Origin of the sequence: Ferranicluibacter rubi (assembly GCF_011603255.1) — a bacterium.
Taxonomy (GTDB): Bacteria; Pseudomonadota; Alphaproteobacteria; order Rhizobiales; family Rhizobiaceae; genus Ferranicluibacter; species Ferranicluibacter rubi.
In genome coordinates this window covers 566475-677314 of the sequence record NZ_JAANCM010000001.1, presented here as the reverse complement: position 1 = coordinate 677314, position 110840 = coordinate 566475, and the positions used below count along the sequence as shown (strand labels likewise).

Annotated in this window: 116 protein-coding genes (1 of these 116 only partly in view); 57 read left to right on the top strand and 59 right to left on the bottom strand. The window is 64.4% G+C overall.

Annotated features, from left to right (window positions below):
* The first annotated feature begins 258 nt into the window (after positions 1 to 258).
* From dnaJ to moeB, 4 genes are all read left to right on the top strand, one after another.
* Positions 259 to 1392: a molecular chaperone DnaJ gene (gene dnaJ / locus G8E10_RS03255; protein WP_132445484.1), complete on the top strand. Its 1134-nt coding sequence runs from the start codon at positions 259 to 261 to the stop codon at positions 1390 to 1392.
* A gap of 147 nt (positions 1393 to 1539) precedes the next feature.
* Entirely contained in the window at positions 1540 to 2274 is a 735-nt protein-coding gene (locus tag G8E10_RS03250; RefSeq protein ID WP_167126782.1) for a glutathione S-transferase, read from the top strand.
* A 100-nt stretch (positions 2275 to 2374) separates the two neighbouring features.
* Positions 2375 to 3499, top strand: a complete 1125-nt coding sequence (gene recF, locus G8E10_RS03245; protein WP_167126779.1) for a DNA replication/repair protein RecF — start codon at positions 2375 to 2377, stop codon at positions 3497 to 3499.
* A gap of 10 nt (positions 3500 to 3509) precedes the next feature.
* The gene (gene moeB, locus G8E10_RS03240; protein ID WP_167126776.1) at positions 3510 to 4274 is read left to right on the top strand and encodes a molybdopterin-synthase adenylyltransferase MoeB; all 765 of its coding nucleotides are present in this window, start codon (positions 3510 to 3512) and stop codon (positions 4272 to 4274) included.
* Positions 4275 to 4298: 24 nt separating this feature from the next.
* On the opposite strand, the gene G8E10_RS03235 is transcribed toward moeB, so the two are convergent.
* The gene (locus G8E10_RS03235; protein ID WP_132664311.1) at positions 4299 to 5303 is read right to left on the bottom strand and encodes a 2-hydroxyacid dehydrogenase; all 1005 of its coding nucleotides are present in this window, start codon (positions 5301 to 5303) and stop codon (positions 4299 to 4301) included.
* Between the two features lie 345 nt (positions 5304 to 5648).
* Here G8E10_RS03235 and G8E10_RS03230 point away from each other — a divergent pair, with 345 nt between their 5' ends.
* The gene (locus G8E10_RS03230) at positions 5649 to 6161 is read left to right on the top strand and encodes an SH3 domain-containing protein (RefSeq protein ID WP_281517401.1); all 513 of its coding nucleotides are present in this window, start codon (positions 5649 to 5651) and stop codon (positions 6159 to 6161) included.
* Between the two features lie 21 nt (positions 6162 to 6182).
* On the opposite strand, the gene G8E10_RS03225 is transcribed toward G8E10_RS03230, so the two are convergent.
* The gene (locus G8E10_RS03225) at positions 6183 to 7175 is read right to left on the bottom strand and encodes an adenosine kinase (protein WP_110800459.1); all 993 of its coding nucleotides are present in this window, start codon (positions 7173 to 7175) and stop codon (positions 6183 to 6185) included.
* A gap of 263 nt (positions 7176 to 7438) precedes the next feature.
* On the opposite strand from G8E10_RS03225, the gene G8E10_RS03220 reads away from it, so the two are divergent.
* Entirely contained in the window at positions 7439 to 8650 is a 1212-nt protein-coding gene (locus G8E10_RS03220; RefSeq protein WP_167126770.1) for an MFS transporter, read from the top strand.
* Between the two features lie 3 nt (positions 8651 to 8653).
* Here G8E10_RS03220 and nth read toward each other — a convergent pair whose 3' ends face one another.
* Positions 8654 to 9370: an endonuclease III gene (gene nth / locus G8E10_RS03215; protein WP_422038113.1), complete on the bottom strand. Its 717-nt coding sequence runs from the start codon at positions 9368 to 9370 to the stop codon at positions 8654 to 8656.
* Between the two features lie 85 nt (positions 9371 to 9455).
* Between nth and G8E10_RS03210 the strand changes: the two genes are divergently transcribed.
* On the top strand, positions 9456 to 9956 hold the full coding sequence (locus tag G8E10_RS03210) for a DUF2244 domain-containing protein (protein ID WP_132664307.1): 501 nt from the start codon (positions 9456 to 9458) through the stop codon (positions 9954 to 9956).
* 97 nt (positions 9957 to 10053) lie between these two features.
* A complete protein-coding gene (locus G8E10_RS03205) occupies positions 10054 to 10926 on the top strand; it encodes a methylated-DNA--[protein]-cysteine S-methyltransferase (protein ID WP_110727590.1) in 873 nt (290 codons plus the stop codon).
* Positions 10927 to 10956: 30 nt separating this feature from the next.
* Here G8E10_RS03205 and G8E10_RS03200 read toward each other — a convergent pair whose 3' ends face one another.
* From G8E10_RS03200 to mepA, 6 genes are all read right to left on the bottom strand, one after another.
* Positions 10957 to 11592, bottom strand: a complete 636-nt coding sequence (locus tag G8E10_RS03200; protein ID WP_092931408.1) for a 2,3-bisphosphoglycerate-dependent phosphoglycerate mutase — start codon at positions 11590 to 11592, stop codon at positions 10957 to 10959.
* Positions 11593 to 11656: 64 nt separating this feature from the next.
* On the bottom strand, positions 11657 to 12478 hold the full coding sequence (gene dapB, locus G8E10_RS03195; RefSeq protein ID WP_167126767.1) for a 4-hydroxy-tetrahydrodipicolinate reductase: 822 nt from the start codon (positions 12476 to 12478) through the stop codon (positions 11657 to 11659).
* A 24-nt stretch (positions 12479 to 12502) separates the two neighbouring features.
* Positions 12503 to 14344: an ABC transporter ATP-binding protein gene (locus G8E10_RS03190; protein WP_132664304.1), complete on the bottom strand. Its 1842-nt coding sequence runs from the start codon at positions 14342 to 14344 to the stop codon at positions 12503 to 12505.
* 100 nt (positions 14345 to 14444) lie between these two features.
* The gene (locus G8E10_RS03185) at positions 14445 to 15470 is read right to left on the bottom strand and encodes a glucokinase (protein WP_167126764.1); all 1026 of its coding nucleotides are present in this window, start codon (positions 15468 to 15470) and stop codon (positions 14445 to 14447) included.
* A gap of 188 nt (positions 15471 to 15658) precedes the next feature.
* Entirely contained in the window at positions 15659 to 16072 is a 414-nt protein-coding gene (locus G8E10_RS03180; protein WP_167126761.1) for a methylglyoxal synthase, read from the bottom strand.
* A 74-nt stretch (positions 16073 to 16146) separates the two neighbouring features.
* Complete coding sequence (gene mepA / locus G8E10_RS03175; RefSeq protein WP_167126758.1) at positions 16147 to 17265, bottom strand: penicillin-insensitive murein endopeptidase; 1119 nt, start codon at positions 17263 to 17265, stop codon at positions 16147 to 16149.
* Positions 17266 to 17471: 206 nt separating this feature from the next.
* Between mepA and G8E10_RS03170 the strand changes: the two genes are divergently transcribed.
* The 7 genes from G8E10_RS03170 (at position 17472) to G8E10_RS03140 (ending at position 25278) form a co-directional block, all read left to right on the top strand.
* Entirely contained in the window at positions 17472 to 19379 is a 1908-nt protein-coding gene (locus G8E10_RS03170) for an extracellular solute-binding protein (protein WP_167126756.1), read from the top strand.
* Positions 19380 to 19551: 172 nt separating this feature from the next.
* Positions 19552 to 20643 (top strand): microcin C ABC transporter permease YejB, encoded by a 1092-nt coding sequence (locus tag G8E10_RS03165; protein ID WP_167126754.1) that lies wholly within the window; start codon positions 19552 to 19554, stop codon positions 20641 to 20643.
* On the top strand, positions 20643 to 21785 hold the full coding sequence (locus G8E10_RS03160; RefSeq protein ID WP_167126752.1) for an ABC transporter permease: 1143 nt from the start codon (positions 20643 to 20645) through the stop codon (positions 21783 to 21785). The genes G8E10_RS03165 and G8E10_RS03160 overlap by 1 nt, the downstream gene beginning before the upstream one ends.
* A gap of 63 nt (positions 21786 to 21848) precedes the next feature.
* Complete coding sequence (locus tag G8E10_RS03155) at positions 21849 to 22160, top strand: hypothetical protein (protein WP_167126751.1); 312 nt, start codon at positions 21849 to 21851, stop codon at positions 22158 to 22160.
* Complete coding sequence (locus G8E10_RS03150; protein WP_167126749.1) at positions 22157 to 22654, top strand: type II toxin-antitoxin system VapC family toxin; 498 nt, start codon at positions 22157 to 22159, stop codon at positions 22652 to 22654. The genes G8E10_RS03155 and G8E10_RS03150 overlap by 4 nt, the downstream gene beginning before the upstream one ends.
* A complete protein-coding gene (locus G8E10_RS03145; RefSeq protein WP_167126747.1) occupies positions 22651 to 24279 on the top strand; it encodes an ABC transporter ATP-binding protein in 1629 nt (542 codons plus the stop codon). The genes G8E10_RS03150 and G8E10_RS03145 overlap by 4 nt, the downstream gene beginning before the upstream one ends.
* A gap of 36 nt (positions 24280 to 24315) precedes the next feature.
* Positions 24316 to 25278, top strand: coding sequence for a 2-hydroxyacid dehydrogenase (locus tag G8E10_RS03140; RefSeq protein WP_167126745.1), 963 nt, complete (start codon positions 24316 to 24318; stop codon positions 25276 to 25278).
* A gap of 10 nt (positions 25279 to 25288) precedes the next feature.
* Here G8E10_RS03140 and G8E10_RS03135 read toward each other — a convergent pair whose 3' ends face one another.
* The 4 genes from G8E10_RS03135 to xseA all read right to left on the bottom strand — a co-directional run bounded on the left by G8E10_RS03135 (position 25289) and on the right by xseA (position 28864).
* On the bottom strand, positions 25289 to 26155 hold the full coding sequence (locus G8E10_RS03135) for a C40 family peptidase (protein ID WP_167126743.1): 867 nt from the start codon (positions 26153 to 26155) through the stop codon (positions 25289 to 25291).
* A gap of 34 nt (positions 26156 to 26189) precedes the next feature.
* Positions 26190 to 26540, bottom strand: a complete 351-nt coding sequence (locus tag G8E10_RS03130; RefSeq protein WP_110727572.1) for a MarR family transcriptional regulator — start codon at positions 26538 to 26540, stop codon at positions 26190 to 26192.
* Positions 26541 to 26591: 51 nt separating this feature from the next.
* Entirely contained in the window at positions 26592 to 27227 is a 636-nt protein-coding gene (locus G8E10_RS03125; protein ID WP_167126741.1) for an NAD(P)H-dependent oxidoreductase, read from the bottom strand.
* A gap of 68 nt (positions 27228 to 27295) precedes the next feature.
* Entirely contained in the window at positions 27296 to 28864 is a 1569-nt protein-coding gene (gene xseA, locus G8E10_RS03120; RefSeq protein WP_167126739.1) for an exodeoxyribonuclease VII large subunit, read from the bottom strand.
* A gap of 160 nt (positions 28865 to 29024) precedes the next feature.
* Between xseA and G8E10_RS03115 the strand changes: the two genes are divergently transcribed.
* A complete protein-coding gene (locus G8E10_RS03115; RefSeq protein ID WP_132445549.1) occupies positions 29025 to 29288 on the top strand; it encodes a spike base protein, RCAP_Rcc01079 family in 264 nt (87 codons plus the stop codon).
* A 64-nt stretch (positions 29289 to 29352) separates the two neighbouring features.
* On the opposite strand, the gene G8E10_RS03110 is transcribed toward G8E10_RS03115, so the two are convergent.
* Positions 29353 to 30339: a Gfo/Idh/MocA family protein gene (locus tag G8E10_RS03110; RefSeq protein WP_167126737.1), complete on the bottom strand. Its 987-nt coding sequence runs from the start codon at positions 30337 to 30339 to the stop codon at positions 29353 to 29355.
* A 227-nt stretch (positions 30340 to 30566) separates the two neighbouring features.
* Here G8E10_RS03110 and G8E10_RS03105 point away from each other — a divergent pair, with 227 nt between their 5' ends.
* The 4 genes from G8E10_RS03105 (at position 30567) to G8E10_RS03090 (ending at position 33817) form a co-directional block, all read left to right on the top strand.
* Complete coding sequence (locus tag G8E10_RS03105; protein WP_167126735.1) at positions 30567 to 31517, top strand: aldo/keto reductase; 951 nt, start codon at positions 30567 to 30569, stop codon at positions 31515 to 31517.
* A 68-nt stretch (positions 31518 to 31585) separates the two neighbouring features.
* Positions 31586 to 32485: a polysaccharide deacetylase family protein gene (locus G8E10_RS03100; RefSeq protein WP_167126733.1), complete on the top strand. Its 900-nt coding sequence runs from the start codon at positions 31586 to 31588 to the stop codon at positions 32483 to 32485.
* 1 nt (position 32486) lies between these two features.
* On the top strand, positions 32487 to 32783 hold the full coding sequence (locus tag G8E10_RS03095) for a hypothetical protein (protein WP_167126731.1): 297 nt from the start codon (positions 32487 to 32489) through the stop codon (positions 32781 to 32783).
* Complete coding sequence (locus G8E10_RS03090; RefSeq protein WP_167126729.1) at positions 32780 to 33817, top strand: CobW family GTP-binding protein; 1038 nt, start codon at positions 32780 to 32782, stop codon at positions 33815 to 33817. The genes G8E10_RS03095 and G8E10_RS03090 overlap by 4 nt, the downstream gene beginning before the upstream one ends.
* Before the next feature lie 72 nt (positions 33818 to 33889).
* Here G8E10_RS03090 and pheT read toward each other — a convergent pair whose 3' ends face one another.
* From pheT to G8E10_RS03055, 7 genes are all read right to left on the bottom strand, one after another.
* The gene (pheT, locus tag G8E10_RS03085; protein ID WP_167126727.1) at positions 33890 to 36322 is read right to left on the bottom strand and encodes a phenylalanine--tRNA ligase subunit beta; all 2433 of its coding nucleotides are present in this window, start codon (positions 36320 to 36322) and stop codon (positions 33890 to 33892) included.
* Positions 36323 to 36358: 36 nt separating this feature from the next.
* Positions 36359 to 36676 carry a BrnA antitoxin family protein gene (locus tag G8E10_RS03080; protein WP_110800435.1) on the bottom strand — a complete coding sequence of 106 codons (318 nt, stop codon included), beginning with the start codon at positions 36674 to 36676 and terminating at the stop codon, positions 36359 to 36361.
* Positions 36618 to 36908, bottom strand: a complete 291-nt coding sequence (locus G8E10_RS03075; protein ID WP_110800434.1) for a BrnT family toxin — start codon at positions 36906 to 36908, stop codon at positions 36618 to 36620. The genes G8E10_RS03080 and G8E10_RS03075 overlap by 59 nt, the downstream gene beginning before the upstream one ends.
* A 37-nt stretch (positions 36909 to 36945) precedes the next feature.
* Positions 36946 to 38031 (bottom strand): phenylalanine--tRNA ligase subunit alpha, encoded by a 1086-nt coding sequence (gene pheS / locus G8E10_RS03070; RefSeq protein ID WP_167126725.1) that lies wholly within the window; start codon positions 38029 to 38031, stop codon positions 36946 to 36948.
* Between the two features lie 103 nt (positions 38032 to 38134).
* On the bottom strand, positions 38135 to 38539 hold the full coding sequence (gene rplT / locus G8E10_RS03065; protein WP_062595423.1) for a 50S ribosomal protein L20: 405 nt from the start codon (positions 38537 to 38539) through the stop codon (positions 38135 to 38137).
* 37 nt (positions 38540 to 38576) lie between these two features.
* Positions 38577 to 38780, bottom strand: coding sequence for a 50S ribosomal protein L35 (rpmI, locus tag G8E10_RS03060; RefSeq protein ID WP_029620731.1), 204 nt, complete (start codon positions 38778 to 38780; stop codon positions 38577 to 38579).
* Positions 38781 to 38926: 146 nt separating this feature from the next.
* Complete coding sequence (locus G8E10_RS03055; RefSeq protein ID WP_167126723.1) at positions 38927 to 39871, bottom strand: lysylphosphatidylglycerol synthase domain-containing protein; 945 nt, start codon at positions 39869 to 39871, stop codon at positions 38927 to 38929.
* A gap of 145 nt (positions 39872 to 40016) precedes the next feature.
* On the opposite strand from G8E10_RS03055, the gene G8E10_RS03050 reads away from it, so the two are divergent.
* Both G8E10_RS03050 and G8E10_RS03045 read left to right on the top strand, forming a co-directional pair.
* The gene (locus G8E10_RS03050) at positions 40017 to 41018 is read left to right on the top strand and encodes a glycosyltransferase (protein ID WP_167126720.1); all 1002 of its coding nucleotides are present in this window, start codon (positions 40017 to 40019) and stop codon (positions 41016 to 41018) included.
* Position 41019: 1 nt separating this feature from the next.
* Complete coding sequence (locus G8E10_RS03045; RefSeq protein ID WP_167126717.1) at positions 41020 to 42537, top strand: glycosyltransferase family 39 protein; 1518 nt, start codon at positions 41020 to 41022, stop codon at positions 42535 to 42537.
* Between the two features lie 102 nt (positions 42538 to 42639).
* On the opposite strand, the gene infC is transcribed toward G8E10_RS03045, so the two are convergent.
* Positions 42640 to 43176: a translation initiation factor IF-3 gene (gene infC / locus G8E10_RS03040; protein WP_110727553.1), complete on the bottom strand. Its 537-nt coding sequence runs from the start codon at positions 43174 to 43176 to the stop codon at positions 42640 to 42642.
* A 234-nt stretch (positions 43177 to 43410) separates the two neighbouring features.
* Here infC and G8E10_RS03035 point away from each other — a divergent pair, with 234 nt between their 5' ends.
* Positions 43411 to 44211, top strand: a complete 801-nt coding sequence (locus tag G8E10_RS03035; RefSeq protein ID WP_167126714.1) for an alpha/beta hydrolase — start codon at positions 43411 to 43413, stop codon at positions 44209 to 44211.
* Between the two features lie 25 nt (positions 44212 to 44236).
* Here G8E10_RS03035 and G8E10_RS03030 read toward each other — a convergent pair whose 3' ends face one another.
* From G8E10_RS03030 to G8E10_RS03010, 5 genes are all read right to left on the bottom strand, one after another.
* A complete protein-coding gene (locus G8E10_RS03030) occupies positions 44237 to 45175 on the bottom strand; it encodes a sugar phosphate isomerase/epimerase family protein (protein ID WP_132664279.1) in 939 nt (312 codons plus the stop codon).
* 74 nt (positions 45176 to 45249) lie between these two features.
* A complete protein-coding gene (locus G8E10_RS03025; protein ID WP_132664278.1) occupies positions 45250 to 46371 on the bottom strand; it encodes a sn-glycerol-3-phosphate import ATP-binding protein UgpC in 1122 nt (373 codons plus the stop codon).
* Positions 46372 to 46418: 47 nt separating this feature from the next.
* Positions 46419 to 47306, bottom strand: a complete 888-nt coding sequence (locus tag G8E10_RS03020; RefSeq protein ID WP_110800426.1) for an ABC transporter permease subunit — start codon at positions 47304 to 47306, stop codon at positions 46419 to 46421.
* Positions 47307 to 47313: 7 nt separating this feature from the next.
* A complete protein-coding gene (locus G8E10_RS03015) occupies positions 47314 to 48204 on the bottom strand; it encodes a carbohydrate ABC transporter permease (RefSeq protein ID WP_110800425.1) in 891 nt (296 codons plus the stop codon).
* A gap of 78 nt (positions 48205 to 48282) precedes the next feature.
* Positions 48283 to 49632, bottom strand: a complete 1350-nt coding sequence (locus G8E10_RS03010) for an extracellular solute-binding protein (protein WP_110800424.1) — start codon at positions 49630 to 49632, stop codon at positions 48283 to 48285.
* Between the two features lie 464 nt (positions 49633 to 50096).
* Here G8E10_RS03010 and G8E10_RS03005 point away from each other — a divergent pair, with 464 nt between their 5' ends.
* Complete coding sequence (locus G8E10_RS03005; RefSeq protein ID WP_167126711.1) at positions 50097 to 50717, top strand: transglutaminase-like cysteine peptidase; 621 nt, start codon at positions 50097 to 50099, stop codon at positions 50715 to 50717.
* A gap of 47 nt (positions 50718 to 50764) precedes the next feature.
* On the opposite strand, the gene mbfA is transcribed toward G8E10_RS03005, so the two are convergent.
* Positions 50765 to 51748 (bottom strand): iron exporter MbfA, encoded by a 984-nt coding sequence (gene mbfA / locus G8E10_RS03000; protein ID WP_167126708.1) that lies wholly within the window; start codon positions 51746 to 51748, stop codon positions 50765 to 50767.
* 189 nt (positions 51749 to 51937) lie between these two features.
* Between mbfA and G8E10_RS02995 the strand changes: the two genes are divergently transcribed.
* Both G8E10_RS02995 and G8E10_RS02990 read left to right on the top strand, forming a co-directional pair.
* The gene (locus G8E10_RS02995) at positions 51938 to 52192 is read left to right on the top strand and encodes a GlsB/YeaQ/YmgE family stress response membrane protein (protein ID WP_062471330.1); all 255 of its coding nucleotides are present in this window, start codon (positions 51938 to 51940) and stop codon (positions 52190 to 52192) included.
* Positions 52193 to 52247: 55 nt separating this feature from the next.
* A complete protein-coding gene (locus G8E10_RS02990; RefSeq protein WP_110800420.1) occupies positions 52248 to 52577 on the top strand; it encodes a hypothetical protein in 330 nt (109 codons plus the stop codon).
* A 78-nt stretch (positions 52578 to 52655) separates the two neighbouring features.
* On the opposite strand, the gene efp is transcribed toward G8E10_RS02990, so the two are convergent.
* A complete protein-coding gene (gene efp / locus G8E10_RS02985; RefSeq protein WP_110800419.1) occupies positions 52656 to 53225 on the bottom strand; it encodes an elongation factor P in 570 nt (189 codons plus the stop codon).
* 219 nt (positions 53226 to 53444) lie between these two features.
* Here efp and epmA point away from each other — a divergent pair, with 219 nt between their 5' ends.
* Both epmA and G8E10_RS02975 read left to right on the top strand, forming a co-directional pair.
* Complete coding sequence (epmA, locus tag G8E10_RS02980; protein ID WP_110800418.1) at positions 53445 to 54509, top strand: EF-P lysine aminoacylase EpmA; 1065 nt, start codon at positions 53445 to 53447, stop codon at positions 54507 to 54509.
* Positions 54506 to 55570, top strand: a complete 1065-nt coding sequence (locus G8E10_RS02975; RefSeq protein WP_167126705.1) for a lysine-2,3-aminomutase-like protein — start codon at positions 54506 to 54508, stop codon at positions 55568 to 55570. The genes epmA and G8E10_RS02975 overlap by 4 nt, the downstream gene beginning before the upstream one ends.
* A gap of 59 nt (positions 55571 to 55629) precedes the next feature.
* Here the strand turns inward: G8E10_RS02975 and G8E10_RS02970 are convergent, their stop codons facing one another.
* The 3 genes from G8E10_RS02970 to G8E10_RS02960 form a co-directional block, all read right to left on the bottom strand.
* On the bottom strand, positions 55630 to 56295 hold the full coding sequence (locus tag G8E10_RS02970; protein ID WP_110733162.1) for a YiaD family glycine zipper/OmpA-like lipoprotein: 666 nt from the start codon (positions 56293 to 56295) through the stop codon (positions 55630 to 55632).
* An 87-nt stretch (positions 56296 to 56382) separates the two neighbouring features.
* Positions 56383 to 56913, bottom strand: coding sequence for a GNAT family N-acetyltransferase (locus G8E10_RS02965; protein ID WP_167127134.1), 531 nt, complete (start codon positions 56911 to 56913; stop codon positions 56383 to 56385).
* A 20-nt stretch (positions 56914 to 56933) separates the two neighbouring features.
* Positions 56934 to 57533: a helix-turn-helix domain-containing protein gene (locus G8E10_RS02960; RefSeq protein ID WP_167126702.1), complete on the bottom strand. Its 600-nt coding sequence runs from the start codon at positions 57531 to 57533 to the stop codon at positions 56934 to 56936.
* A gap of 131 nt (positions 57534 to 57664) precedes the next feature.
* Here G8E10_RS02960 and lepA point away from each other — a divergent pair, with 131 nt between their 5' ends.
* The 4 genes from lepA (at position 57665) to G8E10_RS02940 (ending at position 60796) form a co-directional block, all read left to right on the top strand.
* Positions 57665 to 59491 carry a translation elongation factor 4 gene (gene lepA, locus G8E10_RS02955; RefSeq protein WP_167126699.1) on the top strand — a complete coding sequence of 609 codons (1827 nt, stop codon included), beginning with the start codon at positions 57665 to 57667 and terminating at the stop codon, positions 59489 to 59491.
* 151 nt (positions 59492 to 59642) lie between these two features.
* The gene (locus G8E10_RS26280; RefSeq protein WP_167126696.1) at positions 59643 to 60017 is read left to right on the top strand and encodes a YegP family protein; all 375 of its coding nucleotides are present in this window, start codon (positions 59643 to 59645) and stop codon (positions 60015 to 60017) included.
* Between the two features lie 249 nt (positions 60018 to 60266).
* Positions 60267 to 60497, top strand: coding sequence for a type II toxin-antitoxin system CcdA family antitoxin (locus tag G8E10_RS02945; protein ID WP_167126693.1), 231 nt, complete (start codon positions 60267 to 60269; stop codon positions 60495 to 60497).
* Positions 60497 to 60796, top strand: coding sequence for a CcdB family protein (locus G8E10_RS02940; RefSeq protein ID WP_132664269.1), 300 nt, complete (start codon positions 60497 to 60499; stop codon positions 60794 to 60796). Before G8E10_RS02945 ends, G8E10_RS02940 begins: the two co-directional genes overlap by 1 nt.
* Before the next feature lie 3 nt (positions 60797 to 60799).
* On the opposite strand, the gene G8E10_RS02935 is transcribed toward G8E10_RS02940, so the two are convergent.
* The 3 genes from G8E10_RS02935 to G8E10_RS02925 all read right to left on the bottom strand — a co-directional run bounded on the left by G8E10_RS02935 (position 60800) and on the right by G8E10_RS02925 (position 62918).
* Positions 60800 to 61258 (bottom strand): GFA family protein, encoded by a 459-nt coding sequence (locus tag G8E10_RS02935; RefSeq protein WP_167126689.1) that lies wholly within the window; start codon positions 61256 to 61258, stop codon positions 60800 to 60802.
* 10 nt (positions 61259 to 61268) lie between these two features.
* Positions 61269 to 61934: a pentapeptide repeat-containing protein gene (locus G8E10_RS02930; RefSeq protein ID WP_167127130.1), complete on the bottom strand. Its 666-nt coding sequence runs from the start codon at positions 61932 to 61934 to the stop codon at positions 61269 to 61271.
* A 243-nt stretch (positions 61935 to 62177) separates the two neighbouring features.
* The gene (locus G8E10_RS02925; RefSeq protein WP_167126685.1) at positions 62178 to 62918 is read right to left on the bottom strand and encodes a type 1 glutamine amidotransferase; all 741 of its coding nucleotides are present in this window, start codon (positions 62916 to 62918) and stop codon (positions 62178 to 62180) included.
* Between the two features lie 178 nt (positions 62919 to 63096).
* Between G8E10_RS02925 and rbfA the strand changes: the two genes are divergently transcribed.
* From rbfA to G8E10_RS02895, 6 genes are all read left to right on the top strand, one after another.
* The gene (gene rbfA / locus G8E10_RS02920; RefSeq protein WP_132445614.1) at positions 63097 to 63510 is read left to right on the top strand and encodes a 30S ribosome-binding factor RbfA; all 414 of its coding nucleotides are present in this window, start codon (positions 63097 to 63099) and stop codon (positions 63508 to 63510) included.
* Between the two features lie 80 nt (positions 63511 to 63590).
* A complete protein-coding gene (truB, locus tag G8E10_RS02915) occupies positions 63591 to 64526 on the top strand; it encodes a tRNA pseudouridine(55) synthase TruB (protein ID WP_110727517.1) in 936 nt (311 codons plus the stop codon).
* Positions 64527 to 64808: 282 nt separating this feature from the next.
* Entirely contained in the window at positions 64809 to 66518 is a 1710-nt protein-coding gene (locus G8E10_RS02910) for a sensor histidine kinase (protein WP_132664266.1), read from the top strand.
* A gap of 205 nt (positions 66519 to 66723) precedes the next feature.
* On the top strand, positions 66724 to 66993 hold the full coding sequence (gene rpsO, locus G8E10_RS02905; protein WP_062595401.1) for a 30S ribosomal protein S15: 270 nt from the start codon (positions 66724 to 66726) through the stop codon (positions 66991 to 66993).
* Positions 66994 to 67287: 294 nt separating this feature from the next.
* Entirely contained in the window at positions 67288 to 69420 is a 2133-nt protein-coding gene (gene pnp / locus G8E10_RS02900; protein ID WP_167126682.1) for a polyribonucleotide nucleotidyltransferase, read from the top strand.
* A gap of 170 nt (positions 69421 to 69590) precedes the next feature.
* A complete protein-coding gene (locus G8E10_RS02895) occupies positions 69591 to 70607 on the top strand; it encodes a class I SAM-dependent methyltransferase (protein WP_167126679.1) in 1017 nt (338 codons plus the stop codon).
* Positions 70608 to 70720: 113 nt separating this feature from the next.
* Here the strand turns inward: G8E10_RS02895 and fabI are convergent, their stop codons facing one another.
* Genes fabI through fabA form a run of 3 tightly spaced genes read right to left on the bottom strand, consistent with a single transcriptional unit; the run spans position 70721 to position 73329 of the window.
* Positions 70721 to 71527: an enoyl-ACP reductase FabI gene (gene fabI / locus G8E10_RS02890; RefSeq protein ID WP_167126676.1), complete on the bottom strand. Its 807-nt coding sequence runs from the start codon at positions 71525 to 71527 to the stop codon at positions 70721 to 70723.
* 6 nt (positions 71528 to 71533) lie between these two features.
* Entirely contained in the window at positions 71534 to 72757 is a 1224-nt protein-coding gene (gene fabB / locus G8E10_RS02885) for a beta-ketoacyl-ACP synthase I (RefSeq protein ID WP_167126673.1), read from the bottom strand.
* A 56-nt stretch (positions 72758 to 72813) separates the two neighbouring features.
* Positions 72814 to 73329, bottom strand: a complete 516-nt coding sequence (fabA, locus tag G8E10_RS02880; protein ID WP_062595396.1) for a 3-hydroxyacyl-[acyl-carrier-protein] dehydratase FabA — start codon at positions 73327 to 73329, stop codon at positions 72814 to 72816.
* A gap of 302 nt (positions 73330 to 73631) precedes the next feature.
* Here fabA and irrA point away from each other — a divergent pair, with 302 nt between their 5' ends.
* On the top strand, positions 73632 to 74051 hold the full coding sequence (irrA, locus tag G8E10_RS02875; protein WP_092931486.1) for an iron response transcriptional regulator IrrA: 420 nt from the start codon (positions 73632 to 73634) through the stop codon (positions 74049 to 74051).
* A gap of 15 nt (positions 74052 to 74066) precedes the next feature.
* On the opposite strand, the gene G8E10_RS02870 is transcribed toward irrA, so the two are convergent.
* Both G8E10_RS02870 and G8E10_RS02865 read right to left on the bottom strand, forming a co-directional pair.
* Entirely contained in the window at positions 74067 to 74702 is a 636-nt protein-coding gene (locus tag G8E10_RS02870) for a trimeric intracellular cation channel family protein (RefSeq protein ID WP_110800402.1), read from the bottom strand.
* Complete coding sequence (locus tag G8E10_RS02865; RefSeq protein WP_167126670.1) at positions 74699 to 75499, bottom strand: YdcF family protein; 801 nt, start codon at positions 75497 to 75499, stop codon at positions 74699 to 74701. Before G8E10_RS02865 ends, G8E10_RS02870 begins: the two co-directional genes overlap by 4 nt.
* A 165-nt stretch (positions 75500 to 75664) precedes the next feature.
* Here G8E10_RS02865 and G8E10_RS02860 point away from each other — a divergent pair, with 165 nt between their 5' ends.
* Positions 75665 to 76912 (top strand): TIGR03862 family flavoprotein, encoded by a 1248-nt coding sequence (locus G8E10_RS02860; protein WP_167126666.1) that lies wholly within the window; start codon positions 75665 to 75667, stop codon positions 76910 to 76912.
* Here G8E10_RS02860 and G8E10_RS02855 read toward each other — a convergent pair.
* The 3 genes from G8E10_RS02855 to G8E10_RS02845 form a co-directional block, all read right to left on the bottom strand.
* A complete protein-coding gene (locus tag G8E10_RS02855) occupies positions 76909 to 77097 on the bottom strand; it encodes a hypothetical protein (RefSeq protein WP_092931494.1) in 189 nt (62 codons plus the stop codon). The genes G8E10_RS02860 and G8E10_RS02855 overlap by 4 nt on opposite strands.
* 104 nt (positions 77098 to 77201) lie before the next feature.
* The gene (locus G8E10_RS02850) at positions 77202 to 77360 is read right to left on the bottom strand and encodes a YqaE/Pmp3 family membrane protein (protein ID WP_092935907.1); all 159 of its coding nucleotides are present in this window, start codon (positions 77358 to 77360) and stop codon (positions 77202 to 77204) included.
* Between the two features lie 90 nt (positions 77361 to 77450).
* Entirely contained in the window at positions 77451 to 77624 is a 174-nt protein-coding gene (locus G8E10_RS02845) for a DUF1328 domain-containing protein (protein WP_110800399.1), read from the bottom strand.
* Positions 77625 to 77842: 218 nt separating this feature from the next.
* On the opposite strand from G8E10_RS02845, the gene G8E10_RS02840 reads away from it, so the two are divergent.
* The 6 genes from G8E10_RS02840 to G8E10_RS02815 all read left to right on the top strand — a co-directional run bounded on the left by G8E10_RS02840 (position 77843) and on the right by G8E10_RS02815 (position 81805).
* On the top strand, positions 77843 to 78025 hold the full coding sequence (locus G8E10_RS02840; RefSeq protein ID WP_132664259.1) for a hypothetical protein: 183 nt from the start codon (positions 77843 to 77845) through the stop codon (positions 78023 to 78025).
* Between the two features lie 385 nt (positions 78026 to 78410).
* The gene (locus G8E10_RS02835; protein WP_167126663.1) at positions 78411 to 79721 is read left to right on the top strand and encodes an NAD(P)/FAD-dependent oxidoreductase; all 1311 of its coding nucleotides are present in this window, start codon (positions 78411 to 78413) and stop codon (positions 79719 to 79721) included.
* 238 nt (positions 79722 to 79959) lie between these two features.
* Positions 79960 to 80127: a hypothetical protein gene (locus tag G8E10_RS02830; RefSeq protein WP_167126660.1), complete on the top strand. Its 168-nt coding sequence runs from the start codon at positions 79960 to 79962 to the stop codon at positions 80125 to 80127.
* Positions 80124 to 80300, top strand: coding sequence for a hypothetical protein (locus G8E10_RS02825; RefSeq protein WP_167126657.1), 177 nt, complete (start codon positions 80124 to 80126; stop codon positions 80298 to 80300). Before G8E10_RS02830 ends, G8E10_RS02825 begins: the two co-directional genes overlap by 4 nt.
* A 66-nt stretch (positions 80301 to 80366) precedes the next feature.
* Entirely contained in the window at positions 80367 to 80972 is a 606-nt protein-coding gene (locus G8E10_RS02820; protein ID WP_281517373.1) for a DUF922 domain-containing Zn-dependent protease, read from the top strand.
* 173 nt (positions 80973 to 81145) lie between these two features.
* Entirely contained in the window at positions 81146 to 81805 is a 660-nt protein-coding gene (locus G8E10_RS02815) for a peroxiredoxin (protein ID WP_167126652.1), read from the top strand.
* A gap of 20 nt (positions 81806 to 81825) precedes the next feature.
* Here G8E10_RS02815 and G8E10_RS02810 read toward each other — a convergent pair whose 3' ends face one another.
* The 11 genes from G8E10_RS02810 to phnG form a co-directional block, all read right to left on the bottom strand.
* Complete coding sequence (locus G8E10_RS02810; protein WP_167126649.1) at positions 81826 to 82965, bottom strand: alpha-D-ribose 1-methylphosphonate 5-triphosphate diphosphatase; 1140 nt, start codon at positions 82963 to 82965, stop codon at positions 81826 to 81828.
* Positions 82966 to 83034: 69 nt separating this feature from the next.
* Positions 83035 to 83865, bottom strand: a complete 831-nt coding sequence (gene phnE, locus G8E10_RS02805) for a phosphonate ABC transporter, permease protein PhnE (protein ID WP_245417023.1) — start codon at positions 83863 to 83865, stop codon at positions 83035 to 83037.
* A 91-nt stretch (positions 83866 to 83956) separates the two neighbouring features.
* Positions 83957 to 84952 carry a phosphonate ABC transporter substrate-binding protein gene (gene phnD, locus G8E10_RS02800; protein WP_132664255.1) on the bottom strand — a complete coding sequence of 332 codons (996 nt, stop codon included), beginning with the start codon at positions 84950 to 84952 and terminating at the stop codon, positions 83957 to 83959.
* Positions 84953 to 84982: 30 nt separating this feature from the next.
* Positions 84983 to 85849: a phosphonate ABC transporter ATP-binding protein gene (gene phnC, locus G8E10_RS02795; protein ID WP_167126646.1), complete on the bottom strand. Its 867-nt coding sequence runs from the start codon at positions 85847 to 85849 to the stop codon at positions 84983 to 84985.
* A gap of 123 nt (positions 85850 to 85972) precedes the next feature.
* Positions 85973 to 86590 (bottom strand): DapH/DapD/GlmU-related protein, encoded by a 618-nt coding sequence (locus G8E10_RS02790; protein WP_167126643.1) that lies wholly within the window; start codon positions 86588 to 86590, stop codon positions 85973 to 85975.
* Positions 86590 to 87342 (bottom strand): phosphonate C-P lyase system protein PhnL, encoded by a 753-nt coding sequence (gene phnL / locus G8E10_RS02785; RefSeq protein WP_245507111.1) that lies wholly within the window; start codon positions 87340 to 87342, stop codon positions 86590 to 86592. The genes G8E10_RS02790 and phnL overlap by 1 nt, the downstream gene beginning before the upstream one ends.
* A 29-nt stretch (positions 87343 to 87371) precedes the next feature.
* A complete protein-coding gene (phnK, locus tag G8E10_RS02780) occupies positions 87372 to 88145 on the bottom strand; it encodes a phosphonate C-P lyase system protein PhnK (protein ID WP_167126640.1) in 774 nt (257 codons plus the stop codon).
* Positions 88142 to 89041, bottom strand: a complete 900-nt coding sequence (locus tag G8E10_RS02775) for an alpha-D-ribose 1-methylphosphonate 5-phosphate C-P-lyase PhnJ (protein WP_167126637.1) — start codon at positions 89039 to 89041, stop codon at positions 88142 to 88144. Before G8E10_RS02775 ends, phnK begins: the two co-directional genes overlap by 4 nt.
* A complete protein-coding gene (locus G8E10_RS02770; protein WP_167126633.1) occupies positions 89038 to 90141 on the bottom strand; it encodes a carbon-phosphorus lyase complex subunit in 1104 nt (367 codons plus the stop codon). Before G8E10_RS02770 ends, G8E10_RS02775 begins: the two co-directional genes overlap by 4 nt.
* A 3-nt stretch (positions 90142 to 90144) precedes the next feature.
* Complete coding sequence (gene phnH, locus G8E10_RS02765) at positions 90145 to 90735, bottom strand: phosphonate C-P lyase system protein PhnH (protein ID WP_167126630.1); 591 nt, start codon at positions 90733 to 90735, stop codon at positions 90145 to 90147.
* A complete protein-coding gene (phnG, locus tag G8E10_RS02760; protein ID WP_167126627.1) occupies positions 90732 to 91193 on the bottom strand; it encodes a phosphonate C-P lyase system protein PhnG in 462 nt (153 codons plus the stop codon). Before phnG ends, phnH begins: the two co-directional genes overlap by 4 nt.
* A gap of 113 nt (positions 91194 to 91306) precedes the next feature.
* Here phnG and phnF point away from each other — a divergent pair, with 113 nt between their 5' ends.
* Positions 91307 to 92038: a phosphonate metabolism transcriptional regulator PhnF gene (gene phnF, locus G8E10_RS02755; RefSeq protein WP_281517372.1), complete on the top strand. Its 732-nt coding sequence runs from the start codon at positions 91307 to 91309 to the stop codon at positions 92036 to 92038.
* 26 nt (positions 92039 to 92064) lie between these two features.
* On the opposite strand, the gene G8E10_RS02750 is transcribed toward phnF, so the two are convergent.
* The 5 genes from G8E10_RS02750 to G8E10_RS02730 all read right to left on the bottom strand — a co-directional run bounded on the left by G8E10_RS02750 (position 92065) and on the right by G8E10_RS02730 (position 97453).
* Positions 92065 to 92910 carry a DeoR/GlpR family DNA-binding transcription regulator gene (locus G8E10_RS02750; RefSeq protein WP_167126624.1) on the bottom strand — a complete coding sequence of 282 codons (846 nt, stop codon included), beginning with the start codon at positions 92908 to 92910 and terminating at the stop codon, positions 92065 to 92067.
* 173 nt (positions 92911 to 93083) lie between these two features.
* Entirely contained in the window at positions 93084 to 94031 is a 948-nt protein-coding gene (locus G8E10_RS02745; RefSeq protein ID WP_110800384.1) for a D-ribose ABC transporter substrate-binding protein, read from the bottom strand.
* 133 nt (positions 94032 to 94164) lie between these two features.
* The gene (locus G8E10_RS02740; protein WP_110733138.1) at positions 94165 to 95202 is read right to left on the bottom strand and encodes an ABC transporter permease; all 1038 of its coding nucleotides are present in this window, start codon (positions 95200 to 95202) and stop codon (positions 94165 to 94167) included.
* Between the two features lie 2 nt (positions 95203 to 95204).
* Complete coding sequence (locus G8E10_RS02735) at positions 95205 to 96800, bottom strand: sugar ABC transporter ATP-binding protein (protein ID WP_167126621.1); 1596 nt, start codon at positions 96798 to 96800, stop codon at positions 95205 to 95207.
* The gene (locus G8E10_RS02730; protein WP_167126618.1) at positions 96797 to 97453 is read right to left on the bottom strand and encodes a DUF2291 family protein; all 657 of its coding nucleotides are present in this window, start codon (positions 97451 to 97453) and stop codon (positions 96797 to 96799) included. Before G8E10_RS02730 ends, G8E10_RS02735 begins: the two co-directional genes overlap by 4 nt.
* Before the next feature lie 880 nt (positions 97454 to 98333).
* On the opposite strand from G8E10_RS02730, the gene G8E10_RS02725 reads away from it, so the two are divergent.
* From G8E10_RS02725 to G8E10_RS02680, 10 genes are all read left to right on the top strand, one after another.
* Positions 98334 to 99962, top strand: coding sequence for an FGGY-family carbohydrate kinase (locus tag G8E10_RS02725; protein WP_167126615.1), 1629 nt, complete (start codon positions 98334 to 98336; stop codon positions 99960 to 99962).
* 10 nt (positions 99963 to 99972) lie between these two features.
* Positions 99973 to 101484 (top strand): glycerol-3-phosphate dehydrogenase, encoded by a 1512-nt coding sequence (locus G8E10_RS02720; protein WP_167126611.1) that lies wholly within the window; start codon positions 99973 to 99975, stop codon positions 101482 to 101484.
* A gap of 10 nt (positions 101485 to 101494) precedes the next feature.
* Positions 101495 to 102427 carry a sugar phosphate isomerase/epimerase family protein gene (locus G8E10_RS02715; RefSeq protein ID WP_167126608.1) on the top strand — a complete coding sequence of 311 codons (933 nt, stop codon included), beginning with the start codon at positions 101495 to 101497 and terminating at the stop codon, positions 102425 to 102427.
* Between the two features lie 144 nt (positions 102428 to 102571).
* The gene (locus G8E10_RS02710; RefSeq protein WP_167126605.1) at positions 102572 to 103531 is read left to right on the top strand and encodes a sugar-binding transcriptional regulator; all 960 of its coding nucleotides are present in this window, start codon (positions 102572 to 102574) and stop codon (positions 103529 to 103531) included.
* Between the two features lie 145 nt (positions 103532 to 103676).
* Complete coding sequence (locus G8E10_RS02705; RefSeq protein WP_167126602.1) at positions 103677 to 104894, top strand: CHASE3 domain-containing protein; 1218 nt, start codon at positions 103677 to 103679, stop codon at positions 104892 to 104894.
* 63 nt (positions 104895 to 104957) lie between these two features.
* Positions 104958 to 106235, top strand: a complete 1278-nt coding sequence (locus G8E10_RS02700; protein ID WP_167126599.1) for an arsenic transporter — start codon at positions 104958 to 104960, stop codon at positions 106233 to 106235.
* An 86-nt stretch (positions 106236 to 106321) separates the two neighbouring features.
* Positions 106322 to 107944, top strand: coding sequence for a ribosomal protection-like ABC-F family protein (gene abc-f, locus G8E10_RS02695; protein ID WP_132439856.1), 1623 nt, complete (start codon positions 106322 to 106324; stop codon positions 107942 to 107944).
* A gap of 180 nt (positions 107945 to 108124) precedes the next feature.
* A complete protein-coding gene (osmF, locus tag G8E10_RS02690) occupies positions 108125 to 108994 on the top strand; it encodes a glycine betaine ABC transporter substrate-binding protein OsmF (protein WP_110800623.1) in 870 nt (289 codons plus the stop codon).
* Positions 108995 to 109176: 182 nt separating this feature from the next.
* The gene (locus tag G8E10_RS02685) at positions 109177 to 110343 is read left to right on the top strand and encodes an ABC transporter permease (RefSeq protein WP_167126596.1); all 1167 of its coding nucleotides are present in this window, start codon (positions 109177 to 109179) and stop codon (positions 110341 to 110343) included.
* Positions 110340 to 110840, top strand: partial view of an ABC transporter ATP-binding protein gene (locus tag G8E10_RS02680; protein ID WP_167126594.1) — the 5' portion only. Its footprint extends 438 nt past the window's final position; only the first 501 of its 939 coding nucleotides appear in the window; its start codon is at positions 110340 to 110342; its stop codon lies beyond the right edge, outside the window. Before G8E10_RS02685 ends, G8E10_RS02680 begins: the two co-directional genes overlap by 4 nt.

Here is a 110840-nt window from a genome sequence, read left to right as displayed (position 1 = left end):
ACCTCACTCCATAAGACAGGGCCCGGAGCGAACGTTCCGGGCCTTTTTCGTAAGAGTCTAAAGTCTACGCAGGCATGGATCTTGCCTTCATTTCGTCGAAAAAGCCGGAACCGGCGCAGATTCGCTATGGTATCGGACGACAGGATTTCCTAAATCCTTGTCAAGGGCATTCGGCGATACGAAATCTGGCTCAATGAAATCTGGCGACGACCGACGGCCGGTCCTGTCGCCGCGGTTCAACGGGATACGCGCGACCACATGAAACGTGATCTTTACGAAACACTCGGTGTTGCAAAGACGGCCGACGAGAAGGAGCTGAAAAGCGCTTTCCGCAAGCTGGCGATGAAATACCACCCGGACAAGAACCCGGGCGATGCGGAATCCGAAAAGACCTTCAAGGAAATCAACCAGGCCTATGAGACGCTGAAGGACCCGCAGAAGCGGGCAGCCTACGACCGTTACGGCCACGCCGCCTTCGAGCAGGGCGGCATGGGCGGCGGTGGCGGTGCCGGCATGGGCGGTGGTGCTGCGGGCTTCTCGGATATCTTCGAGGACATTTTCGGCGAGATGATGGGCGGCGGACGCCAGCGCCAGCGCTCGTCCGGTGGCCGCGAACGCGGCGCCGATCTCCGCTACAACATGGAGATCACGCTGGAGGAGGCCTATGCCGGCAAGACCGCGCAGATCCGCGTCCCCACCTCGATCACCTGCGACGTCTGTTCCGGCTCGGGCGCCAAGCCCGGAACGAAGCCGACGACCTGCGGCACCTGCCAGGGCTCCGGCCGCGTGCGCGCCGCGCAAGGCTTCTTCTCGATCGAGCGGACCTGCCCGACCTGCCAGGGCCGCGGCACCATCATTCCCGATCCCTGCACCAAGTGCCACGGCCAGGGCCGCGTCACCGAAGAGCGTTCGCTGTCGGTCAACATCCCCGCCGGCATCGAGGACGGCACCCGCATCCGCCTGTCGGGCGAGGGCGAGGCCGGTCTTCGCGGTGGTCCCTCGGGCGATCTCTACATCTTCCTCTCGGTCAAGCCGCATGAATTCTACCAGCGCGATGGCGCGGACCTCTATTGCAGCGTGCCGATCTCGATGACGACGGCGACGCTCGGTGGCAAGTTCGACGTGCAGACGCTCGACGGCACCAAATCGCGCGTCACCGTTCCCGAGGGCACGCAGGCCGGCAAGCAGTTCCGCCTGAAGGGCAAGGGCATGCCGGTGCTCCGCTCGACGCAGGTGGGCGACCTCTACATCCAGATCGGCATCGAAACGCCGCAGAAGCTGACCAAGCGCCAGCGCGAGCTGCTCGAGGAATTCGCCGAGATCTCGTCGAAGGACAACAACCCCGAATCCGCCGGCTTCTTCGCCCGGATGAAGGAGTTCTTCGAGGGGTGATTCGGACGGACACGCATCGACGAGGCCGGAAGTAGGAATGTTTCCGGCCTTTTTCATGAGGACGGATGTCATTGCCATGGCCACGATCCGCCCCATCTCTTGAACCTCGACACGATGATCGATGCGTTAGACGAGAGGATGCCTGCCATGACCTATGCGCTCTATTACTGGGACGGCCTTCCCGGTCGCGGCGAGTTCGTGCGGTTGGCGCTGGAGCAGGCGGGGGCCGACTATATCGACGTTGCCCGCCGGCAAGACGGCACCGACAGCATGCTGGAGATCATGGAGGACGATCGCGCGGACGCGCCGTTTGCGCCGCCGTTCCTGAAAGACGGCGACCTGATCGTCTCGCAGACGGCCAATATTCTCTTCTATCTCGGACCTCGCCTCCGCCTTGCGCCGGAAAGCGAGGGCGAGCGTCACCGGCTCAACGGGCTGCAGATGACGATCGCCGATATGGTGGCCGAGGCGCACGACACGCATCACCCGGTGGCAACCGGCCTCTATTACGAGGACCAGAAGCCGGAGGCGAGGCGCCGTGCCGCCGATTTCCGCAAGGCGCGTATCCCGAAGTTCCTTGGCTACTTCGAGCGCATGCTGTCCGCCAATCCGGCAGGGCCGCAGCATGTCATCGGCAATGCGCTCTCCTATGGCGACCTGTCGCTGCATCATCTGCTGGAAGGCCTGCACTATGCCTTCCCGAAAGCCATGACGGCCTATGGCGCGCGCTGGCCGCATCTCGATGCGCTGCGCGCCCATGTGGCAAGCCTGCCGAACATCGCCGCCTACCGCGCCTCCGACCGTCGTATCCCTTTCAACGAATCCTGCATCTTCCGCCACTATCCCGAGCTCGACGGCATCGAGACCGGTGACGAGGAATGAGCAAACCGATGGTGCCAGCCACGGTGCCAGCCACGGTGCCAGTCACGGTGTCAGCCACGATGCTTGTCAGACATCGCAAGAGGGCTTAGAGCCGGTCGGCATGCCGCAAAAAGTCTCCCTGTCCCGTCTGAAGCTCGGCGATTTCCGCAATTACGCGGTACTTTCGCTCGATCTCGACGCACGCCATGTCGTGCTGACGGGCGAGAACGGCGCGGGCAAGACCAATCTCATGGAAGCCGTCTCCTTCCTGTCGCCGGGGCGGGGCCTGCGCCGCGCGGCCTATGCCGACGTGCCGCGGGTGGGCGCGGATGCGGGCTTCTCGATCTTTGCCGCCATCGAGGGCATGCAGGGGGATGTCGAGATCGGTACGGGGACGTTCGGGACCGAGGAGGGGCAGGCGCGCCGCCTGCGCCTCAACGGCACCAATGCCAAGGCGATCGACGAGCTTCTCGACCATCTGCGCGTCCTCTGGCTGACGCCCGCCATGGACGGGCTGTTCACCGGGGCTTCGGGAGACCGACGGCGCTTCCTCGACCGGCTCGTCCTCTCGCTCGATCCGGACCACGGACGACGGGCGACCGATTTCGAGCGCGCCATGCGCAGCCGCAACAAGCTTTTGTCGGAGCACGGGGCCGATCCGGTTTGGCTAACCGGGCTGGAGCGCCAACTGGCCGAACTGGGCATCGCCATGGCGCTCGCCCGCAACGAAATGCTCGGCCTGCTGGCAGCCCTCATCGACCGCAGCCCGGACGACGGGACGTTTCCGAAGGCGGATCTCGCTCTATCCGGCTTCCTCGACGGCGAGTGGCACCGCCCGGCCTTCGATCTGGAGGAAGACTATCTGGAGCGCCTGCGCACCGGCCGCTGGCGCGACGGAGCCGCAGGGCGCACGCTCGAAGGCCCGCACCGGAGCGATCTTCTCATTCGCCATCGGGCCAAGAACATCGAGGCCGAGCGCTGCTCGACGGGCGAGCAGAAGGCGTTGCTCGTCGGCCTCGTGCTCGCGCATGCGAGGCTCGTGTCCGACCTCACCGGGCACGCACCGGTGCTGCTGCTGGATGAAATCGCCGCGCATCTCGATGCCGGCCGCCGCGCGGCGCTGTTCGATATCGTCGACGATCTCGGCGGGCAGGCCTTCATGACCGGTACCGATCGCGCCATGTTTTCAGCGCTGGGAGATCGCGCGCAGTTTCTGACGGTTGCCAACGGGCAGGTTTTCGAGTGAGTGTCGGGGCATGGCCGAAGCACTAACACCGCAAGAAATTGATCGATATTCCCGCCACATCCTGCTGCCGGAAATCGGCGGGCAGGGGCAGCAGGCGCTGAAGGCGGCCCGTGTGCTGGTGGTCGGCGCGGGCGGCCTCGGCGCGCCGGTCATCCTCTATCTCGCGGCTGCCGGCATCGGCACGCTCGGCATCGTCGATGACGATGTGGTGTCGCTTTCCAATCTCCAGCGGCAGGTGGTCCACCAGACTTCAGCCATCGGCACGAGCAAGGTGGACAGCGCGCGGGACACGGTGGCCCGGCTGAACCCGCACGTGACCGTTCGCCCGCTACCGTTCCGGCTGACGCCCGACACCGTTTCCGAAACGCTCGCCGGCTACGACATCGTGGTCGATGGCTCCGACAATTTCGGCACGCGCTATCTCCTAGCCGAGGCGACCGAGACCCTGCGCATCCCCCTCGTCACCGGCGCGGTCGGCCGTTTCGACGGGTCGCTGACGGTGCTCATGCCGTGGACATCAGACGCGGCGGGCAGGCCCGCGCCGCGCTACCGCGACCTCTTTCCCGAGCCGCCACCACCCGGCACGGTGCCGTCCTGCGCGGAAGCCGGCATCGTCGGCGCACTGACCGGCGTCATCGGCACGCTGCAGGCCATGGAGGTGGTCAAGCTGGTGACGGGCGCCGGAGACCCCCTGGTCGGTCGCCTGCTGCTCTACGACGCGCTGGCAGCCCGTTTCGAGACCATCCTTTACAGGCGCCGCCGGGCGGATCTTTGAGCGCCTGCTTTCCTTGAACGGCCGTCAATTGCGCCCCGGCAACACCCGGTCCGGCGGGCGGTGGCCGTCGAAGAAGGTGCGGATGTTGATGATGACCTTTTCGCCCATGTCGACACGGCTTTCGAGCGTCGCCGAGCCCATGTGCGGCAGCAGCACGACCTTGCCTTCGGAGGCGAGCTTTACGAGTTTCGGGTTGATGGCCGGCTCGTTCTCGTAGACGTCGAGCCCGGCACCGGCGATCCGGCCCTCGCGCAGGCACTTGATGAGCGCGGTCTCGTCGACGATGCCGCCACGGGCGGTGTTGACGAGGTAGCTCGTCGGCTGCATGAGCTGCAGACGGCGGGCGGAGAGAAGGTGATAGGTCGCGGGCGTCGAGGGGCAGTTGACCGACACGAAATCGACGCGTGCAAGCATCTGGTCGAGGCTGTCCCAGTAGGTCGCCTCCAGCGATGCCTCGGTCTCCGCGCTGACGCGGTGGCGGTTGTGATAGTGGATGGAGAGACCGAAGGCCTTGGCGCGGCGCGCGACGGCGGTGCCGATGCGGCCCATGCCGACGATGCCGATGCGCTTGCCGGAAATCCGCCGTCCGAGCATCCAGTTGGGCGACCAGCCGGCCCAGTCGTGGCGGCGGTCGGCGAGAATGGCAGCCCCTTCCACGAGCCGCCGGGGCACGGCGAGAATGAGCGCCAGCGTCATGTCGGCCGTGTCCTCGGTGAGCACGGCAGGCGTGTTCGTCACCGTGATGCCGCGGCGCGCGGCGGCGTCCACGTCGATATTGTCGACGCCGTTGGAAAAGCTCGCGATCAGCTTGAGCCGTGGCCCCGCCTGCTCGATCAGGCCAGCGTCGATCCGGTCGGTGACGGTGGGCACCAGCACGTCGGCATGGGCCATGGCGGCAGCCAGCTCGTCATGGCTGCGCGGGGTGTCGTCGATGTTGAGTTCCGCATCGAAGAGCTCGCGCATGCGGGTCTCGACGATGTCGGGCAGCTTGCGGGTGATGTAGACCGTCGGCTTCTGTCTCTGCGTCATCGTCAAATCTCTCCCCCGATCCGCGCCAGGCGGACCATCGCGTTGACGGCTTCTTAACCAAGATGATGGATCGTATCCCAGAGCGTTATCTAGCAGAGACGCACGGGAAGACCAACACAGCCTGCCTTCGAAGCGACCGGGATGACCGGAGGTTCTCGATACCGTGCAGGCTTGACGTCTCGGAGCGACCTTCGCGCGTCCTTACCGACGCGCGGCGCTCCGGCCTCCGGGCGCTCCGCTGACGATGCGCACCTTGTTCGACCGGTTCGGAAAACGGATTTCGCCATGCGCCAGTTCCATCTCAGTGTGATCGCGCAGTTCAGTGTGAATGCGAGGCGTGGCCTCATGGCCGCGCTCCTTGCGGCCTTCACCATATCCGGTATCGCCGACCCGGCATGGGCGCAGGCGGCCAAGGGGGCGAGCGGCCTTCCGCTGCCGCGTTTCGTCAGCCTGAAATCGAAGAGCGTCAACCTGCGCGTCGGCCCGAGCGTCGATTATGCCGTCTCGTGGCGCTACCTGAAAACCGGCGTGCCGGTCGAGATCATTCAGGAATACGACAACTGGCGGCGCGTGCGCGATGCCGACGGCACGGAAGGCTGGGTCAATCAGGCGCTTCTTTCCGGCGCCCGCACGGCGCTTGCCGCCCCGTGGATGCGCGGCAAGGGGCAGGGCGTGCTGGTCAACATGCGCCGCGAGCCGCAATCGAACGCCAGCATCGTCGCCCGCATCGAGCCGGGCGTGATGCTGCACATCGGCCAGTGCACCGGCGAATGGTGCAAGGCCGAAGCGCAAGGGGCGGAAGGCTGGATCGTCCAGACCGAGATCTGGGGCGCCTACCCCGGCGAGGCGTTCAAGTAGCCGCCGTGCCGAGGTGAAACGCTAAAGAAGGCCCGCTTTTGCGGCCGCATCCTTCAGCGACAGCATCGGGCGGGGACCGACCTGCTCGATCACGATGCCGGCGGCAAGGCTCCCGAGCTTGCCGCAGATGTCGAGCGGCTTGCCCGCGGTGTAGCCGAACAGGAAGCCCGCGGCATAGAGATCGCCGGCACCCGTCGTATCCACGACGCGCGAAACCTTGGTCGCCTCGATCTTGATCCGCTCCTCGCCCCGCACGATGATCGAGCCTTCCTCGCTCATCGTCACCGCCGCCAGGCGGCAGTCCCGCGAGAGCCGGCTCAGCGCGTCGGAGAAATCCTCCGTCTCGTAGAGCGCCAGCGCCTCGGCCCGGTTGGCGAACACGATATCCACCGTGCCGCTCGTCATCAGCTCCAGGAATTCGGCCCGGTAACGGTTGACGCAAAAACTGTCGGACAGGGTCATGGAGACCTCCCGGCCGTTCGCATGCGCAATGCGCGCCGCGTCGCGGATGGCTTCCTTGGCGCGCGGCGGATCCCAGAGATAGCCCTCGAAATAGGTGACGGCGGCATTGGCGACGACATCCGGTTCGACGTCTTCCGGGCCGAGCTCGACGCAGGCGCCGAGATAGGTGTTCATGGAGCGCTCGCCATCCTCGGTCACGAAGATCATCGAGCGTGCCGTCGGCGGAAAGGTGTCGAGCGGCTGCGTGCGGAAATGCACGCCCTGCGCCTGGATGTCGTGGGTGAAGATCTCGCCCAGCTGGTCGTTGGCGATCTTGCCGAAATAGGCAGCCTTGCCGCCAAGGCTCGCAATGCCGGCCGCCGTATTGCCGGCGCTGCCGCCGGAGGCTTCGAGCGCCGGGCCCATGCGCGAATAGAGAAGCTCGGCGCGCTCGGCGTCGATGAGGTTCATCGCGCTCTTGATGATGCCGTTGTCGGTGAGAAACCGCTCTTCGCAGCGTGCGATAATATCGACGATGGCATTGCCGATCGTCAGGACGTCGAATGTGGTCATGAACCCCGCCTGGAAAAACTCTGTGGCCGGGGTTCGGTCTTACGCGAATTCTCGCGCTTGGGAAGATCTTATCGGCCTTCGACCTCTCACGCCCGGCGCTTTCCGCGTGCAAATGCCGCGTTGCGGACGGCAGGGCAGGCGTGGCATATCGATCGCTTGTCTCCCGCGGGATGCCACCTTTGGGTCGCGGGAGCAGGCTCTCGGGAGAAGGGCCTTTTCAAAATGCGGCTTGGGAATGGAGCCTGGGAAAACGGAGAGCGTTCATGACGGCCACGATATCGGAGCCAGACGTGACGGGAGAACCGGAGGCGACCGGACTTTCGGCGCGCCTGAACCTCGTTCTCGCGGCGGCCTGCGGCCTCATCGTCGCGAACCTCTATTACGCCCAGCCGCTCGTCGGGCCGATCGGTGCCTCGCTCGGCCTGTCGCCGGACGCGGCAGGGCTGATCGTCATGCTGACGCAGCTCGGCTACGGCCTCGGGCTGTTGCTGATCGTGCCGCTGGGCGATCTCTTCGAAAACCGCAAGCTGATCCTTATGATGCTCGGCCTGTCGATCCTCGCCGTGCTGTCGGCCGGCCTGTTGACGCAGGCGGCGGCCTTTCTGGCGTCGGCCTTCGCCATCGGGCTCTGCTGCGTGGCCGTGCAGATCATCGTTCCCTATGCGGCGCAGATGGTGCCGGCGGCAGAGCGCGGACGCGCGGTCGGCAACGTCATGAGCGGCCTGATGGTCGGCATCATGCTCGCCCGCCCCGTCTCGAGCTTCATTGCGGCCTTCCTGCCGTGGCACATGGTCTTCGTGCTCTCGGCGCTTGCCATGACCGGCCTCGTACTCTTTCTTGCCCGCGTCCTGCCGCGCCGCATGCCGGCGTCCCGGCTTGGCTACGGCGCGCTGATCGGCTCGCTGCCGCGGCTGTTTGCGACGCAACCCGTGCTGCGCCGTCGTGCGGCCTATCAGGGCTGCATGTTCGCGGCCTTCAGCGTCTTCTGGACGGTGACGCCGCTTCTGCTGGCAAGCCCGGCCTTCGGCCTGTCGCAGGTCGGCATCGCGCTCTTCGCGCTTGCGGGTGCGGCCGGCGCGCTGGCAGCCCCCATTGCCGGGCGCCTCGCCGACAGGGGCTTGAGCTTTGCGGCGACCCGCATCGCGCTGGTCGGCGGTGCCTGTGCCTTTCTCGTCACGCATCTCGCCCCGCAAGGCTCGACGGTCGCGCTCGTCGTGCTGACGCTTGCTGCCTTCGGTCTCGATTTCGCGGTGTCCACGACCCTCGTGCTCGGGCAGCGGGCGATCTACGTGCTTGGCGACGCGCATCGCAGCCGGCTGAACGGCCTCTATATGGCGACGTCGTTCCTCGGCGGCGCGGTGGGCTCGGCAGCCGGTGCCTGGCTCTACGCGCATTACGGCTGGTGGGGCGCCTCGCTCCTCGGCTTCGCCCTGCCGGCCGCAGCCCTGCTCTACAGCCTCACCGAGCGGCGCTAAGCGTCAGAACACCTGCGGCGGCAGCGCGACCAGCGGCGCCGGGATGGTGTTCGTCTTCTCCGCCGCCTTGCAGAGATCCGCGATGATACAGTGCTCGCATTCGGGACGGCGCGCCTTGCAGGTGTAGCGCCCGTGCAGGATCAGCCAGTGATGCGCGTGGTAGAGGTAATGGTTGGGGATGACCCGGACGAGGTGATCCTCGACCTGATCCGGCGTCTTGCCCGGGGCAAGGCCGATGCGGTTGGCGATGCGGAAGATGTGCGTATCCACCGCGATCGTCGCCTGACCGAAGGCCATGGAGAGCACGACATTGGCGGTCTTGCGCCCGACGCCGGGCAGCTTCACCAGTTCGTCCCGGTCGCGCGGCACCTCCCCGTCGAAATCCTCGACCAGCATACGGCTGAGCGCGATGACGTTCTTCGCCTTGTTGCGATAGAGCCCGATGGTGCGGATATGCTCGCGCACCGCATCCTCCCCGAGCGCCAGCATCTTTTCCGGCGTATCCGCGATGGCAAAGAGCGCCTTTGTCGCCTTGTTGACCCCCACATCCGTCGCCTGTGCCGACAGCGCCACCGCGACGACCAGCGTGAACGGGTTGACGTAGTTCAGCTCGCCCTTCGGCTCCGGCCGCTGCACGGAGAAGCGGCGGAAGATTTCCTCGACCTCCTCGGTGGAATAGGCACTCTTCGGCTTGCGCGGTTTTGCCGTCGCTTTGGACATGCGCGGCTTTGACGCTGGCTGGAGGGCCGCAAGCTTCACGGATTTCGGTTTCGGCTCTTTCATGTCTTCTCTATACTGGCGTGCCATGAACGATGGCAACGCCGACATGCGCACTGCTGACAAGCCGGTTTTCGCCGCCGAGCTGACACCCTATCGCTCGCTCGGCACCAAGGGCTTGCGCGTCGTCTTCCTCATCGCCGCGCTGATGAGCCTCGTCCATGTCTTCGTGTTCCTCGTCATCGGTGCGTGGCCCGTCGTGTTCTTCTTCGGGCTGGATTTTGTGGGCCTCTTCGGTGCCTTCTGGCTCAACAACCGCTCGGCCCGAATGCGCGAGGAGGTCAGCATTTCCAGGGACGATGTCGCGGTGCGCAAGTTCACCGCCAGCGGCCGCATGACCGAACACCGGTTCAACCCGTTCTGGACCCGCTTCGATGTCGCCCGCCATGACGAGATCGGCATCGTCTCCATGCATGTCCGCGATCGGGTGCGCGCGACCGATATCGGCTCCTTCCTCAATCGCGACGACCGTGAGACCTTCGCCACCGCCTTTTCCGGCGCACTGGCGACGGTGAAGCGGCGGGGATGAGATCGGAAATCGGGTGGCGGCAGCGGCCTGGATGTGATGATCTCGGCCAAGCGCTTTCGTGCGCGCCGCCGATCAAAGGGCGAAGAAGGAGACGAGGATGACGATCATGCCGCGCCTGACGACGGAGATCACGCCCGAGGGCACCGACTATGAAACCGTTTGCCGCGTGGTGGAGCTGCTGACCGACGATTACCGCGATCAGCCGGGTCTCGACGACATCGCCGCGCGGCTCGGACAATCGCCGACGCATCTCCAGCGAACCTTCACCCGCTGGGCGGGCCTCTCGCCGAAAGCCTTCCTGCAGGCCGTGACGCTCGACCACGCCAAGCGCCTGCTGGGCCAGGAAGGCCTGCCGCTTCTGGAGGCAAGCTTTGAACTCGGACTGTCCGGCCCGGGGCGCCTGCACGACCTGTTCGTGACGCATGAGGCGATGTCGCCGGGCGAATGGAAGCTGCGGGGCGGGGGCCTGACCATCCGCTACGGCTTCCACCCGTCGCCCTTCGGCACAGCGCTGATCATGGTCACGGAGCGCGGTCTTGCCGGTCTCGCCTTCAACGATGCGGGGCAGGAGCGGGAGAGTTTTGGCGATATGGCCGGGCGCTGGCCGAACGCGACCTATGTCGAGGACATCGCGGCCACCACACCCTATGCCGCGCGGATTTTTGAGGCCGAGCGCTGGGAGGCCGAGCAGCCGCTGCGGGTCGTGCTGATCGGCTCGGATTTTCAGGTGCGGGTCTGGCAGGCACTGCTCGACATTCCCATGGGACGGGCCGAGACCTATTCGGCCATCGCCGGCCGCATCGGCCAGCCCAAGGCATCACGCGCCGTGGGCGCCGCCATCGGCCGCAACCCCATCTCCTTCGTCGTCCCCTGCCACCGGGCTCTCGGCAAGAGCGGCGCGCTCACCGGCTACCACTGGGGCCTGACGCGCAAGCGCGCCATGCTCGGCTGGGAAGCGGGGAAGGTATGATCCATCCCCGCCGGCATTTTCAGGCGGGCGTCAGTGCGCGCCGGACATGTCGCCCAGGACCTCTTTCGACGCGACGGTCGAATCGGCGTTGAGCGTGTAGACCATGGGGACGCCGGTTGCGAGGTTGAGCTTCAGGATCTCTTCCTTGGTCAGGCGGTCGAGCACCATGACCAGTGCGCGCAGCGAATTGCCGTGGGCGGCGACGAGGACCGTCTGGCCCTTGAGCACGCGCGGCAGGATTTCGGTGAGGTAGTAGGGCCAGACGCGGGCGCCGGTGTCGCGCAGGCTTTCGCCGCCCGGAGGGGGCACGTCGTAGGAGCGGCGCCAGATATGCACCTGCTCCTCGCCCCACTTGGCGCGTGCGTCGTCCTTGTTGAGGCCGGAGAGGTCGCCATAGTCGCGCTCGTTGAGCGCCTGGTCGCGGATCGTCTCGAGCTCGGGCTGGCCGACGGCGTCGAGAATGATCTTCAGCGTCTTCTGCGCGCGCGTCAGGTCGGAGGTGAAGGCGATGTCGTATTTGAGGCCGGTGGCCGCGAGCGCCTTGCCGCCTGTTTCGGCTTCCTCGATCCCGAGCGGGGTCAGGTCGGGGTCCTTCCAGCCAGTGAAGAGGTTCTTCAGGTTCCATTCGCTCTGGCCGTGACGCACCAGGACAAGAGTGCCGCTCATGATCGTTCATTCCTCATTGTGTGTTTCAGTCGGGCAAAAGGGCAGACGAAGGGAGGCGAAAGGCTCAGGCCGTCAGCCCCAGCACGTCCAGCATGGAATAGTAACCGGGCTTCTGCGACCGCGCCCAGAGGGCTGCCGTCACGGCGCCGCGTGCGAAGATCGAGCGGTCGGTCGCGGAATGGGACAGCGTCACGGTCTCGCCTTCGCCGGCGAGGATGACGGAGTGTTCGCCGATGACCGAGCCGCCGCGCAGTGTCGCAAAGCCGATCGTGCCCTCGGGCCGCGGCCCGGTATGGCCGTCGCGCACGCGCACGGACTGGGTTTGAAGGTCGATGCCGCGGCCGCGCGCGGCCGCTTCGCCCAGAAGCAGCGCCGTGCCGGACGGCGCGTCCACCTTGTGCTTGTGGTGCATTTCGAGAATCTCGAGATCCCATCCGGCGGCGGGCAGGGCACGGGCGGCCTGCTGCACGAGAACGCCGAGCAGATTGACGCCGAGGCTCATATTGCCGGACTTGACCACGCGCGCGTGCCGGGCAGCCGCCGCGAACCGCGCTTCGTCGGCGGGCGAGCATCCGGTCGTGCCGATGACGTGGACGATACGGGCCTGTGCGGCCAGTCCGGAGAATTCGACGCTGGCAGCCGGTGCCGTGAAATCGAGGACGCCTTCGGCCTCGACGAAGGCGCGCAGCGGATCGTCCGTGACGAGGATACCGGTCGGTCCGAGGCCCGCGATCTCGCCGGCATCCCGCCCGATGAAAGCCGAGCCGGAGCGCTCGACGGCGGCCGACAGGGTGACGCCCGGCATGGCGTGGATCGTGCGGATCAGCGTCTGGCCCATGCGGCCCGCCGCGCCCACGACGACGAGTTTCATATCCGGATTGCTCATGCGGTGGGGCTCATATCGTAAGGCTCATGGCGTCTTTTCCGTGCTGTCGACCAGATCTTCGCCCGCGACCAGATCTTCGATGGTGGCGGCCGGCTGGCTGCCCTGGAGATTGTGAAGGCGAGCGTAAAGCCCGTCCTTGCGATCCGCAAGCTCCGTATGCGAGCCTTCCTCGACCACCAGGCCATCGCGCATGACGATGATCTTGTCGGCATTGACGATGGTGGAGAGCCGGTGCGCGATCACCACGACGGTCCGGCCGTCCATGGCATGGTCGAGCGCCTTCTGCACCGCGGATTCCGATTCGGTGTCGAGCGAGGACGTCGCCTCGTCCAGCAGCAGGATGGGCGCGCGCCGGACGAGCGCGCGGGCGATCGAGAGGCGCTGGCGCTGGCCGCCGGACAGGGTGACGCCGTTTTCACCGACCGGCGTATCGTAGCCCTGCGGCTGGGCGAGAATGAAGTCGTGCGCATAGGCAAGCCGGGCCGCCTCGTAGACCTCTTCGTCGGTCGCCTCCGGCCGGCCGTAGCGGATGTTGTCGCCGATCGAGCCTTCGAAGAGATAAGGCTGCTGCGAGACATAGGCGAGGCCGTTGCGCAGCGACAGCTTGGTGATGTGGGCGATGTCCTGCCCGTCGATCAGGATCTCGCCGACAGAGGGGTCGTAGAAGCGCGGAATGAGGCTGATGACCGTCGACTTGCCGGCACCGGACGGGCCGACCAGCGCCGTGGTCTTGCCGCCTTCAGCCACGAAGCTGACGCCCTTCAGGATCGCGTCGCCATTGCCATAGGCGAAATGGACATTGTTGAAGGTGATCGTCGCCGAGGACACCTCCAGCGCCTTCGCATCCGGCTGGTCGCGCTGGTGCGGCACCGTGTCGAGCACCTCGTAGATCATCCGCGCATTGACCGCAGCACGCTCCAGCGACACCTGCAAGCGCGCGAGGCGCCGGGCCGGATCGTAGGCCATCAGGAGGGCGGTGACGAAGGAGAAGAAGGCGCCGGGCGGCACATTGTCGTAGATCGAGCGGAAGGCGGCATAGCCGAGAACGCTGGCGATCGCGAAGCCTGCAAAGGTCTCGGTCATCGGCGCGGTGCGCTCGGAGAGGCGGGCGATGCGGTTCGCGCGGTTTTCCGCTCGCTGGATGATCGCCTCGACCTTGCCCTTCAGCTGCTCCTCCATGGTGAAGGCCTTGACGATCGTGATCCCCTGGATCGTCTCCTGCATGGCGCCGAGCACGTGGCTGTTGATCTCGACCGATTCGCGCGTCGCATTGCGCAGCCGGCGCGACACGTAGCGAAGGCCGATCAGCAGCGGCGGCGCGATGAGGAAGACGATGATCGTCAGCACCCAGTCCTTGCCGAGCATGACGCCGATCAGCGCGATCAGCGTCAGCAGATCGCGCGCGATCGAGGTGACCGTCATGTTGAGCACGTCGCGGATGCCCGACACGTTCTGGCTGATCTTGGCGGAAATGCGGGCCGAGCGGGCATCGGTGAAATAGCCGACGCTGAGCGCCATCAGGTGCGAATACAGCCGGCGCTGATAGCTGGCGACGATATTGTTGCCGATCTTCGACAAGGCGACCGCCTGCCCGTAGGTGGCGAAGCCGCGCACGACGAAGGCGACGAAGATGGCGGCGCAGATGATGAGCACCATGTCGGCGCGCTTGTTGGCGAAGGCCTCGTTGACCACGGCTTCCATGATCCAGGCCGTGAACGCCGTGGAGGCTGCGACCAGCGCGAGGCAGGCGATGGCGAACAGATAGCCCTTGATATGTGCCCGCCCGTTCTCCCGCGCGACCCGCTTGAGCACGCTGGTGATCGTCTCGGCGTCCACTGGCGTGTGCTTCTTCTTCTGATCTTTCAAAAGCTCTTTCCCTGACCGGGCGGTCCTTATCGGATGCTTGCGCCGCGCTCTATAGTGCCTCCGGAGCCGTTTGGCGAGTCTCGGCCCTTTTCGGTTCCGGTCAGGCCTTCCAGTGGCGCCCGGTGGTGGCCACGCCGAAGCGGGCCGGGGTCTGCGCAAAGGCCGCAAGGCCGGCAAGGGCTGCGAAAGGATGGGTGACCACATAGGTCGGGATCGAGCGCATCAGCGCCGAATGCGGCGCCTTGTCCTCGAAGGCGGCGCGGAATTCCGGCTGCTGCAACGCCGGCAGGATCTTCTGCGAAATGCCGCCGGCGAGATAGACGCCGCCGCGCGCCATGAAGATCAGCGCCATGTCGCCCGCCACCCGGCCGAGATAGCCGGCAAAGAGCGACAGCGTCTCAATGCAGGCCGCGTCGGTGCCGGCAAGGGCCGCCGACGTCACATCGGCCGGGTCGGTGTGTTCGGGCATCAGCCCGTCGGTGTGGCAGATCGCCTGGTATATATTGACGATGCCGCGGCCGCAGAGCAGCTGCTCGGCCGAAATCCGGCCCTCGATCGTCTCCAGATGCGGCCAGATGGCGGTATCGCGCGGCGTGCGCGGGCCGATATCCACATGGCCGCCCTCGCCGGGCACCGGGAAGTAAGTGGCGTGCGTGTGCAGAAGACCGGCCACGCCGAGGCCCGTGCCGGGGCCAAGAACGGCGCAGGAGGCGCTTTCCAGCGGCTCGCCGGTGCCGATCTGCGCGCAGTCGGTCTTGGCGATGGCGGCCACCGCGAGCGCCTGCGCCTCGAAATCGTTGAGAACGATGACGTCCGACAGGCCGAGCGTCGCGATCATGTCGGCCGGCGTGATGACCCAGCCGGCATTGGTCAGCGGGATCTCGTCGCCCTTGACCGGGGCTGCAACCGCGATGATGGCCGAGCGCGGACGAACGGTTGCTTGCGGGAGAATGCTGGTTTCGAGGGCTGCCTGAATGCTCGGATAGCCCCCGGTCGGCACCACGGGAAACACCACCGGTTCCGAGGTCTCGTCGTTCAGCAGCGCGAAACGGGCATTGGTGCCGCCGATATCGCCGATCAGGATGGGAAAGGCGAGACCGGGAACCGTTTCTGCAGACGCGGACATGAAACCTCCTGAGGGATCGGGCTAATGGGATCGGGCGACCGGGATCAGCGGGCGGAAAGCGCTTCGCATGTTTTGCCGAACCGCTCCAGTGCAAAAGTCGAGACGAGAGTCTGTCAGGTTCATTCTGAACCAGCCAGACTCTCGATTCCTTTGTCGTCGTTTGTCTCTTCGGGATAACCGGATTCCACTTACCCCTGACAAACTGTAACGGCGCCCGGTGCTGAGAGCGGCCGGAAATCCACCAGGCGCTCGGCCGTCGCGCGGTTGAGCGCCATGGGGATGTCGTAGACGGTTGCCAGCCGCGTCAGGGCCTTAACATCGACATCGTGCGGCAGCGCCGTCAGCGGATCGATGAAGAAGATGAGGAGATCGACATCGCCGGTGGCGATCAGCGCACCGATCTGCTGGTCGCCGCCGAGCGGCCCGCTTTTCAGCCGCGTCACGTCGAGGCCAGGGCAGGCCTCCTGCACGCGACCGCCCGTGGTGCCGGTGGCGACGATCCACCAGTCCGCCAGCACGCTCTCGTGGGCCTTGGCGAATTCCGCCATGTCCTGTTTCTTCAGGTCATGCGCGATCAGCGCCATGCATTTGCGAGCCGTCATTGCGTCCTCCGCATCATCCTCTTCGCTCATATTTCCCGGAACCTAAATCGATTCAAGAGGAAAGTGCGGACGCGTCACTGTACCCCGCCGGCAACCGGACGGCGCGTGGGCACGGGAACGGAGGGATCGTCAATCGTGGCGGGTGGCATGATGGCGTCGGGCGCGGCGGGGACGAAGGCCGAGGCCGGCGCCGGCGCAGAGACCGGAACTGCGCCACCGAAGGTCGATGCGGCTTCCGACGAGGATGGCGCGGCCAGCACGCCGCTGCAGGCCTGCGGCAGATCGGACAGCATGACGAAGCGCGGCTTGACCGGCTTTGCATCCGGGTTGGGCTTGGGCTTGGCCCAGGGCTCCTGGGTGAACCACCAGGCGAGCGACTTGTCGCAGCCGTCGCCGGGCGCCACGGCCGCCTGCGGCTTGCAGCCGGGCGAATCGGCCGGGCACTTGATGCGGATATGGAAATGCTCGTCGTGGCCGTAGATCGGCCGGATCTTGCCCATCGCCGTCCGGTCGCCGGTCCAGGTCTCGCACAGCTTCTTCTTGATCGCCGGGTTGACGAACACCCGATCGACCTCCGGTTCGCTCGCGGCCCGCATCAGCAGCCGCGCATGGGTCGGCGTCCAGCGCTCCGGGTTGACGGTGAGGAACTTGGTCTTGTCGAGCATGGACACGAACGGCTTCCGTTCGCGTTCCGCCACGCTCATCGCCCGCGCGGGCTTGGGCTGGAACCAGATGTCCGCATCGAGCCCGATCTGGTGGGAGGCATGGCCCGTCAGCATCGGCCCGCCGCGGGGCTGGGAGATATCGCCGAGCAGGATGCCCGATCCCCAGCCGATCTCGGCCGCATCGCGCGAGAAGCGCTCGAGAAACATGATCATGTGTGGATTACCCCAGCGCCGGTTGCGCGAGAGCCGCATGGCCTGCCAGGTCGGCCCGTCGGCCGGCAGCGCGACCGCGCCGGACAGGCACCCCTTGGCGTAGGAGCCGAAGGAGGCGGGCGCCGTCCTGCTGGGAAGCGTCATGCCGCCGAACAGCTGCTTGGCCGGCTGCGGCTCTGCCGAAAGGGCGGGCTGGAGGCCGAGCGGCAGGATGAGAGCGGCCGCGATGAACGCTCTGGTCGCCCATCCGGTCGAGACTCTGGCGCCGGCTGAAAATCCTGCGCCGGCGGAAAATCTTGTGAGAGACGATGTCATGCGGGTGTGTCCGGTGCTGTCGTGGTCGGGCGTGGGCGTGATCGTGCGTGGGTCGTAGAGAGGGATCTTTCTCACACGGTCTTTGTGTCAGACTTGCGGTCAAGCCGATGTGAAGGCGGATTTCAGGCCCTGCCCGGAGCCGCGCCTGTCAATCGGCCGCATTTCGCCTATTGTGTGCTTCGAACGCGACCATGGAGACGAACCGCATGCGGCAGACGACGAGCAGGACGACACCGGCACTGACCTTTGGCACCCTAGGCCTCATCGCCGCCGCCTTCCTCGCACCCTCCGTCTTTTCAAGTCCCGTGCAGGCGCAGGACCCGCAATGGCGCCACGGCATGTCGACCGTCGGCGAACTGAAATATCCGCAAGGGTTCAAGCAGTTCGACTATGTGAACGCGCAGGCGCCGAAGGGGGGCGAGGTCCGGCTGGCCACCATGGGCACGTTCGACACGTTCAACCCGGTGCTGGCCAAAGGCGAGATGGCCGCAGGCGTGGTCGGTCCCGTTTCCAGCGCTTCCGGCATGTCCGTCGGGCTGGTGTTCGAAACGCTGATGAAGCCCTCCATGGACGAAGTTCTCACGGATTACGGCCTGCTGGCCGAGGCGGTCGCCTTTCCCGATGATTTTGCCTGGGCGAAATTCCGTCTCCGGCCGGAAGCGACATGGGCGGACGGCACGCCGGTGACGCCGGAGGACGTGATCTTCAGTTTCGACAAGGCCAAGGAGCTCGATCCCAAGGCAGCATCCTATTACGGTCATATCACCAAGGTGGAGAAGACGGGCGAACGGGAGGTGACCTTCTCCTTCGACGAGGTTGGAAACCGGGAATTGCCGAAGGTGGCCGGCAGCCTTCTCATCGTGCCCAAACACTGGTGGGAAGGAAAGGACGCGGAAGGGCAGCCACGGGATATCGCACGCACGACGCTCGAAATGCCCATGGGCTCCGGCCCCTACAAGATGACGTCCATGAAAGCCGGTTCGACCGTCCGCTACGAACGGCGGGACGACTACTGGGGCAGGAACCTGAACGTCAATGTGGGGCAGAACAACTTCGGAACGATCAGTTTCACGTATTTTGCAGATCTCGACGTCGCGTTCGAGGCTTTTCGGTCGGGCAATGCGAACTACCGGTGGGAGAATTCGGCCAGACGCTGGGCGACATCCTATGATTTTCCCGCCGTCAAGGACGGCCGGATCAAGCTCGAGCGGCTGGAGAACGACAGCCGGGACAGCGGCGTCATGGTGGGCTTCATTCTCAACCTGCGGCGCGATCCGTTCAAGGACGTCAGGGTGCGGGAGGCGCTCAACTACGCCTTCGATTTCGAGGAGTTGAAGCGGACGATCTTCTACAACGAGTATGATCGCATCGACAGCTTCTTCTTCCCGACCGAACTGGCGTCCTCGGGACTTCCGGAGGGGCGTGAGCTGGACATCCTGACGGAGCTGAAGGACAAGGTTCCGCCGACCGTTTTCACCAAGCCCTACACAAATCCCGTTGGTGGAGATCCGGCAAAGCTGCGGGACAATCTGCGCAAGGCCATCGGACTTCTGAAGGAAGCGGGCTATGAGCTGAAGAGCAACCGGATGATCGAGACGAAGACGGGTAAGCCGCTGACATTCGAGATCCTGCTCGACGGCACGACGATCGAACGGGTCGCCTTGCCCTTCAGCCAGAACCTGCGAAAGATTGGGATCGAGGCACGGGTTCGCACCGTCGATAGCTCCCAGTACACCAATCGTTGGCGGTCGAAGGATTTCGACGCGATCTACCTCGGCTGGGCGCAGTCTCTCAACCCGGGCAACGAGCAGACGGAATTCTGGGGCACGACGGCCGCCACGCGCGAAGGATCGCAGAATTTCTCCGGTCTTGCCGATCCGGGTGTCGATGCCCTGATCCGCAAGGTGATCTTCGCAAAAGATCGCGACGACCTGGTGGCTGCGACGAAAGCGCTCGACCGGGTGCTGCTGGCCAAGCAGATCGTCATTCCGACCTACGCCTCGCGCGACATGCGGATCGCCTACGCACGAGACCTCACGCATCCTGAAAACCTGCCGGAATACAGTGTCGGCTTTCCCGCGATCTGGTGGTCGGCCGCCGCGAAAGCTCCATGAAAGCCTTGCACGTCAGACTGGCCTGCTTTTCATAAGGCAGACCGCGAATCAGGAACGGGAACGTCAGCGCATTGATCGGACATTGGAAAATCGGGTTGAACGACAAGAGGGGCCATAGCGGCGTCATCATGACCAGAGGCTGGGCCAGAGTCCGGGCCGGAGTACGGGTCTGATGGGCGGCTATATTCTGCGCCGTCTGTTCCTGATGATCCCGACGATCATCGGCATCATGGCCATCTCCTTTGCCGTCGTCCAGTTCGCGCCCGGCGGTCCGGTCGAGCAGGTCATCGCCGACCTCACCGGGCCGAACCAGGGCGGCGACCGCCTGTCGGGTGGCGGTGGCGATCTTGCGAGTGCCTCCGGCGGCGACCAGAGCGGCGGCAGCTATCGCGGCGCGCAGGGGCTCGATCCCGACTTCGTCGCCAAGCTCGAAAAACAGTTCGGCTTCGACAAGCCGCCGCTGGAGCGCTTCCTGACGATGATGTGGAACTATGCGCGCTTCGATTTCGGCGAGAGCTTCTTCCGCAACACGTCCGTGATCGACCTCATCCTCGACAAGATGCCGGTGTCGATCTCGCTCGGCCTGTGGATCCTCGTCCTCTCCTACGCGATCTCCATTCCGCTCGGCATCAAGAAGGCGGTGTCGGACGGCTCGCGCTTCGACGTCTGGACCTCCGGCATCGTCATCGTCGGCTATGCCGTTCCGGGCTTCCTGTTCGGCATCCTGCTGATCGTGCTTTTTGCCGGCGGCTCCTTCCTCGACTGGTTCCCGCTGCGCGGCCTCGTCTCGGACAATTTCAGCCAGCTGAGCTGGTGGCAGAAGATCCTCGACTATCTCTGGCACATGACGCTGCCGCTGATCACGCTGCTGCTATCGGCCTTCGCCACCACGACGCTGCTGACCAAGAATTCCTTCATCGACGAGATCCGCAAGCAATATGTCGTTACCGCCCGCGCCAAGGGGCTGGCGGAGCGGCAGGTGCTCTATCGCCATGTCTTCCGCAACGCCATGCTGATCATCATCGCCGGCTTCCCCGCGGCCTTCATCTCCGCCTTCTTCACGGGCTCGCTCTTGACCGAATACATCTTCTCGCTCGATGGCCTCGGCCGTCTCGGCTACGACGCCGTCGTCAAGCGGGACTATCCGATCGTCTTCGGCACGCTGTTCATCTTCTCGCTGATGGGGCTTGTCGTCAGCCTGCTGTCGGACCTCATCTACACCTGGGTCGATCCACGCATCGACTTCGAGCAGAGGGACGTCTGATGACGGACATCACCGCGAACCCTGATATCGTGACCGTTGCCAGACCCGGACGATTGTCGCCCGTCGCAAAGCGCCGCTGGGAGAATTTCAAGGCCAACCGGCGCGGCTACTGGTCGTTCTGGATCTTTCTCGCGCTCTTCGGCTTCAGCCTCTGCGCCGAGTTCATCGCCAACGACCGCCCGATCCTCGTCTCCTATAAGGGCGAACTGATGGTGCCTGTGCTGGTCAACTATCCCGAAGACAGGTTCGGCGGCTTTCTGGCCGAGACCGATTACGCCTCCGACTTCATCCGCGAGGAGATCGAGGCGAATGGCTGGATGGTCTGGCCGCCGATCCGCTATTCCTACCGCAGCGCCAATTCCAACATCCCGCATTCCGCACCCACGGCCCCCTTCTGGACGATGAACGCGGCGGAACGCTGCTCCGGCTACGCGCAAGGCGAGGCCGATCGCGGCTGCACGCTCGGCAATTTCAACTGGCTCGGCACCGACGACCAGGCGCGCGACGTCGCGGCCCGCACGATCTACGGCTTCCGCATTTCGGTGCTCTTCGGCCTGGCGCTGACCATCGCGTCGGCCGTGGTCGGCGTCACCGCCGGTGCGATCCAGGGCTATTTCGGCGGGTGGACCGACCTGTTGATGCAGCGTTTCATCGAGATCTGGTCGTCCATGCCGGTACTCTACATCCTGCTGATCATCGCGGCGATCCTGCCGCCCGGCTTCTTCGTGCTGCTCGGTATCATGCTGCTCTTCTCCTGGGTCGGCTTCGTCGGCGTGGTCCGGGCCGAGTTCCTGCGGGCGCGCAACTTCGAATATGTCCGCGCCGCCCGGGCGCTCGGCGTCGGCAATGCCACGATCATGTGGCGGCATCTCCTGCCGAACGCGATGGTCGCCACGCTCACCTTCCTGCCCTTCATCCTCTCGGGCTCCATCACCACGCTGACCTCGCTCGACTTCCTCGGCTTTGGCATGCCCCCCGGCTCGCCTTCGCTCGGCGAGCTGATCGCGCAGGGCAAGTCCAACCTCCAGGCCCCCTGGCTCGGCCTCACCGCCTTCCTGGTGATGTCGGTCATGCTGTCGCTCCTGATCTTCATCGGCGAGGCCGCGCGCGACGCGTTCGATCCGCGAAAGACGTTTGGGTGACCTCGTCAGATGAAGGTATTGGCGGTATGATTGTTGCACGGCAATACAAAGGAAGGACGAGAGATGAACAAGATCGTGCGCGCTCATTACCCCGCATCGAAACTTCCTGATGACCTCAGGAGTGGCTTCGACTCCGACGCAACGGTTCGAATCGTCATCGAACAACAGGACATATCGCCCTATGTGCCTGAACGCGGCGTAGCGGAGAAGACTCCGCTCTTCCTTCCGACCTATCGCGAGCCGGGTGCACCGATCGAACTTGCGGATCTGTTGAAAGATATTCGAGCTTACAAGGAAAAGCGCGGATCGACGACAGATACCGAGGAAGCTGTTCGCCGGATACGGGAGCTGCGGGACGAATGGGATGATGAATGAGGAAGGCGCCAAGGATCTATTTCGACACGAACGCCTTCATTTTCGTCGCAGAAGAGAAATCGGAACGTTCAGCCTTATTGATCGAAGTGATTTCGATCTCCGAGGCAGCCGATTCACCCATTATTTTGACCAGTGAACTCACGCTGGCCGAGGTTCTTACCAAACCCTATAAAAATCACGATGACGAACTCATCTCTCGTTATGATAATATGGTGCGGCAGTGTGCTTGGCTGGATGTCGAACCCGTTTCCCGGCAGGTGCTCTGGTATGCCGCCGTGCTTCGGTCGCAAACACGGTTGAAACTGCCTGACGCCATTCACCTTTCAACAGCTTTTGGATGTGAATGCTCGCTCTTCCTCACCGATGATCGTGATCTGCGGAAGGTCGATGAAATCTACAACCTCCGCTATGGCGTGCGGAAGGCCGCTTCGATCAAAATGGCCGCCCCTGACATCCCCACACTCACCACCCTCCTGGAATCCCTGTCCCCATGACCGAACCGCTCCTGTCCGTGCGCGATCTCTCCGTGGCTTTCCACCAGGGCGGCAAGACGTCTCTGGCGGTCGATCGGGTGTCGTTCGATATCGCGAAGGGCGAGGTCGTCGCACTCGTCGGCGAATCCGGGTCCGGCAAGTCGGTCTCGGCCAATTCGATCCTGAAGCTTCTGCCCTATCCCGCCGCCAGCCATCCGGGGGGTGAGATCCTGTTCAACGGGCGCGACCTCCTGAAGATCGGCGATGCCGAGCTGAGGGAGGTGCGCGGCAATGACATCACGATGATCTTCCAGGAGCCGATGACGTCGCTCAATCCGCTCCATTCGATCGAGCGGCAGATCGCCGAGATCCTCGATCTTCACCAGGGTATCAAGCCGGCGCAGGCGCGGCCGCGCGTGCTGGAGCTCCTGCGGCAGGTCGGTATCCGCGAGCCGGAGAAACGCCTGAAGGCCTATCCGCACGAGCTTTCCGGCGGACAGCGCCAGCGCGTGATGATCGCCATGGCGCTCGCCAACCGGCCGGAACTGCTGATCGCCGACGAGCCGACCACGGCGCTCGACGTGACAGTGCAGGCGCAGATCCTCGAGCTTCTGAAGCAGTTGAAGGATGAGCATGGCATGTCCATGCTGTTCATCACCCATGATCTCGGCATCGTCCGCAAGATCGCCGACCGCGTCTGCGTGATGACGAAGGGCAGGATCGTCGAAACGGGGCCGACGGCCGAGATCTTCAACAATCCGCAGCACGCCTATACCCGCCATCTGCTCGCTTCCGAGCCGCGCGGCAAGCCGCCGGCATCCGACGAGACGAAGCCGATCGTCATCGAGGCGAAGGATATGAAGGTCTGGTTTCCGATCAAGGCCGGCTTCCTGCGCAAGACCGTGGATCACGTGAAGGCCGTCGATGGCATCGACCTGACGCTGCGCGCCGGGCAGACGCTCGGCGTCGTCGGCGAATCCGGGTCCGGCAAGACCACGCTCGGCCTTGCGTTGACCCGGCTCATCGGGTCGCAGGGGCGCATCGGCTTCGAGGGCCAGAATATCGAAAGCTATTCCTTCAGCCAGATGCGGCCGCTGCGCCGGCGCATGCAGATCGTCTTTCAGGACCCCTTCGGCTCGCTCAGCCCGCGCATGGCCGTCTCCGACATCATCGGCGAAGGGTTGCAGGTGCACGAGCCGTCCCTGTCGGCACGGGAGCGCGATGCGCGCGTGGCCGCGGCGCTGGAAGAAGTGGGCCTCGACGCGGCCACGCGCTGGCGCTACCCGCACGAGTTCTCCGGCGGCCAGCGCCAGCGTATCGCCATCGCCCGCGCCATGGTGCTAAAGCCGCAATTCGTGATGCTGGACGAGCCGACCTCGGCGCTCGACATGAGCGTGCAGGCGCAGGTGGTCGATCTCCTGCGCGACCTGCAGGCCCGCCACGGCCTCGCCTATCTGTTCATCAGCCATGACCTCAAGGTCGTGCGGGCGCTGGCCAACGATATGATCGTCATGCGGCTCGGCAAGGTCGTGGAGAAGGGGCCGGCCGAGGCTATCTTCACGGCGCCGCGCGAAGACTATACCAAGGCCCTCATGGCCGCCGCCTTCGACCTTGAGGCCGTGCCCGTCCCCGCCGTCCGCCAGTAGACGGCCGCCGTCAGATCAGATCCTCCGGAAACCATCATGCCCTCGACCGCCGCTCCCATCGTCATCGACCTGAAGTTCAACGCGGACGAGGTTCAGTCAGCCCTCGTCCGTGCCTTTCCCGGACGCGACGTCATCAACCGCGCCGATCCCGCCCATGCGGGGCGCGATCTGTCGCAGGCCCGCTATGCCGTGGTCTGGAAGTCGCAGCCCGACCTCTTCGACCGTGCGCCGAACCTTGAAGCCGTCTTCTCCGGCGGTGCCGGCGTCGATCATGTGCTGACGCTGCCGGGATTGCCGGATGTACCGCTGATACGCTTCGTCGATCCGACGCTGACCACCCGCATGAGCGAGTGGGTGGTGCTGCAGTGCCTGCTGCATCTACGCCAGCATGTTGCCTATGAAAAGCAGGCAAAGCAGGGCCTCTGGGCCGAACGTCCCCAGCCGGAGGCGCGCGAAATGACCGTCGGCGTTATGGGCCTCGGCGTGCTGGGCCAAGATGCGGCGCGCAAGCTGAAGACGATGGGGTTCACCGTCATCGGCTGGTCGCGGCGGCCGAAGACGATCGAGGGGATCGAGACCTATGACGGGAGCGGTCTCGACGCCTTCCTCGCGCGCACCGATCTCCTCGTCGGACTCCTGCCGCTGACGGCGGAGACGCGCGGCCTGTTCGATGCGGCGTTGTTCGCAAAACTGAGCCGTAAGGGACCGTTCGGTGCGCCCGGTTTCATCAATGCCGGGCGGGGCGGCAGCCAGGTCGAGGCCGATATCGTCGCGGCGATCCGCTCGGGCGTGCTGCACGGCGCCTCGCTCGATGTCTTCTCCACCGAACCGCTGGACGCCGATAGCCCGCTATGGACGTTGCCGAACGTCATCGTGACGCCGCATGCCGCCGCGGCGTCGGATGTCCGCGCGCTCTTCCGTCACGTGGAAACGCAGATCGAGCGCCACGAAGCGGGCCTGCCTTTTGAGCATTTGGTGGATCGCACAGCCGGCTATTGATCGTCTTGCGTCAGAGGCTTTCCACAGGCCGGCGGAAGGCGGTCGGCTGTTCGTAGAGCCAGCCGATCCGCTCGATGGCCTCGTCCAGCCCCTCGCGCGCCACCGTCATCGTGTTGCCGTTAGCGTGGATCAGGGTCGCCTGGTCTTCCATGATGGCGACATGACCCTTCCAGAAGACGAGGTCGCCGCGGCGCAGATCCTCTCGGGCGATCTCGTGGCCGAGCGATGCGGCCTGCATGTCGGTGTCGCGCGGTGCGGCGACGCCGGTCATCATCAGCGACAGTTGCACGAGGCCCGAGCAATCGATGCCGAAGCCGGAACGGCCGCCCCAGAGGTAGGGCGTCTCGATGAACCGTGCGGCGATGGAGACATAGTCGCCCTGCGGCGCTTCGCCGACCGGCGCGCAGTGACCGGCAACGACGGCCTGGCCGTTCTCCAGCAGGAAATAGCGCGTGCCACGGGTGCCGCGCTCGTCGATGGCGGTGATGCGGCTGCCCATCGACAGCGCCTGCACGGTGGGAAAGCGCAGGTCCGCACCGGAATAGACGAAGGTCCGCGGCGCGGTGATGATGTGCGTCGGGCTCTTCTGGATGCTGACCACGGCAAAATCCGGGACATAGCCGACATAGCTGTCCGCGTCCGCCTTGACCCAAGCCCAGCCATGCGAGGTGTCGAGCACGCGCACGGTCTCGCCGATCAGCAGTTCCGTATCGGCGCCGCAGCCAAGATCCGGCTCGGCCCGCAGCGGCATCACCGGCACGCAGCAGACGGCGGAGGAGCCGGCGGTATAGGCAAGAGCGTCCACATGACCGCGCAGGCTCTCCTCCGCAAGATCCGGGCGAAAGGCATGAAGCCTGCGGTCGAAGGAATGGGTCATTACGCTCACATGCAAGGAGGTTTGGGAAAGAGGATCAGAGCGACAGTCTACGGCCACGATCAATGATCAGATCGCCAAGCTTTTCAAGATAGAGTGCGCCGGTGACGGTGCGTTTGATGACGACGTTGCGCCGGTCGCGGTCGTCGCGCACCCGCTCCACCAACCCGCGCTCGCCCATCGTGTCCAGCGCCCGCGTAATCACCGGCTTGGTCACACCCAGCGTCGCGGCAAGGCCGCGCACCGTATGCGGCGGCGGCACGAGGTAGATATGGAGCAGAATGGCCATCTGCCGCAGCGTCAGGTCGCCGCTCTCCACGCGCACCTGATCGAGCGAGACCGTGTGCCAGAGCGTCAGCGCCTGCGTTGCGGACAGTTCGACCGGCATGATCCCTCGGGGTTTCTCGGATAACAGGATCCAAGTTGTCCCGGAAAATCGTTACGGAAGCGTTCTCGCATTTACATTCACGATCGCGTTCAGGGGCCCGATTCGGTGCAGGCGCCGCGCGATGCGGTCGAGATGGGCGCGGCGCCGGGCGTCCGTCGCCCGGTCCATGTCGTGCAGCGACAGCATCTGGAAGTCCACGCCCTTGGCACAGAAGGGCGCGATGCCGCGCCGCAGCAGGCGGCGGACCGGATCGCCCATGACGAGGCGTGCGATCCACCACGGCGAGCCGGTGGTCGTATAGGCATGGAGCAGCCGGATATTGGTCAGCTTTCGGATGATCCGCCCGCCCGCCGCGTCATGGGTGAAGGCGATGCCCGGCGCGAAGACACGGTCGAAGAAGCCCTTGAGAATGGCCGGGAAATTGAACCACCATTGCGGAAAGACGAGTATCAGCCCGTCGGCCGCAGACAGTCTGTCCACGATCGCACCGACGCCGGTGGCGTCATAGGGATCGTCGAAATAGCCGCTTCGCTCCGTCCGGCTGAGGCGCGGGTCGAAGTCCTCCGCATAGAGGTCGAGACGATCGACGCTGTGGCCATTGGCCTCCAGCGCCCGTGTCGCGGTGTCGGCCACGGCGCAAGCGAAGCTCTCCGGCAGCGGATGGGCGAGCACGAGAAGGAAATGCATCGAATACCCCTGTGCTGTTCGTCGTCGCATCCGCTTGCGGGAACTCAGGCCCATACCCGCGTCCCGACTTAAAAAAGACTGCCCTGCTTGGCCGGTTCCGCGCTGCCGCGTTTGCGGGTCTTCGCCGGCGTTCCCTCGGTGGTGATCGCACCGACCGTGCCGTCGGCAAATTGCAGCGCCACGTTCTGACCGGTGGAGAGGGCGGCGGCGGCCTTGACCGGTGCACCGTCCGCATCTCGGACGATCGCGTAGCCGCGGGCGAGCACGTTCTGGTAGGACAGCGACTGCAGCACGCGGTCCTGCGCCGTAACGGCGCTGCGGGCGCGGCGCAGCTCGGCGATGACGGCGGCATCCGCGCGGCCCGACAGGCCGTGCAGGCGGTCGGCCGAGCGATGGATCTGCGAGAGCAGCCGCACGGGCAGGCTGCGCAGTGCCGCATCCGCAGATGTCACGCGCGTACCGGCGCGGGCGATCAGCCGCTCGACATTGCGCTCCGCGCGCACCATGCGTTCAAGAAGCCGCTGGCGGCGGTCGTTGATCCGGGCGGCGAGCATATCGGGGCGAAGATGCGCGCCGACGCGCTCGAAGCTGCGGCGCTTGTCGGCGGTGTTGGACACCAGCCCGCGAACGAGCCCGGAGGCCGCCTCGTCGAAGCGGCGGCGGGGCAGAGCGAGCACCTGATCGAGCGAGGGCAGCGCGCGCGCAAGCGCCCTTAGGGAATGACGGCGATTGTCCATGTGCCGGCCAGCAGCACCGCGCAGCCGTGCGGTCAGCGCGGAGAGCGTGGCTTCGAGATCGGCGCGCACCGGCACAGCCATTTCCGCGGCACCCGTTGGCGTGGGTGCGCGCCGGTCGGCCGCGTGGTCGATCAGCGTCCAGTCCGTCTCGTGCCCGACGGCCGAGATCAGCGGGATATCGGAGGCGGCCGCGGCCCGCACCACAGCCTCGTCGTTGAAGCCCCAGAGGTCTTCGAGACTGCCGCCGCCGCGCGCGACGATCAGCACGTCCGGCTTCGCAATCGGCCCGCCTGCCTCCAGCGCATTGAAGCCGCGAATGGCGGCCGCCACCTCGTCGCCCGAGCCTTCGCCCTGAACCTTGACGGGCCAGACGACGACATGCACGGGGAAACGATCGGCGATGCGGTGCAGAATATCGCGGATGACGGCGCCGGTGGGCGAGGTGACGACGCCGATGACGCGCGGCATGAACGGCAGGAGCTGCTTGCGGCTTTCCTCGAACAGGCCTTCGGCCGCAAGCTTGCGCCGGCGCTCTTCCAGAAGCGCCATCAGCGCGCCGGCACCTGCCGGCTCCAGCGTCTCGATCATGATCTGGTATTTGGACGAGCCCGGGAAGGTGGTGATCTTGCCGACCGCGATCACCTCCATGCCCTCTTCGGGCTTGAAGCGCAGCTTGCCCATCGTGCCCTTCCAGACCACGGCATCGATGCGGGCGCGTTCGTCCTTCAGCCCGAAATAGGCGTGGCCCGAGGAGTGCGGGCCGCGATAGCCGCAGATTTCGCCGCGCACGCGCACCTGATCGAAGGTCTGCTCCATCGTCCGCTTGATCGAGCCGGACAGCTCGGAAACGGAATATTCCCACAGGTTTGACGGCGAATCGGCATCGAAGGAAGAGCTCATGCCGCCATTGTGACGCGCGCCCGCACGGAAGACCAGATGCACCGATGACCGGACGCGGCGTTCAGGCGGAAAATATCGTCTTCGTTTTCCCCGCCGTCTCGTCCTGCGGCACTCTGTCGGCGAAACACCAACGTGAACCCGAGAGAAGGACGACAGAACCATGACCGACCGTTTCGCCCACACGGCAGGCTCCCTTTCGAGCCCCGCTACGCATGCTTTCGCCATCACGCCCACCGATGGCACCGACCTGCCCGAGACGACACGGGCGATCTACGTGGGCGCCGGTGGCGCGCTCGCGCTGCGCATGCAGTCCGGCGCTCTGGTCACGCTGGCCGGCGTCCCCCAGGGCACGCTGCTGCCGCTACGGGCCGACCGCATCCTTGCGACCGGCACCACGGCATCAAGCCTCGTCGGGCTCGTCTAGCCTCTTGTTCTTGCCGCATTGTCCGACGCCGAAGCGATCCCGCTTCGGCGTCGGACAATGCTCCTCAGACGGCTTCCCAGCCGTCCTTGTCGCTGGCGCGGTAGATCGCGTCGATGAAGGCCTGGTTGGCGCGCGAGTTTTCGAGCGTCACCACGTCATCCTTGCCGCCCGTGGCCGCGCGCGAAAAGGCTTCGGCCTGAAGCTTGTACTGGCGCGTGTCCTGGAAGCGGAAAAGCTGCGACTGGCTGTGGTTCTGGTTGGTCAGAACTACTTCCTGGCGCCCATAGCGCTCGGCATTGAAAGGCGAAGTCAGTTCGATCACGCCCTCGTCGCCGTGGAACACCATGACCTGGCGGGCCGCAAGCTGGGTCGAGATGTAGAAGGACAGCTCGAACGTGCCGAAATCGGCCCGAACGCTCGAATAGATGTCGGTGCCGAAGGTCGCATCGCGTTCCGTCGTCGCCTGCACCCGCTGCGGCTCGATGCCGGTCGAGAACCGCGTCGCCATGGTTGGGTAGACGCCGATATCGGGAAGGCCGCCGCCGCCGAGTTCCGGAATGTTGCGCATGTTCGCCGGGTCGCGATTGAAATAGGTGAATGCGCCCTGCACATGCCGCAGCCGACCGATCGCGCCTTCGGCGAGCAGCGCCCGGACCTTGTGCCAGACGGGGCTGTAGGTGATCATATAGGCTTCCGAGATCAGCACGCCGGTGCGGTCGCGCGCCTCGATCAGCCGGTCGATCTCCTGCGCTTTCAAGGCGATCGGCTTTTCGCAGAGCACATGCTTCCCGGCTTCCGCCGCGCGGATCGACCACTCCACATGCTGGGCGGTCGGCAGAGGGATGTAGACGGCGTCGATCACGTCGGAGGCCAGCATCTCCTCGTAGCTTGCAAAGGCGTGCGGCACGGAAAACCGGTCGGCCATGGCGCGGGCGCGGGCGCCGTCGCGGCTGGCAATGGCGGTGACGACGCAGTTTTCTGCGTCTTGGATGGCGGGAACGACCGCATCGCGACCGATCTTGGCGGTCGACAGAATTCCGAATCTCAACATGCAATGCTTCTCCCTGATGTTGCGCGGGACTATGCCACGAGAGCGGCGGACTGTCTGTCTCGCCACTTCCGGATCGCCGCGCTTCCCCCATGTTTTTGGTTCCGTTTTCCGATGGCCCATCGTACCTTTTGCCGTGCCGACCCTGTCAGTCGGCGTCGGGCGTCCCTATGTCGAAGGCTGGGCTACGGCCGAACCCTCGTAATGCGAGACCAAACCGGAGAGTTTTCATGGAAAAGAGAAATCTGGGCCGTACGGGGCTGTCGATCGCGCCGCTGGTGTTCGGGGGCAATGTCTTCGGCTGGACCGCCGACGAGACGACGTCATTCCGCCTGCTCGACGCCTTCTTCGATGCCGGCTTCAACGCCATCGACACGGCCGACGTCTATTCCGCCTGGGTGCCGGGCAATCAAGGCGGCGAGTCCGAGACGATCATCGGCAAATGGCTGCGCCAGACGAAGCGCCCGCGCGACGAGATCGTCATCATCACCAAGGTCGGCTCCGACATGGGCGAGGGGCAGAAGGGGCTTTCGGAAAAGTGGATCCGCAAGGCCGTCGACGATTCGCTGCTGCGCCTGAACACCGACCATATCGATCTCTACCTCTCGCACTGGCCGGATGCCGAGACGCCCTATGAGGAAACGCTGGGCGCATATGATGCGCTCGTGAAGCAGGGCAAGATCCGCGCGATCGGCGCATCCAACCTCGATGCGGGCCAGCTGCGCCAGTCGCTCGACGTCGCCGCGGAAAATGACCTGCCGCGCTACGACGTGCTCCAACCGGAATACAATCTCTACGACCGTTCGAGCTTCGACGGCGCGCTTCGCAATCTCTGCATCGCGGAGGAGATCGGCGTCATCACTTACTTCAGCCTCGCCTCCGGCTTCCTCTCGGGCAAGTACCGCTCGCACAAGGACCTCGAAGGCAAGGCGCGCGGCAAGGGTGTCGAGAAATATCTCGATGGCCGCGGCATGCGCATTCTCGGTGCGCTGGACGAGATCGCGGCGGAGAAGCAGGCGACGCAGGCCGAAATCGCGCTGGCCTGGATCATGGCCCGCCGCGGTGTCACGGCGCCGATCGCGAGCGCGACGAGCCTCGAACAGCTGCAGAGCCTGACGAAATCCGCCGATATCGATCTCTCCGAGGAGGATTGCCAGCGGCTCAACGAAGCGAGTGAATAGAAAGCGTTGACGCGCAGGCGTGCCTGTCTAAGCTGACGTTTTCGACGCGCTTCGGATAAGGAACGGCAATGGCAAAAGAGATCTTCGTTTCCTACGGCATCGATGTGGATGCCGTTGCAGGCTGGCTCGGCTCCTATGGCGGCGAGGACAGCCCCTGCGACATCTCGCGTGGTGTCTTTGCAGGCAAGGTCGGCAGCGTCCGCCTGCTGAAGATGTTCGAGAAATGGGGCATCAAGACCACCTGGTTCATTCCCGGCCACTCCATCGAGACCTTCTGGGACGAGATGAAGGCGGTTGCCGATGCCGGCCACGAAATCGGCATGCATGGCTACAGCCATGAAAACCCGATCGCCATGACACCGGAGCAGGAAGAGGCGATCTTCGACAAATGCGTCGATCTGATCACGCAGCTTTCCGGCAGGCCGCCGCGCGGCTATGTTGCGCCGTGGTGGGAGTTCGGCTCCAAGACCAACGCTCTGCTGAAGGAGAAGGGCATCCTCTACGACCACTCCCTGATGCACAACGACCACTTCCCCTATTACGTCACCGTTGGCGACGAATGGACGAAGATCGACTATTCGCAGCATCCCTCGACCTGGATGAAGCCCTATGTCGCCGGTCCGGAGACGGACCTGATCGAGATCCCCGCATCCTGGAACCTCGACGATCTCCCGCCGATGATGTTCATCAAGGCGGCGCCCAACAGCCATGGCTTCGTCAGCCCGCGCGATCTGGAACAGCAATGGCTCGACCAGTTCGAGTGGGTCTACGAGAATTACGACTACGCCGTCTTCCCGATCACCATCCACCCCGACGTCTCCGGCCGGCCGCATGTGCTGAAGATGCACGAGCGCCTGTTCGAGACGCTGAAAGGCTATGAGGGGGTGAAATTCGTGACGATGGAGGAGATCGCGCAGGATTTCGCCACCCGCTTCCCACAGTCGGGCACGGAGCGGCCGAAGCCCTGATATGTGCGGCCTCTGTGGTGCCTTCGCCAATGCCGACCACTGGAGCCAGGGCGGCGACGTGGCGCTCGTCATGCCGGCTGCGGAGCGCATGCGACAAGCGGCGGCCGCCAACCGGGTGCTTGGCGCCCGTGGCCTGAAGCTGTCGGTCTGGGCCGATCGTTTCGTGCTGCGCGGGCCGACGGGGAAGAGCGTCGTGGTCGATCACCTCGGCGCCTTGTGGCCGGCGGCCGACAGCCTCGGCGGCCGCTTCGATCCGCTCGACCTTGGCGTGATGGTACGGTTGGAAGGCGCGGGATGACGCGGGACCTGATCACCGCCAATGTGCTGACCGGCTTTCTCGGCGCGGGCAAGACGACGCTGCTCAACCGGCTGCTGTCGGGGCCGGACCTTGGCGACACCGCCGTGATCATCAACGAGTTCGGCGATATCGGCCTCGATCATTTCTTGGTGGAGAAGGTCGATGGCGATATCGTGCTTTTAAAAAGCGGCTGCGTCTGCTGCACCGTCCGCGGCGATCTGAAGGACGCCGTGCTCGCGCTGTTCGAACGTCGCGCCCGTGGCGACATCCCGCCCTTCCGCCGCCTCGTCATCGAAACGACGGGTCTTGCCGACCCCGCGCCGATCATCGCGACGCTCGCCGCCGACATGATGCTCAAATATCATTTCGCCATCGGCAATGTCGTCACCGTTATCGACGTGCCGAACGGCCTGCACAATCTTGAGACCTTCGAGGAGGCGGCCCGACAGGTGGCGCTCGCCGACCGCATAATCCTCACCAAGACCGATCTTGGGTCTGCCGAGGATAGCCATGCGCTGCGCGCGGCCGTGGCGGCGATCAACCCTGCCGCCGTCGTGACATCGGGTGACGACAGCGGCACGGTCGCCGCTCTGCTGACGCAGGATATCCACGACCTCGCCTCACGGCCGGCGGAAGCGCGGCGATGGGTGGCCTCCGCCCGGCATGCCGATCACCGCCACGGGAGCGAGGACCGCAACCGCCACGGCGAGATCCGCGCTTTGTCGCTGACGATGGATCGCCCCATCGCCTGGGCCCGCTTTTCACTGTGGCTGTCCCTACTGGTCCATCGCCACGGCACGCGTATCCTGCGGCTGAAGGGGATTCTCGACGTGGAGGGCGCTGCGTCCCCCGTCGTGGTGCACGGCGTCCAGCATCTGATCCACCCGCCCTTTCATCTAGCCGAATGGCCGTGCGAGAAGGCGAGCCTGCTGGTGCTCATCACCGATGGTGATCTGGGCGATCTCCAGCGCTCCTTTGCCGCCTTCGTGGGTACGCAAGCCGAAGTCCGCACCGCCATTCCGGCAAGCCTGTGACATGAAAAAGCCTTCGGCGAACCGGGTTCGCCGAAGGCTTGAGGTGGTGGCGTCAGCGCTCTGGCACTGTGCTTATCCGCGCAGTACGCCGCCGGTGGTCTTCGTGACGTTGGCGACGATCTTGGCAGTCAGGGCCTCGAAATCCTCGTCCGTCAGCGTCCGGTCGGCCGGCTGGATGACAACCTCGACGGCGACCGACTTCTTGGCCTCGCCGAGCGCGGCACCTTCGAAGACGTCGAAGACGGTGACGCCTGCGACCAGCTTGCGATCGGCGCCCGAGGCTGCCTTGACGATGGCGGCCGCTTCGACCGCGCGATCCACCACGAAGGCGAAGTCGCGCTTCACGGCCTGGAACGGCGAGAGCTCGAGCGCCGGCTTGGTGCGGGTCGCCTTCTTCTTCGGCTCGGGCAGGGCATCCACGAACACTTCGAAGCCGGCGAGCGCGCCCGATACGTCGAGTGCCTCCAGCGTCTTCGGGTGGAACTCGCCGAAATAACCGAGCGTGATCTTCGGGCCGTACTTGATGGTGCCCGAGCGGCCCGGGTGGAACCAGCCGGGTGCGCCGGCCTCGATCTGCACATTGCCCATGGGCACGCCGCAAGCTTCCAGCACCGCCAGCGCATCGGCCTTGGCGTCGTAGACATCCACCGGCTTGCCGCCGCCGCGGCTGGCATTCGACCAGGCACGACCGGCGCCGGCAAGGCTCGCCGTGCCGCGACGGATGCCGCCTGCCACGCGGCGCTGCCCCTCGGGCCGGTCGTTTTCATAGGTGCCGGACACCTCGAAGATCGCGACGTCGCCATAGCCCTTGTCGGCATTGCGCTGGGCCGCCGTCAGCAGGCCGGGCAGCAGCGAGGGCCGCATGTCCGACATATCGGCTGCGATCGGGTTCGACAGGGCCAGCGCCGGAGCGCCGCCGCCAAAAAGAGTCGCCTGCGCCTTGGGAATGAAGGACCAGGTGACGGCCTCCAGCATGCCGCGGGCGGCAAGTGCGCGCTTGGCCAGCCGCGTGCGGATCTGCAGCGTCGTGAGGATGCGCGTGTTGACCGAGACATCGCGCTCAAGCGGGACCGGCCGGATATGATCGACCCCGTGGATGCGCATGACCTCCTCGACCAGATCCGCCTTGCCATCCACATCGGGACGCCAGGAAGGAACCGTGACAGTGAACCGCTCGGCTTCCGCACCATCCTTAACAGGAAAGCCGAGGCCGCGCAGGATCGCGACGCTTTCGTCAGTGCTGACCTCCAGCCCGGTCAGGCGCTTGACCTCGGACACCGGGAAATCGACGGTCTTCGGAGCGGTTTTCGGCCCCTCGACAATGTTGGCCTCGGCCGGCGTGCCGCCGCACAGTTCCAGCACGAGTTCCGTCGTGCGGTCGAGGCCCGGCACCATATAGGCCGGATCGACGCCGCGCTCGAAACGATAGCGCGCATCGGTGATGATCCCCAAGCTGCGGCCGGTGCGGGCGATGTTCATCGGGTCCCACAGGGCCGACTCGATCAGCACGTCCGTGGTGGTCTCGTCACAGCCGGAATGCTCGCCGCCCATCACGCCGCCGATCGATTCCAGACCGTTTTCGTCGGCGATGACGACCGTGTTCGGCGTCAGCGTATAGGTCCGCTGGTCGAGCGCAAGAATGGTCTCGCCTTCCACGGCGCGACGCACGGTGAGATCGCCCTTCACCTTGGCGGCATCGAAGACATGCATCGGCCGGCCCATGTCGAAGGTCATGTAATTGGTGATATCGACCAGCGCGTTGATGCGGCGGAGGCCAATGGCCAGCAGCCGCTTCTGCATCCAGGCCGGGCTCGGCCCGTTCTTCACGCCGCGCACGAGACGCAGCGAGAAGCCGGGGCAGAGATGCGTATCGGTGCCGAGGTCGAGGCTGACCTTGACCGGTGTTTCGCCCTGAACCGAAAACGCGGGTGCCGGCCGCACTTTCAGCGTGCCGAGGCCGGAGGCGGCGAGATCGCGGGCGATGCCGTGAATGCTCGTGCAATCCGGCCGGTTGGGCGTCAGGTTGATCTCGATGATCGGATCGTCGAGACCGGCATAGGCGGCGAAGCTCGTGCCGACCGGCGCATCCGCCGGCAGGTCGATGATGCCGTCATGGCTGTCGGACATCTGCAACTCGCGCTCCGAGCACATCATGCCCCGGCTTTCCACGCCGCGGATATTGCCGACGGAGAGCGTTACGTCGATCCCCGGCACATAGGCGCCCGGTGCGGCAAACGCCCCGATGAGCCCCTCGCGCGCATTCGGCGCGCCGCAGACGACCTGCACAGGCTGCCCGGCACCGATGTCCACCATCAGCACCTTGAGCTTGTCGGCCTGCGGATGCTTTTCGGCAGACAGGACCTTGGCGATGACGAAGGGTTTGAACGCCGCCTTGTCGTCGATATCCTCGACCTCAAGCCCGATCGCCGTCAGGCGCGTGCAGATCTCGTCGAGCGAGGCGTCGGTATCAAGGTGGTCCTTGAGCCAGGAGAGGGTGAATTTCATGCCATGTTTCCTTCGCGGCCGGTCCCGGCCCGGATATCAAGAATTCTTATTTGCCTTCACATGCGCCGCCAGCACGGCATTGATCCGGCTCTGCCAGCCTGGTCCGGTTCGGCGAAAATGCTCTACCACAGCGTGATCGAGCCGCAGACCAACGCGCTCCTTCACCGGTTCCTTCTGTGGTCCTCTATGGCCACGGGATCGTTCCAAGGCTTCGAGAATGTCAGGTACGGCGTCCTTCATAGGGCGGAAATGCAGCAGGTCTTCGGCCGTGATCTCGCGAACCTCGCCGTCCTCGTCAGTGAGAGGGGGAAGGTGATCCGGAAGCGTCGAAATAGGCTTTCTGTTCACGCTCATTGGCTTTCCTTAAAGATATAACCCGCATCCTGCCGTCTCTCGGAGTCCAGCAGAGAACATGAAGGCGCGCCTCAATGAACCCGAAGACGATGAAGCGCGTCTCGCCGTAATCGGAGCGGCTGTCGATGACAGTCAGGACCGATGACGGATCCATCGAAGCCGCGGAGGCGAAATCGATTCCCCGCTCCCGCAGGTTCTTCTGTCGCTTTTCCTCGTCCCACTCCAGTTCCATGATCTACCACACATCTCAATTTGTGGCCACGAAAAAATCAGCCGCTTAAGCCCCCGAACAGCGTCGGCATGTCGAGCGGGCGGAAGCCGTAGTGGGACATCCAGCGGACGTCGGCGTCGAAGAAGTTGCGCAGGTCCGGCATGCCGTATTTCAGCATGGCGATGCGGTCGAGGCCCATGCCCCAGGCGAAACCCTGGTAGACATCGGGATCCAGACCGCCGGCGCGCAGCACGTTCGGGTGCACCATGCCGCAGCCGAGGATCTCCATCCAGTCGGTACCCTCGCCGAACTTGACGATCGGGCCCGACGAGCGGTCGCACTGGATATCGACTTCGAAGCTCGGTTCGGTGAAGGGGAAGAACGAGGGACGGAAGCGCATGGTGACGCTGTCGACCTCGAAGAAGGCCTTGCAGAACTCTTCCAGAACCCAGCGCAGGTTGGCGACGTTCGCCTTGGTGTCGACCACAAGGCCTTCGACCTGGTGGAACATCGGCGAATGGGTCGCGTCGGAATCCTGCCGGTAGGTCTTGCCGGGAATGATAATCCGGATCGGCGGCTTCTGGGCTTCCATGGTGCGCACCTGCACGGGCGAGGTATGCGTGCGCAGCACCTTGCGCGCACCGCTTTCGTCCGGCGGGAAGAAGAACGTGTCGTGCATTTCGCGGGCAGGGTGGCCTTCCGGGAAATTCAGTGCGGTGAAATTGTAATAGTCCGTCTCGATGTCCGGACCTTCCGCAATCGAGAAACCCATGTCGGCGAAGATCGCGGTGATCTCGTCGGTGATCTGGCTGATCGGGTGAATGCGGCCACGCTCGGCGGGGGAGGCGCGCACCGGCAGGGTCACGTCGACGGTTTCGCGCGCAAGACGCTCGGCGATGGCGGCATCCTTGAGGTCCGCCTTGCGGGCCGAAATGGCCTCGCCAATCACGCCCTTCAGCGCGTTGATGGCCGCGCCGCGGGTCTGGCGTTCTTCCGGCGTCATCGTGCCCAGCGTCTTCAGCAGCTCGGAAACCGAACCCTTCTTGCCGAGTGCGGAAAGGCGCACCGCCTCGATCGCGGCCTCGCTGTCGGCAGAGGCGATCTCGCCGAGAAGAGTGCTTTGCAAAGTGTCGAGGTCGCTCATTCGTCTTCTGCCTTGTCGATGGGGCGGTTCAAAAACGGAAAAACCCGCGCTAGCCTGCCAGCGCGGGTTTCCCAAAGTCTTCAGTCGTCAGGGAAGCGCTGGCTTACTTGACCGCGCTTTCAAACTCGTTCTTCGTGCCGGCGTCCTTGAGGTAGGACAGGGCGTTCTTCGAGGCTTCGATGAGCGCGCCGAAGGCAGCGGCTTCATGGATGGCCATGTCCGACAGAACCTTGCGGTCGACTTCGATGCCGGCCTTGTTCAGGCCATCGATGAAGCGGCCATAGGTCAGGCCATGCTCGCGGACGGCAGCGTTGATACGCTGGATCCAGAGCGCGCGGAAATTGCGCTTGTTGACCTTGCGGTCGCGGTAAGCGAACTGCTTGGAACGATCGACAGCAGCTTTGGCTGCACGGATCGTGTTCTTGCGGCGGCCGTAGAAACCCTTGGCTGCCTTGAGAACTTTTTTATGCTTTGCGTGAGCGGCTACGCCGCGCTTTACACGTGCCATGGTATGATCTCCTTAAAATCCAATAGTGCCAGACGTCTCAGAGACCGTTGGGCAGGTAGTTCTTGATGACCTTCTTGCCATCGGGCTCGGCCAGAACCATCGTGCCGCGGGCGTCGCGAATGAACTTGTTGGACCGCTTGATCATGCCGTGGCGCTTGCCGGCGGCAGCTGCTACGACCTTGCCGGTCGCGGTGATCTTGAACCGCTTCTTGGCAGAGGACTTCGTCTTCATCTTGGGCATTTTGCTACTCCATTCTGATTATGTGAGGTGACTGACGAGGTCGCCTCGAGCGTAAAAGAACGGCCACGGCATGCCCTGCCGGACCGTTCGGACGGCGGCTTATAACCGCAGGACGGGCAAAGAGCAACAGTCCGGCCATGGGATTCTCATCCGCGGGGGCGTCCGCCCGCCAGAAACGGCAGGATCAGCGAGAGCCCGGTGCCGACGAGGGCGGAGACGACGATCAGCAGATGCGTGTTGACGCTAGCGCTGGCGAGCGTCTCCAGCGCGTCCGGCGCCCGGGATGCACCGAGCGCTGCGGCGCCGGCCGCAATGCCGGCCGGGTAGGTTCCCACCCCTGCGGGTGCGTGGACGGGCAAAACGGAGGAGATCTCGCCGCCCAGCGCACCCCCGACGCTTGCCGAAAGCGGCCAGACGCCCATCAGCGCGAGAACCCAGGCGAGCACGGCCACCTTGATGCCCCAGTTGACGACGGTGAGGAACCAGGCGCGGCCGAAAGCGCCGAGATCGGCGGGGATGCCGGCATCGATCTCGTCGATCACCCGTATCAGTTTTGCCGGCACCCGTGCAAGTTTTGCCGGAAGATGCCGTTTCGCAAGCCTGACGAGGCCTTTGCGCAAGGGAAACAGGAGAAGGGGCAGCACGAGAAAGAGCGCCCATAGCGTCCCCGCGACGACGGGTCGCTCGGCCGTCGCGACCAGTCCCATGCCGCCGGCGGCAAGGAGGGCATGGAGATCGAGCAGGCGCAGGACGAAGAGCGCCGAGGCACCGCGCGCCAGCGGCACGCCGAATTCCGAGCGCATCAACAGGGGAAAGCTGGTCTCGCCGGTGCGCAGCGGCATCATGATGTTGAGGAGATTGTGGATCTGCGTCACCCGGAAAAGTGCGAGAAAGCGGCCGTGGGTCTCGTGGCGAAAATAGTCCTGCATGCGGTGGGTGCGAATGAAATAGGTCGCGACGAGCAGCGCCAGCGCCATGGTGCCTGTTCCAGGCCCCACCGTTCGCCACCGCGAGAGGATCTCGCCCCATCCCAGAAACCACTGGAGGAAGGCGGCATAGAGACCGACGACGCCAAGGGTAATCACCAGCATTCGGTTGTATTTTCCTGACGTTTGCACGCTCTCGTCCCCCAAGGCCGTTCTTGCGGCAACATGCCGCCGCGCGCTGTGGATTGCTCCCTGCGGGCGCCTGCTATAACGGAAGCGCGGGGAAAACCAGATATATCCGGAGCGCCACGTGCGGGAATCCACGTCAGTAACACAGAGCGGTGCCGAGACCGCAGGCGAGGTCGAGCTTTCGATCCTCATTCCGGTCTGCAACGAAGAGGAGAGCATTCCGCCGCTTTTCGACAAGATCTGCGATGCGATGCGGGATTTTGGCAAGCCCTGGGAGCTGATTATCGTCGATGACGGCTCGACAGACGGGACGCTGGTCAATCTGCACAAGGAATTCGCCCGGCCCGGGCTCGATCTCAGGATCGTCGAGTTCCAGCGCAATTTCGGCAAGGCGGCGGGCCTGCAAGCGGGCATCGACGTGGCGCGGGGGCGCCTGCTCGTCACGCTCGACGGCGATCTTCAGAACGACCCTTACGATATCCCGCACATGGTCACTGTTCTGGAAGAGCGCGGTCTCGATCTTCTCTGTGGCTGGCGCAAAGCGCGGCAGGATGGGCTCGTCCTGCGGCTGATCCCGTCCTGGTTTGCAAACCGGCTCATCCGCAAGATCACCGGCGTGCACATCCATGATTACGGCTGCGGCCTGAAGCTCTATCGCACGGACATTCTCCGGCAGATCCGCATTCTCGGCGGCATGCATCGCTTCATTCCCGCCTGGATCGCGACCGTCGTGCCGACATCGCGCATCGGCGAGATGGTGGTGAACCACTATCCCCGCCAGTTCGGCGAATCCAAATACGGGATCTCGCGCACCTTCCGCGTCTTTCTCGATCTCCTGTCGGTGCTGTTCTTCATGCGCTTTCGCCAGCGCCCGGCCCAGTTCTTCGGCTCCATCGGCCTCGTTTTCGGCGCCGTCTGCAGCCTGATGTTCGTCTATCTCGCATGGACGAAGTTCGTGCTGGGGCAGGATATCGGCACACGACCGATGTTCATCATTGCCGTCATGCTCTTCATCGCGGCGGTGCAGATGATCACCACCGGCATCGTGGCGGAGATGCTGGCGCGCATGCAGGTCGGGGAAACCAACTATATCGTGCGCCGTGTTCACGGCCGGGACGACTGACGTGATCGAAGCACTGTCGCGTCGTCGCGGGTGGCTCACCGGACTGCTGGCCCTCTATTTTCTCGTCAACATCGCGCTCCGTCTCGCTCTGCCATCTTCGCTGGAGCTCGACGAGGGCCAGCAGCTGTTTCTCGCGCAGTGGCTGGCCGTCGGCTATGACAGCCAGCCGCCGTTCTACAACTGGCTGCAATACGGCGTCGTCCAGATGCTGGGCGATACCGTGCTGGCGCTGTCGCTTCTCAAGAATGCGATGCTGTTTGCCTGCTACGGGCTGGTGGGCATGACGGCGGCGCGGATCATCCGCAATCCCGTTCTCGTCGTCATCGCCGTGCTTGGGCTCCTGACCGTGCCGCAGATCGTCTTCGAGGCGCAGCGCGACCTGACGCATACGGTGGCCGTGCTCTTTGCCGCCTGTCTCTTCGTCTACGCGCTGGTCGCCACCCTGCAGCAGCCGACGGCCGGCCATTATGCGCTGACGGGGCTCGCGATCGGGCTCGGCGTCATCGCCAAGTACAATTTCGTCCTGCTTCCCGTCGCGGCTCTCGTCGCCGTCCTGCTCGATCCCGTCTTCCGGCGGCGCCTTTTCGACATGCGGCTGGTTCTGACGGCCGTTATCGCCGTCGCGATCGTGACGCCGCACGGCTTGTGGTTCATCGAGCATCTCCGGACGGCGACGGATCGGACGCTCGGCAAGTTGATGCAGGACGGTGATGACGGCCGCCTGGACCAAATCGGCGATGGCCTGATCTCGCTCGCGCAGGCCCTGATCGCCTTTTCGGTCGTCACGATCGGTGTGTTTGCCGCCGTGTTCGGCCGGCAGTTGCGCGCCGCGTGGCGCACCCAAAGCTCCTGGTCGCGGTTGATCGGCCGCATGCTTCTGATTCTCGTGGCAGCGCTCGTGCTGCTCGTCCTGATCGGCGGCGCCTCCCACATCAAGGATCGGTGGCTGACGCCGTTCTTCTTCCTGCTGCCGGTCTATCTCGCGCTGAAGATCGACCTTCTGGATCAGCCGCTCGGCTCGGCGCCGAAGCACTTCGGCCGGATCGCCCTTCTCCTCATGATCGTCGTTCCCCTGGTGCTCTTCGCGCGCGTGCCCGCGGCACGGCTGACCGGCGACTACAAGAAGATCAACGTTCCCTACCAGCCGGCGATCGAGGCGATTCTGGCGACCGGTCGCCACCGCCCGACGCTGATTGCAACCACCGAACTGCAGATGGCCGGCAACCTTCGCCTCAACGCGCCGGGTATTCCGGTGATGATCCCCGGCTACGAGGCCTTCCAGCCGCCGGTGACCTTCGATGCCGAGCATCCCTTATTGATGGTGTGGCGCGACAAGGGGCAAGCGGATGCGCCGCTGGAGCCGCTGTTGCAGGGCTGGCACGACGCCTATATCCGCGCCGCCACCGGTGCCTCCGCCGATCCGATCGAGGCACACGACATCGCGCTGCCCTATCACTACGGCCGGCCGGGGGATCTCTATCATGTCCGCTATGCGTGGGTGTATCCGCCGGCACGGTGAAGGCACCCCGGAAAACCCCATGAAAAAGCCGTCCGGGACAGCGTCGCGGACGGCTTTTGAATGCTGGTCGGGCGTTTCCCGGCAGCGCGTCCCGCCCGGAGTTTATCTCGGGGCGAGCACCATCATCATCTGGCGGCCTTCGAGCTTGGGCTCGGCTTCCACCTTGGCGATGGTCGTGGTGTCTTCCTTGACCTGAAGCAGAAGCTTCATGCCGAGTTCCTGGTGCGCCATTTCACGGCCGCGGAACTTCAGCGTCACCTTGACCTTGTCGCCTTCCTCGAAGAAGCGGTTCATCGCGCGCATCTTCACCTCGTAGTCGTGGGTGTCGATGTTCGGACGCATCTTGATCTCCTTGATCTCGATGATCTTCTGCTTCTTGCGGGCTTCGGCGGCTTTCTTCTGGGTCGCGTACTTCATCTTGCCAAGATCGAGGATCTTGCACACCGGCGGTTCGGCGTTCGGCGAGATCTCGACGAGATCGAGGCCGGATTCCTCTGCCATGCGGAGTGCCTGGTCGGTCGGCACGATGCCCTGGTTGCCGCCCTCGGCATCAATCAGCTGGATCCGGGGAACGCGGATCTCCTTGTTGGAACGGGGGCCGTCCTTGACCGGGGCATCATTTTTGAAAGGTCTGCGAATGGTCGTACTCTCCTCGAGTTGTTGACGACGTTTTGATGTTAGACGAGGCAGGATCCGAAGGCGGCGCTGGCCGCGGGATTGTCTGGATCGTTTGAGGCGACGTCTCTACCACAGGTCGGAAAGAAAATCACCACCTGTCATGCGCCCGCAAAATCTGTTTTAGAAGAATTTCGGCCGCCTCTTCGCCCGAATACGTCGCCTTGGCCCGAATACGTCGTCTTGGAAGGAACGGATATGTCGCTTACCCCCCAGCTTGTCCAGCCGGAGACCCTCGATGTCGGAAGGGACGGCGCTGAACGGCGCATCGCCTACATCCTCCAACCCGCCACGGAAGAGACGAAGCCGACCCTCGTCTGGCTCGGCGGTTACCGCTCCGACATGAGCGGCACCAAGGCGGTGGAGATCGAGCGTCATGCACGCGAAACCGGCTGTGCCTGCCTGCGGCTGGATTACTCCGGCCACGGCGCGTCCGGCGGCGCATTCCGCGAAGGCACCATCTCGCGCTGGCTGGAGGAGAGCCTCGCCGTGATCGACCACGCCGTCCGCGGCCCGATGATCCTCATCGGCTCGTCCATGGGCGCCTGGATCGCGCTACGGGCCGTCCAGACCCTGCGGGCCCGGGGCGATGGGCAGCGCATCCAGGGCCTCGTGCTGATCGCACCGGCCCCGGATTTCACGGTGGACCTGATCGAGCCGAACCTGACGGACGCCGAGCGGGCCTCGCTTGCCGAGCGCGGCTATTTCGAGGAGCCGACGCCCTACGGCCCCGACGCCAACGTCTTCACTTCGGCCCTCATCGAGGATGGGCGTGCGAACGTGGTTCTCTCCGGCATGATCGAGACGGGATGCCCGATCCATATTCTTCAGGGCATGGCGGACCCGGATGTGCCCTTTGCCCATGCCCTGAAGCTGATGGAACATCTGCCGGCCGACGACGTCGTCATGACGCTCATCGGCGACGGCGATCACCGCCTGTCTCGACCCGAGGACATCGAGCGGATCCTCGCGGCGATCGACGGGCTGACGACGGCTTGACGGCGGGCTAGGCCCGCCCCGACATTCAGGCCCTCAGGGCTTCGCGTGCCGTGGCCGCTGCGCGGTCGTTGACGAGCGTCGCAAGCGTGCGGGCCTTCTGCAGGCAGGCCGGCTGCTGGTCGAGGAAGCGGCCGGAGTCGATTTCCATGATCAGCGTCGTGTCGGGCAGGAAGGTCAGCTCGGAGAAGATCTCCTCCCAGGCGATATCGCCCCAGCCGATCGGCAGATGCAGGTCGCCGATGCCGAGCGCGGTGGCTTCCGCCGGATGGTAGAAGGTCTTCTTCGTCGAGGGCAGGCCGAAGCTGTCATGGACGTGCAGATGTCCGGTGACCGGCGCCATGGCGCGCAGCTCGTCGCGGAAATCGAGCCCCTTGAAGGTCGATTCGATATAGGCATGCGAGAAGTCGATCAGCGCCACGACATTGTCGGAGCCGATCGCCCGCACCGTCTCGGCCACCTGGCTCGGCGTCTGGCGGTATTGTCCGCTTTCCGTGGTGAAGATGTTTTCCAGCACGATGCGCACGCCGTAGCCGCGGGCGATCTCGCCCATTTCGGCCAGTGCATCGCGCTCCATCCGGTCGAGATCCGCGCCGTTCTCATCCGGCCCGAGAAGGGCGGCACCGGAATGATGCACGAGAATGCCGGCGCCGAGCCGGTCGCAGAGCTCAAGCATCGCCCGAACCACCTTTTTCTGCAGGTGCAGATGCTGGCGGTCCATGAAGTTGGAGATGATCTGCCCGTGCAAAGAGAGTTTCTGGAAGCCGTAGGGCCGCACGATATCGACGACCCGCCGGGTACGATCCTCGATGATCCGGCCGCCGGCGATGATCTCCTCGCCATAGATGCCGATCTCGCAGGCATTGGCGCCGGTCTCGGCGATCTCGCGCAGCGAGGCGTCGAGCACCGACAGGTCGCCCTTGCCGGTGCGGTTGCAGAAGCCAACGGCGGAAATGATGTCGCTCATGGATCAATCGTCCTCATCGTCTGTTGAAATCGGTCTGCCATCGCGACGACACCCGCCGCGATGATGTGTATCGGTCAAACGGCTTCCGCAGCCTGGCGGACAGGCTCGTATCGCCCTATCGAATGCGTCACGTCGAGGCGACGTCCGGTTTCCCGGTCGAAGACGTGCAGCTGGGCGGGCGGCAGGGCCAGTCCGATCAGGTCGCCGGACGCAACACGGATATCAAGCGGGATGGCGGCTGCAAAGATGCGGCTGCCGAAGGCGGCATGGACGATCCGTCCCGAGCCGAGCTCTTCGACGAAATCGACCCGCGCCGGTAGGCCCTCGCCCGCCGGCACCACGCGGCATTCTTCCGGGCGGATGCCGAGCGTCACGTCGCGACCGGCAAGGGCCGCGGCCATGGCGGAGGAGATCGGGATCGCCAGATGCTCATGGCGGGCGACCGTGGCGGATGCGTCGATGCGGGCGTCCATGAGGTTCATCGGCGGCGCGCCGATGAACGAGGCGACGAAGGTGCTGGCCGGGCGGTGATAGATGTCGAGCGGCTGGCCGACCTGCTCCACATGCCCCTTGTTCATGACGACGAGCTTGTCGGCCAGCGTCATCGCCTCCACCTGGTCGTGCGTGACGAAGACGGAGGTGGCCGACAGGCGCTGATGCAGCTTGCGGATTTCGGCCCGCATGGTGACGCGCAGGGTGGCGTCGAGGTTCGACAGCGGCTCGTCGAACAGGAAGACCCCGGGTTCGCGGATGATCGCGCGGGCCATGGCGACGCGCTGGCGCTGGCCGCCCGAAAGGGCCGCCGGCTTGCGCTCCAGATAGTCGCCGAGCCCGACGATCTTGGCGGTCTCGGCAATGCGCGCGCGGCGTTCGGCCTTGGGCACGCCCGCCACTTTCAGCGCATAGCCGATATTGTCGGCCACCGTCATGTGCGGATAGAGCGCGTAGTTCTGGAACACCATGGCGCAGCCGCGCTCGCGGGGTTCGAGCTTGTTGACGACCCGGCCGTTGATCTCGATCTCGCCGCCGGTGATGTCCTCCAGCCCCGCGATCATGCGCAGCAGCGTGGACTTGCCGCAGCCGGAGGGGCCGAGGATGACGACGAATTCGCCGGAGGCAAAGGCAAGATCGATGCCGTGCAGCGTTGCGGTCTTGCCGTAGGATTTGCGGACGGCCCGGATGGTGATGTCAGCCATGGGTGAAGCCTTTCTGTTTGGAGTGGCTGCTTTTCAGCGCCGAAATGTCATTTTTCGCTGGAGACGAGGCCGCGCACGAACCAGCGCTGAAGGACCGCGACGACGAGGAGCGGCGGCAGCATGATGATGAGCGAGCCGGCCAGCGTGACGTTCCAGTCCGGCGTGCCGTTCTCGGCCGGCAGCAACGCGACGAGCGACATCATGGTGGTCTTGTAGGCGGGATCGGTGATCATCAGCAGCGGCCAGAGATACTGGTTCCAGCCGTAGACGAACATGATGGTGGTCAGCGCCAGCATGTTGGTGCGCGAGAGGGGGATGAGCATGTCGATGAAGAAGCGAACCGGCCCCGACCCGTCCATGCGGGCAGCCTCGGCAAGTTCGTCGGGCAGGGTCATGAAGAACTGGCGGTAGAGGAAGGTGCCGGTGGCTGTTGCGACCAGCGGCAGCGTCAGCCCGGCATAGGAGTTCAGCAGGTTCCATTCGATCGACACCGTGATGCCGGTGACCCAGGCGATCAGAAGACGGATCGGCTCGAACAGGTCCGCGGCGACCGCATAGGTCGGGACCACGCGCACTTCGAGGGGAAGCATCAGCGTGATGAACACGATCCAGAAGAAGAAGTGCTTGAGCGGGGTGCGGAAGAACACGATCGAGAACGCGGTGAGCGCCGACAGCGCGACTTTGCCGAACGTGACGATGCTTGCCATGATGAAGCTGTTCAGCATGGCCGTGCCGAGATCCGCCCGCTGCCAGGCTGCCGTAATATTCACGATCAGCTGGTTCTGCGGCAGGAAGTTGAAGGGAACGGCATTGACCTGCTGCACGGTCTGGCTGGCGCCGGCGACGATGACGGCGAAGGGACCGAGGAGAAGGAGAAAGCCAAGCGCCATCAGCACGTAGGTGAAGGCGTCGGCATAGGGTGTGCGCTGGATCACGGTCGTCTCACTTGTAATGCACGCGCCGCTCGACGAAGCGGAACTGGATGAAGGTGAAGATCATGATGAGGCCGATGAGCACGATGCTCTGGGCCGAGGCGCCGGAATAGTTGAGGCCGCGGAAGGCTTCCTCGACGATGCGGTAGACCATGACGTCGGTGCCGTGGTTGGGGCCGCCATCCGTCGTGCGGGCAACGATGCCGTAGGTGTCGGCACCGACGAAGCCTTCGGTCATCATGATGACGGTGAGGAAGAACAGGGTGGGCGCCAGCATCGGGATCTGGATGTCGATCGCCCGGCGGACCGGCCCGGAGCCATCCATCGCGGCCGCTTCGGTCAGCGACTTCGGCACGGACTGCAGGCCGGCGAGCAGGAAGATGAAGGTGTAGCCGGCCCATTTCCAGGCGAACACGACGATAACGAGGATCAGCGCGTGGCTCCCGTATTTCGCGGGATTCCAGAAATCGGGAAAGGCGGAATTCACCGAGGCCATCAGCCCGCGTTCGGGCGACAGGATGAAGCGGAAGGCCATGCCCGCGGCCGGACCGGCAATCGCGTAAGGCAGGATGTAGAGAAAGCGCACCGCGCCCGAGCCAGGCAGCTGCCGGTCCACGGCCAGCGCCAGCACGAGGCCGATGAAGATGGTGCTGAGCGTGCCGGCCAGCGCGAAGGTGAGGCTGACGACGACCGAGTTCCAATAGAGCGGATCGGCGAACACGTCGCGGAAATTGGCAAGGCCGACGAATTCGGCAGACCCGCCGAAGGGCGGCTCCAGCGTGAAGGCCCAGCGGACGACGGCGACGGCGGGCCAATAGAAGAACAGCGCGATCAGCGCGAGCTGCGGCAGGGCGAAGGCGGTCGGAAGCCACCAGCTTCGAAAGACGGCGCGTTTGTCCATGATGGGGAACCTGAAAGTAAGCAGACGGCAGGAAAGCCTGCCGCAGGACGCGGCAGGCTCGATGACGGTGGGGAGCGCTTAGTTCAGCGTCTGGCCGGCATAGGTCTTTTCGAAGCGGCGCAGGATGGTGTTGCTGCGCTCGGCAGCCTGGTCGAGCGAGGTCTGCACATCGGCGTTCTGCATGAAGATCGCTTCGAGCGCGGTCCCGACTTCCTTGCGGATCTGCGTGAAGCCGCCGAGGCGGATGCCGCGGGTGTTCTCCGAGGTCGGTGTGTAGGTGAGGCTGGCGATCGACAGTTCACGACCCTTGTAGGGCGCCTTGTCGTAGAAGCCGTTGGCCTTCATGGCGTCGAAGCCGGTCTTGGTGACGGGGATGTAGCCGGTGACCGTCGACCACCACTGCGCCATCTCCGGCGTGCCGAGATAGTTGAGGAACGCTGCGGCACCCTTGTACTGGGCATCCGGAAGGCCGGCCATGACCCAGAGCGAAGCGCCGCCGACGAGCGAGTTCTGCCGCTCGGTGCCCTTCCAGACCGGAAGCATGGCGACGTCCCACTTGACGCCTTCCGGCAGGGTCTTGCCGATCGTGCCGTGGTCGGCGATCGACGTCTGGATCATCTGGCAGGTCTGCGAGGTGAAGGCGGGGACGACGTCCATGCCGAGCTGCTTGGTCTTGATCACCACCAGCTTCTCGTCGGCCAGCTTCTTCAGGAACTTCACCTGATCGACGAACTTGGTCTTGTTGAAGACGACTTCGGCATCGAGACCCTTGTAGCCATTGGCCTGCGTCGCGATCGGCAGGTTGTGGATAGCCGAGAACTGCTCCATCGTCGCCCAGGTGTCGAAGCTCATGCCCATCGGGCATTCGTAGCCGGCAGCCTTCAGCTTGCGCGCGGCCTCTTCGACCTGCTCCCAGGTGTCCGGCTTGAAATCGATGCCGGCTTTGGCGAAGGCGTCGGCATTATAATAGAACATTGCGGTGGAGGAGTTGAACGGGAAGGAGTTCAGCTCGCCGGCAGCGGTCGCGTAATAATTGGCGATGCCGCCGAAATAGTTGTTCCAGTCGATCGTGTAGCCGTTGTCGGCCATCAGCGTCTTGGCCGGAATGAAGGCCTTGGACAGCATCAGGTCCAGCGTGCCGGCATCGTAGATCTGGGTGATGGCCGGCTGCTTCTTGGCGCGGTAGGCCGCGATCGTGTTCTGCAGCGTGGTATCGTAGCCGTTCTGCGAGGTGCAGACGATCTCGAAGTCGCCCTGCGACTGGTTGAACTTCGAGCAGGCTTCTTGCACGCGCTCGCCGAGATCGCCCGACAGGCCGTACCAGAATTCGAACTTGGTCTTTTCCGCGTGGGCCGGGGTGGTCGTGGCGGTGAGGGTGGTGGCGGCCAGAAGGCCCGCCAGGACGGATGTCAGAACGGAAATTTTCATTTTGTGCCTCTTGCAGGGACGTGAAGGCCTATCCGGGCTCAAGGCCTCGGATAAATCCTCGCCGCTGCTAGCAGCCGGGCATGACAGTCAGGCGTCGGTTTGTTTACGGAATCATGACGGTCGAAAATGACGCAGTGCAGCGCACTCGAAACCGGCAAATGCCCGAAAAACCGCGGGAAGGCAGTGTTAACCTTTCCCAATGGGAACTTAATCCCTCAAAAAGAGGCGTCATTTCAACGGCATGGAGGAGGTGATGCCGAATTGCCTCCAATTTTAACCATATGAATCGATCCCCAAATCTTCAGATTGACGCAGGGGGAAGGAGGCTGTTAACTTTCTGTTAACGATTAGAGCGGTGCGCGCAGCCTTCAAGACGCGAAACCGGCGTTGTTGTCATTTTTCGAGCGGGGACCGGACGTCGCATGCTTTGCGGCGAAGGCATCCCTGCGCCACAGGGGATGTGCATGGCACAGATGACGGGGCTCAAGGGAATGGTCTTCGCGCTCGCGAGCTTTCTCGTATCGGCAGGTGCCGCCGTACCGGCGCTCTCGGCGACCGCACTGTCCATGCAGACAGGCGCCATCACGTCCCAGCCCATCGGCCACTACGAATTCTGCAAGACGCACGCCGCCGAATGCGACATCCGCACCCGCTCGACGCCCGCACCCCGCGTGACCGCCTATGGCTGGTCCGTCATCCGCGCCGTCAACGCCGATACCAACCACGAGATCACGCCGATGACCGATCTCGAGCTTTACGGCCGGGACGAGGTCTGGGCCTATCCGGAAACCGCCGGCGACTGCGAGGATTACGTTCTTCTCAAGCGCAAGCGTCTCATGGAAAAGGGCTTCTCGCCGGCGGACGTGCTGATCACCGTCGTGCGCAAGCCGGACGGCGAAGGCCACGCGGTCCTGACCGTGCGCACCGCCCAGGGCGACTTCGTCCTTGACAATCTCGACGACGACGTGAAGCTCTGGACCAAGACCCCCTACCGCTTCCTCAAGCGCCAGGCCTCGTTCAACACGGGCCGCTGGGTCACCATCGAAAACGGTGCCGAAATCGTCGTGGGTTCGGTCGGGCGGTAACGCGCGACAATAGCCGGGAAGGAACAGTTGAGGCGCCTGATGGCGCCTCAACTGTTCCCGATCAGAATACCCGCTCCCAGAACCAGCCCGCCGCCCAGCACGACCTGGAAAGCCGCGCGTAAAAACGGCGTTTCCATGAAGCGGTTCTGGATGAAGGCGATGGCCCAGAGTTCGATGAAGACGACGGCGACGGCCAGTGTGGTTGCGGTCCAGAAATCCGGGATCAGGTAGGGCAGAGCGTGGCCGAGGCCGCCGACGGCGGTCATGATGCCGCAGGCGAGACCGCGCTTCAGCGGCGAACCGCGCCCGGAAATCTTGCCGTCGTCATGCGCCGCTTCCGTGAAGCCCATGGAAATGCCTGCGCCGACGGAGGCCGAAAGGCCGACGAGGAAGGTCTGCCAGGTATCCTGCGTCGCAAAGGCGGCGGCGAAGATCGGGGCCAGTGTCGAGACGGACCCGTCCATCAGGCCCGCGAGCCCCGGCTGGACATAGGTGAGCACGAACTGCCGCCGTGCCGTGTCGTCCTCCGAGGCCTTGACGTCTTTGGGTGCGTGCCGCGCGCCGAGCATGCGGGCGATGTCCTCGTGACCCTCTTCGGCCAGTGCGAGGTCGCCGAGCAGTTTTCGCGTCTCGGCATCGACGACGCGCTTGGCCGCCTCATGATAGAAGTTCTGCGCCTGCCGTTCCATCGCCTCGGCTTCGCGCCGCATCTGGTCGAGCGTCAGGCTGCGCTGCAGCCAATCGGGCTTCTGTCGGATGAAGCCGCTGACATGCTCGCGGCGAATGAGCGGGATCCGCTCCCCGAACCGCCGGCGGTGCATGTCGATCAGCATGTTGCGGTGCGTATGCTCGACCGTCGCCATGTCCTCGAACACCTTGGCGGAAGCAGGATAGGCGGCGCGCAGGTGATCGGCATAGGCAAGATAGATCCGCGCATCGTCCTCTTCGGAAGAGATCGCAAGCGCCAGGATTTCCTGCTCGCTCAAACTGTCGAAGGCGCGGCGGGAACGGGAAAAGAAGCTCGTCAGCATGGTCGGTCCTGAATTTAGAATAATTCTAAACTAGACCGTTTGCCGACAAGATCAAGCGCGAATGTGCAAACGCGTTCCAAGAGATTGCGCAGAACCAAAGCTTACGGGGCGGGACTTGGCAGGGAACAAAACCGCACGCATCACGTTCACTTGGGCAATTCGAAATCATTGAACCCACGGAGAATAACAATGGACGTAAACGGCGTAGGCTGGCTCGCAGCCATCATCATCGGCGGTTTTGCCGGCTGGCTCGCAGAACAGTTCATGAAGTCCAATATGGGCGTGTTCATGAACATCATCCTCGGCATCATCGGTGCCGTCGTGCTTAACGCGATCCTGGCCGCTATCGGCGTATCGCTCGGTGCGGGCTGGATCGCATACCTGATCACCGGCTTCATCGGTGCCTGCATTCTCATCGCCATCGGGCGCATGGTGCGTCGCTAAGCGGCGTAACAGGGCGGCAGGCGTAACGAACCGCGACCTTTTCTAGGAGATCAACATGCTGACATTCGCTGCCGAAGGCAACGGTCAGGGCAAGCTGGAAATCAACGGGCAGACGGCGCCCGTGACGTACGAACTTGTCGTCGCCCGGGAAGAGGACGAATCGCGTCAAGTGCGCATCCGCCTCAACGCACCGCGCGACTGGCTGCTAAACCAGGGCTTCAAGGGCGAGGCGACCCTCGTGCGCGCCAATGGCGACCGCATTCCCGTCCGCCGCGAAGGCGGGTTGGATGTGGACGATGCCGTCTCGGTGACGCTCGAAGGCTATGACGATACGCGAAGCGACGCATCTGATGTGGATGCGGCCTATCCCGAGCTGAAGCACTGATTTCAGCCGCATGGCCGAGTTTAGAAAAGGGCGCCGTTCATCACGGCGCCCTTTTTGTATGTGTCGTTTGCGGGACGATCAGTCCTTCGCGCGCTCGACATAGGAGTTGTCTTCGGTCGCGATGACGACGCGGGTGTTCGCGACGATATGCGGGGGAACGAGCGTGCGGACGCCGTTCGACAGGATCGCGGGCTTGTAGGACGACGACGCCGTCTGGCCCTTGGTGACCGGCTCGGTCTCGACGATCTCCAGCGTCACGTGGCGCGGCAGCTGGATCGCGATGGCGAGGCCTTCGTGGATCGACAGCGTCACGGTCATGCCGTCCTGCAGGAAGACCTTCTGGTCGCCGATGTCGTCGGACGTCATCACCAGCTGATCGTAGTTTGCCGGGTTCATGAAGTGGAAGCCTTCGCCGTCTTCATAGAGGAAGGTGTGGTCGCTATCCTCGACATAGGCGCGCTCGACCTGCTCGGTCGTGCGGTAGCGCTCGGAAACCTTCACGCCGTCGGAGATGCGGCGCATGTCCACCTGCGTCACCGGCGTGCCCTTGCCGGGATGGAAGTTGGAGGCTGTGAGAACGACATAGAGCTTGCCGTCGACGTCGAGCACATTGCCCTTGCGAACGGAGGAGGCGATCACCTTGACCATAAGTCTTCCTTGTAACTGATAAAGATGCATCGTAGAGCGTTGAAAACCTGCCCATCTGCGATGCGGGTAAAACCGGATTTGGGCCGCACCTAGCGCATATCAGGGCAAATAGCCAGTGCGGGCCGCGTGGGCGACGCCAAGAATGCCTGAACACGAAGGGCTGCTTTCCCGCTCGAGCGATGCCCGACCCCAAACATCGAACTAGGGACCGACCCTGCCATGACGCCAGCCGCAGCCTCCCCCTGGTGGACCCCGCATGTTCACGCCGACCGCCGTCCCTTTCTGCTGGCCCGAAACCGGATCAAGGCGGCGCTGCGCGATTATCTCGCGCGCGAGGATTTCATCGAGGTGGAGACGTCCGCTCTTCAGGTCTCGCCCGGCAACGAAGCCCATCTCCATGCCTTCGAGACGGCCGCGATCGATCCTGACGGCACGCGGACGCCGCTCTATCTCCACACCTCGCCGGAGTTCGCCTGCAAGAAGCTGCTGGCGGCGGGCGAACAGCGCATCGCCTGCTTCGCGCCGGTCTACCGCAATCGCGAGCGAGGGCCACTGCATCATCCAGAATTCACCATGCTCGAATGGTACCGCACCGGCGAGACCTACCAGTCGCTGATGACGGATTGCCACGAGATTTTGATGCGCGCGACGGAGGCTGCGGGAACGCGGATGCTCGGGCATCGCGGCCGGTTCTGCAATCCCGCGCTTGAGCCCGAGCGCCTGACGCTGGCGGACGCCTTTACCCGATATGCGGGCATCGATCTCCTCGCGACGGTCGGCCCGACCGGCGAGACCGACCGCGATGCCCTGGCTGCGGCCGTCGGCAGCGCCGGGATCCGGATGGCGGGAGATGACAGCTGGTCCGACCTTTTCAGCCGGGTTCTGGTCGAGAAGATCGAGCCGCATCTCGGCCTCGGTCGGGCGACCATCCTTATGGAGTACCCGGTGGCCGAGGCCGCGCTCGCCCGCCCGTCGCCTGGAGATGCGCGCGTCGCGGAGCGGTTCGAGCTCTATGCCTGCGGCGTCGAGCTGGCCAATGCCTTTGGCGAACTGACGGATGCCGGCGAGCAGCGGCGGCGGTTCGAGCTGGAGATGGCGGAGAAGAGCCGCATCTATGGCGAGCGCTATCCGCTGGACGAGGATTTTCTCGCAGCCCTTGCAATCATGCCGGAAGCGAGCGGCAGTGCGCTCGGTTTCGACCGTCTCGTGATGCTGGCGACGGACGCATCCCGGATCGAGCAGGTGCTTTGGGCGCCGGTGGCAGGCACGGAAGCGGGACGATGAGCGGTCCGAGGGCAGGCCTGGGGAGCAGTGTGGTGCTGAAAAGCATCTCTCAACTGCGCGATGCCGGGCTCCTGGACGAGCAGGCCGGCGATGTCGAGGCGGTCGCGCGCCGCTATGCCGTCGCCGTCACCCCTGCGATGGCGGCGCTGATCGATCCCGATGATCCCCGCGATCCGATCGCACTCCAGTTCATTCCCGATATCGCCGAACTCGACCACAGGCCGGAAGAGCGCGCCGATCCGATCGGCGATGCCGCCCATAGTCCTGTCGAAGGCATCGTCCATCGTTATCCGGATCGCGTGCTGCTGAAGGCCGTGCATGTCTGCCCGGTCTATTGCCGCTTCTGCTTCCGCCGCGAGATGGTCGGCCCGGACGGGCTGGGGACGCTGACGGCGGACGCGCTGGATGCGGCGATCGCCTATATCGCAGACCATGCCGAGATCTGGGAGGTCATTCTGACCGGTGGCGATCCGCTGGTGCTCTCGCCCAGAAGGCTCGCCGACATCATGGGGCGGCTCGCTGCCATCGACCATGTCAAGATCGTCCGTCTGCACAGCCGCGTTCCCGCCGTCGATCCCTTGCGGATCGATGCGGCGCTGATCGCCGCCCTCAAGGCGAGCCGCAAGACGGTCTATGTCGCGCTGCATGCCAACCATCCGCGCGAGCTGACGCCGGAGGCACGCGACGCCTGCGCCCGGCTGGTGGATGCCGGCATCGTCATGATCAGCCAGACGGTGCTGCTGAAGGGCGTGAACGACGATGTCGCTACGCTGTCGGCGCTGATGCGGGCGTTCGTGGAGACGCGCATCAAGCCCTATTACCTGCACCACCCCGACCTTGCGCCGGGAACCGCGCATTTTCGCCTGTCGGTGGAGGAGGGACAGGCGCTGGTCGCCGCCCTGCGTGGCACGATCTCCGGCCTCTGCCAGCCGACCTACGTGCTCGACATCCCCGGGGGGCATGGCAAAGCGGTCATTGCAGCCCCCAGTATCGAGCGGACCGATCAGGGCCACAGGGTCGAGGATTTCCGCGGCGGCATTCACGATTATCCACCCCGCTGAACGAGAAAAGCCGGCGCCTTTCGGCACCGGCTCTCGTCGTTCCCGAGGGAAAAGGACGCTTACTGTTCCTTGATCGGCGCGATGGAGATTTCCACGCGACGGTTCTGGGCGCGGCCGGCTTCGCTCGAATTGGATGCGACCGGGCGTTCGGCGCCATAGCCCATGGCCGACATGCGGCGCTGGTCCACGCCTTGGCTGCCGAGATAATTGGCAACCGAGGCGGCGCGGCGTTCCGACAAAGCCTGATTGTGGCCGGCGCTGCCGGTCGAGTCCGTGTGGCCATCGACATCGACGAGCGTCTTGTTGAACTTGCGCAGCACGATCGCCACCGAATTCAGCGTCGAGTAGAAGCCGGGCATGACCTGATCCTGGTCGGTCGCGAACGTGATGTTCGACGGCATGTTCAGGATGATGCGGTCGCCCTGGCGGGTGACGGAGACGCCGGTGCCCTGAAGCTGCGCGCGCAACTCGTTTTCCTGGCTGTCCATGTAGTTGCCGATGAGGCCGCCGCCGAGCGCGCCGATGCCGGCACCGACCAGCGCGGAATCACGCCGTCCACGGGCGCTGCCGCCGACGAGAAGGCCGGTTGCGGCACCGAGGCCGGCACCGATCAGTGCGCCGCCTGCCGTGTTCGACATCTTCTGTTCGCCCGTATACGGGTCGGTCGTCGTGCAGCCGGAAAGGTAGATGGCCGAGACGGCCACGATGGCGAGTTTCTTCATCATCGAATCAAGGGTCCCCAAAATTGCTCCCTGTTCCTCATAGCATTGATTGCGGCCTTATGATGGAAATCGGGTTTCGGCCGGATGCGCTCAGGTGTCGGATGGGGTGAGCGACTTGTAGAAGAACGTCGAGCCGCAGAAGCTCCCATCCGGAAAAAGCGCATAATCCGGAATGACACCGGCACGGCTCCAGCCGAGCCGCGCATAGATCGCCTCGGCCGGACTGCCGGTTGCCGTATCCAGCACGAGAAGATGCCGCCCGAGCGCCAGCGACTGGCTCTCCGCTGCCGTCATCAGCAGGCGCGCAAGTCCCCGGCCGCGATCGCGCCGGTGAACGAGGAGCTTCTTCAGGTCGGCCCGGTGCGGCTGGTTCGGCGGCAATCCGATGCCGAGCTGCACGGTTCCCAAGATCTCGCCATCGGCTTCCGCCACCAGCAGCACGGTGTGTCCTGATGTCACGGCATCCGCGACGCCGGTCCAGTAGGTCGCCGCATCCTCATCGCCGAACGGCGAGAGAAAGCCGACCGATGCGCCGCCGTCAATGCAGTCGATCAGGATCGCCGAAAGTGCGGGTATTGCTGCGCGGGCTTCTTCGCCGGTCAGGCGGCGAATCGCCGGCAATGTGGTGTTCATGGCCATCGTCATGAGCGTCCTTTGCTGGTTTGCGGGTGACCGCGATGGAGGATGATGGCGTAGCGGGCCATGTCTGCATGCGGGTTGGAAAACACGATCATCTCGCTCAGCCGCATGAACAGGCAGTCGCCGGGGGCGAGATGGTAGGTCTCGTCGCCCGCCGTCATCGTCATGCGGCCCTCGAGCAGCCAGAGATGCTGCGTCGTACCGCTGTCGAACGCCTGCGGCTCGAACACGACCCGCCCGCCCGGGGGGAAGCTGACATCGACGATATCGACCGGCGACCCGGTGGCTTCCGGCGACACGGCCCGCCGGATATAGCCGGTCTCCGGATCCCGCCAGACATGCTGGTCCTCCGCCCGCCGCAAAGGGCTTGTCCGTGGCGCATCGTCGGCGAAAAACCGCGACAGGGTCGTGCCGAGCGCGTGGCAGAGGCGCGCCAGAAGCTGCGCGGTCGGATTGGCCTCGCCGCGCTCGATCCGCGAGATCATGGCGCGGCTGACGCCGGCGCGCTGTGCCAGCACATCGAGCGTGGTCGCGTGGTTTTGGCGCAGCGATCGGAGTCTTTCGCCGATATCCGCGTCGGACGGGTGCATGTCTAATTCCATTAAAAGAGAATTGCAATCTTCTATAGTGGAGTCAAGCGATCCCGTTGACGGTGGGAATTATGGTATCCGAAAGCTGAACGCCCTGCATTTCCCGCTTTGCGGGCGTCGGGAGCGCTGCTATATGCGGGCGCATGAGCACACCATCCTCCAAGACGCCGCTGGATCATATCCGCAACTTCTCCATCGTCGCCCATATCGACCATGGCAAGTCGACGCTTGCCGACCGGTTGATCCAGTCGACGGGCGGCCTTGCCGAGCGCGACATGTCCGAGCAGGTGCTGGACTCGATGGATATCGAGCGCGAGCGCGGCATCACCATCAAGGCCCAGACGGTGCGTCTGCACTACAAGGCCAACAATGGCGAAACCTATATCCTGAACCTGATCGACACCCCCGGCCACGTCGACTTCGCCTATGAAGTCTCCCGCTCGCTGTCGGCCTGCGAAGGCTCGCTGCTGGTAGTGGATGCCAGCCAGGGCGTCGAGGCGCAGACGCTGGCCAACGTCTATCAGGCGATCGACAACAATCACGAGATCGTCACGGTCCTCAACAAGATCGACCTTCCGGCGGCCGAACCCGACCGCATCCGCGAGCAGATCGAAGAGGTCATCGGCATCGATGCGAGCCAGGCGGTGCTGATTTCGGCCAAGACCGGCCTTGGGATTCCCGACGTTCTCGAAGCCATCGTCCACCAGCTGCCCGCGCCGAAAAGCCCGGGCGGCGAAAAGGCGCCGCTGAAGGCGCTGCTGGTCGATAGCTGGTACGACACCTATCTCGGCGTCATGGTGCTCGTGCGCGTCATCGACGGCGTGCTTTCCAAGGGCCAGACGATCCGCATGATGGGCACGGACGCGAAGTACCAGGTGGAGCGCGTCGGCGTTCTCACGCCGAAGATGCTGGCCGTCGATAGCCTCGGCCCGGGCGAGATCGGCTTCTTCACCGGCTCCATCAAGGAAGTGGCCGACACCCGTGTCGGCGATACGATCACCGAGGACAAGAAGCCGACGGCGCAGGCGCTGCCGGGCTTCAAACCGGCCCAGCCGGTCGTGTTCTGCGGCCTCTTCCCGGTCGATGCTGCCGATTTCGAGGATCTGCGCTCGGCCATGGGCAAGCTGCGCCTCAACGATGCGTCCTTCTCCTTCGAAATGGAAAGCTCGGCCGCGCTCGGTTTCGGTTTCCGCTGCGGCTTCCTCGGCCTGCTGCACCTCGAAATCATTCAGGAACGCCTCGAGCGCGAGTTCGACCTCGACCTGATCGCAACGGCACCCTCGGTGGTCTACAAGCTGACCATGACGGATGGCTCCGAGAAGGAGCTGCACAACCCGGCCGACATGCCGGATCCGGTGCGGATTTCCGAGATCCATGAGCCTTGGATCAAGGCGACGATCCTCACCCCCGACGATTATCTCGGCGGCATTCTGAAGCTCTGCCAGGACCGGCGTGGCGTGCAGACGGAACTCACATATGTCGGCAAGCGCGCCATGCTCACCTATGAGCTGCCGCTCAACGAAGTCGTGTTCGACTTCTACGACCGGCTGAAGTCGATCTCCAAGGGCTACGCCTCGTTCGACTACCATCTCGACGGCTACAAGGAGGGCAACCTCGTGAAGATGTCGATCATGGTCAATGGCGAGCCGGTCGATGCGCTCTCGATGCTCGTGCACCGCTCGGCCGCCGAAAAGCGCGGACGCGACATGTGCGAGAAGCTGAAGGATCTGATCCCGCGGCATATGTTCAAGATCCCGATCCAGGCGGCCATCGGCGGCAACGTCATCGCCCGCGAGACGATCTCGGCCATGCGCAAGGACGTGACGGCCAAGTGCTACGGCGGCGACGCCAGCCGCAAGCGCAAGCTGCTCGACAAGCAGAAGGCCGGCAAGAAGCGCATGCGCCAGTTCGGCAAGGTCGACATCCCGCAGGAAGCCTTCATCGCCGCCCTGAAGATGAGCGACGAATAGAGACTCGAGACGTCGTCCAATGCGTTGCCGGCGTATCAGCGGCGCATCGGACGATGTCGTTTTTCTCATCGGCATTTCGGAAAAGTGAATTTTGTTGTAGATCTCGCTGACGGCTGACGGTGCCCGGCCGTGACCGAAGGGAGGACATGACATGCATAAGTTCAAGATCCTGAAAGCAGCCAGCGGCCAGTTCCGCGTTCAGTTCCTCTACAATGCGGAGGTCATGGTCTGGTCTGAGAACTACGCTTCCAAAGCCAGCGCCAAGAACTGCATCGACTCCATCAAGACGAATGCCCCGGGCGCGTCAACGGTCGATCTGACCAAGGATGAAACCGGCTCCGGGTATCGTTTCGAAATCGTCGAGAACAAGGGTGGCGAACACTTCGTTCGCTTCAAGGCGGCAAACGGCGAGCCCATGGTCCAGTCCGAGGCCTACGCCTCGAAGGCGAGCGCCAAGAACTGCATCGACTCCGTCAAGAAAAACGCGCCCGGCGCATCGGTCGAGGACGAGACGGTCACAGTTTGAATCGCAGGTCATCCAGCCTCGTTGGTCCTGCGGCAACGCCAGCCGCAAGCTGCTCGACAGGCTCAAGGCTGGCAAGGTTGATATCCCGCAGGAGGCCTTCATCGCCGCCCTGATGATGAGCGATGAATAGCCGAGCCTCTTTTCTTCTGGGCGGGATGGTTTATCCTGATCGCTACCGCCCGGAAGCGGCCTGCAGCTTTGCAAAACGATCGGCAGGACGCGTCGGGGTTTCCCATCGAGGATACTCGCATGTCGCAAACAGCCCGGATACGGCCCGACGTCTCGCTCGACGACAAACTCGTCGCCGACGCGCTGGAGCTGAACATCGATATATCGAGCGCGGCAGCCGACGGCGTCGCCAAGGCGGTCAAGGCGGAGCGGGAGCGTCTTTGGTTGATTGAGAACGCCGAGGCTTTCCGAGCCGAGAGAGCGTATATCGAAACGCACGGTCTGCCGTTGGCGAAGTATCGCCAATTCTGATGGCACGCTTCCGTGTCTATGAACTAAAGTCTTCTGAGATTTTCGCGCTGGATCTGCAGGCGGATCTCGTGGAGCTTTTGCCGACACGGGTCATGGCGCCGCTCTATCCACTGACAACGATGACCTGGGCGTTCAGTCGCTTGAACCCTCGCTTTGTGATCGACGGGCAAACCTATTCCATGGCAACGCAAAGGATGTCGGCTGTGGATCAGCGAGACATCGGGCGTGAGGTTGCGAACCTATCCTCCCGTTCCGACGAGATCACAGCCGCTCTCGACTTCCTCTTCCAGGGCTTCTGATCGTCACGCTGCGGCATGATAGGCAGAGATCAGCCCGGCGAAATCCTCCATCGGCGGGAAACGCTCGTAGCTGTGGGCGGCACCCGTTTCGGCGAAGCCAAGTTTCTCGCAGGTATAGGTCTCGATGAACGGGCGATACCAAGCGATATCGTCCAGCATGGTCGCGCGGACATTCACCATATCCGGCATGCCCTCGATCCGCGTGAACATCCAGCTCATGCAATGCGGGCAGCAGACGTGATGCAGCATCTCGCCATGAAGACCGCCGATCACCGGCTCTCCCTGCGTGACGAAAAAGCCTGTCGCCGGAACGGCCACGCTGAGGGAATAAGGCCCTGATGTCATTTTCTGGCAGCCGGTACAATGGCACGCCATGGTCAGGATCGGCTCGGCCGTGATGCGCAGGCGGACTTTGCCACAACGGCAGGCGCCCGTCAGAGGCAGGGATGGTGAAACCGCCATTCCAATTTCCTCAATCGTGCTTGCAAGGCCAATTCGGCGGCGGCGTCAGGCCGGGCGGAAGCTTGGTCTTCCCGTCGCCGCAGGCGAGTGCGATCTGCTCCTGTTTCAGACCGGTCGCCGCCGATAGGTCCAGCCCCTCTACGCGCGTGAGGAACAGAAATGCCTCGTCGAATGCGATCGGGCCCTTGAATGTCGCACCGGTCAGCTTGGCGCGGGCAAGGTTCGCCAGCGAGAAGCGCGTGCCGGTGATGGTCGATTTCGAGAAGTTGACCCTGGAAAGCTCGGCCTTACTGAAATCTGCCCCGGTCAAGTCCGCTTCCGTCAGGTTGGTGCGCTGCAATTCGGCACCGGCGAAGGACGCCCCGGCCGCCTTGATGCCGGAAAAATTGGAGCGATAGGCTTCGATCCGCGAGAAATTCGCCTTCTCGGCCGTGGCGCCGCTCAGCGACGCGCGGATCAGCGTGGCCTTTTCAAGGTTCGCCTCGGTCAGATCCGAGCTGCCGAGATCGGTTGCCGACAGGTTGGCGCCTGAGAGAACTGCCTTGGTCAGGGTGCTGGAGGGCAGCATCAGGTTGGCCTTGCTGCAGCCGCTCCAATCGATCCCGGCATTAGGCGTCGCCTCGCAATCCGCGGCCGCCACCGGGCCGGATGCGCCATAGAGGCTGGCGAGGATCATGCCGGCGAACAGGCCTGCGAGCGGCAAGCCGGCATGTCGGGCGGCCTTGACGCGGGCGGTAACCCGGTCACGATAGGAAGGGGTCTGGGCCCGGCCGGTGTGGTTCGTCATCATTGCATTGCACGCCGGAAACCGGCGTGTCCTCCACCTGTTCATGATGACGAACATAGGTGGAAGAAACCTAGGCTGCAATGGTGAAGCCGGGTTTCGTCACCGCTGACAAACGCTCGATGACCGGGCGCCTCAGGCCGCATCCACCCGTGCCGCCGCCCCGTCCTGCGCCACAACGATCCTGTGGACCCAGGCGCGTGCGAGCGCCAGGCCCGCCGTGTCCGATGCGGTGCCGTGTTGCGCTTCGAGATCTGCAGAGCGGGACAGCCAGTCGGGATCGATCCGGTCGATCTGGTCCTTGTAGATCTCCTTCCATCTGGCGATGACCGCCGTTCCCGCCTCGAAGTGGAACTGCATTCCGTAGCTCGCCCGGCCGATGCGGAAGGCCTGCAGCGGAACCGCGTCGTTGCCCGCCAGAACCTCCGCCGCCGGGGGCAGGGTAAAGGTGTCGGAATGCCACTGGAAGGCCGGAAAGCGTGCGCCGGCCGCAGACAGAACCGGGTCCGCCTGTCCCGCCGCCGTCAGCCCGATCTCCCGCCAGCCGAACTCGTGTGCCACGCCGAGACGATTGTCGCCGCCATGCGCCCGGGCGAGAAGCTGGCTGCCAAGGCAGATGCCGAGCACCGCCCGATCCATTTCCGTGAAACGGCGCATCAGATGGCAAAGCGTCGGCAGATAGGGATGAAGCGCATCGTCGCGCGCGCTCTGCTCCCCGCCCAGCACCACCAGGGCATCGTAAGGCTCCGGCTCTGCCGGCAGCGCATCGCCGGCATAGGCCTTGCGGATATCGAGACGCGCGCCCGCTTCCGCGAGCGCGATACCGACGAGACCGAGATCCGAATGAGGCATGTTTTCGACGACGAGGACGTGCATGGCAGCTCCGCAGGCTTGGGGTTGCCGGATAGAGATCATGCGCGGCGGATACGTTCAAGAGGGTGGTGCAAGCCCGCATTTGCGGGACTTTTGCGCGCCGAGCCTTGACCTTCAGCCTCGAAAGAGGCATTGCACCGCCTCAATCGCGCCGAGATCGGCGCTCGATATTGGATACACCATGGCCAAATCCACCTCTTCGGGCCGCACCCAGCGCATGCTGCGGGTCGGCGAACAAGTCCGCGCAGCCCTGGTTCAGGTTCTGCAGCGGGGAGAGGTGCGCGATGCGCTGATCGAAAGCACGGTGATCTCGATCTCGGAAGTCCGCATGTCGACCGACCTCAAGGTGGCCACGGCCTACGTGACGCCGCTCGGCGTCGCCGATCACGCCGGCATCGTCGAAGCGCTGAACCGGCATGCCAAATTCCTGCGGGGCCGCCTGTCGCCGCATCTGCGGCAGATGAAGTACATGCCGGAAGTGCGCTTCGAGGACGATACGAGCTTCGACAACTACAAGAAGATCGACGATCTCCTGCGTTCGCCCGATGTCGCCCGCGACCTTGGCCCGAGCGACGACGAGGCCGAAGACCGCTAGGGCGGCAGGACGAGCCTGCACAGTGAAGCGAACCCCCTAAGGTTCGACGAAACCGACACGAACATTGGAACGACAAGACGATGGGTAAACCGCGCAAACCAAAAGGGCGGCCGGTCTCCGGCTGGCTGATCCTCGACAAGCCGCTGGATTTCGGATCGACGGAAGCCGTCTCCAAGATCAAGTGGCTCTTCAAGGCCCAGAAGGCCGGCCATGCCGGCACGCTCGATCCGCTGGCCTCCGGCATGCTGCCGATCGCGCTGGGCGATGCCACGAAGACCGTTCCTTACGTGATGGACGGGCGCAAGATCTACGAATTCACCGTCGCCTGGGGCGAGGAGCGCACGACCGACGACCTGGAAGGCGCTGTTGTCCAGTCCTCCGACGAGCGCCCGAGCGAGGAGGACGTCCGCGCCCTCCTGCCGAACTATACCGGCGTCATCGAGCAGGTCCCCCCGCAATTCTCCGCCATCAAGATCGCCGGCGAACGCGCCTACGATCTGGCGCGTGGCGGCGAGGTGCTCGACATTCCCCCGCGCGAGGTCGAGATCTTCCGCCTGTCGCTGCTCGGCTGCACGCCCCATCTGGCACATTTCGAGATCGAATGCGGCAAGGGCACCTATGTCCGCTCGCTCGCCCGCGATTTCGGTCGCGATCTCGGCTGCTTCGGCCATATCGCCTCGCTGCGCCGCTCCTTCGTCGCGCCCTTTGCCGAAGACAAGATGGTGCCGCTGTCGCAACTGACGGCGCTCGAATCTATCGAGAGCGACGAGGACCGGCTGGCGGCGCTCGATGCGTTCCTGATCGATACGGGCGAGGCCCTGTCGAACCTGCCGCATATCGCCATCACCGAGGATCAGGCGCACCGCATCCGCATGGGCAACCCGATCATCCTGCGCGGTCGCGATGCGCCGCTGGCCGAAGACGAGGCCTATGCCACCGTTCGCGGCCGGCTGGTTGCCATCGGCGAGATCGGCGAAGGCGAATTCCGCCCGAAGCGCGTCTTCAACACGGACTGATCTAGCCTCGCCGACTGGGCCCCGCTGACTGGGCAAGCCGTTCACTTGCGCGCACACGAACCCGTGTCCTTTCAAACAGGGTCCGGGCGTGGTCTATTGCCGTGATTCGGGGCGTCGGCCTTTTCGGCCGGACGAAATCTGTTCCGGTCGAGGGAGCGAGCCGGCGTTGATCGTCCGGGACGGGGTCGAAAGGCAGCGCCTCCAGCGTGTCCAGACGGACGCGCGGCGCTGCGGGGGCGAGGGATCTTGGGTGTTGGGCTGAACAGAGGCTTGCGCCAACGAATGATCAGCAGGCTTTCCGGCCTGCGCAAACGCCTGCGCCGGCCTCTGGCGTTCTACCTTGCCGCCTTGCTGCTGGTGGCGATCATTCCGTCCTTCCTCTTTTCCATGGTGGTGCTGAAACGTAGCATGGACGATCAGGAGCGTGTGGTCACAGCGCTTCTGAAAGCCTCGACCGGCTCGGTGACGCGGGCCGTGGAGCGCGAGGTGGACGGCATGCTCACGACGCTGCGCGTGCTCGCCTCGTCACGGACGCTGGAAAACGAAGATCTCGGCGTCTTCTACCAGCGCGCCTCCTCGGCACTTGCCGGCACGGGCATGAACCTTCTGATCATCGACCGCAGTTACCAGCAGCTGGTCAATACGCGCATTCCCCTGGGCCAGCCGCTCGGCCGGGCGTCGGATCCGGTCTCCGTCGATCAGGCATTTCGAAGCGGCGCACCTCTGGTCTCCACGGTGTTCTTCGGGCGCACGGCGCAGACGTGGGTGTTCAACGTCTACCTCCCCGTCTTGTCGGCCAACCGGCATGGGGACTATCTGATGACCCTGACGCGCGATGCGGTGTCGCTGGAGCGCTCGATCGGTCGTGATGTGCTGTCGCCGGGCTGGAACGCCGCGATCATCGACGGTGCCGGCGATGTCGTGGCCGCATCGGACCCGAAGGTCGAACCCGGCAAGCCGTTCTTCATGTCCATCGTGCCTTCCTTGCGTGTCGGCGTGGGCGAAGCGGACGAGGGTGGCACCCGCTACCGCACCGTCACGGAGTTCTCCGTGCTCAGCGGCTGGAAGATCGTCGCCTGGGCCAAAGCCTCCGATGTCGAAGCGGCCGCGCGTCGCTCCTATGCGTGGCTGGCGGGCGGTGCGCTGGTGTTCGCCGCCATCGCTCTTGGCATTTCGCTCGCCATCGCGCGCATGATGAGCCGGGGCGTGCGCCTGCTGGCGGACGATGCCCGCCGGCTCGGGCAGGGCAAGCCGGTTGTCTTGCGCCCTCATATGGTGGAGGAGGTGGCCATCGTCTCGACTGCCCTTTCGGAAGCCGCGGAAGAGCGGGTGCGGGCCGAGGCGGAAATCCGCTTCCTGATGCGCGAGGTGGCGCACCGTTCCAAGAACCAGCTGAGCGTCATCCAGTCCATGCTCAGCCAGTCCATGCCCAGCCAGTCCGGCGCATCGCCGGAAAGCCGGCAGGATTTCGTCGAAAGCTTCCGCCGCCGGGTCGCCGGCCTTGCACGTTCCACGGACCTGATGATCGCGAATGCGGCGCAGGGCATCGACATGGACGAGCTGGCGCATAACCAGCTGCAGCCCTTCATCCCCGATGATGGCGATCGCTTCCACATCTCCGGCCCGCCGGTGCGGCTCGATACGCAGGTGTCGCAGACGCTGGGCATGGCGCTGCACGAGCTCGCCACCAACGCCACCAAATACGGCGCACTCGCCAATGCGAACGGCCGGGTCGATCTCTCCTGGACCCTCGACGAGGGGACGTTCCGCCTCGTCTGGCGCGAGAGCCGCGCCGACCTGACGCCGGAGATGCGGGCGCCCGGCCGCAAGGGCTTCGGCACGCTCGTGCTGGAGCGCATGCTCGGCATGTCGCTCGACGCGCGGCTGCAGCGGCTGATGCACGAGGACGGTATCGAGTGGCAGGTGGAGATCGACAGCGCCCGGCTGAACACGCCCGCACCCGACGGCGGGACGGGCGCGGCGGCAGGGTAGGGCAGGGGCACGCCCTGCCCGGCTCGCCTTGGGCCGGCTGTCCTCGGGAATGCGGCTCTTTCCTTTCTGTCACGAATGCTTTATAGGCACCGCCAGCATAAGGATGGGCTTTAACGTGCCTGTCTCCTTCTGCCTTCAAGGCCGCAGCTAGACGACATCCCGGCTGCCGGCGACCCGCAATCCTTAAAATCGAAAGGATCACACGATGTCGATCACTGCAGAACGCAAGACCCAGCTGATCAAGGAATACGCAACCGTCGAAGGCGACACCGGTTCTCCGGAAGTCCAGGTGGCCATCCTGACCGAGCGGATCAACAACCTGACCGAACACTTCAAGGGCCACAAGAAGGACAACCACTCGCGTCGTGGCCTTCTTGCCATGGTTTCGAGCCGTCGTTCGCTTCTTGACTACCTCAAGAAGAAGGAAGAGGCCCGCTACACCAAGCTGATCACTTCCCTCGGCATCCGCCGTTAAGATCGTTCCCGGCGGGCGGCGTCTTCAGACGCTCGCCCGCCGGCCTCTTTTTACGGATGCGGTTTCCGCATCTCGACTGAAAGTCCACGAGCAGGCCGGACGTGCCGGACTGCAGAGCAACAGATGACCTGTCATGGGGCAGGATTGCAGGATGCTTCGGAGCCTCTTCAGGCTTCGTGAACCCGGAAGCCTCCCGTTGTCTTGCCCGTGATGCGTCGACCATGCAGGGCCGCCCGCGCCGTTCTTTACAAAGGCCTGCGGCGCGGCCTTGCCGCACAAATGTTAGGACAAGATATGTTCGATACCCATAGCGTCGAAATCGAATGGGCAGGCCGCCCGCTGAAGCTTGAAACGGGCAAGATCGCCCGCCAGGCTGACGGCGCCGTTCTCGCCACCTACGGCGAAACCGTCGTTCTCGCCACCGTCGTTTCGGCCAAGTCGCCCAAGCCCGGCCAGGACTTCTTCCCGCTGACCGTCAACTACCAGGAAAAGACCTATGCCGCCGGCAAGATCCCGGGTGGCTACTTCAAGCGCGAAGGTCGCCCAAGCGAAAAGGAAACGCTGGTTTCCCGCCTGATCGACCGTCCGATCCGCCCGCTCTTCCCGGAAGGCTACAAGAACGACACCCAGGTCGTCGTCACCGTCGTCCAGCACGACCTTGAGAACGATCCGGACGTGCTGTCGATGGTTGCAGCCTCGGCTGCGCTGACGCTCTCCGGCATCCCCTTCATGGGCCCGGTCGGCGGCGCGCGCGTCGGCTACATCAACGGCGAATACGTCCTGAACCCGCATCTCGACGAGATGGACGAATCGGTTCTCGACCTCGTCGTTGCCGGCACGCAGGACGCCGTCCTGATGGTCGAGTCCGAAGCCAAGGAACTGAACGAAGAGATCATGCTCGGCGCCGTCATGTTCGGCCACAAGGGCTTCCAGCCGGTCATCGACGCGATCATCAAGCTCGCCGAAGTGGCTGCCAAGGAACCGCGCGATTTCACGCCGGAAGATCATTCCGCCCTCGAGGCCGAAATGCTTCAGCATTTCGAAGCCGAGCTGCGCACCGCCTACAAGAACACCCAGAAGGCAGAGCGCTATGCAGCTGTCGACGCCGCCAAGGCCAAGGTGAAGGCACACTTCTTCCCGGAAGGCGCTGAGCCCAAGTACACGAGCGAAGTCATCGGTGCCGTCTTCAAGCACCTGCAGGCCAAGATCGTTCGCTGGAACATCCTCGACACCAAGAGCCGTATCGACGGCCGCGATCTCGACACGGTCCGCAAGATCGTCTCGGAAGTCGGCATCCTGCCGCGCACCCACGGCTCGGCCCTCTTCACCCGCGGCGAAACGCAGGCGATCGTCGTCGCCACGCTCGGCACCGGCGAAGACGAACAGTACGTCGACAGCCTGACGGGCATGTACAAGGAGCGCTTCCTGCTCCATTACAACTTCCCGCCCTACTCGGTCGGCGAAACGGGCCGCATGGGCTCCCCGGGCCGCCGCGAAATCGGCCACGGCAAGCTCGCATGGCGCGCCATCCGTCCGATGCTCCCGAGCCCGGACCAGTTCCCCTACACGCTGCGTGTCGTTTCCGAGATCACCGAGTCGAATGGCTCGTCCTCGATGGCAACCGTCTGCGGCACCTCGCTGGCACTGATGGATGCAGGCGTTCCCCTGGCCAAGCCGGTTGCCGGCATCGCCATGGGCCTGATCCTCGAAGGCGACCGCTTCGCGGTTCTCTCCGACATCCTGGGTGACGAAGACCACCTCGGCGACATGGACTTCAAGGTTGCAGGCACGGACGCCGGCATCACCTCGCTGCAGATGGACATCAAGATCGCCGGTATCACCGAAGAGATCATGAAGGTCGCGCTCAGCCAGGCACAGGGTGGCCGCAAGCACATCCTGCAGGAAATGGCCAACGCCATCACCGAAGGCCGCAGCCAGCTCGGCGAATTCGCACCGCGCATCGAAGTCATGCAGATCCCGGTCGACAAGATCCGGGAAGTCATCGGCTCCGGCGGCAAGGTCATCCGCGAAATCGTCGAGAAGACCGGCGCCAAGGTCAACATCGAGGACGACGGCACGATCAAGATCGCGTCGTCTTCCGGCAAGGAAATCGAAGCGGCCCGCAAGTGGATCCACTCGATCGTTGCAGAACCGGAAGTCGGCCAGATCTACGAAGGCACCGTTGTGAAGACCGCCGATTTCGGCGCCTTCGTCAACTTCTTCGGCCCGCGTGACGGCCTCGTGCACATCTCGCAGCTGGCGTCTGACCGCGTTGCCAAGACCTCCGACGTCGTCAAGGAAGGCGACAAGGTCTGGGTCAAGCTGATGGGCTTCGACGAGCGCGGCAAGGTCCGCCTGTCCATGAAGGTCGTCGATCAGGCCACCGGCAAGGAAGTCAGCGAAAAGGGTGGCGAAGCCGCCGAGTAAGGCGAACCGCCGAACTTAGACAGGAAGGGCGCGGGGCGTTGATCGCTCCGCGCCCTTCTTGCATGATCAGGCACGCTGCCACGAGGCAGCGTCGGGACGAACACCGCCGGTTTCGCAAGGGATACGGCATGACGGGCAGCCGCAAGAGGCCGCCGAAGAGGCAAGACGCAATGACGAGCGACAAGGTCAAGACCCTGTTTCATCCCTTCGACAGCGGCGTGCTGTCGCCGCCGGGCGAAGGCGAACGCGTCCTCTTCCTGGCCGCCGAAACCGGCTACAGGCTGCCGGAAGGCTTCGATGCGGAGCTCGTCTGCGTCCAGCCAAACCGCCCGGCCTACCGCGCGCTCGTATCCGCCGGCGCCACCGTGACGCCCTTCGTCGAGGGCGACGATTATGCTGCGACGCTGATCCTCTGCGGCAAGCACCGCGGCGAGAATGAGAACCGCATTGCCGAGGCGCTGAAGCGCACCCGCATTGGCGGCGTCATCGTCGTTGCCGGCACCAAGGAAGACGGCATCCAGTCGCTGCGCAAGCGCATCGGTGCGCTGGAGTGGGGCGGCGACAGCATGCCGAAATATCACGGCGTCGCCTTCTGGTTCGCGCGTCCCGAGGACCCGGCAGCCGAAATCGAACGCTTCGCATCCAGCCCGGTTCGCGTCGAAGGCCGCTTCGATGCAGCCCCCGGCATGTTCTCGCATGACCGGATCGACGGCGGCTCGGAACTGCTGGCCTCGCGCCTGCCGACGGACTTTTCCGGCCACGCCGCCGATTTCGGCGCCGGCTGGGGCTACCTCTCGGTGATGCTCGCCGAACGCGCGCCCGGCGTCAAAGGCATCGACCTGTTCGAGGCCGACTACCACGCGCTGGAGGCCGCCCGCGGCAACCTGAAGGCCAATGCACCGAAGGTGCCCACGCGTTTCCACTGGCAGGACCTGACGCAGGAAGCACCGCGCGATCACTACGACCTCGTCGTCATGAACCCGCCCTTCCACGAAACCCAGGCCGCCGATCCTGCCTTGGGAGCCGCCATGATCGCCATGGCCGCCAAATCGCTGAAAGCCGGCGGCCGCCTCATGCTCGTCGCCAACCGCGGCCTCCCCTACGAGCCGACGATGAATGCGACCTTCAAGGAATGGGGCGAAACCTGCCGGAATGCGCGGTTCAAGATTCTGTGGGGCCGGAAGTAATCCTGCCTCGGACGATAAACGTCCATCATGCAAAAGGCGCCGCGAGATGATCGCGGCGCCTTTTGTGCATTCAGGGAAAAGATTGGATCAGAGGAGACGGTTGCGAAGCAACCTTACTCCCCGTCCGCGTTCCGCAAGGTCTCCAGCACCGGCATCGACGTGATGTTGTAGCCGGAATCCACGTAGTGGATTTCGCCGGTGACGCCGGAGGCGAGGTCGGAAAGAAGGTAGAGAGTGGAGTTGCCGACGTCGTCGATGGTGACGGTGCGGCGCAGCGGGGCGTTCTTCTGGTTCCAGGAGAGCATGGCGCGCGCGTCGGAGATGCCGGCGCCGGCGAGCGTGCGGATGGGGCCGGCGGAGATCGCGTTGACGCGGATGCCGCGCGGGCCGTAATCGGCGGCGAGATAGCGCACGGAGGCTTCAAGCGCCGCCTTGGCGACGCCCATGACGTTGTAGTTCGGCATGACGCGCACGGAGCCGCCATAGGTCAGGGTCAGCATCGAGCCGCCGTCCGTCATCATCTCGGCCGCGCGGCGCGCGATCTCGGTGAAGGAGAAGCAGGAGATGACCATGGTCCGGCTGAAATTGTCGCGGCTCGTATCGGCGTAGAGGCCCTTCAGCTCGTTCTTGTCCGAAAAGCCAATGGCGTGGACGATGAAATCCAGGCTGCCCCAGCGTTCCCTCAAGGTCTCGATGACGGTATCGACGGAGGCGAGGTCCTCGACGTCGCAGGGCAGCAGCAGGTCCGAATTCAGCTGTGCCGCCAGCGGCTTCACGCGCTTGCCGAGTGCTTCGCCCTGATAGGTGAAGGCAAGCTCGGCCCCTTCGCGCGAAAGCGCCTGGGAAATGCCCCAGGCGATCGAGTGGCTGTTGGCGACGCCCATGATGAGCCCGCGCTTACCCGACATGAGACCGGTCATGGCGACTTACCCGTTATGACGCTGGAAAACGAGCGTGGCATTGGTGCCACCGAAGCCGAACGAGTTCGAGAGCACGGTGTCGATCTTCGCATCGTCGATGCGCTTGCGAACGATCGGCACGCCATCGAATTCCGGGTCCATCTCGGTGATATGCGCGCTTTCGCCGATGAAGCGTTCCTGCATCATGAGCAGCGCGTAGATCGATTCCTGTACGCCGGCGGCACCGAGCGAATGGCCCGTCAGCGACTTGGTCGACTGGACCGGTGGGATCTTGTCGCCGAAGACCTCGCGGATCGCGCCGATCTCCTTGCTGTCGCCGACCGGCGTCGAGGTGCCGTGCGTGTTGATGTAATCGATTTCCGTCTTCACGGTCGCCAGCGCCTGCCGCATGCAGCGGATGGCGCCTTCGCCGGAGGGAGCGACCATGTCGTAGCCGTCCGAGGTCGCGCCGTAGCCGGTCAGTTCGGCGTAGATCTTGGCGCCGCGAGCCTTGGCATGTTCCAGCTCTTCGAGCACCAGCACGCCGGCGCCGCCGGCGATGACGAAGCCGTCGCGGGAAACGTCATAGGCGCGCGAGGCCGTGGAGGGCGTGTCGTTGAACTTCGAGGACATGGCGCCCATCGCGTCAAACAGGTTCGACATGGTCCAGTCGAGATCCTCGTGGCCGCCGGCGAACATGATGTCCTGCTTGCCCCACTGGATCATTTCCGCGGCATTGCCGATGCAATGCGCCGACGTCGAACAGGCCGACGAGATCGAATAGTTGACGCCGTGGATCTTGAACCAGGTGGCGAGCGTCGCCGAGGCGGTCGAGGACATGGCCTTGGGAACCGCAAACGGGCCGATGCGCTTCGGGCTGTTGTTCTTGCGGGTGATGTCGGCGGCTTCGATCAGCGTCTTGGTGGACGGTCCGCCCGAACCCATGATGATGCCGGTGCGCTCGTTGCCGGAGATGTCGCTGTCTTCCAGGCCGGAATCGGCGATCGCCTGCTTCATCGCCACGTGGTTCCAGGCGCCGCCCTGCGACAGGAAGCGCGCCGCGCGGCGATCGACGAGGTCCGTCGTATCCAGATCGGGCGAGCCCCAGACCTGGCAGCGGAATCCGTGTTCAGCGAAATCGTTGGAAAAGCTGATACCGGAGCGCGCATCGCGCAGCGATGCCGTGACTGCTTCGGCGTCGTTCCCGATGGAGGAAACGATACCAAGACCCGTGACAACAACCCGTCTCATCTCGATGACCTTTTCTTGAAGTGAACTGGAGACAGCGCCTTTGACCCCGTCAGGGATCAGGCGGCCTTCTCCTTCGACAGACCGACGCGAAGGTCCGTTGCCTGGTAGATGGTTTCGCCATCGGCCTTCAGCCAGCCGTCCGCAATGCCGAGCACCAGCCGGCCGCGCATCACGCGCTTGAAGTCGATGCCGTATTCGAGCAGCTTGGTATCGGGAAGAACCATGCCCTTGAACTTCACCTCGCCGGTGGACAGCGCCATGCCGCGGCCGGGCTCGCCGAGCCAGCCGAGGAAGAAGCCCGTGAGCTGCCACATGCCGTCAAGGCCGAGGCAGCCGGGCATGATGGGATTGCCGGGGAAGTGGCAGGGAAAATACCAGTCGTCCGGCTTCACGTCATATGCGGCCCGGATATAGCCCTTGTCGAAGGTGCCGCCGGTTTCGGAAATGTCCGTTATGCGATGGACCATCAGCATCGGCGGAAGCGGCAACTGCGCATTGCCGGGGCCGAACAGTTCGCCCCGCGCGCAACGCAGGATGTCGTCGTAGCCGTAGCTGGATTGTCTGGTCGTCATGAACGTCTGGTGTCTCCGCCAAGGTGTCTCGTGAGCCCGATCGCGCACCGGGTCTTGTCTTTGCCGAGCCGTTCCGCCCGTCGTTCGATGCCGTCCGGGAGGTGCCGGCTCTGGCCCATATCCGCAGTCGCATAGCGCATGATACCGGAAACAACCAGTAGCAATTGCCATATCTGCAACTTTTCGGGCCGTTTTATCCCGATGGACCGGTCCGGCACCGTTATGTGTATTGAAAGCCAAGCTCACCAAAGTTATATCGACACGATGACTCCACTTAACAAGAGCCGCCTGGACAAGTCTGCATGACGATGGAAACAGAGATGAGGCCCGACGACCGTTTGCGCCGCTTCGGCCTCAGGCCGACGCGTCAGCGCATGGCGCTGGCCGATCTCCTGTTTGCAAAGGGCGACCGTCACCTGACGGTGGAGGAGCTGCACGAGGAAGCCGTGACCGTTGGCGTGCCCGTGTCGCTGGCGACCGTTTACAACACGCTTCACCAGTTTACCGAGGCCGGCATGATCCGCGTTCTCTCGGTTGAGGGCGCACGGACCTATTTCGACACCAACGTCTCCGATCACCACCACTTCTTCGTGGAAGGTGCAAACGAGGTGCTCGACATCCCTGTTAACAACATCACCATCGGCAATCTTCCCGAGCCGCCCGAAGGCATGGAGATTTCCCATGTCGACGTGGTGATCCGGCTGAAGCCGAAGCAGCGCTGATGTATCGTCTCATCGTCAGAGAACGTCGTCCGGGTTCCGGCCCGGGCCAGCCTTGCCCGTGGGCAGCGTCCAGCCGAATTTGAGCGCCCCGCCCCGCACGATGAAGGCGCAGACGATGCCGAGTGCGGATGCGGCGATCAGCGGCAGGCCCGCAAGTGTCGCGAGCGTGAAGACGGCCGAGCCGGTCAGCGCCGCCGTCACATAGATTTCCGGACGCAGGAGCACCGAAGGTTCCCCCGCGAGAAGATCGCGCAGGATGCCGCCGAAGGTGGCCGTCAGCATGCCCGTGACCAGGGCGACGACGGGCGAACCCGTGGCCGAAAGGCCCTTGGCGGCCCCCATGACGCAATAGGCGGACAGCCCGATCGCATCGAGCCAGACGAGCGCACGATAGCGCGAATCGAGCCGGTGCGAGGAGAGGAACAGGATGACGCCGACGCTCGCGCAGATGACGAGGTAGAGCGGGTTCTTGACCCAAAAGACCGGCGTCGCCCCCAGAATGACATCCCGCAGCGTGCCCCCGCCGATGCCGGTGATGGAGGCGAGGAAGATGTAGCCGATGATATCGAGCTGTTTGCGCGAGGCCGACAGCGCGCCGGTGGCGGCGAAGACGGCGACGCCGGCATAATCGAGAAGATCGAGAACGCTCATGGGCTTTCCACCGAGGGGAAGAGGGCGGAGGTGCGACCCGAGAAGGAATAGGCGGCAAGGCCGATCCACTCGCGCACCGCCGTCGTCGTCAGCTGCGCGTTCAGCGCCGGCTGGCTGAAGTCGAAGCCGGGGCGCGCCTTGCCGGTCGTCCGGTAATCCGTCGGCCAGGGCGTGACGGCGATCCCGAGCTTGCGGAAAAGCCCGATGGCGCGCGGCATGTGGAAGGCCGAGGTGATCAGCAGGCAGTTCGACAATCCGTTCTGTGACAGGATCGCCTGCGTGTTCGCGGCGTTCTCGAAGGTCGTGCGTGAGGCGTCCTCGCGGATCAGGCGCTCGACGGGCACGCCGAAGAGGGGAAAGAACCGCTCGGCGGCATCGGCATCGCCCTCATAGGTGCCGCTGAGCGAGCCGTCGCCGCCCGACACGAGGATGCGCGCCGTGGGCACGAGGCGAGCGATGCGCAGCGCCTCGACGAAACGGTCGGCCGCCTGGTTGAACTCGATCCCGCCGCGCGATGCCATCACCTCGTTCTCGAAAGCGCCGCCGAGGATGATCATGCAGGAGAGATCGGCGGGGAGGGCTGGCGGACGCGGAAACCGGTCTTCCAGCCGCTGAAGGAGCACGCTGCCCGTCGTTGTGAACAGGGCCACGAAGAGGAGGAGTGCTGCGAAGCCCGACAGAAGGAGCCCGAGCCGCTGATAGCCGGCGACGACGGAGATGAAGCCGGAGAGCACGAGCGCGAAGGCAAGCGACAAGGGCTGGGCAAGCAGCCAGAAGATCTTGGAGACGAGAAACATGGATGTGGGGCACGCGCGGTTCGGATATCGATGGGCGACCATAGACGTCAGGCTTGGCCGGAAGCAACCGGCTGCGGCGTGAGAGGTGCGTTTGTGACCGCGGCGTGATCACCCTCTTGCACCCTCGTCTTGCACACACGTAGCCTTTGCCGCATGAAACGAACCATGACGACAGCGGACACCATAGCAAAGACGATCGTGATCATCGGCGGCGGACCGGCGGGACTGGCGGCTGCCGAAGTCCTGTCGGAAACGCATCATCGCGTCACGGTCTATGACGCCATGCCGACGATCGGCCGGAAGTTCCTGCTTGCCGGCAAGTCGGGCCTCAACCTGACGCATGCCGAGCCCTATGACAGTTTCGCGAACCGCTTCGGCGCAGCCAATGCCAGCCTGCGGCCAGCCCTCGATGCCTTCGCCCCGGATGACGTGCGGCGCTGGGCAGAGGGTTTGGGCGTTGAGACCTTCGTCGGCTCGTCCGGACGCGTGTTTCCCAAAGCCATGAAGGCATCGCCCCTGCTGCGCGCATGGCGCCAGCGACTGGAGACGCGCGGTGTCGCCATCCAGACCCGCTGGCGCTGGATCGGCTTCGGCGAGGGTGGTGATAACGAGCAGCTCGTGTTCGAAACGCCGGAGGGTATCCGGACCATCGCCAGCGATGCGACCGTGCTGGCTCTGGGCGGAGCAAGCTGGCCGCGGCTCGGGTCCGACGCGCGGTGGGTGCCGATGCTGGAGGCGAGGGGGATTGCCGTTGCGCCGTTCCGTCCAGCCAATTGCGGCTTCGATGTTGCCTGGAGCGAGGATTTTGCGACGCGGTTTGCAGGGGCCCCGGTGAAGTCGGTCGTGGCGACGTCGGAGGGTGGCCGCACACAAGGCGAGTTCGTCATCACGCGTCACGGGATCGAGGGAAGCCTCGTCTATACCCAGTCGGCAGCGCTGCGGGACAGGCTGGAGGCGGAGGGGCAGGCAGACTTCGGTCTCGATCTTCTGCCGGGCCGCTCGCTGGAGGCTTTGACATCGGCGCTAGAGGCAGCACCCCGCAAGGCGAGCTTCAGCAATCGTCTGCGCAAGGCCGCAAGAATCGACGGCGTGAAGCTGGCATTGCTGCGGGAAATCGTTCGCGATGCAGATCGGTTGCCAGCAAATGATCTCGCTTCAGCCTTGAAAATGCTGCGTATTCCCCTGGATCGCCAAAGGCCGATCGCGGAGGCGATCTCGTCTGCCGGCGGCATCCCGCTGGCCGCGATCGACGCTGCTGGAATGATCCGGCAGATGCCCGGCGTTTTCGTCGCGGGCGAAATGGTGGATTGGGAAGCGCCAACCGGCGGATATCTGCTGACAGCCTGTCTCGCAACAGGCCGGTTTGCGGCGTCAGGTCTGTTGGATTGGCTTGCCGGCAGGGGCAGCGTCTAACGGAAAACCGGCGCCCGTGTGGCGTTCGTCAGCAATTCCTGCTCCGTCGCGAACTGCCCGAAGAGCCGCGTCAGGCGAATCTTTTCGTCATCGCCAAGCCGATATCGCCGACAGAAATCGTCCACACTGCGCACCCGGCGCAATGGGCTGTTTTCCACTTTGGCAACATCGATATGCTCGCTCACGATCTGTCCCCTTCGACTGGCGAATAGCAAACAATCCGCGACGGAAATGGTTCCATCGCGGATGCGTTTTTGTCGCTTAGATCGGGGGAGATCGGGCGCCGGTCTTACTTCTTCAGGATAACCCAGATGGCGTGGATAATGCCGGGGATGTACCCGAAGATCGTGAGCAGGATGTTCAGCCAGAAGTGCAGGCCGATACCGACCTGAAGAAACACGCCGACGGGCGGCACGAGAATGGCGAGCAGAATGCGAACGACGTCCATGAAGGTCTCTTTCTTGGAAAACTGTGGTCATCAAACGAACTGCCGGCCAGAAGGTTCAATTTCCAGCCGACCCGGCGTCAGCGCCAAGGTTTAGAGAACGGCGCTACCTGCCATGAAGGCGAGGACCACGAAGATCAGGAAGACGACGACGGCGATGGCAAACAGCACGCGCGCGATCGTTGCTGTCGCAGCGGAAACGCCCGAGAAGCCCAGAAAGCCGGTGATGAGGGAAACGACGAAGAAGATCAGGGCCCATTTGAGCATGGTGGTTCCTTTACGAACGGGTTCGCCTGCAAACGCGTTCGTCCGATATTTGTTCCTGATGGAGGCCTGTCCTCAAGCTACACGCGTATTTGCGCCTGCGCCTTCAAGCGGATGAAAATTGTCTAATTCCATGAGGTGGAGCCCGCATTAAAATAGTTGAATGACGCGACGCGTATCGAGGGGGAAAACGCTCGTCTTGATAAAGACGGAGACCCTCTATGATCGAAGAGAAGAAGAAGCGTCGTCCGAAAGCGGGGCCGGCGCTCGGGAATATCGATGAAACCAAGGTGGTGGCCCAGGCCATCATCGACACGCAGCTGAAGGATGCCCGTGAGAAAACGGAACGCTTGAAACGGCTTCGTCAGCAGCGGGAAGCCCAGCAGGACGAGGCTGCTCGTTGAGCGGCCTCCCCGGACCGAAACACGCCGCTTTTCCGCGGTAGCGTCGTCGCATGTTGCGGTGAGGCGATCGCTGGCCGGATGGGTGGGAAGCTCGTCTGCCGTTTCGTTGGCCATAGGAAGAAAGCGGAAAAATCCCTATGTTCTTCATCCCCATCGCGTCCGCCTGACACGGCCTGCGATCTGCTTGAGGAAGTATGTGACCCATGCTTGGTTCCGGCCGACGGACGATTTTTCAATAGACGGCAGCATCATGATTCCGCCCATGAGGGACCCAAAGCGGTTTGCATCCCTCAGCCTGTTCTTCTTGTTTTACACACCCCGTTCATGCTTCATGTGCAGGACTGCGCATGGACGTCTCTGAATAATCTGCAAGGAGCTCACGGTGATGAATGATCTGGAACCTGCAGACCCCGTCGTCACAAACCCACGCCGCCGTGTCGTCATCATCGGAGCCGGCTTCGGCGGTCTTGCCTGTGCCGGCGCGCTTGGAGACACGGATGTCGACGTGATCGTCATCGACCGCCGCAACCACAATCTGTTCCAGCCGCTGCTCTATCAGGTCGCAACCGCGGCGCTGTCTCCAGCCGATATCGCAGAGCCGATCCGCCGGACGCTCGGGCGCTACCGCAACGTCCACATCATGCTGGCCGAGGCCGGTGGCATCGACGTCGAGACGAAGCAGGTGAAGCTCAAGGATGGCGGCACGGTCTTTTACGACCAGTTGGTGATCGCCACCGGCTCGGACTATAATTACTTCGGCCATGACGAATGGCAGCACTTCGCGCCCGGCCTGAAGACCCTTCACGAAGCTCGTCGCATCCGTCACCGCCTGCTTCTGTCGTTCGAAAAGGCCGAGCGGACGAAGGATCCGGCGGAGCGGAAGGCTCTGCTCACCAGCATCGTCGTCGGAGGCGGGCCGACCGGCGTCGAGATGGCGGGTGCCATTTCCGAACTCGGCCGCTCCATGGCGCACCGCGACTTCCGTTCCATTCCGGCAAGCGATCTCAGGGTCATCCTGGTGGAGGCCGGCCCGCGCATCCTCGCCGCTTTTCCGGAACACCTGCAGGCCTATGCCGTCCGCCATCTCGAAAAGATGGGCGTCGAGGTGCGTCTGGGCGCGCAGGTGTCGGATATCACCGCGGAAGGTGCTGTCATTGCCGGACATATGGTTCCCGCCGGCAGCGTTGTCTGGGGGGCGGGCGTCAAGGCATCGCCGGCCTTCCGTTGGCTCGGCATCGAGGGCAAGGCGAGTGGCCGCATCCCGGTCGATGCCAAGCTTCGTGTCGAAGGCTTCAAGGATATCTTTTCGCTGGGCGATACCTCGTTCCAGCCGGACAAGAACGGTGCGCCGCTGCCGGCCCTGGCCCAGGTGGCAAAACAGCAGGGCCGTTATCTCGGCAAGCTTCTGGCCAAGCCCGGTGCGATCGAGACGGCCAAGCCGTTTCACTTCGCCAACCGCGGCAACACGGCGGTCATCGGCCGCAATGCCGCGATCTTCGATTTCGGCCGCTGGACGCTGAAGGGCTATTTCGCCTGGATCCTCTGGGCGATCGTCCACGTCTATCTTCTCGTCAACTTCGAAAAACGGATGCTGGTGACCGTCCAGTGGATCTGGCGATACCTGACCCGCCAGCGTGGGGCGCGGCTGATCGATGAGAACGATAAGGAAGACGTGGCACCCGCGATCATCCGTTGATATCGGCGGTGCCGGCATACGGCGCATGACATGCGCGGGCTTTCGCGTCTCCGATTGCGGAACCTTTGGCGTCCCGACTGGTTCGATCCCCGACAGTCGATGCGCGGGACACCCTGCCATCCTTTCATCCGGCCTCGTGCCGGCATGCCTGTCGCGGCCGCGCCGGCTCCCCCTGTCGCCGGTTCTGCCGCGACAGGCGCATTAAAGGCGCGCCCGGCGCGCCGAGCGTGAGGTCGATATGCCTGAGAATTTGACATCCCTGATCGTCATGGCGGTCGTGCTCGTGATCGTCTGCGGGGCCGTGGGCGTCTGGACGCTGCGCAGCCGGCGGCGCAATGCCGCGATGGCCTCGTCCGGTCGTCGGGATCGCCGCGAGACGACGCTCGAACGGGGGAGAGCGTCTTGACCGGGGATCGAAGTCGCGAACCCTATATCGCCCCCTCGGCCGACTCGCCGGAACAGACAGCGCGCAAGGCGAAAGCCGGCAAAGGCATCGTCATCTTCATCGCAGCTTTCGCCATTGGCGCCTTCCTGCTGTATCTGGGCATTCTGATCTATGCGAGCACCGTGCGGGTCTGACGCCCGAGGCGAATTGCAACGCACTGCCATTCCGCCTAGGGTCCGGCCCGCAAGCAAGGGCGGATGATGGTGACGCTGGTAAAGACGATGTGGGGTTTCACGGCAGCGATCATGACGCTTGCCATGCCGTTGTCGGCGACCGCCGAGGTGAAGGCGACGGAGACGGTCGAGACCTATGCGATCTCGGGCAAGACGGGTGCGGAACTCTACGCATCGATCGGCGAGCGCGGGCCGCTCCTCGGCGCAAACCGCGTCGTTGCCCATACGCGTTTCAAGCTGACCTGGCGGCGGGATTATCAGAGGCAGGGCAATGACTGCCTTCTCGCAACGGCGATCCCACGGCTGACCATTATCACCACCCTGCCGAAGCCGATGGGCAAGCTGTCGGCGCCCGTCCGCGCCAGCTGGACGACCTTCATCGACGGCGTTCGCCGGCACGAGGCTGTGCATGGACACTATGTCCGCGACCTCGTGACAAAGATCGAGACGGCGACCATTGGGCTCCGGCAGGCTGACGATCCCGGCTGCACGAAGATCAAGACGGAAATGAACCGCCGCCTCGGTGCGATCTCGGATGAACGGCGCGATCTCGACCGCGCCTTCGATCAAGCGGAGTTCACCGAGGGCGGTGCGGTCCACACGCTTATTCTGGCGCTGGTCAACGGCCCTTGAGAGCCGGCCGCCCTGCAATGGACCGCGGGTCGTCCGTCAAGGCATTGCATTCGTTTTTCCGGCGGTCCGTGGAGAAAAATTGATGGCCGGCTCTATGGCGCGCCGACCGGCGCAGCCTTGAACCGGAGCCGCGATGATGCCACTTTCCGGCAAGCTGAAAAGAGGACCGATCCATGAGCCTGCGCATCAACGATATCGCCCCGGATTTTACCGCGGAAACCAGCCAGGGAACGATCTCGTTCCATGACTGGATCGGCAGCGGCTGGGGCGTCCTGTTCTCGCATCCGAAGAATTTCACGCCCGTCTGCACGACGGAACTCGGCGCCATGGCCGGCCTTCAGGACGAGTTCGCCAAGCGCGGCGTTAAGGTCATCGGCATCTCTGTCGATCCGGTTGAGAGCCATGAGCGCTGGAAGAACGACATCCGCACGGCCACCGGCTTCGAGGTCGAATACCCGCTGATCGGCGACAAGGACCTCGCCGTCGCCAAGCTCTACGACATGCTGCCGGCCGGTGCCGGCGAAAGCTCGGAAGGCCGCACGCCCGCCGACAACGCCACGGTTCGCTCGGTCTTCGTGGTTGGGCCGGACAAGAAGATCAAGCTGATCCTCACCTATCCCATGACGACCGGTCGCAACTTCGACGAAATCTTGCGCGCGATCGACTCGATCCAGCTGACCGCCAAGCATCAGGTGGCAACGCCCGCCAACTGGAAGCAGGGCGAGGACGTCATCATCACCGCTGCCGTTTCCAACGAGGACGCGATCGCCCGCTTCGGCAGCTTCGACACGGTGCTGCCCTACCTGCGCAAGACGAAGCAGCCGGCCGCCTGAGGTCTAAAGCTGGCGGGGCGTCAGGCGACGCGTTCGCCGGCCCGCCAGACGCCGGCCACCAGAGGAGGCGCCCCGGCTTCGGCCCGCACGCGAACAAGATCGGCCCGAAGGCCGATCTCGATCCGGCCGCGATCGGCAAGGCCTGCGGCCCGCGCCGGATTGGCGGTGATCATGCGCACCGCATGCGGCAGATCCGTCTGCCCGCGCTCGGCCAGCGAGAATGCGGCCTGCAGCAGGCTGAACGGGACATAATCCGACGAGAGAATGTCGAGCGCATCGCGCTCCAGAAGATCAAGCGCCGAGACGTTGCCGGAATGCGACCCGCCCCGGACGACGTTCGGCGCACCCATCAGCACCTGCAGGTCTGACGCCTTGGAAAGTGTCGCAGCCTCGATCGTGGTCGGGAATTCGGCGAGCGCAATGCCGAGATCGACGCTCTCGCGCACATGGGCGGCTGTCGCATCGTCATGCGAGGCCATGGGAATGCCGGCCTCGCGGCAGCGTTTTGCAAGGGCCAGGCGGTTGCGGTCGGCATTCTCCACCGACTGGGCGATGCGCCGGGCGCTGAACGCCTCGAAATCCGCATCCGAAATCTTCTTCTTGCCCTGATAATAGATCCGGTAGGCCTCGAGGCTCACGAACTGGCGCTGCCCAGGCGCATGGTCCATCAGGGATGCCAGCCGCACCCGATCGTTGCGCTTCATCGCATCGAACTGCTCGACCACATCGGGCATGGAGACTTCGCAGCGCAGGTGGATGAAGTGCTCGGCCCGCAGGCGGTTCGCCGCCGTCGCAGCGGAGATGGTTGCCGCCATGTCGGCCATATCCCCGGTCCCGAGATCCGTATCGCCATCCAGCCCGACCCGAAGCGCGTCGAACACGGTTGTGATGCCGGCGGTGGCGATCTGTCCGTCATGCGCCTGAAGCGCCGCGGCAAGGTTCCAGCGGACCTTCGGCCGCGGCTGGATGTGGGTTTCCAGATGGTCGGTGTGCAGCTCGACGCAGCCCGGCATCAGGTAATCGCCTTGCATGTCCGTGCCCTGTGCTGTCGTCCCCGGGGAGATGTCGGCGATCACGCCGTCGCGCACGACGACGGTGCCCGTCACGATCTCGGTGGGGAGGATGATGGCGCAGTGGGTGAGGATCTGTTCGCGGGTCATGGTCTGCCGTTCCGCAGCGCGGGGCTGCGGCTTTTCAGGTGAGAGGTGAAAATGGGCGGGAGGGCCGCCTTATATGACGAGCTTGCGCAGTTGCTGGGAGAGGATGTCCATCAATGTCACGGTTGCGACGATGATGAGGAGGATAGCGGAGGCCTGCGGATAGTAGAAGCCTCGAATGCTCTCGAACAGGATCTGCCCGATGCCGCCCGCACCGATGAGTCCGAGCACGGTGGCGGAGCGGATGTTGGATTCGAGGCGATAGAGCGAGAAGGAGATCCAGAGCGGCAGGACCTGCGGGATGACGCCGAAGATGACCTGCTGCAGCCGGGAGGCGCCGGTGGTGCGGATCGCCTCGACCGGCCGCGGATCGATCGCCTCGACGGCCTCGGAGAAAAGTTTGGCCAGAATACCCGTCGTGTGCACGAACAGCGCCATGACGCCGGCGAATGGCCCAAGGCCGACGGCCACCACGAACAGCACGGCAAAGACGATCTCGTGGATCGCCCGGAACAGGTCCATCAGCCGACGAACGGGGTGCAGCACCCACCAGGGCGCCATGTTGTGGGCGGAGAGAATGCCGAAGGGAATGGAGAGAAGCACGGCGAGGAAGGTGCCCCAGAGCGCGATCTGGATCGTGACGATCATCTCGCGGAGATAGGAAGCCCACTCCTTGAAATCGGGCTTCAGGAAATCCTGGGCATAGGTCGCCATGTTGCCGGCGTCCGAAAAGAGATAGGTCCAACGCCCGATTTCGGCCGGTCCCCAGCTGGCGGCAAGCGCGCCCACCAAGACGAGCGCGACAAGCCAGCTGCGCATGCCGCTCCGCGCAGGCTTTACGACAGCGGGGCTGGTCATCGGGCGGGCATGGGTTGCGCCTGTAGAGGCGATGACGTCGGTCATGGGCGTCGTCCTTGATGGATCGGGCAGATCGGGCAGTGAGAAACGATAAGGAACCCGGAGCGGGCGATGCCGCCCGCTCCGGCTCTCTGCATCAGCCGTTGGATGCCGTGCCGAGTTCGGCTTCGAACTTCGCCTTCTGCTCGGTCAGCGGCTTGACCTTTTCGGCCTTGGCGTCAGCCGACAGCGAGGCGTCGGCTTCGATCTTGGCGATCGACTTCGACAGTTCCATCACACGGATCGGCAGGAGCTGCTTGTCGGTCGAGGCCTTGAACGGCGCCCATTTCAGGCCGGCGAGAACCTCCTTCTCATGTGCGACGTCGCCCGTGGAGTTGGCGGTGCCGTAGGCGAGGAAGAAGTCGCGCAGCTTGGTCTTGGCCTCTTCCGGCAGGTCCTTGCGCCAGACGATCGGGTCGGACGGGATCAGCGGCGAGCGCCAGATTTCGCGGATATTGGCAAAGGCATCCGGCTTGTTTTGCTGGATCAGCGCCATGTTCTCGGTGTTGTTGGCCGCCGCATCGACCTGTTTCATGGCAACCGCCATGGCATTGGTCTCGTGGTTGGCGTTGGTCACCGTCTTGAAGCAATCCTTCGGGTCGATGCCGCGGGCGCCGAACACGAAGGTCATGGGCACGAGATAGCCGGAGGTGGAGTTCGGATCGCCAAGGCCGAAGCTCTTGGACTTGTCGCAGGTCAGCAGCTCGTCGATCGTCTGGATCGGGCTGTCTTTGGGAACGATGACGACCGACCAGTAGCCCGGATCGCCGTTCTTGGCGACGCTCTGCACGAAGACTTCGCCATCGGCGCGGTCGACGGCTTCCATGGCCGACTTGTTGCCGTACCAGGCAACCTGCACCTTGTTGAAGCGCATGCCTTCGATGATGCCGGCATAGTCCGAGGCGAAGAAGGGCTTCACATCGAGACCGGTCTTGGTCTTGAGGTCGGCCAGAAGCGGCTCCCAGGCCGTCTTCAGGTTCTGCTGGGACTCGGTCGAGATGATGCCGAAGTTGATGGTCTCAGCGGCCAGCGCCTGCTGGCTCAGGGAGGCGGCGAGCGAAAGCGCCGCAATGCTCTTGAAGATCGCGTTCATGGTGGTCTCCGGTTGGCAGTTATCGTGCGATCAGACGGTGGCAAGCGCCGTCTGACGTGTGTGAAGCTCGACGCCGGATGGCGCCATGGGGTCGGCCGGGCCGCTCGGGGCAGCATCCGGCAGGACGAGTTCTTCCGATGCCGCTCCGTAGAGTTCGGCGAGGAAATCGTTGGAAAGGGCGGTGGACGGGCCGTCATAGACGATGGCGCCGTCGCGCATGGCGATGGTGCGGCGGCAATAGCGCCGCGCATATTCGACCTGATGGAGCGATACGAGCACGGTGATGGCGTCTTCGCGGGAGATGGCGGCCAGCACGTCCATCACCCGGCGGGCGGCCGACGGATCGAGCGCCGAGATCGGCTCGTCGGCAATCAGGATGCGCGCTTCCTGCACGAGCGTGCGGGCGATGGCTGCCCGCTGCTGCTGGCCGCCCGAAAGCGTCGAGGCGCGCTGTGCGGCCACTTGCGGAATGCCGACACGGGCGAGCGCCGCCTGCGCCTTGTCCTTCTCGTGTCGGTTGAACAGGCCGAGCGTGCCCCGCCAGCGCGGTATGCGGCCGAGATGGCCGATCAGCACATTGGTCAGCACGGAAAGCCGCCCGACGAGGTTGAACTGCTGGAAGATCACGGCGACGCGGCCGCGCGCCGCTTCCCGGTTCATCCGGCCGCCGGCCTGCGACACCGCGCCGAGGATCTCCACGCGCCCGCTATCGCCATCGCCGATCTCGAGGCCGGCAATGTGGCGGATGAGCGTGCTCTTGCCGGAACCGGACGCGCCGATCAGCGCCACCATCTCGCCCTGCTCCAGCATCAGGCTGACACCGTTCAGCGCCCGCGTTTCGCCATAGCGTTTGGAAAGGTTGGTCACGGACAGCGCGATGGGGGTAATCTCGGTCATGATGGTATCCCGGACAGCGGCGCGAAAGCCGACCTCATGCCGGCTGCACGTCCAAGGACTGTGAGCGGCAAGCGATGATGGTTGCGTGACGGTTGCATGAAACTTTTGCGTCAACCGCTGACATTAGGCGCCGTAGCGCTCGACGAACGCTTCGCCCGTCAACGTGCGGAAATCCTCGAGCGCCGCGAACAGTCTGTCATGCGGCCAGTCCCACCAGGCGAGCCGCTCCATAGCCTCGGCCGTTGCGCTCGAAAAGCGGTCGCGGATCAGCCGGGCCGGCACGCCGCCGACGATCGTGTAGGGCGCCACATCGTGCGACACCACGGCGCCCGCGCCGACGACGGCGCCATTGCCCACCGTCACGCCCGGCAGAACCGTCGCGCCGTGGCCGATCCAGACATCGTGGCCGATGGTGACGCGCCGGGCCCGCCGCGCGGCAAAGAAGTCAGCCTCGTCCCCGGCCCCGTCGAAATAGTCGCCGGCCCTGTAGGTGAAATGATGCAGGCTGGCGCGGTCCATCGGGTGGTTGGTGGCGTTGAGCCGCACCATCGAAGCGATATTGACGAACTTGCCGACGGTCGCGCACCAGAGCGCGCAATCCTCCATGACATAGGAGTAGTCGTCGAGTTCGACCTCGCCGAGGCGCGATCTCTCGGCGATCTCGACATAGCGGCCAAGGCGGCAGTCGGTCACCCTCGCCGTCTCGTGGATGGTGGGATTAAATTCGGAAAGCTTGGCCATCACGCAGCCTTTCGGGCGGAAAACGCGGAAACGTCGATGGTGCGGGTCGCCACGGCTTCGCGCACCGGCTGGTCGTGGAAGATGCCGAGAATGGCGGTGCCGCGTGCAAGCTTCTCGCCGATCATCGCGGTTACCACGTCCCGGTTCTCCGCATCGAGCGAGGCGGTCGGCTCATCGAGGAGGAGGACGGGATGATCGGTGATGAAGCCGCGGGCGATGTTGACGCGCTGCTTCTCGCCGCCCGAGAAGGTGGCGGGGGGAAGCCCGTGCAGAGTTTCCGGCAGGTTGAGCCGGGAGAGCATGTCCCGGGCGCGCGCGGTTGCCTCCGTGCGGTCGATACCGCGTGAAACGAGGGGTTCGGCGACGATCTCGACCGCGGAGACGCGCGGCACGGCGCGCAGGAACTGGCTGACATAGCCGATGCCGTTATGCCGAATGGCCAGAACAAGCCGCGGATCGCCTGCACCGAGATCGCGAACCTCGCCGCTTTCAGGGGCCCGCACCAGAACGGAGCCCTCATCGATGGCGTAGTTGCCATAGACCATCCGCAGGATGGACGACTTGCCGACGCCCGAGGGGCCGCCGAGAACGACGCATTCGCCGGGGAAGAGATCGAAGCGGACATTGGCGACCACAGGCAGCACGACGCCATCGCGCAGGTGCATGACGAAGGATTTGGCGACATCGCGCACGCTGAGCAGCGCGCCTTCCGACATGGCTTTGTGGGTCGGCGGGATGGAAGAGAGGGTCATCGGCGGACTCCGGCTCAGGATTTTGGGGCTCAGGATTCGGGAATGGAGGCGACGAGAAGCTGGGTATAGGCATGGCGCGGATCGTCCAGCACCCGATCCGTCAGCCCGGCCTCGACGATATGCCCGCCCTTCATGACGATCATGCGCTGCGAGAGAAGCCGCGCGACGGCCAGATCGTGGGTGACGATGACGACGGCGAGCGACAGATCGGTGACGAGCCCGCGCAGAAGATCGAGCACACGCGCCTGCACGGAGACGTCGAGGCCCCCGGTCGGCTCGTCCATGAAGATCAGCCGGGGATGGGTGACGAGGTTGCGGGCGATCTGCAGGCGCTGGCGCATGCCGCCGGAGAAGGCGATCGGCTGGTCGTCGATCCGCTCGGCGGCGATCTCCACGCGCGACAGCCAGTCGCCGGCCGTGCGGCGGATGTCGCCATAATGGCGCTCGCCGACGGCCATCAGCCGCTCGCCGACATTGGCGCCGGCCGAAACGCGCATGCGCAACCCGTCAGCCGGGTTCTGGTGCACGAAGCCCCAGTCGGTGCGCATCAGGAAGCGGCGTTCGGCTTCCGAGAGATGGCCAAGATCGGGAAAACGCCCGTCGCGCATTCTGTAGCGGATCTCGCCGGCCGAGCGCTCCAGCCGGCCGGAGATGCAGTTGAGCAGCGTCGTCTTGCCGGAGCCGGACTCGCCGACGATGGCGACGACCTCGCCCGGCCAGACGTCGAAGGAGACGTCGGTGCAGCCGATAAAGGCGCCGTAGCGCTTTTCGAGCCCGCGGACGGAGAGGATGGGATCGGTCATCGCGTGGTCTCCTGCTCGCTCGATGCGTGTTCCCCGAGCTGCGGCAGGCCCGGACCCGTGTGGCCGTCCGCTTGCCGCGTCTCGCAATGGTCGGTGTCGGAGCAGACGAACATCCGCCCGCCCCGGTCGTCGGTCACCACCTCGTCCATGTAGACGCCCGTCGCGTTACAGAGCGCGCAGGGGCGGCTGAAGGTCTGCACCGTGAAGGGATGATCCTCGAAATCGAGGCTCGTGACCTGTGTGAACGGCGGCAGCGCATAGATGCGCTTCTCGCGGCCGGCGCCGAAGAGCTGCAAGGCGGGGGAGCGATCGAGCTTCGGATTGTCGAATTTCGGAATGGGCGAGGGATCCATGACATAGCGACCCTCGACCTTCACCGGATAGGCATAGGTGGTGGCGATGTGGCCGTGCTGGGCGATGTCCTCGTAGAGCTTCACATGCACGAGACCGTATTCCTCCAGCCCGTGCATCACCCGCGTCTCGGTTTCGCGCGGCTCGAGAAAGCGCAGCGGCTCGGGGATCGGCACCTGGAAGACGATCGTCTGGTGCGCCTGCAGCCGTTCTTCCGGAATGCGGTGGCGGGTCTGGATGATCGTCGCCTCCGCCGTCTTCGTGGTCGTCGCCACATTGGCGGTCTTGGCGAAGAAGGCGCGGATCGAGACGGCGTTGGTCGTGTCGTCGGCCCCCTGGTCGATCACCTTCAGAACGTCGTCGGGCCCGAGAATGGCGGCCGTCACCTGCACGCCGCCCGTGCCCCAGCCATAGGGCATCGGCATCTCGCGGGAGGCGAACGGCACCTGATAGCCGGGAATGGCAATGCCCTTGAGGATCGCGCGGCGGATCATGCACTTGGTCTGTTCGTCCAGATAGGCGAAGTTGTAAGCGGGCAAGCTCATTCCGCGGCCTCCTGTCGGTCCGTCTCGGCGGTCTTTTCCGCCGCGTGCTCCCGCCGCAGCATGCGCAGCAGGTCGAGTTCGGCCTGGAAGTCCACGTAATGCGGCAGTTTCAGATGCTCGACAAAGCCGGTGGCCTCGACATTGTCGCAGTGGGAGAGGACGAACTCCTCGTCCTGCGCCGGTGCCGCGCGGTTCTCGTCGAACTCGTCCGCGCGTAGCGCCCGATCGACAAGGCTCATCGACATGGCCTTGCGTTCCGACTGGCCGAAGACGAGACCGTAGCCGCGGGTGAAGCGCGGACCATCCTGCCCGCCGCCCTTGAACTGCGACACCATCTGGCATTCGGTGACGCGAATCGCGCCGATATTGACGGCAAAGCCGAGTTCCGGCAGGTCGATCTCCAGATCGACGAGACCGATGCGCACTTCGCCGACGAACGGGTGTGTGCGCCCGTAGCCGCGCTGGGTCGAATAGCCGAGCGACAGAAGGAAACCTTCGTCGCCGCGTGCCAGCGCCTGCAGCCGGAGGTCGCGGCCTGCGGGAAAGCCGGTCGGGTCGCGGGTGAGGTCGCCGGGCTCGGCGTCGGAGGCGATATCCGGCTCGATCAGGCCTTCGCCGTTAAGGATGTCCGTCACGCGGGGGTAGGCCGCGTCTTCGGCAACCGCCCGCCGCGCGCCGGGCTCGACGGGATGATCGCCGGCCATAGCGGGGTCGATCAGGCGGTGGGTGTAGTCGAAGGTCGACCCGAGCAGCTGTCCGCCGGGAATGTCCTTGTAGGTGGCAGACACACGCCGTTCGATCCGCATTGCCGCCGTCTCCACCGGCCGCGTCGCGCCGAAGCGCGGCAGCGTCGTGCGATAGGCGCGGATGAGGAAGATCGCCTCGATCATGTCGCCGCGCGACTGGCGCACGGCCATGGCGGCAAGCTCGGGATCGTAGAGCGATCCCTCGGCCATGACCCGGTCCACCGCGAGCGAGAGCTGGCCGGCGATCTGTTCGAGCGATAGAGCGGGAACGGAGCGGTCGCCGCGGCGGCGGTCGGCGAGCAGCCGGTGCGCCTTCTCGATGGCGGCTTCCCCGCCTTTGACGGCTACATACATGGCTCAGGCCTCCTGAATGCGTGTGGTGCGGGGCAGGGCCAGCGCCTCGTCGCCCGAGACGAGGACGAGATCGAAGCCGAGCGGAAAGCCCGCACGGTTGGCGGCCATGAAATCGGCAAAGCACGCCGGCAGACCCTGCGGCCCAATATCGGTCGTGGTCTCGATGCCCGGTCCGCTGAGAGTGAGGTGTTGACCTCCACGAAGGTCTGCGACCGGCAGGAGCAGCGTGGCCGAGCGATCCGGATATTCCGCCGTGCCCACCGCAAAGCGGCTCCAGCCGGTGCAATCGCTGTTATCGGCAAGGTGGACGAAGCGGGCGGATGGCGCATCGGTGGTTGCCGTCGCACCGGTGTGGAAGCCGACCCAAGCCTTCGCGTCTAGCATGTCCGTTTCGAAGAAGACGGGCGTGTCCGCATCGGCAAGCGACAGAAGGATCGCGCCCGCAGCAGGCGACATCGGTGCCGGGGGCACGGCAAGGTCCGAGAGATCGGCAACGCTGCCCGGTCGCGCGAAGGCATCCATCAGGGCGCGAAAAGCGCGCTGCGATCCGAAGACGGGTTCGGCAAAACCGCCATCGACGGTTGTGAGGCTCATCGGTCTTCTCCCCGGACCAGCGTGAAGAAGTCGACACGCGTCGCTTCCGTTTCTTCCGCGCGCTGCCGGCGCGCCTCGGCGTCGAGCGCCAGCGCCGGCGCCACGACATCCGTCTCGATCACGGCCTGCCAAGCGGTGATCTGCCCCAGCGCATCGAGATGCGCGACCATGCGGGCCTTTTCGGTGTCGCGGCCGAGAATGATCGAATGGCCGACCTCGCCGCTGCCGAGCTTCACGGTCGCCCGCGTCACGCTCGTCTCGCCGAGGTTGAACGGAGCCCCGCCGCCGCCGATCCGCCCGCGCACCATCACGGCGCCGATCTCGGGCCCGCGCACGGGGATGGCCTGCGGTGCCGTCTTCGCGATCGCGCCGTAGCGTTCGCCAAGCAGATCGGCCGGCATGGACGCCATGGCGTCGAGGGCGCGCTTGCGGCCCGATGTCTCATGTTCTCTGGTCATTTCGGATCCTATTTGTCTATTTGTGTAGACAACTAATCTTAATCCGATTTATAACCTGGAAATCATGACGTCGCTATGACACGGCGGTGCGATACGCTGAGAAGGAGCTGACATTGGACGGACAGGATGACGGCATCTCACGCTGGCGGCGCGTCGCCGATGGCATCCGCGCCTCGATCATGGAAGCTGGCGTCACCGATCGGCTGCCTCCGGAAACCGATCTTGCGGCCGACTACGGCGTCAACCGCCATACGGTGCGCCGCGCCATTGCGGCTCTCGCGGCGGAGGGGATCGTCAGGGCGGAGCGGGGGCGCGGCACCTTCGTCAATCCGCTCGAGCCGCGAATCTCCTATCCGATCGGCACGCGGGCGCGCTTTTCCGAGAATATGATGCGCCAGTCGCTGGAGCCCTCGGGCCGTCTCGTCGGATCGCAGAAGGTATCGGCCGACATGGGCATGGCGCGGCTGCTCGGTCTTGCGCTCGGAGCCCCGCTTCACCGGCTGGACCATATGGCCGTGGTGGACGGTGTGCCTTTGTCCCGCTCCACCTCGCATTTCTCAGCCGAACGCTTCCCCGGCATCATCGCGGCCTATGCGCAGGAAGGCTCGATCACCCAGGCGCTCCGCCGTTGCGGCCTTGCCGATTATCGCAGGCGCGAAACGCGGCTGACGGCGGAACGCGTTTCGCCGGGCGATGCCGATGCGCTCTCCTGCGCCGGGGATGCGATCGTGCTGGTCACCAATGCCGTGGATGTGGATCTCGAGGACCGGCCGGTGCAGGCGATCCGCACCCGCTTCCTCGCCGACCGCATGGAACTGGTCTTCGTCAATCCGGAAGGCGCCTGAGCCGAAAAGAGCCTGAGCGGACGGCCCTATCGTCCGGTCTTCGGGCGGTCCACTGGCGCGACCATCAGATTGATGCCCTTGGAGCGCATGCGCTCCAGATGCTCCGGCGCGATATTGTCGTCCACGATAACGAGGTCGAATTCGGTGAGCGCGGCGAAGGAATAGAGCGCCCGGCGCTCGAATTTCGTGTGGTCGGCGAGAAGAATGCGCATTGCGGCGCTGTCGAACATCGCCCGCTTGGTCTCCACCATCTCCGGCGACTGGTGGAAGGCGACATCGTCCAGAATGGCCGACATCGACATGAAGACGGTATCGGCCCTCAGCTTCTCGATCTCGCGGATGGTCATGCGCCCCATGAAGGCGTTGCACCAGTTGTAGAACTGCCCGCCGAGCCCGAGCAGCGTCACATCCGGCACCGCCTTGAGATCGTTCATGAGGTTGAGCGAATTGGTGATGACCGTCAACGGCACTTTTTCGGGCAGGTGACGGGCCATTTGCAGCACGGTCGTGCTGTCGTCGAAGAAGATCGCCTGTCCCGGCTCGATGAAGGTCATCGCCGCCTGGGCGATCGCGGCCTTCTCCCGTGCCTGACGGCTCGAGCGGTAGACGTCGCTGGATTCGATAAGGCTCGTCGGGGCGGCGGTCACGATGCCGCGGGTCTTGCGGAAGAGGCCGCGGCTGACGAGTTCGTCGACGTCGCGGTGCGCCGTCATCAGGCTGATGCCGAAACGGTCGGTCAGGTCCTCGATCCGCATCGAACCCTCGGCCATCACGGCTTCGGCAATCAACTGGCGGCGCACGATCTGGCGGGCGTGGCGGCTGTCGCTGGGAAGCTCGGACATGAACTGACCGACGGTTGTCTTGTTCGTCATCCCTTGGCCTCCTCTGTTCGCCTCGCAGTGCCGTGCTGCTCTGCATGCGTCCTAGCGCATAAAACCTCTAACGGAAATCCGTTCACGAGAATGCGACCTTAAGACGTGGCGCAGGGAGGGACTGTCAAGAAAAAGAGGGCGCCGCGGGCGGCACCCTCCCTGGTGGCGAAGGCTTACTTGTCGAGAACGAAGGGTGCCGAATACTTGTCGACATTGTCCTTGGTGATGAGCAAGCAATCGAACAGCTGCTTTTCGGACTTGGCACCGGTCGCGCCCGTCTTGATGAAGCTGTCGGCCTGCTTCACGGCTTCTTCCGAGAAGACGGCAACGGGCTGAAGCACGGTGTACTGCAGTTCGCCGGCCTTGATGGCGGCGACCGCATCCGGCGAGCCGTCGAAGCCGCCGACCTTGACGTTGGCGATCTTGCCGGCTTCCTTGAGCGCGGCGATGGCGCCGAGCGCCATTTCGTCATTGCCCGAGATCACGCCGTTGATATCCGGATTGGCCTGCAGCATGGACTGCATCTTGTCGTGGCCCTTGGTACGGTCCCAGTCGGCCACTTCGGAAGCGGCCTTTTCGAGGTCCGGATACTGCGTCAGCACCGTCTCGTAGCCGTTGGAGCGGGTCGCGGCATTGTTGTCGGAGGGCGCGCCGAAGAGCTCGACATACTTGCCCTTGTCGCCGACGGCTTCCACCCACTGGGTGGCACCGAGGGCGGCACCCTGCGCATTGTTGGAAACGAGCTGTGCCTTGGCAAGGCCTTCCTGGTTGATCTCGGCATTGACGAGAATGACCGGGATGCCGGCGGCAACGGCCTTCTTCACCGCACCGACGGAGCCGTCGGCATTGGCCGGATCGAGAATGATCGCGACCGACTTGTTGGTGATCGCGGTGTCGATCAGGTTGCTTTCGGTGTTGGTGTCGCCCTTGTGCGCGCCGACGGTCGCGGTGTAGCCGAGCTTTTCGGCAGTGGCCTTGGCGACATTGCCTTCGGTCAGCCAGTAGGGGTTGGACGGATCGTTGACGATCACCGTCATCAGGCCCTCGGCATAGGCGGTGCTGGCAAACATGGTCGCGGCAGCGGCGGCCGCCATCAGCAGGCGGGTTGCGTTTTTCATCATGGTCTCTCTCCCGGTTTTGAAAATGCGGTTCGGTTATGCCGGTCACCCGGCGGTGCTTGTCCGTGCCCGGCGCTGCCTTTCCTCGAAAGACAGGGGCCGGTGATGCGGAGAAGGTCGTGTGTCGGTCGCCCCCTTACTTCGGGCGGCGGCCGTACTGGATGCTGTTGAGCAGAACGGCGAGCACGATGACTGCGCCGGTAAAGACGGTCTGCCAGTAGGAGGACACGCCGATGATGACGAGGCCGTCCGACAGGAAGCCGATGACGAAGGCGCCGAGCATGGTGCCGCCGATCGTGCCGCGTCCGCCGGTCAGTGCCGCACCGCCGATGACGACGGCCGCAATTGCCGTCAGCTCGTAGGTCGTGCCGGCCGTGGGGCCGGCGGAGGTCAGCTGCGACGAGAGGACGAGGCCGGCAATGGCCGCGCAGACGCCCGAAAGCACGTAGACGATGATCTTGACCCGCTTGACCGGCACGCCGGAAAGCTCGGCCGCACGCTCATTGCCGCCCGACGCATAGAGCCAGCGGCCGAAGGCCGAACGGCTGAGCATGACGAAGCAGAGGATGGCGAGCAGGGCGAGCACGAGAACGCCGATCGGCACGCCGAACAGCCGGTTGAAGCCCAGCCAGTCGAAGCCGGTATTGCCCAGTTCGGGCCGTCCGCCGAGATTGTTGAAGGTCAGGCCATTGGTCATCAGCAGCGCCACGCCCCGCGCGACATAGAGCACGCCGAGTGTCGCCACGAAGGCGGGAACGCGGAAATAGGCGATGAGCACACCATTGACGGCGCCGACGAAGGCGCCGAGCGCGCAGGTGAGGATGACCACGACCCAGACAGGCGGGTAGAGCACCACGCCGAACTGGGTGAGCGTAACCCCTTGCATGAGGTAGCCGGCGACAACGCCCGACAGGCCGAGCGTCGAGCCGACGGACAGGTCGATGCCGCCATTGAGGATGACGAGCAGCATGCCGATGGCGAGCAGCCCGAAGATCGCCACATGCGACGCCATGATCAGGAAGTTGGCGACCGAGAAATAATAGGGCGACAACAGCGAGAACACGACGATGATCGCGATCAATGCGAAGAAGGCGCGGCCCTCGAGCAGGAGCTGACCGATATTCATCGTCTTCTTCTGCGGGGTCGGGCGCGCGGATGAGTTGGTTGCCGACATGATCACTGCGTCCTCGTTTCGGGCTCGTGCCCATCTGATCCATGGCCGCCGGCCTTTTCGCCGGATGCCGCCATGATGCGTTCCTTGGTGACGTCGGAGCCGAATTCGGCGGAGATCCGGCCGCGGCGCATGACGACGATGCGGTGCGCGATGCTGAGGCATTCGCCCACTTCCGATGTGGAATAGATGACGGCGAGGCCCTGGCGAGCCCGCTCGGCGAGCAGCTTGAACACCTCTGACTTCGCGCCGATATCGATGCCGCGGCTGGGCTCGTCGAGCAGCATGACCTCAGGGTTGGTCGCCAGCATCTTGCCGATGACGACCTTCTGCTGGTTGCCGCCCGACAGCGAGCCGATCGGTGCCGCGCCGCCATTCGTCTTGATGTGAACCTTGGAGATCGCATCGGTGACGAGGCCGGCTTCGCTCCGCCGCGAGGTGAAGATGCCCTTGGTAAAGGCGCCGATGCTGGCGAGCGACAGGTTGCTGCCGACCGTCATCGTCTGCACCAGCCCGTCGCGCTGCCGGTCTTCCGGCACGAGGACGAGACCGTTGTCGATGCGCTGGGCGATGGAGAGCCTGGACACGTCCTGCCCGTGCAGCATGACGCGGCCGGCAGACGGCTGCAGCCGGCCGGCGACGCATTCCAGAAGCTCGGTGCGCCCGGCCCCCATCAGCCCGTAGATGCAGACGACCTCGCCGGCGTGAACGTCGAGCGAGAGGTTGTCGACCACGGAATAGCCGGCACCCGAAGCATCCGGCACCGACAGGTTCTCGATCGACAGGGCGACCGGCCCGAAGGCATAGCCCGTCGGCGGCGCACCAAGATCGAAGTTCTCGCCGACCATGTTGCGCACGATCCATTCGAGATCGATATCGCCACGTGCCGCATAGGCCGTCATCGTGCCGTCGCGCAGCACCACGGCGTGGTGGGTGATCTGCAGCGCTTCCTCGAGATGATGCGAGATATAGACGATCGAGACGCCGCGCGCCGTGAGGTCGCGGATGACCTTGAACAGCACCTCGACCTCGGAGGCACTCAGCGCCGATGTCGGCTCGTCCATGATGAGGATGCGGGAGTTGACCGACAGCGCGCGGGCGATTTCCACGATCTGCTGCTGCCCCAGGCGAAGCGCCTCGACGGGCGTCAGTGGGTCGATCTCTTCTTCCAGTTCCTCCATCAGCAGCCGCGTCTGCCGTTCTTCCTCGGCATAGTTGACGCCGGTCGGGCCCATGATCTCGCGGCCCATGAAGATATTGTCGCGAACGTTCATGTTCAGCGCCAGCGACAGTTCCTGGTGGATGATCGAGACGCCGCTGTCGCGGGCATGCGACGAGGAGGAGAATGTGACGGGCGCGCCATCCAGCAGGATCTCGCCGGAGGTCGGCTGCACCACGCCCGACAGGATCTTCATCAGCGTCGACTTGCCGGCCCCGTTCTCACCAAACAGCGTCGTAACCTGGCCGCGGCGGATCTCGAAATTCACGCCTTTCAGCGCATGGATGCTGCCATAGGACTTGGCGATATTGCGCGCTTCCATGACGACGGCGCCATGGTCGCCGGAAATCTTGCGATTTGCGTTGTCGGCTGCGGCGCTCATTTCACGGTCACCGACACGGGCGTCACCAGCCAGTTCTTGGGGTTGATCAGCTTGAAGACACCGGTGATCTCCACCGTCTTGCCTTCGAGCGCTGCCGGGTCGATGCTCCCGAGCGTCTCTTTCTTCATGGCGTTGTTCAGCGCAGAGCCGGCGTTCTGGTACTCGATCTGGTTGGTGAACTGGCCGAACTCGATCTCGCCGGTCGCGTCGCGCAGGTCCGTGCCGTTGATGGCCGGGCCGGTCTGCACCCGGACCACGGTGCCCTCGGGCAGGCCGGGAACGGCGATGGTGTTGGTGCTCGACTTCCGCTCGCCGACCGTGCCGGTGAACTTGACCGGAATGACCGGGCCGGTGCTGGTGGCGACGCCGTATTTCGTGCCGGCCGCAGCCTTGTCGGCGGCGATCGCGCTGCCGAGTTCGGCCGCATCCACCGCGCGGCTGACCACGCTGTCGCGGACCTTGGGGAAATTCTCCGTCCCGAAGGCCTCGGGCGAGAACACATCGGCGCGCACGTCATGCTCAGAGCCGATCCGCACCACTCTCGTGTCATAGACCATGGCACCGACGAGGATCACGGCGAGTGCCGCTGCGATCACGCGTCCGCGGGTCAGGAGAGGGGTATTCAGCGATTTCGTGTCGGCAACGGTGCTCATGACGAAAGCCTCAAATCTGGAACCGCCTCTCGAAAGAGGCGCAAGGGTCGAATGGACGCCGCAGACTTCCCGCGACGGACGGACGGTCGGGTCGGGTGTCAGCTCTGGAGAAGGATGGCGGGGATACGAGTGCCCGATGGCAGCGCCTGCCGTGGGAGCAGGGCCGATCGGCGGAACGGGATTGCGGTGCTGGTCATGGCGTCTCCTCCTTCACGCATCCGCCGACGATCTCCTCCCGTCGGCCTTCATGCTCGGTGATAACAGATGGTAGGTCTGTGTTATCAACGAGGCAAACAATGATAGAAAAATTTTGAGGTGTCAACGGCTACGGCTTTCGGAAGGGCACGTTCGTCAGCGTGTGAATTTCGGTCCACGGACGCGTGGCGCTCTCCGATGTCGGCGAGGGCATGCTCATCAGAATTCAGGATCAGGAGGGGTCATCGGTAGCGAATGTGGCGTCTAACCCACGCGAATGGAGATTTATCATATTGAAAATGTTTATAAATAATCGAGAATCAGTGATGGCGAGATGATCGGCAACGCTTCCCGGAGCAGCGCTTGCAGGTGTCATCATAGGAGAGATGGTCGATGGAATCACAAAGGTAATCAGCTGGGATTGCCTCCGGGCGATCTTGACAAATTGCAATTTTTGTGAAAAAAAATACGAACGCAGAAAGATATTTCGATGGCAATGTTATGTTTGTGAGATATCGATCGTTTCGGCTGGCTGGACGTTTCAGGGGTCTGCTGTCCCGGTTAGCCTCTCCGAAGGCGCCGGACACTCTTCGGAGGAAGAGTTTTGCGAGGATGGGAGGAGTTTCGATGACGCCATGGGCAGGAGCGCGGCCGCGACCCATGTTGGCGCGCTGGAGCCGGCGTCATGCGTGACATCATCATCGGCATCGATGCGGGAACGTCGGTCATCAAGGCGGTGGCCTTCGATCTCGGCGGACGACAGATCGCCTGCGCCTCGGTGCGCAATGTCTATGTCACCGGCGACGATGGCTCGGCCACCCAATCCCTGACGCAGACCTGGGCGGATTGCGTCTCCGCGCTGAAGGGCCTTTCCGAAAAGATCGACGGCCTTGCGGCAAGAACCGCGGCCCTGGCCGTAACCGCGCAAGGGGACGGAACCTGGCTCGTCGGGCCGGACAACCGTCCCGTCGGCGATGCCTGGCTGTGGCTCGATGCCCGCGCCGCGCCGACCGTGCGCCGCATTGCCGGCCGCACAGAGGACCGCGCCCGGTTCGAGGCGACGGGCACCGGGCTCAATACCTGCCAGCAGGGTGCGCAGATGGCGCATATGGACCGGCACCACCCCGAGCTTCTGGACGGCGCCGATGTCGCCCTGCATTGCAAGGACTGGCTCTACCTGAACCTCACCGGCATCCGCGCCACGGACCCGTCTGAGGCGAGCTTCACCTTCGGCAATTTCCGCACACGACGCTACGACGACGTGGCGATCGACAGCCTCGGCCTTGCGCATCGCCGCAACCTCCTGCCGGAGATCATCGATGGCACCGAGGTCATGCATCCGCTTTCCACGGAGGCTGCCCGGGCGACCGGACTGCTGGCGGGAACGCCGGTGTCGCTCGGCTATGTCGACATGGTCATGACCGCGCTCGGTGCCGGCGTGCGCACGCGCTCGACGAATGCCGCCTGCTCCACCGTTGGCTCCACCGGTGTCCATATGCGCGCCAAGCCCGTGGACGCGGTGCATCTGAACGCCGAGGGGACGGGCTATGTCATCGCGCTGCCCGTACCCGGCATCGTCACCCAGGTTCAGACGAACATGGGCGCGACGCTGAACATCGACTGGATCCTGCGCCTGGCCGCCGATCTGATGGCGGATGCGGGACGGCAGGTCGCGTTTTCCGATCTCGTCGGGCGGATCGAGCACTGGCTGGAAACGACGCGGCCCGGCGCGCTGCTCTATCATCCCTATATTTCCGAGGCCGGCGAACGCGGGCCCTTCGTCAATGCAAATGCCCGCGCCGGCTTCATCGGCCTTTCCACCCGCCATGGCTTTCCCGACATGCTGCGGGCCGTGGTCGAGGGTCTGGGCATGGCGACGCGCGATTGCTACGCGGCGATGGGCGCCATGCCGGACGAGCTGCGCCTGACCGGCGGTGCTGCCCGCTCGCGCGCGCTGCGCGGCGTGCTTGCGGCCTCGGTCGATGCCCCGGTTCGCATCTCCGACCGCGAAGAGGCGGGTGCTGCCGGTGCCGCGATGATGGCGGCCGTGGCCCTCGGCGTCTACCCCACCATGGATGCCTGCATCGATGAATGGGTGAGCCCGCTTTTGGGGCAGGCCGAAGCGCCCGATCCCGATCTCGCCCGCCACTACGACCGGCTGTACCCGGCCTATGTCGCAGCCCGCCAGTCGCTTGCGCCCGTATGGGAAACGCTGGCCGACGAGCATGGGCATGCGAGCCCCGAGAAAGACAAGGCGACGGCCGCTTTGGGCCTTGCCGACATGACGACGCGCGACGACGCATCCCACCTTTGAGGAGCCTGACATGACAGAAGCAAAGACGGTCGATCTGTTCGTGATCGGCGGCGGCATCAACGGCGCCGGCATCGCGCGGGATGCCGCAGGCCGCGGCCTTTCGGTCATCCTCTGCGAGAAGGGCGATCTGGCCGAAGGCACCTCGTCGCGCTCCGGAAAGCTCGTCCATGGCGGCTTGCGCTACCTCGAATATTACGAATTCCGCCTGGTGCGCGAGGCGCTGATCGAGCGCGAGGTTCTGCTCAACTCCGCAAGCCACATCATCTGGCCCATGCGCTTCGTGCTGCCCCACAGCCCGGACGATCGCCCCGCCTGGCTCGTCCGGCTCGGCCTCTTCCTCTATGACCACCTCGGCGGCCGCAAGCGCCTGCCCGGCACCCGCTCGCTCGATCTGCATCGCGATCCCGAGGGTGCGCCCATTCTAGATAAATATACCAAGGGATTCGAGTATTCCGACTGTTGGGTGGACGATGCCCGCCTCGTGGTGCTGAACGCGCTCGACGCCCGTGAGCGCGGCGCAACGGTGCTGACGCGCACCGCCTGTGTCAGCGCGCGCCGCGAAGACGGCGGCTGGCGCGTGGAGACCCGCAATGAGCGCACGGGCGACATCACGTCGTTCCGCGCGAAGGTGCTCGTCAATGCGGGCGGCCCCTGGGTCAACGACATCGTCGGACGGGTCGCCGGCTCCAACAGCAGCCGCAACGTGCGCCTCGTCAAGGGCAGCCACATCATCGTGCCGAAGTTCTGGGAGGGTAACCAAGCCTATCTGGTGCAGAACCACGACAAGCGGGTCATCTTCATCAACCCTTATGAAGGCGACAAGGCGCTGATCGGCACCACCGACATCCCCTATGAAGGCCGCCCGGAAGAGGTGCGGGCCGAGGAGAAGGAAATCGATTACCTGCTCGCCGCCGTGAACCGCTACTTCAAGGAAAAGCTGCGCCGCAGCGATGTGCTGCACAGCTTCTCCGGCGTCCGCCCGCTGTTCGACGACGGCAAGGGCAATCCGTCTGCCGTCACGCGCGACTACGTCTTCGACCTCGACGAGACCGGCGGCGCCCCGATGCTCAACATCTATGGCGGCAAGATCACGACGTTCCGCAAGCTCTCCGAGCACGCGATCCAGAAGATCGCCGGCTTCTTCCCGAACATGAAGGGTGACTGGACGCGCGGCGCGACGCTGCCGGGCGGCGAGATCCCCAATGCCGACTACGTGCAGTTCGCAGAGCGCATGCGCAGCGACTATCCCTGGATGCCGCGCGCACTGGTCAATCACTATGGCCGCCTCTACGGCGCCCGCGTCAACCGCATCGTCAAGGGCGTGACCTCGCTCGACGGCCTCGGCCGGCACTTCGGCGGGCAGCTCTACGAGGCGGAGGTGCGTTATCTCGTGGCCAACGAATGGGCGGAGACGGCCGAGGACGTGCTCGTGCGCCGTACCAAGCAGAACCTGCACCTGACGGAGACCGAGCGGGCCGCGTTTGCGGACTGGTTCGGCGCGCATGTCACACGGGCCGCCTGAGGAAGCGATCATGAACCTGACCCTCTCGCTCAACACCAATCCGCTGGTCAACCGCTTCGCCGAGCCGGACGACCTGATCGATACCGTGGCGCACCAGCTGAAGATCCGCGATCTGCAGCTGACGCACGAGTTCATCAATCCGAGCTGGCCTGCGCCCGTTATCCGCCGCCTGACGCGGGATATGCAGGCGGCCCTTGCGCGCACCGGCGTGCGCGTGACCTCCGGCATGACGGGCCCTTACGGCCGCCTCAACCATTTCGGCCATCCCGACCGCGACGTGCGGCGCTATTATGTCGACTGGTTCAAGACCTTTGCCGACATCACCGCCGACCTCGGCGGCGTCTCCGTCGGCACCCAGTTCGCGATCTTCACCTATAAGGATTTCGACGACCCCGCCCGGCGCGAAGATCTCATCAAGATCGCCATCGACTGCTGGGCGGAGGTTGCCGAGCATGGCAAGGCGGCCGGTCTCGACTACATCTTCTGGGAGCCGATGAGCGTCGGGCGCGAGTTCGGTGAGACCATTGCCGAATGTATCCGCCTGCAGGACCGGCTGACGGCGGCCGACATGGCCATCCCCATGTGGATGATGGCCGATATCGACCATGGCGATGTGACCTCGCCCAATCCCGACGATGTCGACCCATATGCCTGGGCACGGGCGGTGCCGAAACTCTCGCCGATCATCCACATCAAGCAGAGCCTGATGGACAAGGGCGGCCACCGCCCGTTTACAGCAGAGTTCAACGCCCGTGGCCGGGTGCATCCCGAACCGCTGCTGAAGGCGCTGGAAGAGGGCGGTGCCGAGGACAACGAGATCTGCCTCGAGCTGTCCTTCAAGGAACGCGACCCGAACGACCGGCAGGTGATCGAACAGATCGCCGAAAGCGTCGCCTTCTGGGAACCGCATATCGACACGGGCGTGGCCGACCTGAACATCTGACGCGCTGCTTGTCATCGTGGCGGCAGCGGAAAAAGAGGTGCCAGCATGCGGCGTGGGGTGTATGCCGAAGGTCAGGGTGAAACGGATCGGTCTGCGGCAGGTTGGCCGCAGCGAGAGGCCAATATAGGACGCATGACAGGACGCATGGCAGGAACCCGACGCCCCATCGATCCCGAGGAGTCGCTTGCGACCCGCGCCGCCTGGCTGCATTACGTCGGCGGCATGACCCAGGCGGCCGTCGCCAAGATGCTCGGCCTGCCCTCAGTCAAGACCCACCGGATGATCGCCCGTGCCGTGGCGGACGGCATGGTCAAGGTGACCATCGACGGCGATATCGTCGAATGCGTCGATCTGGAGGCGCGCCTCGCCGAGCGCTATGGCCTCGAATATTGCGAAGTCGCGCCCGACATGCGCGAGGAGGGCCTGCCGCTGCGCGCGCTCGCCTATGCGGGTGCCGCCTATCTCCGGCGGGAGATCGAGCGCGGTGAGCACCGCATGATCGGCCTCGGCCATGGCCGCACGCTGGCGGCCGCCGTGCGCCACATGCCGCGCCTCAGCGCAAGCACGGTGTCCTTCGTGTCCCTCTTGGGCGGCGTCACCCGCAACTATGCCATCAACCCGCATGACGTGATGCACCAGATCGCGGAGAAGACCGGGGCGACGGCCTATGTCATGCCGGTTCCCTTCTTTGCCAACACGGCGGAGGACCGCGAAGTTCTCCTTTCCCAGCGTGGCGTCGGCGAGGTCTTCGCGCTTGCCGAAGGCGCCGACCTCAAATTCGTCGGCATCGGCACGGTGGAGCCCGCAGCCCAGCTCGTCGCCTCCGGCATGATCGAACCGCGCGAGATCCACGAGATCTCCGGAAACGGCGCCGTCGGCGAACTGCTCGGCCATTTCTTCGATGCCCGCGGTCGCCTGCTCGAAACCATGCTCACGGCCCGCACGCTTTCGGTTTCGTTCCACTCCGCGAAGGCCGATCGTATCGTCGCCATTGCCGGCGGCCCGGGCAAGGTGGAGGCCATCCGCGCCGTGCTCACCAGCCGCCGCCTGTCCGGCCTCATCACCGACGAGCGCACCGCGCAGGCCCTGCTCGACGTGGAATGATCCTATCTGTTGCAACGTAAGGAAACGGTGGAAAAGCCGTGCATCATAAATGCGCGGACGACGCTTTCCATTCGACGTGACGAACACATGTATGCTGTCACGCGGGGCCGCACGGCACGCCCGTGACGCTGCTGCGCGAGGGACCATGGCCAGACCGACGGTGAACAAGTTCCTGCTGCAGGCGCGCAACGAGGTGCGCCAGAGCGCGGGGATGATTATCGTCGCCATGCTTTTCGTCGCCTTCGCCTCCATCGGCGCCTCGGTTCTTCTGTCCCAGCGCGAGCGGGAGGCGCAGGGGGCGATCGCCCACACGATCGGCAACGAGCGGCGGATCTCGACCCTGCAATCGCTGCTGCAGGATGCCGAGATCGGCCAGCGCGGCTACCTGATCACGCAGGACCGGACCTATCTGGAGCCCTATGAAGCTTCGATCGAAGAGATCGGCCGCATGATGGAAGAGCTTGCCACAGGGCTTTCCGACAATGCGCGTCAGGATGCCAACGTCGCCGTCCTCCGCTCGCTGATCGTCCAAAAACTGTCGGAGCTGCGCCAGAGCATCGACCGCCAGCGCGAGGGCGATGCGGCAGGGGCGCTTTCCATCATGAGGACCGGCCAGGGCAAGATGCTGATGGACGGCGTGCGCAATGCGCTGAAGACCATGCGGGCCGAGGAAAGCAACCAGCGCATGCAGCGCGTGGCCGACGCCCAGCAGGCCAGCGCGCGCATGGAGATGGTGGTCTTCGCCCTGGCGCTGCTCACCGCCGTCTTCGCGCTGGTGGCGGTCCGTGCCACCGCCCGCCGCGCCCGCTCCGCCGAACTGACGCGCGACGAGCTGCTCTCGCGGCTCGACCGGCGGCTTCTTGCGATCATGGCGGCCGATGTCGTCGGTTACTCCCGGCTGATGGAGGGCAACGAGACACGGACGCTGGCAAGCCTGAAGATCGTGCGCGACCGCATCGATCCGATCATCGAGCATCACAGTGGCTCGATCGTCAACACGGCGGGCGACAGTGTTCTCGCCGCCTTCGCCAGCGCGCTCTCGGCCATCGACTGCGCGATCGAGATCCAGCAGGCGATGGCGCAGGCAAATGCGCAGCTCGACGACGATGCGCGGCTGATGTTCCGGATCGGCATCAATGTCGGCGATGTCGTGGTGCAGGATGGCGATATCTTCGGCGATACGGTCAATGTGGCGGCACGGCTGGAAGCGCTGGCCGAACCCGGCGCGATCTGCATTTCCCGCGCGGTGCGCGACCATGTCCGCAAGCAGCGTCCCCTGACCTTCGACGACCTCGGCTTCCAGCATGTGAAGAACATCGCCCAGCCGATCAGCGCCTTTCGCGTGCGGGCTCAGGCCGTGTAGAAGACCGGTCCAGACAACCCGCTTCCCCGCCGTCTCTCAAGCGTCAACACAGCCGGAAAACCCATGCCGACGTTCCTCTCCCCCGTCATGCTCACCTGGGGCATCTCAGCCCTTGCCGTCGCCGGCGTCATCACCCGGCCGTTCCGCCTGCCGGAGGCCGTCTGGGCCGTGGCGGGTGCGGCGGTCATCGCAGCGCTCGGCCTTATGCCGCTGTCGGCCGTCTGGAACGGCATCGCCCGAGGCACCGACGTCTATCTGTTTCTGATCGGCATGATGCTGTTGTCGGAGCTTGCGCGCAAGGAAGGCCTGTTCGACTGGCTGGCCGCCATCGCGACGCGGCATGCCAAGGGATCGCCGAAACGGTTGTTCTTCCTGATCTATGCGGTCGGCGTGCTCGTCACCGTGTTCCTCTCCAACGATGCCACGGCCGTGGTGCTGACGCCGGCCGTCTATGCCGCCACCCGCGCGGCGAAGGTCGCGAACCCGCTGCCCTACCTCCTGATCTGCGCTTTTATCGCCAATGCCGCGAGCTTCGTGCTGCCGATCTCCAACCCCGCCAACCTCGTCATCTTCGGGGGCGGCGAGATGCCGCCGCTCGGTGAATGGCTGCGCACCTTCACGCTGCCGTCCATCGTGGCGATCGTCGTCACCTATGCAGCGCTCGCCTTCACCCAGCGCCGTGCCATCGCCTCGGAAACGGTCGCCGCCGACGTGCCGACATCAACCTTGTCGCCCGCCGCCCGCGTTGCCGGCATCGGCCTTGCCCTGACGGCGGTCAGTCTCGTCATCGTCTCCGCGCTCGATCTCGACCTCGGCCTGCCCACCTTGGTTGCCGGCATCGCCACGACGCTCCTGATCGTCGTCGTCAACCGCGAGCCGCCCATCGACGTCGTCAAGGGTATTTCCTGGAGTGTCCTGCCGCTGGTCGCCGGCCTCTTCGTCATCGTGGAGGCGCTCAGCGGCACCGGGCTCGTCGGCATGCTCGGCGATTTGCTCGCCCGCAACGCGGCGACCTCGCCCGCGTGGACGGCGGGCGTCGCCGGCGTCAGTGTCGGCTTTGCGGCAAACCTCGTTAACAATCTCCCCGCCGGGCTCTTCGCCGGCAGCGCCGTTCAGGCTGCGGGTGCGCCAAGCCTCGTTGCCGCCGCCATCCTCATCGGCGTCGATCTCGGGCCCAATCTTTCCGTCACCGGCTCGCTCGCCACCATCCTCTGGCTCACCGCCCTGCGCCGCGAGGGCATCGAGGTCGGCACGTGGGCTTTCCTGAAGCTCGGGTCGGTGGTGATGATCCCGGCGCTCCTCCTCTCCATCGCCACCCTCATCGGCGCATCTCTGCTGTGACGCGCGTGCGCTGCAGCAAAAACCCGGGACAACAAGGTGATCCCGTGCCATAAGGCGACCCGAAACGCAGCCGGGCCCGACCGATCATGATCCGCATCGAAAACATCTCCAAGCAGAACAGCCACCGCCTCCTCTTCATCGAGGCCTCGGCGGCCCTCAACAAGGGCGAGAAGATCGGCCTCGTCGGCCCGAACGGCGCGGGAAAGACGACGCTGTTCCGCATGATCACCGGTTCGGAACTGCCCGACGAAGGCCAGGTCGCGACCGAAAAGAACGTGACGATCGGCTATTTCAACCAGGATGTCGGCGAGATGTCCGGCCGCAGCGCCGTCGCCGAGGTCATGGAGGGCGCGGGGCCGGTGAGCATCGTGGCGGCCGAGCTGCGCGAGCTGGAAGCGGCCATGTCCGACCCCGACCGCATGGACGAGATGGACGCGATCATCGAGCGTTACGGCGAGGTGCAGGGCCGTTACGAGGAGCTCGACGGCTATGCGCTGGAAGGCCGGGCCCGCGAAGTGCTCGACGGCCTGTCCTTCAGCCAGGAAATGATGGACGGCGATGTCGGCAAGCTCTCGGGCGGCTGGAAGATGCGCGTGGCGCTCGCCCGCATTCTTCTGATGCGGCCCGACGTCATGCTGCTCGACGAACCGAGCAACCATCTGGATCTCGAAAGCCTGATCTGGCTCGAAAGCTTCCTGAAGACCTATGACGGCGCGTTGCTGATGACGTCGCACGACCGTGAATTCATGAACCGCATCGTCACCAAGATCATCGAGATCGATGGCGGCTCGCTCACCAGCTATTCCGGCGATTACGGCTTCTATGAGCAGCAGCGGGCGCTGAGCGAAAAGCACCAGCAGGCGCAGTTCGAGCGTCAGCAGGCAATGCTCGCCAAGGAAATCAAGTTCATCGAGCGCTTCAAGGCGCGTGCCTCGCATGCCTCGCAGGTGCAGAGCCGCGTCAAGAAGCTCGAAAAGATCGACCGCGTCGAGCCACCCAAGCGCCGCCAGACGGTCGCCTTCGACTTCCTGCCGGCGCCGCGTTCCGGCGAAGACGTCGTCAACATCAGGCAGGTCCACAAGGCCTATGGCTCGAGGACGATCTATGACGGGCTCGACTTCATGGTTCGCCGCCGCGAGCGCTGGTGCATCATGGGCATCAACGGTGCCGGAAAATCGACGCTGCTGAAGCTCGTGACGGGCACGACGACACCCGACAAGGGTACCGTCACGGTCGGGGCCAGTGTCAAGGTCGGCTATTTCGCACAGCATGCGATGGATCTGCTCGACGGCGAGAGCACGGTTCTGCAGTGGCTGGAGGAGCAGTTCCCCAAGGCCGGGCAAGCGCCGCTCAGGGCCTTGTCGGGCTGCTTCGGCTTTTCCGGCGACGATGTCGACAAGCGCTGCCGGGTTCTCTCGGGTGGCGAAAAGGCGCGCCTCGTCATGGCGGCCATGCTGTTCGATCCGCCGAATTTCCTCGTGCTCGACGAGCCGACCAACCACCTCGACCTCGATACCAAGGAGATGCTGATTAAGGCGCTGTCGGCCTATGAGGGCACGATGCTGTTCGTCTCCCACGACCGTCATTTTCTCGCGGCGCTTTCCAACCGCGTGCTGGAGCTGACGCCGGACGGCATCCATCAGTATGGTGGCGGATATACCGAATATGTCGAGCGGACAGGGCAGGAGGCTCCCGGCATACACGTTTAGGCTGCGTTGAAACGAACCGGTCGCATTTTGCCCCGGGACCGCTCTGTTTTTCCTCCGATGTCGCCACATATGGCAGCTTATGCCGCGACGATCGCTGCCATCGCGTGGACGATAGGCTACCATCAGGGGAGAATTCACGTGCATCTCAAGTCTACACTCATCGCGGCTGCAGCCGCGGCCATGTCGTTTGCCGCCGCAGCCCAGGCCCAGGTCGTCGTGTCCTCCAAGATCGATACCGAAGGCGGCGTGCTCGGCAACATCATTCTGTCGGTCCTGAATGCGAACGGCATCAAGACGACGGACCGCGTGCAGCTCGGCGCGACGCCGGTCGTGCGCAAGGCAATCACCGCAGGCGAGATCGACATCTATCCGGAATATACGGGCAATGCGGCGTTCTTCTTCGAGAAGGCCGAAGACCCCGCCTGGAAGGATGCCGCCAAGGCCTATGAGGAAGCGAAGAAGCTCGATTACGATGCCAACAAGATCGTCTGGCTGACACCGTCGCCGGCCAACAACACCTGGGCCGTGGCGATCCGCAAGGATGTCGCCGACAGCGCCAAGGTCAAGACCTTCTCCGATTTCGGCAAATACGTCACGGATGGCGGCACGGTGAAGCTCGCGGCCTCCTCGGAGTTCGTGAATTCGGCAGCCGCCCTGCCGGCCTTCCAGACCACCTACGGCTTCACCCTGAAGCCCGAACAGCTAATCACGCTGTCCGGCGGCGACACTGCAGCCACCATCGCAGCCGCCGCCAACCAGACGAACGGCGCGAATGCGGCCATGGTCTACGGCACGGACGGCGGTATCGCACCGTCCGGTCTCGTGGTGCTGGAAGACGACAAGGGCGTCCAGCCCGTCTACCAGCCCGCCCCGATCATCCGCGAAGCCGTGCTGAAGGAAAACCCTCAGATCGAGACGCTTCTGAAGCCCGTCTTCGAGAAGCTCGATCTCGTGACCCTGCAGGACCTAAACGGTCGCGTGCAGGTGGGCGGTGAGCCGGCCAAGGCCGTGGCCGAAGACTTCCTGAAGAAGAATGGCTTTCTGAAGTAAGTGAATAGGCCGGGAGGCGTTGGTCTCCCGGCCTTCTCTCTGACATCGCACGATGATGGCGGACGGCGAGCGCATCGATCTCGGACGGTGCCCTCACGATGCAGCCTGCACCAGAATCAAAAGTCTCGGCGCCTGTAGCCGCTTGCAGCACCGGGCAATCCTTCCGAAACGTCAGGAGAGGCATGCGCATCCGCTTCGACAAGCTCGGCGTCCTAATCGCCATCCTCCTTGGCCTCGGCACGCTTCTTGCGCCGTTTGCGACGTTCCGCGCCAACCGGATCGTCCCTGGCAGCCCGCGCTCCATCCTCGAATCCTTGCCGCCCATCTGGGGAACGGCTCTGTTGATCGCCCTCGGCGTGGCGGCCGTGCTCGCCATCCTCAAGACATCGGCGGCAGCCAGGCTCGCTGTCGCCGCCCTCGGTCTGCTCGCGCTGATGCTGCTGATCGGCACGGCGGGAAGCTTCCTGACGCCGGAGGGCAATACCTATGCGCGGGTGTCCCCGGCATCCGGTTTCTGGACCCTGCTCTTCGCCTTCCTGCTGCTTGCGGCCGATGCCATTACGCGCATGAAGCCGAAGCCCACGGTTCGGGTGCTCCTGCTGGGCGTAACGCTCGGTGCGCTCGCCGCCATCCTCGCTTCCGGTCGGTGGGACGCGCTGTCGCTGCTCAAGGAATATTCCGGCCGGGCGGATGTCTTCTGGAACGAGGCGGCCAAGCATGTGACGCTTGCCATCGGCTCGCTCGTTGCCGCGGTCGTCGTCGGCCTGCCGCTCGGTATCCTCTGTCACCGCGTGCGGCCGCTGCGGGCCGGCGTGCTGAACGTCCTCAATCTCATCCAAACGATCCCCTCGATCGCACTTTTCGGTATCCTCATCGCGCCGCTCGGCTGGATCGCGGTCAACGTGCCCGGCGCCTACGCGATCGGCGTGCGCGGCATCGGCGCCGCACCGGCCTTCGTGGCGCTGTTTCTTTATTCGCTGCTGCCCGTCGTCGCCAACACGGTGGTGGGGCTTGCGGGCGTGCCCCGCGAGGCGAACGAGGCGGCACGCGGCATCGGCATGACGGGCGCGCAGCGCCTGCTGCGGGTCGAGTTTCCGCTGGCCCTGCCGGTCATCCTCACCGGTATCCGCATCGTCCTCGTCCAGAACATCGGCCTTGCGACCATCGCGGCGCTGATCGGCGGCGGCGGCTTCGGCGTCTTCGTCTTTCAGGGCATCGGCCAGACCGCCATGGATCTGGTGCTGCTCGGTGCGGTGCCGACCGTGCTGCTCGCCTTCGCCGCCGCCATCATCCTCGATGCCCTCATCGAAATCAACGCGCCGCTCAACCGCGCAGGCAGGACCGCATGATCGAGATCGACGGCATTACCAAGCGATATGGCGACAACATCGTCGTCAACAATGTCACGATGACCATCAACCCGCGGACCGTCACCGTGATCGTCGGCACATCCGGCTCCGGCAAGACGACGTTGCTGCGCATGATCAACCGCCTCGTCGAGCCGACCTCGGGCACGATTCGCCTCGACGGTGAGGACAACCGTGCCGTTCCCGGCTTCGAATTGCGCCGCCGCATCGGCTACGCCATCCAGGGCCATGGCCTGTTCCCGCATCGCACGGTGGCCGAAAATATTGCGACGGTGCCGGTGCTGCTCGGCTGGGAGACAGGGCGCATCAAGGCCAAGGTGGCCGAATTGCTGGCGCTGTTCCAGCTCGATCCGGAGACCTTCGCAGACCGCTTTCCGCATGAACTCTCGGGCGGACAGCAGCAACGTGTCGGCGTTGCCCGCGCGCTGGCGGCAGAGCCGAACGTGCTCCTCATGGACGAGCCCTTCGGCGCCCTCGAT

Bases quoted from the DNA above. Each gene is read 5' to 3' on its own strand.
- G8E10_RS02910 (WP_132664266.1), top strand. From the start codon at position 64,809: ATGATCAGCAGGCTTTCCGGCCTGCGCAAACGCCTGCGCCGGCCTCTG.
- G8E10_RS02970 (WP_110733162.1), bottom strand. From the start codon at position 56,295: ATGATGAAGAAACTCGCCATCGTGGCCGTCTCGGCCATCTACCTTTCC.
- mbfA (WP_167126708.1), bottom strand. From the start codon at position 51,748: ATGCTGACGAGCTTCTTTTCCCGTTCCCGCCGCGCCTTCGACAGTTTG.
- G8E10_RS02935 (WP_167126689.1), bottom strand. From the start codon at position 61,258: ATGGCGGTTTCACCATCCCTGCCTCTGACGGGCGCCTGCCGTTGTGGC.
- G8E10_RS03205 (WP_110727590.1), top strand. From the start codon at position 10,054: ATGACGATCATGCCGCGCCTGACGACGGAGATCACGCCCGAGGGCACC.
- G8E10_RS03095 (WP_167126731.1), top strand. From the start codon at position 32,487: ATGTGCGGCCTCTGTGGTGCCTTCGCCAATGCCGACCACTGGAGCCAG.
- G8E10_RS02750 (WP_167126624.1), bottom strand. From the start codon at position 92,910: ATGACGAACAAGACAACCGTCGGTCAGTTCATGTCCGAGCTTCCCAGC.
- G8E10_RS03180 (WP_167126761.1), bottom strand. From the start codon at position 16,072: ATGACGGCTCGCAAATGCATGGCGCTGATCGCGCATGACCTGAAGAAA.
- G8E10_RS02815 (WP_167126652.1), top strand. From the start codon at position 81,146: ATGAGCCTGCGCATCAACGATATCGCCCCGGATTTTACCGCGGAAACC.
- G8E10_RS02845 (WP_110800399.1), bottom strand. From the start codon at position 77,624: ATGCTCAAATGGGCCCTGATCTTCTTCGTCGTTTCCCTCATCACCGGC.
- G8E10_RS03075 (WP_110800434.1), bottom strand. From the start codon at position 36,908: ATGGAACTGGAGTGGGACGAGGAAAAGCGACAGAAGAACCTGCGGGAG.
- G8E10_RS02995 (WP_062471330.1), top strand. From the start codon at position 51,938: ATGGACGTAAACGGCGTAGGCTGGCTCGCAGCCATCATCATCGGCGGT.
- G8E10_RS03250 (WP_167126782.1), top strand. From the start codon at position 1,540: ATGACCTATGCGCTCTATTACTGGGACGGCCTTCCCGGTCGCGGCGAG.
- phnE (WP_245417023.1), bottom strand. From the start codon at position 83,865: ATGACCGACGTCATCGCCTCTACAGGCGCAACCCATGCCCGCCCGATG.
- G8E10_RS02835 (WP_167126663.1), top strand. From the start codon at position 78,411: ATGAATGATCTGGAACCTGCAGACCCCGTCGTCACAAACCCACGCCGC.
- G8E10_RS03015 (WP_110800425.1), bottom strand. From the start codon at position 48,204: ATGGACAAACGCGCCGTCTTTCGAAGCTGGTGGCTTCCGACCGCCTTC.
- G8E10_RS02730 (WP_167126618.1), bottom strand. From the start codon at position 97,453: ATGAGCACCGTTGCCGACACGAAATCGCTGAATACCCCTCTCCTGACC.
- rpsO (WP_062595401.1), top strand. From the start codon at position 66,724: ATGTCGATCACTGCAGAACGCAAGACCCAGCTGATCAAGGAATACGCA.
- fabB (WP_167126673.1), bottom strand. From the start codon at position 72,757: ATGAGACGGGTTGTTGTCACGGGTCTTGGTATCGTTTCCTCCATCGGG.
- G8E10_RS02960 (WP_167126702.1), bottom strand. From the start codon at position 57,533: ATGGAATTAGACATGCACCCGTCCGACGCGGATATCGGCGAAAGACTC.
- G8E10_RS03150 (WP_167126749.1), top strand. From the start codon at position 22,157: ATGAGGAAGGCGCCAAGGATCTATTTCGACACGAACGCCTTCATTTTC.
- rplT (WP_062595423.1), bottom strand. From the start codon at position 38,539: ATGGCACGTGTAAAGCGCGGCGTAGCCGCTCACGCAAAGCATAAAAAA.
- G8E10_RS03115 (WP_132445549.1), top strand. From the start codon at position 29,025: ATGACCGACCGTTTCGCCCACACGGCAGGCTCCCTTTCGAGCCCCGCT.
- G8E10_RS03105 (WP_167126735.1), top strand. From the start codon at position 30,567: ATGGAAAAGAGAAATCTGGGCCGTACGGGGCTGTCGATCGCGCCGCTG.
- dnaJ (WP_132445484.1), top strand. From the start codon at position 259: ATGAAACGTGATCTTTACGAAACACTCGGTGTTGCAAAGACGGCCGAC.
- G8E10_RS02860 (WP_167126666.1), top strand. From the start codon at position 75,665: ATGACGACAGCGGACACCATAGCAAAGACGATCGTGATCATCGGCGGC.
- G8E10_RS02745 (WP_110800384.1), bottom strand. From the start codon at position 94,031: ATGATGAAAAACGCAACCCGCCTGCTGATGGCGGCCGCCGCTGCCGCG.
- G8E10_RS02705 (WP_167126602.1), top strand. From the start codon at position 103,677: ATGGCCAGACCGACGGTGAACAAGTTCCTGCTGCAGGCGCGCAACGAG.
- lepA (WP_167126699.1), top strand. From the start codon at position 57,665: ATGAGCACACCATCCTCCAAGACGCCGCTGGATCATATCCGCAACTTC.
- G8E10_RS02870 (WP_110800402.1), bottom strand. From the start codon at position 74,702: ATGAGCGTTCTCGATCTTCTCGATTATGCCGGCGTCGCCGTCTTCGCC.
- G8E10_RS02940 (WP_132664269.1), top strand. From the start codon at position 60,497: ATGGCACGCTTCCGTGTCTATGAACTAAAGTCTTCTGAGATTTTCGCG.
- G8E10_RS03110 (WP_167126737.1), bottom strand. From the start codon at position 30,339: ATGTTGAGATTCGGAATTCTGTCGACCGCCAAGATCGGTCGCGATGCG.
- G8E10_RS03005 (WP_167126711.1), top strand. From the start codon at position 50,097: ATGGCACAGATGACGGGGCTCAAGGGAATGGTCTTCGCGCTCGCGAGC.
- G8E10_RS02840 (WP_132664259.1), top strand. From the start codon at position 77,843: ATGATCGAAGAGAAGAAGAAGCGTCGTCCGAAAGCGGGGCCGGCGCTC.
- G8E10_RS03155 (WP_167126751.1), top strand. From the start codon at position 21,849: ATGAACAAGATCGTGCGCGCTCATTACCCCGCATCGAAACTTCCTGAT.
- G8E10_RS02820 (WP_281517373.1), top strand. From the start codon at position 80,367: ATGGTGACGCTGGTAAAGACGATGTGGGGTTTCACGGCAGCGATCATG.
- epmA (WP_110800418.1), top strand. From the start codon at position 53,445: ATGACGCCAGCCGCAGCCTCCCCCTGGTGGACCCCGCATGTTCACGCC.
- G8E10_RS03220 (WP_167126770.1), top strand. From the start codon at position 7,439: ATGACGGCCACGATATCGGAGCCAGACGTGACGGGAGAACCGGAGGCG.
- G8E10_RS02710 (WP_167126605.1), top strand. From the start codon at position 102,572: ATGGCAGGAACCCGACGCCCCATCGATCCCGAGGAGTCGCTTGCGACC.
- G8E10_RS02865 (WP_167126670.1), bottom strand. From the start codon at position 75,499: ATGTTTCTCGTCTCCAAGATCTTCTGGCTGCTTGCCCAGCCCTTGTCG.
- G8E10_RS03235 (WP_132664311.1), bottom strand. From the start codon at position 5,303: ATGACGCAGAGACAGAAGCCGACGGTCTACATCACCCGCAAGCTGCCC.
- phnK (WP_167126640.1), bottom strand. From the start codon at position 88,145: ATGACCGATCCCATCCTCTCCGTCCGCGGGCTCGAAAAGCGCTACGGC.
- rpmI (WP_029620731.1), bottom strand. From the start codon at position 38,780: ATGCCCAAGATGAAGACGAAGTCCTCTGCCAAGAAGCGGTTCAAGATC.
- phnC (WP_167126646.1), bottom strand. From the start codon at position 85,849: ATGACCGAGATTACCCCCATCGCGCTGTCCGTGACCAACCTTTCCAAA.
- G8E10_RS03200 (WP_092931408.1), bottom strand. From the start codon at position 11,592: ATGAGCGGCACTCTTGTCCTGGTGCGTCACGGCCAGAGCGAATGGAAC.
- G8E10_RS03080 (WP_110800435.1), bottom strand. From the start codon at position 36,676: ATGAGCGTGAACAGAAAGCCTATTTCGACGCTTCCGGATCACCTTCCC.
- xseA (WP_167126739.1), bottom strand. From the start codon at position 28,864: ATGAGCTCTTCCTTCGATGCCGATTCGCCGTCAAACCTGTGGGAATAT.
- G8E10_RS03210 (WP_132664307.1), top strand. From the start codon at position 9,456: ATGAACGATGGCAACGCCGACATGCGCACTGCTGACAAGCCGGTTTTC.
- G8E10_RS03055 (WP_167126723.1), bottom strand. From the start codon at position 39,871: ATGCTGGTGATTACCCTTGGCGTCGTCGGTCTCTATGCCGCCTTCCTC.
- G8E10_RS02850 (WP_092935907.1), bottom strand. From the start codon at position 77,360: ATGGACGTCGTTCGCATTCTGCTCGCCATTCTCGTGCCGCCCGTCGGC.
- G8E10_RS02685 (WP_167126596.1), top strand. From the start codon at position 109,177: ATGCGCATCCGCTTCGACAAGCTCGGCGTCCTAATCGCCATCCTCCTT.
- G8E10_RS02975 (WP_167126705.1), top strand. From the start codon at position 54,506: ATGAGCGGTCCGAGGGCAGGCCTGGGGAGCAGTGTGGTGCTGAAAAGC.
- G8E10_RS03160 (WP_167126752.1), top strand. From the start codon at position 20,643: ATGACGGACATCACCGCGAACCCTGATATCGTGACCGTTGCCAGACCC.
- G8E10_RS03135 (WP_167126743.1), bottom strand. From the start codon at position 26,155: ATGACCCATTCCTTCGACCGCAGGCTTCATGCCTTTCGCCCGGATCTT.
- G8E10_RS02990 (WP_110800420.1), top strand. From the start codon at position 52,248: ATGCTGACATTCGCTGCCGAAGGCAACGGTCAGGGCAAGCTGGAAATC.
- G8E10_RS03010 (WP_110800424.1), bottom strand. From the start codon at position 49,632: ATGAAAATTTCCGTTCTGACATCCGTCCTGGCGGGCCTTCTGGCCGCC.
- G8E10_RS02830 (WP_167126660.1), top strand. From the start codon at position 79,960: ATGCCTGAGAATTTGACATCCCTGATCGTCATGGCGGTCGTGCTCGTG.
- pheS (WP_167126725.1), bottom strand. From the start codon at position 38,031: ATGAGCGACCTCGACACTTTGCAAAGCACTCTTCTCGGCGAGATCGCC.
- G8E10_RS03140 (WP_167126745.1), top strand. From the start codon at position 24,316: ATGCCCTCGACCGCCGCTCCCATCGTCATCGACCTGAAGTTCAACGCG.
- G8E10_RS03170 (WP_167126756.1), top strand. From the start codon at position 17,472: ATGCGGCAGACGACGAGCAGGACGACACCGGCACTGACCTTTGGCACC.
- irrA (WP_092931486.1), top strand. From the start codon at position 73,632: ATGACGATGGAAACAGAGATGAGGCCCGACGACCGTTTGCGCCGCTTC.
- fabI (WP_167126676.1), bottom strand. From the start codon at position 71,527: ATGACCGGTCTCATGTCGGGTAAGCGCGGGCTCATCATGGGCGTCGCC.
- G8E10_RS03030 (WP_132664279.1), bottom strand. From the start codon at position 45,175: ATGAGCGACATCATTTCCGCCGTTGGCTTCTGCAACCGCACCGGCAAG.
- G8E10_RS26280 (WP_167126696.1), top strand. From the start codon at position 59,643: ATGCATAAGTTCAAGATCCTGAAAGCAGCCAGCGGCCAGTTCCGCGTT.
- G8E10_RS03035 (WP_167126714.1), top strand. From the start codon at position 43,411: ATGTCGCTTACCCCCCAGCTTGTCCAGCCGGAGACCCTCGATGTCGGA.
- phnD (WP_132664255.1), bottom strand. From the start codon at position 84,952: ATGAACGCGATCTTCAAGAGCATTGCGGCGCTTTCGCTCGCCGCCTCC.
- G8E10_RS03145 (WP_167126747.1), top strand. From the start codon at position 22,651: ATGACCGAACCGCTCCTGTCCGTGCGCGATCTCTCCGTGGCTTTCCAC.
- nth (WP_422038113.1), bottom strand. From the start codon at position 9,370: ATGTCCAAAGCGACGGCAAAACCGCGCAAGCCGAAGAGTGCCTATTCC.
- G8E10_RS03090 (WP_167126729.1), top strand. From the start codon at position 32,780: ATGACGCGGGACCTGATCACCGCCAATGTGCTGACCGGCTTTCTCGGC.
- efp (WP_110800419.1), bottom strand. From the start codon at position 53,225: ATGGTCAAGGTGATCGCCTCCTCCGTTCGCAAGGGCAATGTGCTCGAC.
- phnH (WP_167126630.1), bottom strand. From the start codon at position 90,735: ATGAGCCTCACAACCGTCGATGGCGGTTTTGCCGAACCCGTCTTCGGA.
- G8E10_RS03230 (WP_281517401.1), top strand. From the start codon at position 5,649: ATGGCCGCGCTCCTTGCGGCCTTCACCATATCCGGTATCGCCGACCCG.
- mepA (WP_167126758.1), bottom strand. From the start codon at position 17,265: ATGACATCGTCTCTCACAAGATTTTCCGCCGGCGCAGGATTTTCAGCC.
- phnG (WP_167126627.1), bottom strand. From the start codon at position 91,193: ATGACCAGAGAACATGAGACATCGGGCCGCAAGCGCGCCCTCGACGCC.
- pheT (WP_167126727.1), bottom strand. From the start codon at position 36,322: ATGAAATTCACCCTCTCCTGGCTCAAGGACCACCTTGATACCGACGCC.
- G8E10_RS03025 (WP_132664278.1), bottom strand. From the start codon at position 46,371: ATGGCTGACATCACCATCCGGGCCGTCCGCAAATCCTACGGCAAGACC.
- G8E10_RS03185 (WP_167126764.1), bottom strand. From the start codon at position 15,470: ATGTCCGCGTCTGCAGAAACGGTTCCCGGTCTCGCCTTTCCCATCCTG.
- moeB (WP_167126776.1), top strand. From the start codon at position 3,510: ATGGCCGAAGCACTAACACCGCAAGAAATTGATCGATATTCCCGCCAC.
- G8E10_RS02930 (WP_167127130.1), bottom strand. From the start codon at position 61,934: ATGATCCTCGCCAGCCTCTATGGCGCATCCGGCCCGGTGGCGGCCGCG.
- G8E10_RS02790 (WP_167126643.1), bottom strand. From the start codon at position 86,590: ATGGCCAAGCTTTCCGAATTTAATCCCACCATCCACGAGACGGCGAGG.
- G8E10_RS03130 (WP_110727572.1), bottom strand. From the start codon at position 26,540: ATGCCGGTCGAACTGTCCGCAACGCAGGCGCTGACGCTCTGGCACACG.
- recF (WP_167126779.1), top strand. From the start codon at position 2,375: ATGCCGCAAAAAGTCTCCCTGTCCCGTCTGAAGCTCGGCGATTTCCGC.
- G8E10_RS02775 (WP_167126637.1), bottom strand. From the start codon at position 89,041: ATGAGCTTGCCCGCTTACAACTTCGCCTATCTGGACGAACAGACCAAG.
- G8E10_RS02810 (WP_167126649.1), bottom strand. From the start codon at position 82,965: ATGACCCGCGAACAGATCCTCACCCACTGCGCCATCATCCTCCCCACC.
- G8E10_RS02715 (WP_167126608.1), top strand. From the start codon at position 101,495: ATGAACCTGACCCTCTCGCTCAACACCAATCCGCTGGTCAACCGCTTC.
- G8E10_RS02925 (WP_167126685.1), bottom strand. From the start codon at position 62,918: ATGCACGTCCTCGTCGTCGAAAACATGCCTCATTCGGATCTCGGTCTC.
- G8E10_RS03165 (WP_167126754.1), top strand. From the start codon at position 19,552: ATGGGCGGCTATATTCTGCGCCGTCTGTTCCTGATGATCCCGACGATC.
- G8E10_RS03225 (WP_110800459.1), bottom strand. From the start codon at position 7,175: ATGACCACATTCGACGTCCTGACGATCGGCAATGCCATCGTCGATATT.
- osmF (WP_110800623.1), top strand. From the start codon at position 108,125: ATGTCGTTTGCCGCCGCAGCCCAGGCCCAGGTCGTCGTGTCCTCCAAG.
- G8E10_RS02740 (WP_110733138.1), bottom strand. From the start codon at position 95,202: ATGTCGGCAACCAACTCATCCGCGCGCCCGACCCCGCAGAAGAAGACG.
- G8E10_RS02735 (WP_167126621.1), bottom strand. From the start codon at position 96,800: ATGAGCGCCGCAGCCGACAACGCAAATCGCAAGATTTCCGGCGACCAT.
- G8E10_RS02895 (WP_167126679.1), top strand. From the start codon at position 69,591: ATGACGAGCGACAAGGTCAAGACCCTGTTTCATCCCTTCGACAGCGGC.
- pnp (WP_167126682.1), top strand. From the start codon at position 67,288: ATGTTCGATACCCATAGCGTCGAAATCGAATGGGCAGGCCGCCCGCTG.
- phnL (WP_245507111.1), bottom strand. From the start codon at position 87,342: ATGACCCTCTCTTCCATCCCGCCGACCCACAAAGCCATGTCGGAAGGC.
- G8E10_RS03125 (WP_167126741.1), bottom strand. From the start codon at position 27,227: ATGCATTTCCTTCTCGTGCTCGCCCATCCGCTGCCGGAGAGCTTCGCT.
- G8E10_RS03100 (WP_167126733.1), top strand. From the start codon at position 31,586: ATGGCAAAAGAGATCTTCGTTTCCTACGGCATCGATGTGGATGCCGTT.
- G8E10_RS02725 (WP_167126615.1), top strand. From the start codon at position 98,334: ATGCGTGACATCATCATCGGCATCGATGCGGGAACGTCGGTCATCAAG.
- G8E10_RS02770 (WP_167126633.1), bottom strand. From the start codon at position 90,141: ATGTATGTAGCCGTCAAAGGCGGGGAAGCCGCCATCGAGAAGGCGCAC.
- abc-f (WP_132439856.1), top strand. From the start codon at position 106,322: ATGATCCGCATCGAAAACATCTCCAAGCAGAACAGCCACCGCCTCCTC.
- truB (WP_110727517.1), top strand. From the start codon at position 63,591: ATGGGTAAACCGCGCAAACCAAAAGGGCGGCCGGTCTCCGGCTGGCTG.
- G8E10_RS02945 (WP_167126693.1), top strand. From the start codon at position 60,267: ATGTCGCAAACAGCCCGGATACGGCCCGACGTCTCGCTCGACGACAAA.
- G8E10_RS02720 (WP_167126611.1), top strand. From the start codon at position 99,973: ATGACAGAAGCAAAGACGGTCGATCTGTTCGTGATCGGCGGCGGCATC.
- G8E10_RS02700 (WP_167126599.1), top strand. From the start codon at position 104,958: ATGCCGACGTTCCTCTCCCCCGTCATGCTCACCTGGGGCATCTCAGCC.
- rbfA (WP_132445614.1), top strand. From the start codon at position 63,097: ATGGCCAAATCCACCTCTTCGGGCCGCACCCAGCGCATGCTGCGGGTC.
- dapB (WP_167126767.1), bottom strand. From the start codon at position 12,478: ATGAGCAATCCGGATATGAAACTCGTCGTCGTGGGCGCGGCGGGCCGC.
- fabA (WP_062595396.1), bottom strand. From the start codon at position 73,329: ATGACGACCAGACAATCCAGCTACGGCTACGACGACATCCTGCGTTGC.